The sequence below is a fragment of the Pseudomonas sp. KnCO4 genome (genome assembly GCF_045344305.1).
GTDB lineage: Bacteria > Pseudomonadota > Gammaproteobacteria > Pseudomonadales > Pseudomonadaceae > Aquipseudomonas > Aquipseudomonas anuradhapurensis.
Genome location: NZ_CP174199.1, coordinates 4,577,568 through 4,688,063, shown reverse-complemented (window position 1 = coordinate 4,688,063; position 110,496 = coordinate 4,577,568). Strand labels below are relative to the sequence as shown.

Sequence of the window (110,496 nt, the reverse complement as noted above, 5' to 3'; positions counted from 1 at the left end):
CCAGCCAAATGCCTGGCTCAGGGCATTGCGGCGGCTGAACAGCAGCGCATGCATGCCATGCATCAGGTGATAGTGCGCCTTCTCCGCGAATGAGGCAGCGACCCGTGACTCGCCCTGGCGCCAGCCAGCCTGCGGCGGGTGGAAACTGACCGCCGGCAGGCCAGGCATCTGCCAACTGGCGTGCCAGGCCGGCGCCCAGTGTTCCAGCGTTTCGATTTGCGTTTGCCAATGCTCGAGGCGTGCTTCCAGCGCCAACAACTGCTTGAGTTCATGAATCCCTGACAGGTGCACACCGGCATAGCCCATCAGCTTGACGCCGATGATCTGCAGCGCCAGGCGGTCCACGCTGCGTGCCTGGGCAAAGGCCTTGGACTGGGCCGCTTCAGCTTCGAGCAGGTCGCGCATGGACGGCGTGACGGTCACCCCGGCGACATGGTCGAGCATCGCCGCGCGTCCATGGGTAAGGCTCATGAGGCAGGCCAGCATAGGCCTGGGCGTGGCCTGGCGGCTCATCCAGTGCATGGCTTCCTGATGCTTGTCGGCATCGAAGCCCAGTTGCAGGGTAAAAAAATCGGCACCTGCCGCCAGCTTTTTCTCGGCCTTGAAGTACTGGGCGCTGCCTTCTTCCTCACAGTACTTGAACGGGTTGAGGGCCGCGCCGAGCAGCCAGTGCGGGCAGGCCTGGCGGGCAATCTGCAGGGCTGCGACCGACTCCAGGTAGCGCAACGGGCGTTGGCCAGGCTGGTGGCCGGGCAGGCGGTCGCCGGTCAGTAGCAGCAACTGGTCGAGGCCGGCCGCATCCATGCGTTGCAGTTGGGCAAGCAAGTGATGGCGTTCGCGGTCCTTGCCGGAGAAGTGCGGCAGGGCCGGTACCGGGTTGCTGAACGAGGCGAGAGCATCCAGCGGTGACATGTCCAGCGGGCTGCCGACGCGGTCGCCGATGGCCACGGTCATTGGCCAGCCGCACAGATGCGCGCGGGCCAGGATTGTCTCCATGGCAGCGAAACGTTCTGCCGAGGGCTTGGGGACGAATTCCATGACGCAGACGAAGGTGTTTTCGCGCAGCGCGGTTTTCAGCAGGCTCATGGGGCCGGGTACCTGGTGTGGTCAGGGTGGCATTGTGCGGCAGAAGGCGGGTGGGGTCATGCTCTGAATGAGACATGTGTGTGCCTGTGCCGGCCTCTTCGCGGGCGCGCCCGCTCCCACAGGTATTGCATGAACCTGGACGCATGTGGGGTCCCTGTGGGAGCGGGCAAGCCCGCGATGGGGCCAGTACAGACAGCACAAATTTACGAACATGAGAAAACTTTTAGTTCATCTCAAATTTAATGAGTTTGTCTCAAGATGCCAGTGCCCGGAAAATCCCCTCATTCATTTCTGCATGCTGAGGGACAAGACATGGCACTGGCACACAACCTGGGCTTTCCACGTATCGGCCGCGACCGCGAGCTGAAAAAGGCCCAGGAAGCCTACTGGAAGGGTGAACTCGACGAAGCCGGCCTGCGCGCCGTCGGCCGCGAGCTGCGTGCCCGCCACTGGCAAGTGCAGAAAGACGCCGGCATCGAATTGCTGCCGGTCGGCGACTTCGCCTGGTACGACCAGGTACTGACCCATTCGCTGACCTTCGGCGTCATCCCCCAACGCTTTGCCAGCGACGGCGCTGCCAGACCTACCCTGCAAACCCTGTTCGCCATGGCTCGTGGTGCCGTCGGGGACAGCTGCTGTGGCGGTGCCCACGCCCAGGAAATGACCAAGTGGTTCGACACCAACTACCACTACCTGGTCCCGGAATTCACCGCCGACCAGCAGTTCGTCCTCAGCTGGGAACAGCTGTTCGAAGAAGTGGAAGAAGCCCAGGCCCTGGGCCATGCGGTCAAGCCGGTGGTGATCGGCCCGCTGACCTATTTGTGGCTGGGCAAGGCCAAGGGCGGTGATTTCGACAAGCTGGAGCTGCTCGACCGCCTGTTGCCACTGTATGACCAGATCCTCAACCGCCTCGCGGCGCAGGGCGTGGAATGGGTGCAGCTGGACGAGCCGATCCTGGCCCTGGACCTGCCCCAGGACTGGAAGAACGCCTACGAGCGCGTCTACAACATCATCCAGCGTGCGCCGCTGAAGAAGCTGATCGCCACCTACTTCGGCGGCCTGGAGGACAACCTTGGCCTGGCCGCCAACCTGCCGGTCGATGGCCTGCACATCGACCTGGTGCGGGCACCCGAGCAGTACCCGACCATCCTCGACCGTCTGCCGGCCTACAAGGTGCTGTCGCTGGGCCTGGTCAACGGCCGCAATGTCTGGCGCTGCGACCTGGAACAGGCGCTGGAAGTACTGCGCCATGCCCATGAACGCCTCGGCGAGCGGCTGTGGGTAGCACCGTCCTGCTCGCTGCTGCACAGCCCGGTGGATCTGGACCGTGAAGACCAGCTGGATGCCGAGCTGCAAAGCTGGCTGGCCTTTGCCGTGCAGAAGTGCCAGGAAGTAGCGCTGCTGGCCAAGGCCATCGCTGACCCGCAGGCCGCGGAGGTCACCGCTGCCCTGGCGCAGAGCCGGGCCGTACAGGCCAGCCGCGCGGCTTCACCGCGCATTCACAAACCCGCCGTGCAAGCCCGCCTGGCCGCCATCAAGCCTGGCGACAGCCAGCGCCAGTCGGCGTTTGCCCAGCGTATCGGCAAGCAGCGTGCGCGGCTTGGCCTGCCAGCGTTCCCGACCACAACCATTGGTTCGTTCCCGCAGACATCGGCGATTCGCCTGGCACGCCAGGCCTACCGGCAAGGCAAGCTGACCGAGGCCGACTATGTCGAGGCCATGCACAGCGAAATCCGCCATGCGGTGAAAATCCAGGAAGACCTGGGCCTGGATGTGCTGGTGCACGGCGAGGCTGAACGCAACGACATGGTCGAATACTTCGCCGAGCAGCTCGATGGCTATGCCTTCACCCGCTTTGGCTGGGTACAGAGCTATGGCTCGCGCTGCGTGAAGCCGGCGGTGATCGTTGGCGACCTGAGCCGGCCGAAGGCCATGACCGTGGATTGGATCACCTATGCCCAGGGCCTGACCGGCAAGGTGATGAAGGGCATGCTGACCGGCCCGGTGACCATGCTGATGTGGTCGTTCCCGCGCGAGGACGTCAGCCGCGAGGTGCAGGCGCGGCAGCTGGCACTGGCGATCCGCGACGAAGTGCTCGACCTGGAGGCGGCGGGGATCCGGATCGTACAGATCGACGAAGCAGCCTTCCGCGAAGGCTTGCCGCTGCGCCACGGCGCCTGGGCCCATTACCTGGAGTGGGCTACCGAGGCGTTCCGCCTGTGTGCTTCGGGAGTGCGCGACGAAACCCAGATTCACACCCACATGTGCTACAGCGAGTTCAATGACGTGATCGAGTCGATTGCGGCAATGGATGCCGACGTGATCACCATCGAGACCTCGCGTTCGGACATGGAACTGCTGGCGGCGTTCGAGCGGTTTGCCTACCCCAACGAAATCGGCCCGGGGGTGTATGACATTCACTCGCCGCGGGTGCCGAGCCGCGAGGACATGGTCAAGCTGTTGCGCAAGGCTGCCCGGCGTATCCCCGCCGAGCGCCTGTGGGTCAACCCGGATTGCGGGCTGAAGACCCGTGGCTGGGCGGAAACCGAGGCAGCGTTGATCAATATGGTTGCCGCTGCCCGCGAGCTGCGGGCCTTGGCCTAGGTAGGTGAATTTGAGGGGGCTGCGAGGTGTTTGCCGTGATAACTGCAGCGCCTGTGAGACCGAGCGCCGCGCGGGCGGCGCTCGGTCTCACAGGCGCTGCAGATACGGCGGCGTAATCAGCGCTCGATCGCCAGCGCCACGCCTTGCCCACCACCGATGCACAGGGTAGCCAGGCCTTTTTTGGCATCGCGCTTGATCATTTCGTGCAGCAGGGTCACCAGCACCCGGCACCCGGACGCCCCGATCGGATGGCCGAGGGCAATTGCCCCGCCATTCACGTTGACCCGCGCAGCATCCCACTCCAGCGCCTTGCCCACTGCCAATGCCTGCGCGGCGAAGGCCTCGTTGGCTTCGATCAGGTCCAGTTCGGCCAGCTGCCAACCGGCTTTGTCCAGGCAACGCTGGGTCGCCGAAACCGGGCCGATACCCATGATCGCCGGGTCTACGCCAGCGCTGGCATAGGCTGCGATCCTGGCCAGCACCGGCAAGCCCAGGGCCTTGGCCTTGGCGGCGCTCATCAACATCACGGCGGCGGCGCCATCGTTCAGGCTGGAAGCATTGCCGGCGGTGACGCTGCCGTCCTTCTTGAACGCCGGGCGCAGTTTGCCCAGGGACTCGACGGTGGTGTCCTGGCGTGGTTGTTCGTCCCGCGCGAAGACCTTGGGCTCGCCCTTTTTCTGCGGCAGCACGATTGGCGTGATCTCGTCATCGAAGCGGCCTGCCTCGATCGCCGCCACCGCCTTGCGCTGCGACTCGGCGGCAAAGGCGTCCTGCTGTTCCCGGCCGAGGCCGTACTTGTCCACCAGGTTTTCCGCAGTGATACCCATGTGATAGTCGTTGAACGCATCCCACAGGCCGTCGCTGATCATGCTGTCGATCAGCTGGCCGTGGCCCATGCGCTGGCCGGTACGCGCCGAGGGCATCACGTAGGGGGCGAGGCTCATGTTCTCCTGGCCACCGGCGATGACCACCTCGGCATCACCGCAACGGATGGCCTGGGCCGCCAGGTGCAGGGCCTTGAGACCCGAACCGCAGACCTTGTTCAGGGTCAGGGCCGGTACGCTGTAGGGCAGGCCGGCCTTGACCGCCGCCTGGCGTGCCGGGTTCTGCCCGGCTCCGGCGGTAAGCACCTGGCCGAGGATCACTTCATCGACCTGTGCCGGCTCCAGCCCGGTCTGTTCCAGCAGGCGCTTGATCACGGCGGCACCGAGGTCTACCGCAGGGACTGTGGCGAGGGCGCCCTGGAAACTGCCAATGGCGGTACGGGTTGCAGCGACGATAACCACGTCGTTCATGTTGTTGTTCTCCGTGCGAGGGGCGTAATGCCTCAAGCATCGGTGGCTTTGGCTTATTTGTTAAGTTTGTTTTTCTTTGCGATTGATGTGGAAAACCAATGAATAGGCGCAAAGCCGACGTGCAACGGCGCCACGCCCGCGTGTACCGGCCGTGGCGCGCCGAACCGCGGCGAAACGGCCAGTACCGGCAAAGCTCGGTTTTGCATCCCCCTGATCAGCCCGTAATATGTGTCGGATAACCAGCGAGGGTAGTCTCACCCTCTGATCAATCCATTCGGAAACGCCCAATGGTGGCGCTTCCCCGGCATAAACCTGACGAGGTACAGACATTGGCCATCATTCATCCTAAGGTTCGCGGTTTCATCTGCACCACGACTCACCCGAAGGGCTGCGAGCTCAACGTCCGTGACCAGATCGAAGCCACCCGCAAGCTGGGCGTGCGCGAGGATGGCCCGAAGAAGGTCCTGGTCATCGGCGCTTCCAGTGGCTACGGCCTGGCAGCCCGTATCACCGCAGCGTTCGGCTTCAAGGCCGACACCCTGGGTGTGTTCTTCGAAAAACCAGGCACCGAGACCAAGGCCGGCACCGCTGGCTGGTATAACGCTGCCGCCTTCGACAAGTTTGCCAAGGCCGAAGGCCTGTACAGCAAGTCGATCAACGGTGATGCCTTCTCCGACGAAGCGCGCGCCAAGGTCATCGAGCTGATCAAGAACGAAATGGGTGGCAAGGTCGACCTGGTCATCTACTCGCTGGCCTCGCCGGTGCGCAAGCTGCCGCAGACGGGTGAAGTGGTGCGTTCGGCGCTGAAACCGATCGGTCAGCCGTACAAGTCGACCGCCATCGACACCAACAAGGACACCATCATCGAGGCCAGCATCGAGCCGGCCACCGAGCAGGAAATCAAAGACACCGTTACCGTCATGGGCGGCCAGGACTGGCAGCTGTGGATCGATGCCCTGGCAGGCGCCAAGGTGCTGGCCGAAGGCGCCCGCACCGTGGCCTTCAGCTACATCGGCACCGAAATCACCTGGCCGATCTACTGGCACGGTGCGCTGGGCCAGGCCAAGCAGGACCTGGACGAAACTGCCCTGCGCCTGGACCAGAAACTGGCCGCTGAAATCCACGGCGGTGCCAACGTGGCGGTGCTGAAGTCGGTGGTTACCCAGGCCAGCTCGGCCATCCCGGTGATGCCGCTGTACCTGTCGATGGTGTTCAAGATCATGCAGGAAAAGGGTGTTCACGAAGGTACCCAGGACCAGCTGGACCGCATGTTCCGCGAGCGCATGTACCGCGCCGACGGTGCGCCGGCCGAGGTCGACGAAAAGGGTCGCCTGCGCCTGGACGACTGGGAACTGCGTGCCGACGTGCAGGATGCCTGCAAGGCCATGTGGCCACAGGTGACCACCGAGAACCTGTTCGAGCTGACCGACTATGCCGGTTACAAGAAGCAGTTCCTCAACCTGTTCGGCTTCGAGCGTGCTGACGTCAATTACGACGAAGACGTGGCTACCGATGTGAAGTTCGACTGCGTCGAGCTGTAAGCTGAAACTGCGCTGGCCTCAGCGCCGGCCAGCTCCCACCGAGTGTCCCCAGGCCTTTGGGCTTGTGCAACAGTTGTGGGAGCCGGCTTGCCGGCGACAGGGCCAGCACAGGCTGACGATTTTTTGCTAGCTTTGGCGCACCAGAACAAGGAATGTGCCATGAGCAGCCTTGCCCAACCTGCCACCGCCTTTCGCCACACCGCAGCCGACGGCTACAGCCTCGGCGGCTTCTGCTGGCGCCATGCCCAACCTGACAGCCAGCGCCCGCTGGTGATCATCAATGCGGCCACTTCGGTACGCTGTCGCTATTACTCGCGCTTTGCCGACTACCTGTTCGCCCAGGGCTGCGATGTGCTGACCTACGACTACCGCGGTATCGGTGAATCCCGCCCACCATCGCTGCGCGGCTTCCAGGCCTCCTGGAGCGATTGGGGCCGGCTGGATTTCGAAGCCATGCTGGCGTACGCCGCAGAACATTTCCCCGGCCAGCCGGTGGACGTGGTGGGCCACAGCTTTGGCGGCTGCGCAGTGGGCTTGGCGCCGTCTGCGGGGCAGGTACGCCGGGTGGTGATGGTTGGCGCGCAATTCGCCTACTGGCGCGATTACGCGGCCGAGCAGCGCTGGCAGCTGTTCGGCAAGTGGCACGTGGTGATGCCGTTGCTCACCCGGCTATTCGGTTATTTCCCCGGCCAGCGCCTGGGCTGGCTGGAGGACACGCCATCCGGCGTGGTGCATGACTGGGCCACACGCACCCCGCGTTATGAGCAACGCCCCAGCGGGCGGGCGCTGGCGACGCTCCCGTTCGCCCAGGTGCGGGCGGCGACGCTGGCGATCAGCCTGACCGATGACCCCTTTGGTACCGTGGCGGCGACGGAGCGTCTGCTGGGCTACCTGCAGGGTGCTGAACGCTGCCACTTGCGCATTGCGCCTGGGGATATCTCGGTTGGGGAAATTGGCCATTTCGCGTTCTTCCATGCTCGGTTCCGCGAGAGTTTGTGGCCGGTTGCAGTGCAGTGGTTACAGCGGGGTGGGTTGGCAGCTGGCGTGCCGGGGATAATCGTCAGCTGAGGTAATACAGATTTTGTCGGCCGCTTTGCGGCCCATCGCGACACAAAGCCGCGCCTGCAACGGAACTGGTCTTTGTAGGCGCGGCCTTGTGTCGCGATGGGCTGCAAAGCAGCCCCGGCAATCTCACGCCTTGCGCGAAAGCGGCTGCCCGGCAAACTTCACACCGGCCAGGCCATGCTTGATCAGCGCGCGGATGTTGCCATGGTCGCTGCCCTCGGGCGTGGCCAGCACGTCACGGTAGTGCTCGCCAAAGGCCAGCAGCGCTTCCTGGTCGCTCAGCCCTTCCAGCAGCGCCAGGCCCAGGGTCTTGCACGAGCCTTCGTTCTGCCCGGCCGCATTCGCCACGCCGCCGTTGTCGAAAGCTTGTGGCTGGTAGCTGTAATGGTCGGCAATGAACGCCAGGGTGTCGGCAAAGAGGTGTTTGCCGCTGGCCAGGCTGGCGCGCAGGGTGTCGAGGTCAGTCACGAGGTTTTCCTTTTTCGAACGCCGCTTGCTGCTCGGCGCTGGCTTCTTTCTGGTATTGGGCTTTCCACTCGGCATAAGGCATGCCGTACACCGCTTCGCGGGCATCATCCAGGCTTACCTCGAGCTGGCGCTCGTCAGCCGCCGCCTTGTACCACTTGGACAGGCAGTTGCGGCAAAAGCCGGACAGGTTCATCAGGTCGATGTTCTGCACGTCGCTGCGTTTTTGCAGGTGTTCGACCAGGCGCCGGAATGCGGCGGCCTCGAGTTCGAGCTGTTGCTGTGGGGTCATGGGCTTCTCTCAGGTCATGCGGTTCTTCAGGTGGCGGCCACCGTTGATGACCACCTGGCTGCCGGTGCTGTACTGGCTGGCGAGCAGGTACTTGACCGTCTCGATCAGCGGGCCGGCGCCCGGTTCGAACTCCAGCAAGGCCTTCTTCAGGGTTTGCTGGCGGTAGGCTTCGTCACCCCCTTCCTTGAGGATCAGCAGCCCGGGAAGGATACCGTTCACACGCACCTTGGGCGCATATTTTTCGGCGAACGACAGCACCATGTTCTGCAACGCCGCCTTGGTTGCGGCATAACCGATATGGCTTTTGCTGCCGCGCGAAGAGGTTTCGTCGCAAATGTGGATGATGTCGGCTTTTTCCTCCTTGGCCAGCAGGTCGCCCAGCGCCAGGTTGAGGTGGTAGGGGGCTTCGACATGCAGGCGGAACATGGTTTCGAGGTTGTCGAGGCCATCGTCCAGCCACAGCGAGGCGTTATGGATGATTGCGCGCAGGCCGTCGTAATGGCTGTGCAGGTAGTCGATCAGGGTCTGGCGGTCGGCCGCCTGGCACAGGTCGGCCTGGAACTGCACGATGTTCGGGTGGGCCGCCCCTGGCTGGGCGCTACGGCTGGCACTGACCACCGTGTGGCCGGCCTGGGCCAGTTCAAGGGCCAGGGCTAGCCCGACACGCTGGCTGGCTCCGGTTACGAGAATTGGGCTGTTCATGTTCGGGCGGTCAACTTGTCTGGTCTGTCGTTGCCGCCCAGCATACCTCAAGAATTTTCCTCTTGTACCGCTGCGCTCAGCGGCTGCGCAGGACTGCTCCACCGCGCGGCGCGGCCTGAAGCCAGCCGGCCAGCAGGCGGGTGGACAGCGGGATGAACAGGTAGACCATCACAGGCGTCAGGGCCAGGGTGCTGAGCAGTACCCGAGGCACCAGGTCCAGCGCTGCCAGCCAGTGGCCGAACACCAGGTTGAACACCAGCGAAACCGGGAAAAACGCCAGCCAGATGGCTACGGCCTGCTTCCAACGCGGCGGTTTTTGCACCATGTTGGTGCCAAACCAGTCATCAATGCCGCTTACGCGCGCTTCTCTGGGGCGTTCAAACAGGCCGTTGCCACGTTGCAACCAGGCCCGGCGCGAAGCGGAGTGCTCCCAGGCATGCAGTGTGGGTTCGTCACTGAAGCGGAAGATGATCTGGAACTCATCGCCATCGCTGGGTGGGGCGAGGATGCCGGAGCCGAGGTAGCCGGGGAAGTCGGTAGCCAACTGCTCGCCTTCATGCAGCCAGGCCAGCAGGTCCTGGTAGCGGCCGTGGGCGGCGCGGCGCGACACCATCAGGGTGACGGGTGGGGTAGACATCGTGTATCTCCTGGCAACAGGGCTGGCGGGTAGCTGGCCCTTCTGGCTGAAGCGCCCGGGGTAGTGGGCGACACAGGCGTGCATGCAAGAATCGGGCGCGGATTATCGCGTATCGGCGGGCATCGGCAAATGTCAGCCGGCAAACGGTCGATCCCTGTGGCCATCGACGGCGTAGTAGACTAGTGCTCGACTTCCGCCCACAGGGTACTCCGTGAAGATGAACGAACAGGGACGTAATCCAATGATTGATGCGGGCCTGATGCAGCAGGACCTGTTTCCGATCCGTGAGGTTTCCCGCCTGACCGGCGTCAATGCCGTAACCTTGCGCGCCTGGGAACGCCGCTATGGCCTGATCCAGCCAACCCGCACCGACAGTGGCCATCGCCTGTATTCGCAGGCCGACATCGATGACGTGCGGCGCATCCTTGGCTGGCTGGAGCGCGGCGTGGCGGTGAGCAAGGTCGCCAGCATTCTCGCGCGCGACCATGCCCTGGCCGCGCCGACGGGCGGGGTGACGGACGCCTGGGCGCGTTGGCAGCAGCAGATTCGCCAGGCGCTGCAACGGTTTGACGCGGCGGGCCTGGACCGCTTGTTCAACGAGGTCTTCGCGGCAACTACCCTGGACCAGGTATTCAGCGAAGTGTTCATGCCGGTGTGGCATGACCTTGCGGTCGGGCAGGGCAGTTACGGGCAGGCCAGCGAGTGGCTGTTCCTTGACCAGTTCCTGCGTGGGCGGGTATTCGCCCGCTTGCAGCTTGCCCAGGCACCGCGCCGGCGCACGGTGCTGCTGGCGCCGCTTCCGGGGCAATGTCACGAGCTGGAATTGCTGGTGACCAGCCTGATGCTAGGCAATGACGAAGTGGGGGTTACCCTGTTGCCCAACGGCCAACCGCTGGCGGAGCTGGCGCTGGTCTGCGAACGCGTGAAAGCGGATGCCCTGGTGCTGTTTTCCCACCAGACCCTTACCACAGAACTCGGTCGGCGCCTGGCGCGCCTGGTGGCTGGGCTGGAATGCCCGTTGCTACTGGCTGGTGAAGCGGCGGAGCTGGCCCAGGACAGCCTGGCAGGCAGCCCGATAGTCTGCCTGGGGGCGCAGGGCAGTGTGATGCGCCAGCGATTGCGGCAATTTCTGGCCGGTCAGCTCGATACTTGAGTATGCAGCTCGGGGTGAGCCCGGCGGTGGGCTTGCAGAATGTAGTCGCGCAGGCGTTCGATCTCTTCTGCCGAGCTTTGGCTGAGGTCGTAGGCGGCCAGGTCCGGGCCGATGCGCCGGCTCAATACGCCCAGCAGTTCGATGGGGTTGATGCCTTCGGGGGCGAAGCGTAGTTCGAAACGGGCGGGCGCGGCAGGCAGGCCACGGATTTCCAGCAGCGTACCTTTGAACGATATGTCACGCACCCACAAGCCGCTGTCCTGGCCTTGGGCATCGAGCAAGGCGCACGGCTGCTCCAACGACAGGCGCCACGGACGCAAGCTGGGGCCGTCTTCGTAGATTTCCGGCGAGCCCAGTTGCAGGTGCAGGGCATGGAACTCGTCTTCCACCAGTTGCAGCGGGAAGCTGATCTGCTGGTTGTTGAACTGGGCCTGCAAGGTGACTTGTTCGTTGGCTACCAGACGGGTGAGCAAACTCTGGATTCGGCGGTCGCCATTGACCAGCAGGCTCGACATGGGGTCGGCCAGGTTCAGTTGCGGCGAATGCTGCATGCTCTGTATGAAGTCCAGCTCGTCCTGAGTCAGGAGCGCTTCTGCTTGCATGATCGAACTCGAGGGTGACAATTTCTTCAACGCGATTGACCGCGAGCGTCGCGCTTGGTTCAGCTGCGTTCGTCGGGTTTCGGACGAGCGCGCATTTCGGCCAGCTCGCGCTCCAGTTCGACCTGGCGGCTGACGTCTTTCTGGATACCGATGAAGTAGGTGCGCTGTTCGGCGTCGTGCCTGACCGGGGTGATCGACAGTTCATTCCAGAAAGCGCTGCCATCCTTGCGGTAGTTGCGCAGTACTTCGCGGCACGGCCGGCCTTCGGCCAGTGCCTTGCGAATGCGGGCGCGGCCAAGCTGGTCGCGGTCATCGGCCTGCAGGAAGCGACAGTCCTGATAAAGGATCTCGTCACGGCTATAACCGGTCAGGCGTTCGAAGGCAGCGTTCACGTAGATGAGGATGGTGTCGTCGCCTTCCTGTTCGGCGACCACGATCCCGTCATTGGACGCATCGACCATGGATTGCAGTAGTTGCGCGTTGATCATGTTCGGGCCATTGGCGAAGAAGGGCGGTAGATGGCGAATAGAGTAGAGGCGGCCTTTTGCCAGCGCTGAATGCTAGTATCCTACGTTTTCACTCAGTTTCGGAATCCTCTACTTGATGAAAGTCGCCATTATTTCCGGATCGGTCTACGGCACCGCCGAAGAAGTCGCCCGTCACGCAGAAGCACTGCTCAAGGCCGCGGGCCTGGAAGCCTGGCATGCGGCGCGCGCCACCCTGCAGGACCTCGAAGGTTTCGCCCCCGATGCACTGCTGGCTGTCACCTCGACCACCGGCATGGGCGAACTGCCGGACAGCCTCATGCCGTTGTACTCCAGCATCCGCGATACGCTGCCAGCGGCCTGGCGCGGCCTGCCGGGAGCGGTGATCGCGCTGGGCGACTCCAGCTATGGCGATACCTATTGTGGTGGCGGTGAGCAAATGCGCGAGCTGTTCGCCGAGCTGGGCGTGCGGGAAGTACAGCCGATGCTGCGCCTGGACGCCAGTGAGACGGTGACCCCCGAAGCGGATGCCGAGCCGTGGCTGGCCGAGTTGGCTGCTGTACTGCAAGCCTGACGTTTTCTGTCGCCAGTACCGGCCTTTTGCGGGTGAGCCCGCTCCCGCAGGAACCTCATAGCCGCTGAATAGGGGTGGGGGCGGTTTTACCCGCGAGGCGGCCAGCAAGGGCCACTCATTGCTGGCGGTCGAGCGCCGGCCGCTCGTTCACCAATGCCAACCACGCCTGTGCTGCCCGTGACAGGTACGCCCCGCGCCGCCAGATGAAGGCGATGTCCCACCGCAGATCCTCTGGCGAGCGTAGCGGCAAACGCACTACCCCAGGGCGTTGCAGCGCTTTTGCCACTACACGGGGCAGCAGGACCACACCCTGGCCCGCCGCCACCAGCGCGGCAAGGAAGTCTGCCTGGCCACTGCGACCGCCTTCCTTGGGGGTGAAGCCTTGTTGCTGGCACGCCTTCAGCAACCGGTCATTGAGCACGAAGCTGCGCTGGTAAAGCAGAAACGGCGTGTCGGCCAGCTGCTGCAGGTCTACTCCGTCCTGGCCCGCCAGTGCGTGGCCGGCCGGTAGCAGGGCATCCAGTGGCTCATTGCAGAAGGGCTGGTAGTCAAACGCCTCGTCAGCAGGTGTCAGGCTGCCACCCAGCTCCAGCTCGCCACTCCTGACTGCCTGCTCGACACTGCGGCTACCGCCCTCGAGCAGTTGGATGGCGATGTTCGGGTGGCGACGCCGATACTCGGCGAACAACCCGGCAAACAGCGCGTCGCTGCCCAGCATCGGCAAGCCCAGGCGCAGTTCGCCGCGGCCCATCTGGCTGAGGTCGTCCAGTTCGCCCAGCAGTGCCTGGCGTTGGCGCAGCAAGGCTTCGCCACGCTCGAGCACGATGCGCCCGGCCGCCGTCAGGTGCAGTTGTGAAGCCTGGCGCTCCAGCAGTGGCTGGCCCAGATCTTGCTCCAGTTGGGCAACTTGCTTGCTGACGGCCGACTGGCTGATGTGCAGGCTTTGCGCCGCCTGGGTGAAACCACCGCGGTGGACGACTTCGATAAAGCTGCGCAGCTGTTTGAATTCCATGATCGCAATTCCATTTTGGAATGGCCTGTAGTCTAACAATTCGCTTCTGGCCTAGGCAGCCGAATCTTAAAATGAGGGCCTGTCGAGGACTCCCCCATGAAACCCGCGTTACTGAAAAAAGCCCTGCGCCTGCTGCTCGAACTGGCGATCCTGTGTTCCCTGTTCCTGTTCGGCGGCCAGCTTGCCGCCTGGCTGGGCTGGCCGATACCGGCCGGTGTGATGGGCCTGGCACTGCTGTTGTTGCTGTTCGCTTCAGGTGTGCTCAAGCCGGCCATGCTGCAATTGGGAGCAGGCTGGCTGATGGCCGAAATGCTGCTGTTTTTCATTCCGGCGCTGATGAGCCTGCTCGATTACGGCGCGCTGATCCGTGACGAAGGCTGGCGCATCTTGTTGGTGATCGCCGTGAGCACTTTGATGGTGATGGTGGTGACCGCATTGACCGTGGAGCTGGTGTGCCGCTGGAGTTTGCGCCATGAGCCTTGAACCCATGCCGCTGTTCTGGCTCGCCCTGACCCTGCTGGCCTATCTGGGCAGCCGCTGGTTGTACCGGCGCAGTGGCCGCTACCTGCTGTCGCCGCTGATCCTGGTGCCGGTCCTGCTGCTGGCGGTGGCGGTGCCGCTGCACACCGCCTATGCCGAATATGCCCGCAATACCCATTGGCTGATGAGTGTGCTCGGCCCGGTGACCGTGGCCTTCGCGGTGCCGATCTGGCAGCAGCGGGCCATGCTCGCGCGCCACTGGCCGGCACTGATGCTGGGCATGGTTGCCGGCAGCAGTGCCTCGATCGGCAGTTCCTGGGGGCTGGCTCATCTGCTCGCGCTGGACAGTGCGACCAGCTTGTCGTTGGTGCCGCGCTCGATCACCACGCCTTTTGCCATGCCGCTGGCGCACGACCTCGGTGGCGTACCGGAGCTGACTGCGGTATTCGTGATGTTCACCGGCGTGCTCGGGGCCATGTTCGGCGGCGTTCTGCTGCGCTGGTTGCCGTTGCGTACGCCGCTGGCGCGGGGGGCGCTGTTCGGTGTCGGTGCCCATGGCGCGGGAGTCAGCCGGGCGCACGAGGTGGGCCGCGAGGAGGGTTCGGTGGCGGGCCTGGTAATGGTCCTGACCGGCCTGCTGAACCTGTTCGCGGCACCGCTGCTGGCCATGCTGCTCTGACCGTTCGTGCCACTGACTCGCTCAGTCATCAAGCTGGCTGGCAACGCAAGTTCAAGGCCCGGGGCTGCTGGCTAGACTCAGCCTCGACTCAGAGAGCACATGTAAGTGCCGAGGTGACATGCAATGAGCGCCGCCTTGCCTTGTTCAGCCAACACTACTTCACCGGGACCTTTCTGATGCCCATTGCCGAGATTCCACTGTGCGTCTGGCGTACCCGGGGACAGAGTTTCACCTTCCGCGGCCAGCGCATCCGCTACTGGACCGCAGGGCAAGGCGAGCCCCTGCTGCTGTTGCACGGTTTCCCCACCGCCAGCTGGGATTGGCATTACTTGTGGCGGCCTTTGGCCCAACGCTTCCGGGTGATCGCCTGCGACATGCTCGGCTTTGGCGATTCGGCCAAACCCGTCGATCACGTCTACAGCCTGATGGAGCAGGCCGACCTGCAGCAGGCCTTGCTCGCCGAGCTGCAGGTCGACCAGCCGCTGCACCTGCTGGCCCACGACTATGGCGGCAGCGTGGCCCAGGAACTGTTGGCACGGCATTACGAGCAACGCGCCTGCATCGCCAGCTGCGTGTTCCTCAACAGCGGGCTGTTTCCGGAAAGTTGCCGCATGCTGCTGATCCAGAAACTCCTGCTCAGCCGTGTGGGCTGGCTGGTAGGACGCTCGTTCGGGCGCGACGACCTGGTGCACAACCTTATCCAGGTCTATGGCCCTTGCACCCATCCCAGCGAAAGCGTACTGGATGATTTCTGGAGCCTGATCACCGCCAACCATGGCACGCGCGTGCTGCACAAACTGGTTGGCTATATGCCAGAGCGCCGATTGCACCGCGAGCGCTGGGTTGGGGCGATGCAACGCGAAGGCGTGCCGCTGCGCTTGATCAATGGCATGGTCGACCCGCTGTCCGGCGCGCACATGGTCGAGCGCTACCGGCAACTGGTGCCGGCGCCGGACACCGTTCAGTTGCAAGGTATCGGCCACTATCCGCATACCGAGGCGCCGGTCCAGGTGCTACGTCATTACCTGGTGTTTCGCGAACGACCGCTGCGCAGCTACCCGCAGAAGATGGCCTGGTCCTGAGCAGGCCTGCCGCCCATCGCGTTGCGTTATTGCCTGGCATTCAGCCGGCAGGCGCTTGATTGTCCGTTCGCCTTCGGCGGCGGACACTCGGCGGACCTGAACCAGCCTGGAGCCATGAGCATGAGCGAGCCTGTCCGTCTGCAAGATCGCGTGGTGATCGTCACCGGAGCCGGCGGCGGCCTGGGCCGTGCCCATGCGCTGCTGTTCGCTGCGCGTGGCGCACGGGTGGTGGTCAATGACCTCGGTGGCTCCACCCATGGCGAAGGTGCCAGCGCCTGCGCCGCTGACCGGGTGGTCGAGGAGATCCGCGCCGCTGGCGGCAGTGCCATTGCCAGCCATGAGTCGGTCGGCCAGGGTGCGCGCATCGTCGAGCAGGCCCTGGACAGCTTCGGCCGGGTCGATGTGCTGGTGAACAACGCGGGCATCCTGCGTGACAAGACCTTCCACAAGATGGAAGACAGCGACTGGGAGCAGGTCTACCAGGTGCATGTCGAAGGGGCCTACAAGGTCACCCGCGCCGCCTGGCCGCACCTGCGCGAGCAGAACTGGGGGCGCGTGATCTTCACCGCGTCCACGTCAGGTATCTATGGCAACTTTGGCCAGTCCAACTATGGCATGGCCAAGCTGGGCCTGTACGGCTTGACCCGCACCCTGGCGATCGAGGGGCGCAAGCATGGCATCCTGGTCAACGCCATTGCCCCTACCGGTGGCACGCGCATGACCGAAGGGCTGATTCCGCCCCAGGTGTTCGAGCGGCTCAAGCCCGAACTGGTCAGCCCGCTGGTGGTGTACCTGGGCAGCGAGCAGTGCCAGGGCAGCGGAGACCTGTTCGAAGTGGGCGGCGGCTGGGTGGGCAAGGTGCGTTGGGAGCGTAGCCTGGGCGTGGGTTTCGATCCGCGTGAAGGCTTTACCCCGGAGCAGGTGGCGGAGAACTGGGCACGCATCGGCGACTTCGAAGGGGCGGTGCACCCGCAGGACAGCTTGCAGGCCTTGCAGCAGATGATGGCCAACCTGCAGAAATACCCGTTGGGCTGAAACCTTCGCTGGCTGTGCTGGCCTCTTCGCGGGCACAGGTGAAGATTATTTTCAGGGCAGATAAAAAAGGCCGCTGCAAGCCGCAGCGGCCAATCGAGACGTCAGATCAAGGAGCTTCAAAATCTACGTCGGTGAACCTCGCAGGCCTGAAAGGCGGGGGGGAGAGCCCTTCATGCCGGCCAGTGAGGTAAGAATAAGCGCTTGATCCTGTAGGAAAAATAGCGGCTTATGACATTCACCTTTACGCATCGGGCAATAGTGCCGCAGGGGTATAGCCCATGCGCCAGCTGGTTTCCCGTGCGGCCGCCAGCAGCCGTTGCGCCGCCGGGCCGTGCTCGTCGGCATGGAAGATCGAGGTTGGCCCGACCACGGTCATCACCGCGGCGATCCGCCCCATGGCATTGAACACTGGGGCCGACAGCGCATCCACGCCCGGCATCAGCAGCCCGTGCACATGATGCAGGCCACGTGCGCGGATGCCGGCCAGGACTGCCTGGTAATCGGCGGCACTGTGCTGCAGCGCAGCCAGTTCCTGGTCCCGCAATTCCACGGTTTCGCGCTCGGGCAGGTAGGCGGCGAACACCAGCCCGGTGGATGAGCTGAGCAGTGGCAGTACCGAACCGATCTGGGTGACCACAGTGACCGCGCGTACTGCCGGCTCGATGCTGACCACGGTAGCGCCCTGGTTGCCCCATACGGCAATGAAGCAGCTCTCGTTCAATTCATCGCGCAGTTGCGACAGCGGCAACGCGGCAACCTTCAGCACATCGATGCTGCCCAGCGCCGCCAACCCTACCCGCAGGGCCTCGCGCCCCAGGCCGTAATGGTTGGTGGCCGCATCCTGCTCGGCAAAGCCGCTGGCAATCAGCGCCTGCAGGTAACGGTGCACCTTGCTCGCTGGCATCTGCACATGCTCTGCCAGGCGCGACAGCGAGGTGGAGGGGGAGAGTTGCGCCAGGGCCTTGAGGATGTCGGTACCGACCTCTGCCGAGCGGACTTTCTGCTTGCCGTTGTCGGCGGGTGAGCTGGCTTTGGCCATGGACGTCTGCTTCCGGATTCTTCGCGTCGCGCCTTTATAGCTTGACGCATTGCTCGGAGCAAATTACGTTATTCGTAATCTGATTACGATAAAAACAATGCAGACGTGCTGCCGACCCGAGCGGGACCGGCAGCCAGCTGCCAGCAACGGCTCGGCCAGAGCCCGGAGGCATCGATGAATCGCGACACGACACCCGACCTTCACTACCTCAGCGGCTTTGGCAACGAATTTGCCAGCGAAGCCCTGCCAGGTGCCCTGCCGGTCGGGCAGAACTCGCCGCAAAAGGCCCCTTACGGGCTGTATGCCGAGCTGCTCTCGGGCACGGCATTCACCATGGCCCGCAGCGAGCTGCGTCGCACCTGGCTTTACCGCATTCGCCCGTCTGCGCTACATCCGCGTTTCGAGCGCCTGGCGCGCCAGCCGTTGAGCGGCCCGCTAGGGGCCATCAACCCCAATCGCCTGCGCTGGAACCCTCAGCCGATCCCCAGCGAACCGACCGACTTCATCGACGGCTGGCTACCCATGGTGGCCAACTCGGCAGCAGAGAAACCGGCCGGTGTCAGCATCTACATCTACCGCGCCAACCGCTCGATGGAACGGGTGTTCTTCAACGCCGACGGTGAGCTGCTGCTGGTGCCGGAACAGGGTCGCCTGCGCATTGCCACCGAGCTGGGGGTAATGCAGGTCGAACCGCTGGAAATCGCGGTGATCCCGCGCGGCATGAAGTTCCGCGTCGAGCTGCTCGACAGCCAGGCGCGTGGCTACATTGCCGAAAACCACGGCGCACCGCTGCGTATCCCGGACCTGGGCCCGATCGGCAGCAACGGCCTGGCCAACCCGCGCGACTTCCTTACCCCGGTGGCGCATTACGAAGAAGCCGCAGGCCCGGTGCAGCTGGTGCAGAAGTTCCTTGGCGAACACTGGGCCTGCGAACTGCAGCACTCGCCGCTGGACGTGGTCGCCTGGCACGGCAGCAACGTGCCGTACAAGTACGACCTGCGGCGCTTCAACACCATCGGCACGGTCAGCTTCGATCACCCGGACCCGTCGATCTTCACGGTCCTGACTTCGCCGACCAGCGTACACGGCATGGCCAACATGGACTTCGTGATCTTCCCGCCACGCTGGATGGTGGCCGAGAACACCTTCCGTCCACCATGGTTCCACCGCAACCTGATGAACGAGTTCATGGGCCTGATCAACGGTGCCTACGACGCCAAGGCCGAAGGTTTCCTGCCCGGCGGTGCCTCGCTGCACGGGGTGATGAGCGCCCACGGCCCGGATGCCGAAACCTGCGAAAAGGCCATTGCCGCCGACCTGGCGCCGCACAAGATCGACAACACCATGGCCTTCATGTTCGAGACCAGCCAGGTGCTGCGCCCGAGCCTGCAGGCCCTCGAATGCCCGCAATTGCAGGCCGACTACGATAGTTGCTGGGCCACCTTGCCGAGCACCTTCAACCCGAACCGGAGATAACCGATGAACCAGACCGCCATTGCCCGTAGCTGGGTGGAGCACGCCAACGGGCACAGCGACTTCCCGCTGCAGAACCTGCCATTGGGCATTTTCAGCCGGCCCGGTGAAGCCAGACGCTGTGGCGTGGCCATTGGTGATGCGATCCTCGACCTTGAGGCAGTGCTGGCCGCCGGCCTGTTCGACGGCGCCGCCAAGGCCGCTGTCGAGGCCACCCGCGGTGGTGCTCTGAACGCATTCTTCGCTCTCGGCCGCAGCGCGCGCGTGGCCTTGCGCGAACGCCTGCTGGCGCTGCTGGGCGAGCACAGCGAGCACCAGGCGGCGCTGCAGCCCGCGTTGTATCCGGCCAGCGCCTGCCAACTGCATGTCCCGGCGCAGATCGGTGACTACACCGACTTCTATGTCGGCATCGAACACGCCAAGAACGTCGGCAAGCTGTTCCGCCCCGACAACCCGCTGCTGCCCAACTACAAGTACGTGCCGATCGGTTATCACGGCCGCGCCTCGACCATTCGCCCGTCCGGCACCGACGTGCGCCGCCCCAAGGGCCAGACCCTGCCGGCCGGGCACAGCGAACCGAGCTTCGGCCCCTGTGCGCGCCTGGACTACGAGCTGGAACTGGGCATCTGGATCGGCCAGGGCAATGACATGGGCCAGGCGATCCCGATCGGCGATGCCGCCGAGCACGTGGCCGGCCTGTGCTTGCTCAACGACTGGTCGGCGCGGGATATCCAGGCATGGGAATACCAGCCGCTGGGGCCGTTCCTGTCGAAAAGTTTCGTGACCAGCATCTCCCCGTGGGTGGTCACTGCCGAAGCGCTGGAGCCGTTCCGTTGCGCCCAGCCAGCACGCCCGCAAGGCGACCCGCAGCCACTGTCGTACCTGCTGGACAAGCGCGACCAGGCCGCCGGTGCATTCGATATCGAACTCGAGGTGCTGCTGCTGACCGAGCGCATGCGCGAGCAGGGCATGGCCCCGCATCGCCTGACCCTGAGCAACACCCGCAGCATGTACTGGACCGTGGCGCAGCTGGTGGCCCACCACAGTGTCAATGGCTGCCAGTTGCAGCCGGGCGACCTGTTCGGTTCGGGCACGCTGTCGGGGGCCACGCCGGGTTCGTTCGGCAGCCTGCTGGAGATTACCGAAGGCGGCAAGCACCCGGTGGAGCTGGCCAGTGGCGAGGTACGCAAGTTCCTCGAGGACGGTGACGAGATCATCCTGCGTGGCCGTTGCGTGCGTGATGGCGTGGCCAGCATCGGCTTCGGCGAATGCCGCGGCACGGTCATCGCAGCCAACTGAGGAGGCAGGGGCATGGAGCTGTACACCTATTACCGTTCCACCTCGTCCTATCGGGTGCGCATTGCCCTGGCGTTGAAGGGGCTGGCCTACCAGTCCCTGCCGGTCAACCTGCTGCAGGGTGAGCAACGCAGTGCTGGCTATGTCGCCGTCAACCCGCAGGGCCGTGTGCCAGCCTTGCGCACTGACGGCGGTGAGCTGCTGGTGCAGTCACCGGCGATCATCGAGTACCTGGAAGAGGTTTATCCACAGCCTGCGTTGCTGCCTGCCACACCGGAGGCGCGCGCCAAGGTGCGCGGTGTGGCAGCGATCATCGGCTGCGACATCCACCCGTTGCACAATGTCAGTGTGCTCAACCGGCTGCGCCAGGCCGGGCATGACGAAACCCAGGTCAACCAGTGGATTGGCCACTGGATCAGCCAAGGGCTGGCGGCGGTGGAGCAACTGATCGGCGACCACGGCTTCTGTTTCGGCGATGAGCCAGGCTTGGCGGATGTCTACCTGATCCCGCAGTTGTATGCGGCCGAACGGTTCAACATCGACCTCGATGGCTTCCCGCGCATCCTGCGGGTGGCCGCCCTGGCAGCCGGGCACCCGGCGTTCGCCAAGGCCCACCCCGCCCAGCAGCCGGACTGCCCGGCTCAGTGAATGGACCGGTTCGCCGCCGGCAGCTTGCCGATACGTTCGGACAGCTTCAGGCGCTGGACCGGGTCTTCCGTCAGCAGCAAGGCATGTTCCAGGTCGAAGCGCTCGGCCTGCGGGCAGTCCAGATGCTGGTAGAGCGAGGCGCGGGTCACATAGTCGCCGACTTGCGCCGGCCCCAGTTGCATGACCCGTTCGGCATCGATCAGCGCCGCCAGGTGGTCGTCATTGCTGATGTGCAACTGGCGCAGGTTGCGTGACAGGCGCTGCAGTATCTGTGCGGGGCTGGCACTGCGCATGTGCTCGGCAGTCAGTGCTACCTGCGGGCCAAACTGACGCGCCAGCAGTTCGCGGCAATCGTTGGGGTACAGGCGACGGCCGCCGCAGGGATCGAGCAGGTGGTCGGCTCCCGGCACGCGCAGCAGGAAGTGGCCGGGAAAGCCCACGCCCTCAAGCGGGATGGACAGGCGCCGGGCCAGTTCCAGGGCGAGGATGGCCAGGGTCAGTGGTTGGCCGCGACGGCGCTGCAGCACCTTGTCCATCAGCGCGGCATGTGGGCGCAGGGGGTGGTACTCATCCTGCTGGAAGCCCAGGGCATTGAGCTGGCGCAGGAGTGGCTGGGCCAGCTCGCACAGCGGCAGCATCGGCAGGTTGGCACTGATCTCGCGTTGCAGGTCATGCAGTAAGGCAAGGCTGGCCGCAGGCTCGACGCTGCGGTCATGCTCGGCGGCAATCCACAATGCGGCTTCCAGCAAGGCGACGGGTTCGCGTTCCAGGCAGGCCAGGCAGGCTTGACGTGGCTTCATGGGGCTTCTCCACACACGCTTGAGTATTAGCCGCGGCGCGCGGTTTCGTCCAGTGGTCCGGCGGCGGCGTCGGCTCAAGGGCCAAGCCTATACTGGAATGAGCACCTCTCAGGGGAGCCCGTCGATGTTCGCACTGATGCAAAGCACCCGTACCCAGTCGCTGCACCTGTTCACCGACCCGCCCACCGGCCTCAAGGCCGTGGTGGCGATCCACAGTGAACAGTTGGGGCCGGCCATGGGCGGTTGCCGCTACCTGCCGTATGCCGACGACGAGAGCGCCATGACCGACGCCATTCGCCTGGCCCAGGGCATGAGTTACAAGGCTGCGCTGGCCGGCCTGCCGCTGGGCGGCGGCAAGGCGGTGATCATGCGCAACCCGCATGTGGAAAACCGCGCGGCACTGTTCGAGGCCTTTGGCCGCTTCGTCGATACGTTGCAAGGGCGCTTCATCATTGCCGTGGACAGCGGCACCTCGACCCTGGACATGGACTGCATTGCCCAGAGTACTCCCCATGTGACCAGCACCACGGCCTGCGGCGATCCATCCCCGCATGCGGCGATGGGGGTATTCGCCGGTATTCGCGCGACCACGTCGTTTCGGCTTGGCAGTGATGACCTGCAAGGTTTACGGGTTGCGGTGCAAGGGTTGGGCAATGTCGGTTATGCGCTGGCCGAGCAACTGCATGCGGCGGGGGCCGATTTGCTGGTGAGCGACCTGGACCCGGGGCGGGTGCGGCTGGCGGTCGAGCAGTTCGATGCCAAGCCGGTCACCAACGACGCGTTGATCAGCACCCCTTGCGACATCTTCGCGCCCTGTGGCGTGGGGCCGGTGCTGAACGGACAGAGCGTGATGCAACTGCGTTGCGCGGCGGTGGCGGGGGCGGCGAACAACCAGTTGACCACCTTGCAGGTGGCCGACCAGCTGGAATCGCGCGGGATCCTGTATGCGCCTGACTACGTGATCAATGCCGGTGGGTTGATCTATGTGGCGCTTACCCATCGTGGCGAGGACCTGGGCACCATCACCGCGCACCTGGCGCGCATACCCACGCGGCTGACCGAAGTGTTTGGCCATGCGCAGGCGGAGAAACGCTCGCCGGCGCGGGTGGCGCAGATGCTGGCGGAGCGGTTGCTCTACGGCTGATGGCCGCGAGCGTGTAGAAGCACCCTTGCGACAGGGCTGCGAAACTGCCCGGGATTTCAGCGCAGGTGCCACGAATTGCTGGGGTTGCTGTGCAGCCCTGTCGCGACACAAGGCCGTTCCTACCAAGGCCAACGCAGCTATTACTCGGCCGCTGGCGCCTCGAGCAACTCGGCCAACGCATCCGGCTGGCTCTTGAACGCCCGGGCGAACACATCGCGGTTCTTGGCCATGTAGATGCCGGCTTCCTCGACCTGCTGCTCGGTCAGCGAAGGCACTGCCTTGTGCAGTACCTCGGCCAGGCGCTCGGCCAGTTCGAGCATCTTGTCGTGACGGTCTGCTTCGGCCTTATCCATGAACAAGCGCTCCGGGTCGCGGCTGCTGCGGTACACCACTTCGACGGCCATTCATCACCTCTGTGCCTTTTTGCTGATTGATACTGTATCCATATACAGTAATGGCAGTGTTGGTTGCTTCGCAAGCAGAAATTGTAGCGTGGCCTGAATCGAGCGCCGCGCGGGCGTCCCTGCAAGAGATACCGGGCTCGATGCGGAACAGTGGGTGGGGCCGTTTTCACCTTGGTAGGAGGTGGTCTTGCCGACGGTGAAGTGGATGTCGTCGGTAGTCGTTGTTGAATTCCCTGATAATTCTCGACTCTCGGCGCCGGCCCTTTCGCGGGCTGGCCCGCTCCCACAGGTACTGTGCAAGCCTTGAGGCCTGAGGTGAACCTGTGGGAGCGGGCATGCCCGCGAAAAGGCCAGCCCAGAAAACACATCACTAATGCCTGTTGCAAAGTCCTGGGGCTCTGTAGGTATCCGGACCTGAACCAGTGCCGTCTCCAGCAGCGCCCGCAGCATCTCCAGCTCATGCATCGAGGTCATCATCAGAATCGTGCCAGTGACTTGGGCTGCAGCAGTTTTTTCTGCCGCACCCCGCCCGTTCTGAAACGTGTCGCCTCAACGTGCCTTGCGGCAATCGGTCGCCTTCCAAGGCAAGGGCCTGGCCCTTTAACTGCATGGCACAAGCGTCACACCGGTGGCGCATCATCCTTCAAGACGTATCGGGGAATGGAACATCGTGAACATCAAATGGGCAGAAAAGCTGCGCAAGGGCCTGCACGGCTCGGCCGACTCGCTGGGTAACCTGTGCGTCGAGGCATTCCATTACCTGGCGCTGTTCGGCATTGGCGCGATCACCGCCTATGCGGCGGTGATGACCTTCCTGGACATGCTCGGCAAGGGCGGGGTCAGCGTCGATGACATTCTGCTGCTGTTCATCTACCTGGAGCTGGGGGCGATGGTCGGGATCTACTTCAAGACCAACCACATGCCGATCCGCTTCCTGCTGTACGTGGCCATCACTGCGCTGACCCGCCTGCTGATCGGCGATGTCTCGCACCACAAGGCGCCGGACGCAGGGCTGCTGTACCTGTGCGGCGGCATCCTGTTGCTGGCGTTCTCGATCCTGGTGGTGCGCTATGCCTCGTACCGCTATCCCTCGACCAAGGCACTGGACGCCAATGGCAAGGAAGTGGAAGACGGCAAATAGCCCTCAGTTGGCCATGAAATGGCGCGGCTCGCGCTGAGCATCGCGGGTCAGGGCAGCCAGCACCTGCAAGGGGTTCTGGTTGAGTTCGATGGCCAGGCCCAGGCGGATGCTGTCGATTACCCGTTGCAGGCGCACCGGGTCATTGCGCTGGGCCTGGGTGATGAGGCGCTTGGCGACCACGCCGGTGTCGTCGGACAGGGTCAGCATGATGCTGCCGTCAAGGTTGGCGATGCTCAGGTTGACCCGGTATTCGTGGGCGAATGCAGCACTGATTCGTTCGAATGGGTTGTTCATGGTCGTGCTTCTGCAGTGAATGACTGCTGGGGTTGACCGGCGTGATCGGCAGTTGGTTCAGCGCCATTGATCGACATGAACGAAAACGCCCGGCACGAGGCCGGGCGTTTGGTGCAGTGCCGATCAGGCGTCAGGGTCATTCAGTTCCAGGGCGCCGCGCTTGCTGCGCAGCTTGCCGTAGAAGTGTTCCAGCGCGTGGTTCAGCTTGGTGGCGGCTCCATCGACTGCCTGGTCCAGCGAAGTGGCAGTGTGGGTCACGGAAATCGGTTGATGGCCTTTGGGGCGAGCCTCCATCTGGCAGCGTTTGTCATGCGGTCCGGGCTTGGCGCCGTTCTCGTCGCGCAGGTGGACCTCGATGCGGGTGAGGTCGTCTTCGTAACGTTCCAGCGAGTTCTGCAGAGTGCTGCGGACCCACTGGTCGAGCCGGGCGTTGCCTTCGAAATGGTTGCTGCTGTTGACCTGGATTTGCATGATTCAATCCTTATTCAGCTTGCTCGCATGGAGACGCGCCTAGGCCTTTGAGACCCTTGGAATTTCTGCGTATCTTGACTCTAAGGTCAGGCAACGGCGAAACGAATTCAAGCCCTTTTTGAAAATAAATTTCTTGTTGCAGGTTATGGCGGCGGTCGGCGGCCCATCGTGAGGCCTTTGCTTATGAGAATTGAAATCATTAGTATTGCATTCCCGCAAACGCCAGACATTCGCCATGATGCGCAAAACCGCCGGTCTCTCGCTCAGCTATCGCCTGGCCGTGGCTTCACGCAGCCTGGCCGCGTTGCTCGGCGGCTACCTGCTGGCGTCCCTGGCCAGCGTGTGCATTGCGCTGCTGGCGCCGCTGCCACAGGTCGATGCCACGCTTACCGGCCTGTTGCTGTCATTCGTTTTCTACCTGCTGGCCTTCATCTGGTGCTTCGCCTGCCGTAGCGCCTGGCGCGCCTGGCTGGGCGTGCTGGCGCCAAGCGTGCTGCTGGGTGTGACCAGCCTGCTGGCCTACCGGATGCAAACCTTATGAAAGAAGGCTTCCGCCAGGCCATGGCCTGGCTGCATACCTGGACCGGGCTGGTCTTCGGCTGGCTGTTGTTCGCCATCTTCCTCACCGGTACGCTGTCGTACTTCAAGGAAGAGATCACCCACTGGTCCCAGCCCGAAGTGCGTAGTCAGGCACTGGACCCGGCCCATGGCCTGGACGTGGCCCAGCGTTACCTGGTGGATAACGCAGGTCATTCGCAAAGCTGGTTCATCCGCCTGCCCAACGCACGCGAAGCTGGCCTGAATGTGGGCTATCGCGACGCCGATGGCGGGCCACGTGGCTTTGTCAGCCAGGTCCTCGATACCCACACCGGTCAGCCGCTGCAGGCACGCGATAGCCGCGGTGGCGAATTCTTCTACCGCTTCCATTTCCAGCTGCAGATGCCGCACCCTTATGGCCGCTGGCTGTCGACGTTCTGCGCATTCATCATGTTGCTGGGGCTGGTGACCGGCATCATCACCCACAAGAAGTTGTTCAAGGAATTCTTCACCTTCCGCCCCGGCAAGGGCCAGCGCTCCTGGCTGGATGGCCACAACGCCATCGGCGTGCTGGTGTTGCCGTTCCATCTGATGATCAGCTACAGCAGCCTGGTGCTGTTCATGTACATGGTCATGCCGGCGGGCATCATGGCCAGCTACGGCAAGGACACCGGCAAGTACTTCAACGACCTGTTCGGCCGCAACGAGGCGCCCGCGGCGGCCCACGTGGCCGCGCCGCTGGTGCCGTTGGCAGGCTTGTACGCCAAGGTACAGGCGCTGCAACCGGGCGCGCGTATTGGCGATATCCAGGTGCAGAACCCTGGCGACCGCCATGCCCGGGTAACCTTCACCCAGGCGTCAGCCGACCACGTTGCCTACCGGCGCAGCGCCAACTGGACATTCGATGGCAGCACGGGGGCGCTGCTGAGCCAGGGCAAGCCGGAGAGCGGGGTGATGATGACCGCGTTCAGCTTTGCCGGCCTGCACATGGGCAATTTCGCCGGGCCTTGGTTGCGCTGGCTGTATTTCCTGTTTGGCATCGCGGGTACAGCGGTGATCGGCACCGGGCTGGTGATGTGGCTGGGCAAGCGCCAGCTCAAGCATGCCGGTGGCGAACGCCTGCCGGGCGAGCTGCGCCTGGTCGAGGTACTCAACATCGCCAGCATGGGCGGCCTGCTGCTGGCCGTTGCCGCTTTCTTCTGGGCCAACCGCCTGATCCCCTTGGGGGTGGAAGGCCGGGCCGACTGGGAGGTCGACGCCTTCTTCATCACCTGGGGGCTGGCACTGGTGCACGCCATGCTGCGCAGCGGGCGCCGGGCCTGGGCCGAGCAACTGGCCCTGGGCGCACTGGCCTTTGCCCTGCTGCCGCTGCTCAATGGCCTGAGCACCGGCCAGGGCCTGAACCATTCGCTGCCAGCAGGGGACTGGGCCATGGCCGGCGTCGACCTGACGGCACTGGCTACCGGCCTGCTCCTCGCCTGGCTTGCCGGCAAGCTGCTGCGTGGGCCCAAGGCCGCTGCCAGGCGCGCCCCGCGAGCGGCACGGACGCCACCTGCGGAAACGGCGGAGGCAAGCTGATGGCGGGCATCGCACTGATCACATTCGCAGGCCTCGTTGCCCTGTGCCTGGCCATGCAAAAGCACTTTGCCGAGCTGCTCGGGCGCAAGCCGCGCCCAGGCCAGCTGCGCCTGCTGCGCGGCGCCGGCTGGCTGCTGCTGCTGGCTTCACTGGCACTGAGCGTGCACCTGCGTGGCTGGGCCCATGGCCTGGTGGAATGGGTCGCGCTGCTGATGGCCGCGGCGACCGTGTGGGTCTTCGGCTTGCCCTACCAGCCCCGCCTGCTGCTGGGCCTGGCCGCCGCCAGCGTGGTGCTGGGACCGTTGCTGGCGGTATGCGCCGGGTGAGCCGATGAGCGAACAGGGCAGCATGCTCGAGCCGGACGCCGACAACGGCGCTGGACGTGCGCGTTTCGTCGAGGTGTTCCAGGCCCAGCGCACGCGCATGGAGGCACTGGTCAGCCGTCGGGTCGGTTGCCGGGCCACGGCATCGGACCTGATCCAGGAGCTGTTCCTGCGTTTCTGGCGCCGCCCCGAGGTCAAGGTCGAGGCGCTGGACACCTACCTGCTGCGTTGCGCCGGCAACCTGGCCATCGACCACTTGCGCAGTGAAGGCAGCCGCGAACGTGTGGTCGAAGCCGCATTGTCGCCAGATGAAGCCCAGGCACCGGAGCAGGCGGTGGAGGTCGACCACGATCTGCAACGCATCGAAGCTGCCCTGCGCGCCTTGCCTGAACGCACCCGGCAGATCTTTTTGCTCAATCGCATCCATGGTTGCAAGTACGGCGAGATCGCCAAGGCCATGCAGCTGTCCCAGAGCGCTGTGGAAAAGCATATGATGCGCGCCCTCGAGGCGTGCAAGGCGAGTGTTGCCGAGCCCGCGCCCATCCCACGCCGGCCAGGGAGTGCCCGTCGATGAGCTGTCCACCGCCGATTACCGAGGCGCAGTCCCGGGCTGCACTGCAATGGCTCAGCCGCATCAACGAGCAGCCCGCGCAAGCCGAGGGGGCCGCGTTCAAGCGCTGGCTGCTGAGCGACCCCGCGCACCGTGCCGCCTACGCCCAGGCGCAGGCGTTGTGGCAGGCCAGCGGCACCGCTGCAGCGCGCCTGGCTGGCGAAGAACAGCCAGGCCTGCAGCGTTATCTGGATGCCATGGCCCAGCCAGCGGCCCGGTCGTCTTGGCGGCAGCGGCTCGCGGCACTGGCGCTGGCGGCCTGCCTGGTGCTGGCCGTGGGCATTGCCGGGGGATGGCAGCCCGGCCTGTGGTTGCAGGAGCTGCAGGCCGACTACAGCAGCGCCGGGCAGCTGCGCCAGGTGACACTGGCCGACCAGTCGCGGGTGACGCTGGATGCGCGGAGCGCGATTGCCGTCGAGTTTGTCCGCGGCGAGCGCCGCGTGCGGTTGCTGCATGGCGCGGCGTTCTTCGAGGTCACGCATACCGGCGAACCGTTCCTGGTCGAAGCAGCAGGTGGCGAGGTGCGGGTGCTCGGTACGCAGTTCGAAGTCCGTGAGCGGGGCGAAGGCGCCGAGGTCACGGTGCGTAGCGGGCGGGTGGCAGTAAGCCCGGCGCCGGGCGCTGCAAAGCGCGAACTGACGGCCAACCAGCAGGTGGCCTACGCTGCAGGCCAGCTGGGCGACCTTGGGACGGTGGACAGCGACAACCGCCTGGCCTGGCGCCAGGGTTGGCTGAACTACTACCAGGTCCCGTTGGCGCAGGTGCTCGAAGACCTGGGGCGCTATTACCCGGGGCGCATCCTGTTGCTCGACGACCAACTGGGGCAGCGCAAGGTCAGCGGCAGTTTCCCACTGGCAGAGCCGTTGCTGGCGCTGGATTCGCTGGGCAAGGTGATGGGCTTTTCGCGGCAGACCGTGCTGGGGCGGTTGACGGTTATCCGATAGTCGCCTGAAGTCGACATCGCGGGTCTACCCGCGAAGAGGCCGGCATAGGCAAAAAATATTTTCAGCTAGCGGGTGAGGTAACAGGACGTGGCATCCGTGTAATGAGTGGAAGTGCGATTCATTCGCAGTCATAACCCTCTCACAGGTCAGCGTCCATGAAGTTCACCCCGCGTTGCGTCCCTCTCTTGCTCGGCCTGTCCGCGCTGCCGGCCCTGGTTTTCGCTCCACTGGCTGGCGCTGCCGAACAACAGCAGGCGTACGCCTTCGCCCAGCCGGCGCAACCGCTGGCCCAGGCGCTCAACGCCTTCAGTCGCACCACTGGCCAGGGCGTGGTCTACACCCTGGAGCTGCCAGGCGTGCAGGCCCCGCGGCTGAATGGCCGGTTCAGCGCCGAGCAGGCCCTGCAGCAACTGCTGGGCAGCAGCGGGTTGGCCTGGCGTCGCGTCGACGCACGCACCTTCACCCTGGAAGCGCTGGACACCTCCGGCGCCCTCAACCTGCAGGCCACCACGATAAGCTCGGAACTGGACGACTACAGCTACCAGCCCCCGGCCAGCGCCTCGATCATGCGCGGGCAGGGCCCGAGCCAGGACATTCCCCAGGCGATCAACGTGGTGCCGGCCCAGGTCATTCGCGACCAGGCCCCGCGCAACCTCGACGACGCCCTGGCCAACGTCAGCGGCATCACCCAGGGCAACAACTTTGGCGGCACTTCCGACACGGTGATGAAGCGTGGCTTTGGTGATAACCGCGACGGTTCGATCATGCGCGATGGCATGCCGGTGGTGCAGGGCCGCAACCTCAATGCCAGCACCGAGCGGGTCGAAGTGCTCAAGGGCCCGGCGTCGCTGCTGTACGGCATCCAGGACCCAGGCGGGGTGATCAACGTGGTCAGCAAGCGGCCACAGCTGCAACAGTACAACGCCCTGAACGTGCGCGGCTCCACCTACGGCAGTGGCAAGAATGGCAGCGGCGGCGGCTTCGACAGTACCGGCGCGCTGGGCGACAGCAATTTCGCCTACCGTTTGATCGTCGACCATGAGGACGAGGACTACTGGCGCAACTACGGTGTGCGCCGCGAATCGCTGGTGGCGCCGTCGCTGGCCTGGCTGGGTGAGGACACCCAGGTGGTAGTGGCCTACGAGCACCGCGAGTTTCTCTCGCCGTTCGATCGGGGTACGGCGTTCGGCAACAACGGCCACCCGCTGGACATCCCCGCCACGCGGCGCCTGGATGAGCCATTCAACGACATGGAAGGGCGTTCCGACCTGTACCGCCTGGAGCTCGATCACCAGCTGGCCGATGACTGGAAGCTGCACTTTGGCTACAGCTTCAACCGCGAAACCTACGATGCCAGCCAGGTGCGGGTGACCAAGGTCATTGAGAAAAGCGGCACGCTGTCGCGCAGCATCGACGGCACGCACGACGCGATGAGCCGGGACCAGTTCGCCACCCTGAGCCTGGCCGGCACTGTGCAACTGGCAGGGCTGCAGAACGACCTGCTGTTCGGCGTCGACCATGAGGACCGCAAGATCTTCCGCGGTGACCTGATCCGGCAGAAAGCCCGATCGACCTTCAGCTACGTCAACCCGGTCTATGGTCAGGAAGTAGAGGGCACCACGGTCGGTGCCAAGGAAAGCGACCAGACCGACAAGCTGCGCACCGATGCGCTGTTCGCACAGGACGCGCTGCACCTGGATGAGCACTGGATCCTGGTGGCCGGCGCGCGCTTCCAGCAATACGACCAGTACGCTGGCCGCGGGCGCCCGTTCCAGGTCAACACCGACAGCAACGGCCAGACCTGGGTGCCGCATGCGGGCGTGGTGTACAAGCTTGATGAGCAGCTGTCGTTCTATGCCAGCTACAGCGAATCGTTCAAGCCCAACTCGACCATCGCGCCGCTGGTCGGCAACGTGGTGCTGGACGGCTCGGTGGCGCCGGAGGAGGGCAAGTCGTGGGAGTTGGGGGCCAAGCTCGATATGCCGGGGCGCCTCACCGGTACCCTGGCGCTGTTCGACATCACCAAGCGCAACGTGCTGGTTTCCAGCCTCGACCAGCGCACGGGCGAGACGCTGTACAGCAATGCCGGTGAAGTCGGCTCGCGAGGTGTCGAACTGGACCTGACCGGCCAGCTGAGCGAGCGCTGGAGCCTGATTGGCAGCTACGCGTTCACCGATGCCGAAGTGACCAAGGACCCTGAACTCAAGGGCAACCGCCTGCAGAACGTAGCCCGCCACAGTGGCTCACTGTCGGCGGTGTACGACTACGGCAGCCTGTTCGGCGGCGACCGCTTGCGCCTGGGTGCCGGGGCGCGCTATGTGGGCGAACGGGCGGGTGATTCGACCAACACCTTCGACCTGCCTTCCTATACCGTGGCCGATGCCTTTGCCAGCTATGAAACCCGGCTTGACGAGCACAAGATGCTGTTGCAGCTGAACGTCAAGAACCTGTTCGACAAGGTCTATTACAGCTCGGCGGTGAACCAGTATTTCGTCGCTATCGGCGATGCGCGGCAGGTGAGCTTGTCCAGTACCTTCGAGTTCTAGGTCAGCTTGTGCCGGCCTCTCGCGGCTGAAGCCGCTACAGGTACTGTGCAGCCCTTTAGGGTAGTGCAGTCCCTGTGGAACGGCTTCAGCCGCGAATGGCCGAGCGGTATTCGCCTGGTGTCGCACCGATCGCCTGGCGAAAGCGGTTGCTGAAATGGCTGGCACTGGCAAACCCGCAGAGCAAGGCAATTTCCCCCAGTGGCATCACCCCCAGCCGCAGCAGCTGGCAGGCCCGGTGCAGGCGCCGGGCCAGCAGGTACTGGTGCGGTGGCAGCCCGAAGCTGGCGCGGAACATGCGCGCGAAATGGTATTCGGACAGGTTGCAGCGCAAGGCCAGTTCACCCAGGGTGATGGGCTGGTCAAGGTGTGCTTCGATGTAATCGACCATCTGCCGGCGCAGCTTCGGCGCCAGCCCGCCTTTCAGGCGCAGGCCCTGGCGCAGCCCGACCTGGTTGAGCAGTGCATGGTCGACGATTTGGTGAGCCAGGCTGCTGGCCAACAGGCGCTCGCCGGGTTCGTCCCAGTCCAGGGTAATCAGCTGGCGAAAGCGCGCGGCTTGCTGCGGGTCGTCGAGAAAGGTCGCTTCCTGCAGTTGCAGCTCTCGCGGTTCGCGATCGAGCAGGCGCACGCAGCCCAGGGCAAACTGCGCCTCGCTGATGTACAGGTGCGCCAGGCGGATCGCGCCATTGACCACCCAGTTCGATTCCTGCCCGGCCGGCATCACGCACAGCTTGTTCGGCGCGCCCTTGTCAGCCGGGCGCTGGCGGCGGAAGGTGCCGGTGCCGTCGGCGATGTAGCACGACAGGGTGTGGTGGCTGGGGGCCTGGTAGTCGCGGGCATCGTCGCGGTTGTTCCACAACGCCGCCGCCAGCCCGTCACCCAGGTGCGCGCTCAGCTCCAGCCGGGCGTGGGGCGAGGCATGCATGGCGTTGAACACTTGCAGTTGGCTGAATGGCGTCATCGGTTGTTCCTCTTGCAGCCATCCTACTGCGCCTTGGGCAGGCTTACAGCTACCCGTGGGACAAATGCGCAAGTTTGTGCAAGCGCGTGGTTGCCCGGGCGGAGAACACTGGGGATGCCTCGGCGAGGGCTGTGCCCTCGCTTCACGGCTGAAGTCGCGAAGCGCCGGGCACCGATCTTGAAAGGCCCAAGGAACCGCCACCATGAACTTGTCACTCTATCTGCTTACCGTGCTGATCTGGGGTACTACCTGGATCGCCCTCAAACTTCAGCTGGGCGTGGTCGCCATCCCGGTCTCGATCGTCTACCGCTTTGCCCTGGCCGGGCTGATCCTGTTCGCCTTCCTGCTGCTCACTCGCCGACTGCAGCCGATGAACCGGCGTGGTCACCAGATCTGCCTGGCCCAGGGCCTGTGCCTGTTCTGCGTCAACTTCATCTGCTTCCTCAGCGCCAGCCAGTGGATCGCCAGCGGCCTGATTGCCGTGGTGTTTTCCACCGCCACTTTGTGGAACGCGCTGAACGCACGGATCTTCTTTGGCCAGAAGATTGCCAGCAATGTGCTCGGCGGCGGCGCCTTGGGCTTGCTCGGCCTGGGCCTGTTGTTCTGGCCGGAGCTGTCCCACCACACGGCCAGCCGCGAGACCCTGTATGGCCTTGGCCTGGCCTTGCTCGGCACTTTGTGTTTCTCGGCGGGCAACATGCTCTCGAGCATGCAGCAGAAGGCCGGGCTCAGGCCGATGACCACCAATGCCTGGGGCATGGTCTACGGCGCAGCGATGCTGGCGCTGTTCTGTGTGGTCAGCGGCGTGCCGTTCAGCATGGAGTGGAATGCGCGCTATATCGGCTCGTTGCTGTACCTGGTCGTTCCGGGGTCGGTGATCGCCTTCACCGCCTACCTGACCCTGGTCGGACGCATGGGGCCGGAGCGCGCAGCCTATTGCACGGTACTGTTCCCGCTGGTGGCGTTGAACGTGTCGGCCTATGCCGAGGGCTACCAGTGGACGGCCCCGGCGCTACTGGGCTTGCTGGCGGTGATGGCCGGCAATGTGCTGGTGTTCCGCAAGCCCAGGCAGCCAGCACCAGTGCTGGGTATACAGCGATGAGCCCTGCGCGCAACTGGCAGAACTGCCAGGTGCGCGCCAGGGCGGGGCAGGGGAGACTGGGCAGCATTCACGCTGCTTGGAGCCGAATGGATGCAGGTACCCCAGCCAGTAGGCAAGGCGTTGTCACAGAACCAGCTGTGGCTGGTGTTTCTGCTGGCTCTGGGTGTGCATGTGCTGCCGCTGGTGCTGGCCGACTTCCTGTACCTGGACGACATCTGGCGTTCGATGCTGGCAGGCAAGGTCAATGGCCAGGCCGATTCATGGGCGGCCCAGGGGCGCGTGCTGGTCGACTGGTTGTATGCGGCATTGGGCGGTGTGGCGGCGGCACCGGATTTGTTCCCGTTGCCGCTGCTATTGTCCGTGGTCGTCGTTTCCAAGGCCTTTGCAAGCCTGACAGCAAGCTATTTCGAGCGCCCGCGCCTTGCCGACGTGCTGGTGGTGCTGCCGCTCTGGTTCAACCCATTCTTCCTGCAGAACCTCAGCTATCAATACGATGGGCCTGCCATGGGGCTTGCCTTGGCCGTCTGCGTCTGGACAATCACCATGGGGGTTGCGGCCTTCGGCCGCTGGCTGGGGGGCAGCCTGCTGATATGCGTCGCGCTGAGCTTGTACCAGCCTGCAATCAACGTCTTCGCCATCCTCTGTTGCGTCGAGATCCTGCACCAGGCCAACCAGAGGGCTGAATTCAGGCAACTCGCCAAGCGCCTCGGCTTGCGCCTTGGACAGCTGGCGATAGGCTGCCTGGTGTATCGCCTGACAGCCTATCGCTTGATCACTGTTCCACGTACCGCGTTGCTGCCGATCGACGGCCATTGGCCCGCAGAGATGCTCGCTCGGCTGGATCTGATGGTGCAGGACCTGGGGCTGCTGGTGACCCCGGATAACGCATGGTTGGCCCTCGGTTTCTTGGTGCTCGCCGCGATAGGTCTCCAGCTGGTATTACTGCAGGTGCAGGCCACGCCCGCCAGTCTCCTGGAAAAATGCGGGCTGGGGCTACTGGTGCTGCTGTCGCTGCCCAGCGCCTTCATTCTGATTTCCGGTATGGCACTGCTGCTCGCCCAGTTCCAGCACGAAGCGCGCCTGCTCATGGGCGCTGGTGCGGCGATGGTGCTGTTGGCATGGCTGGCGCGGCTAGCATTGATCCGCATCCATTCGCGGTTGGGCTGGGTATTGCTGCTGCCGATGCTGATGATGTTGTCGATGTCGTTCGCCTACGGCCGAGTGCTGATCGCACAGAAAGAACTGCATCGGGCGTTTGTCTACACCCTGGCCAATACGCTCGAGACCCACCCCGAGCTACACGACGCCGACCGCATCTACCTGTACGACTGGGACAGCAAGGGTGCCTGGCTACCTGCCGCAGCCGGCACCTTCGAAGCCATGCCGGTGTTGCGTTACAACCTCAACATCGGCTTCTGGACATTGACCGAGATGATGCCACGGGTCGGTTTGACCAACGTGACCAGTGCACCGAAGAGCATGGTCGTGCGGGCAAAGGAACTTGACGCTCGGCCGCTGCTCGATACCCGGTTCTTTTCGGTCCAGCGGGTTGATGGCGCCATACTGGTAATGCTGAAAGCCCCCCGGGAACAGCCGATTTCATGGTGACGACGCTGCAGCAGCTGTTGTGAAAAGGCCTGCTTCAGCGCGCCTTCCACACCTGCGGGTTCACCAGGTCTCGTGGCCGCTCACCCAGCAGCGCCGCGCGCAGGTTGTCGATTGCCCGGTTGGCCATGGCCTCGCGGGTTTCGGCAGTGGCCGAACCGATGTGCGGCAAGGTCAGCGCATTGGGCAGCTTGAACAGCGGCGAATCGCTCAGCGGCTCTTTCTCGTACACGTCCAGGCCAGCACCGCGAATCGTGCCGTTCTGCAGCGCCTCGATCAGCGCCGCTTCGTCCACCACCGGCCCGCGGGCGATGTTGATCAGGAACGCGCTGGGCTTCATCAGTTGCAGCTCGCGGGTGCTGATCAGCTTGCGGGTTGTATCGGACAGCGGCACCACGATGCACACGAAATCCGCTTCGGCCAGCAACTGCTCCAGGCTGCGGAACTGTGCACCCAGCTCTTGCTCCAGCGCGGCCTTGCGGCTGTTGCCGCTGTACAGGATCGGCATGTTGAAGCCGAAGTGGCCCCGGCGCGCTACTGCGGCACCAATGTTGCCCAGGCCGATGATGCCCAGGGTCTTGCCATGCACGTCACTGCCGAAGTGGGCCGGGCCCACGGTGGCCTGCCAGTTGCCGGCCTTGGTCCAGGCATCCAGTTCGGCGGTGCGGCGGGCACAGCCCATGATCAGCGAGAAGCCCAGGTCGGCGGTGCTTTCGGTCAGCACATCCGGGGTGTTGGTCAGGGCGATGCCACGTTCGTTGAGGTAGTCCAGGTCATAGTTGTCGTAGCCGACCGAAACACTGGACACCACTTCCAGCCTGGCCGCGCCTTCGAGCTGTGCCCGGCCCAGCTTGCGGCCGACGCCGATCAGGCCGTGGGCCTCGGGCAGCGCCTCGTTGAACTGGGCATTGATGTCGCCCAGCTTGGGGTTGGGCAGGATCACGTTGAAATCTTGCTGCAGGCGCTCGGCCATGGCCGGGGTAATGCGGCTGAAGGCCAGGACGGTCTTTTTCATCGGGCAATTTCCACAAGAAAAGCCAACAAGCTACAAGCTTCAGTTGGCGATCAGCAACTGGTGGGTTTTCAGGTCCGCCTCGTGCGCCGCGAGAATCTCCGGCAGCGAGTTGCGCAGGTATTCGACCCAAGTCTTGATCTTGGCGTCCAGGTACTGCCGCGACGGGTAGATCGCATACAGGTTCAGCTCCTGCAGGCGGTACTCGGGCAGCACCCGCACCAGGCTGCCGTCACGCAGGCCGTCGATGGCCGAATAGATCGGCAGCACACCCACCCCCATGCCGCTGCGAATCGCAGTCTTCATGGCATCGGCGGTATTCACCATGAACGGCGAGCTGGTGATATTGACCATTTCCTGGCCTTCCGGGCCGTCGAACAGCCATTTTTCCAGCGGGATCACCGGGCTGACCATGCGCAGGCAGGCATGCTTGAGCAGGTCGGCGGGCTTGTGCGGCACGCCGTGGCGGGCAATGTAGGCGGGCGAGGCGCAGACGATGCTGTAGGTGATGCCCAGGCGCTGCGACACGAACCCCGAGTCGGGCAGCTCGGTGGCCAGCACGATGGACACGTCATAGCCCTCGTCGAGCAGGTCGGGCACGCGGTTGGCCATGGTCAGGTCGAAGGTCACGTCCGGGTGCGACTCGCGGTAGCGGGCAATGGCGTCGACCACGAAGTGCTGGCCGACCCCGGTCATCGAGTGCACCTTCAATTGCCCGGCGGGGCGCGCATGGGCGTCGCTGGCCTCGGCCTCGGCTTCTTCCACATAGGTAAGAATCTGTTCGCAACGCATCAGGTAGCGCTTGCCGGCTTCGGTCAGCGCAATGCGCCGAGTGGTGCGGTTGAGCAGCCTTGTTTGCAGATGGGCTTCCAGGTTGGAGACTGCCCGCGACACGTTCGCGGTGGTCGTATCCAACTGCCCGGCGGCAGCGGTAAAGCTGCCCAGTTGGGCTACGCAGCTGAAAGCACGCATGTTTTGCAGGGTGTCCATGGGTCACTCTCGATGTAGAGGACAAAATTGTGTCACGAAGTAACGAAAAAAAGATGAAAACTTGCCTTCGACCAAAGGCGGATTATCGCTGTTTTGGTAACAAAGATTCGCAGGAATCCACGCTTATCGCCAGTGCTGGCGCCCCCTAGAATTGCCCGGCCCTATCACCTCTTCCTCGGGAAATCGCAGCTGTGCCGCGTCGCATCATCAGAACGCTCCATGCGTTCAGTGCCTGTGCCCTTGCCCTCACCTTGAGCGGCTGTATCGGAACCTGGGGCATAGCCCCGCAAAGCAAGACGCTGCAAGCCAATACCCTGACCACCGACGCGGCCATACGCGAAGCCGCCAGCGACGCCCACTGGCCCGACCAGCAGTGGTGGCATGCCTACGGCGACCCCCAGCTGGACCGCTGGGTTGCCCTGGCCGTGGCCGGCAGCCCGAGCCTGGCCATGGCGGCGGCGCGGGTGCGCGAAGCCAAGGCCATGGCTGGCGTGGTCGAGTCGGCAGAGAAGCTCCAGGCCAACGGCCAGGCCACGCTCAAGCGCCACAACTGGCCTGAGGACCAGTTCTACGGGCCTGGTGCGCTGTCCGGGGCCAACACCTGGGACAACAACGCCGCCATCGGCTTCAGCTACGCCCTCGACCTCTGGGGCCGCGAACGCAATGCCAGCGAGCAGGCCGTGGACCAGGCGCACATGAGTGTGGCCGAAGCCCGCCAGGCACAGCTGGAGCTGCAGAACAACGTAGTGCGCGCCTATATCCAGCTGAGCCTGCACTTCGCCCAGCAGGATATCGTCAAGGCCGAACTGCAACAGCAGGAGCAGATCCTGGCCCTGGCCAAGCGCCGCCTGGATGCCGGCATCGGCACCCACTTCGAAGTCAGCCAGGCTGAAGCGCCGCTGCCGGAAACCCACCGCCAGCTGGACAGCCTCAGTGAACAAATTGCCCTGACCCGCAACCAGCTGGCCGCCCTGGCCGGCAAGGGCCCGGGGGAAGGGGCGCAGTTGCAGCGCCCGGCCCTGGCCTTGGCCGCACCACTGAAACTGCCGTCGAACCTGCCGGCCGAGCTGGTTGGCCAGCGCCCCGACGTGGTCGCCAGCCGCTGGCAGGTGGCTGCCCAGGCGCGTGGCATCGATGTCGCCCACGCCGGCTTCTTCCCCAACGTCGACCTGGTCGGCAGCCTGGGTTTCATGGCCACGGGCGGTGGCCCGCTGGAGTTCCTCACCGGGCGCAAGTTCAACTACAACGTCGGCCCGGCCATCAGCCTGCCGATCTTCGACGGTGGCCGCCTGCGCTCGCAGTTGGGCGTGGCCTCGGCAGGCTACGACGTGGCCGTGGCGCGCTACAACCAGACCGTGGTCGGTGCGCTGAAGGACATCTCCGACCAGCTGATCCGCCGCGAGTCGATGCAGCAGCAGTCGCACTTTGCCGCCGAGTCGGTCGCTGCCGCGCAAAGAACCTACGACATCGCTATGATCGCCTTCCAGCGCGGGCTCACCGACTACCTCAACGTGCTCAACGCGCAAACCTTGCTGTTCCGCCAGCAGCAGGTGCAGCAGCAGGTGCAGGCCGCTCGCCTGATCGCCCATGCCGAGCTGGTCACTGCCCTGGGTGGTGGCTTGCAGGCTGGCCAGGACGTGCCGCAGGAACAGCGCCAGGCGGCACCGAAAACCCCCGCCACCCTGGCCATTTTCGACAAGCAGCCGGATAACGCCGAATGAGCACCTTCAGTTTGCCCATGCGCTGGCTGCAGAGCCTGGAATGGCGCCGGGGCTTCTTTGCCTGGGCGCGCACCGACGGTGTGACCTGGGTGTATATCTTCAAGGTGCTGGCCGCTGCGTTCATCACCCTGTGGCTGGCCATGCGCCTGGAACTGCCGCAACCGCGCACAGCGATGATCACCGTGTTCATCGTGATGCAGCCGCAAAGCGGGCATGTGTTCGCCAAGAGCTTCTACCGGGTGCTGGGCACCTTGGCCGGCTCGGCGATGATGGTGGCGTTGATCGCCATCTTTCCACAGAACACCGAGCTGTTCCTGCCCAGCCTGGCTGTGTGGGTAGGCCTGTGCTCGGCCGGTGCCATGCGCTACCGCACCTTCCGCGCCTATGGTTTCGTGCTGGCCGGCTACACCGCAGCGATGATCGGCCTGCCGGTGCTGCAACACCCTGACCAGGCATTCATGGCGGCGGTATGGCGGGTGCTGGAAATCGCCCTGGGCATCCTGGTGTCGACCTTCGTCAGCGCGGCGATCCTGCCGCAGTCGGCCAGTGCCGCCATGCGCAACGCCCTGTACCAGCGCTTTGGCGTATTTGCCGGGGTAGTGGTCGAAGCCTTGCGCGGCGACAGCCAGCGCGACCGCTTCGAGACCAGCAACGTGCGCTTCGTCGCCGAGGCCGTGGGCCTTGAGAGCCTGCGCAACGTCACCGCATTCGAAGACCCGCACATGCGCCGACGCTCTGGCCGGCTGGTGCGCATGAACAGCGAATTCATGGCCATCACCACCCGCTTCAATGCCCTGCACCGGTTGCTGGAGCGCCTGCGTGCGCGTGGCCCGCTGCAGATTGTCAGCGCCATCGAGCCCGGCCTGGACACTCTGGTGGAGTTGCTGCAACCCTACGTCGGCCGGGCGCTGACCGATGCCGACGCGTTGCGCCTGACGTTGGAACTGGCGGCCTACAAGGAAGGCCTGCAGGCGCAGGTGCGCAGTTTGCGCGCCGAGTACCTGGCGACCGAGCCGAGCGAGGCCGACCTGCTGGATTTCCACACGGCCTTCGAGCTGCTCTACCGCTTCGTCGACGAGATGTTCAGCTACGCCGAGACGCACGCCTCGCTGGCCGCGCACCGGCATGAACGCGAACAATGGGACGAGCCCTATGTGGCGCAGACCAGCTGGCTGGTGTCGTTGGCCGCCGGCCTGCGTGCCTCGGCGGTGCTGTTGCTGCTGGGCAGTTACTGGCTGCTCAGCGACTGGCCCAGCGGGGCCATGATGACCCTGATCGCCACGGTCACCGTGGGCCTGTCGGCGGCTTCGCCCAACCCCAAGCGCATGTCGTTCCAGATGGCCTGCGGTACGGCGATTGGCGCCTTCGTCGGCTTCTTCGAAACCTTCTTCGTGTTCCCCTGGATCGACGGTTTCCCGCTGTTGTGCATGGTGCTGGCGCCGGTATTCGTGCTGGGCGCCTTCCTCTCGTCACGCCCGGCCTATGCCGGCTATGGCATCGGCCTGCTGGTGTTCTTCGCCATCGGCTCGGTGCCGAACAACCTCACCGTGTATGACCCCTACAGCTTCATCAACGACTACATCGGCATGGTCATCGGCATGTTCGTCTGCGCTGCGGCCGGGGCGATCATCCTGCCGCCCAACAGCCGCTGGCTGTGGAGCCGCCTGGAGCAGGAGCTGCGCGAGCAGGTGCTGTTCGCCATCAGTGGTCGCCTACGCGGCCTGGGCTCGGCCTTCGAAAGCCGCACCCGCGACCTGCTGCACCAGGCGTATGGCCTGGCTGCCGGCAAGCCGCAGGTACAAAGCCAGTTGATGGGCTGGATGTTCAGCGTGCTGGAGATCGGCCACGCGGTCATCGAGCTGCGCAAGGAGCAGGCCCGCGCGCCGGTGCACCCGGCCTACGCCGAGTCGCAACCCTGGCGCCAGGCTATCCGGGTCATGGGCCGCGCCCTGGCACGGTTGTTCCTGCAGCCCAGCGCCAGCAACCACGAACGCGCCCTGGTGGCGGTGGACCATGCCATTGCCCGCGTACAGGCTACCGACGAGCCGTTCGCCAGGCACTTCGACACCTCGGTACTGCGCCGCGCGCAAAGCTACCTGCACTTCATCCGTTCATCCCTGCTCGACCCACAGTCGCCACTGGCACCGGCGAAAGGACTGCACCGTGCTCCGTGAAATCATGCCCCGTGAAATCGCCTTCCATGGCGTGTACATGCCCACCATGACCTTGATGTTCCTGTTCGCCCTGGGCCTGGCCTGGGGCCTGGACCGGTTCATCGCCAGCCATGATGGCTATCGCTTCTTCTGGCACCCGGCGCTGCTGCGCCTGAGCCTGTTCGTCTGCCTGTTCGGCGCCCTGGCGCTGTCGCTCTACTGGTGAGAATCCTTCGATGAAAAAGTTCTTCAGCCTGATCGCCACCCTGCTGGTGCTGACCGCTGCCGTGGTGATCGGTCGCCAGTTGTGGCTGCACTACATGACTACGCCATGGACCCGTGACGGCCGCGTGCGCGCCGACATCATCAACGTCGCCGCCGATGTGCCCGGCTATGTGGTGGACGTGCCGGTCAAGGACAACCAGCGGGTGAAGAAGGGCGACCTGCTGATCCAGATCGACCCCGAGCACTACCAGCTGGCAGTCGACCAGGCCAAGGCCCTGGTCGCTTCGCGCAAGGCCACCTGGGACATGCGCAAGGTCAACGCCAAGCGCCGCGCCGACATGGACAACCTGGTGATCTCCAAGGAAAACCGCGACGACGCCAGCAACATCGCCAACGCGGCCCAGGCCGACTACCAGCAAGCCCTTGCCGAGCTGGCGGCGGCCGAGCTGAACCTCAAGCGTACGCAGATCGTGGCTACGGTGGACGGCTACGTGACCAACCTGAATATCCACAAGGGTGACTATGCGCGCACCGGTGAAGCGGTGATGGCGGTGGTCGACGAGCACTCGTTCTGGGTGTACGGGTTCTTCGAAGAGACCAAGCTGCCGCATGTGCAAGTGGGTGACCAGGCCGAGCTGCAGATGATGAGCGGCGAGCGCATCAAGGGCCATGTGGAGAGCATCGCCCGTGGCATCTACGACCGCGACAACCCGCAAAGCCGCGAGCTGATCGCCGATGTGAACCCGACCTTCAACTGGGTGCGTCTGGCGCAGCGGGTGCCGGTGCGTATTCACATTGATGAGGTGCCGGAAGGGTTCCTGCTGGCGGCGGGGACGACCTGTACGGTGGTGGTGAAGCCGGGTTCGCCTTGAGTGGTGTGGCGTCTGTGAGATCGAGCGCCGCCCGCGCGGCGCTCGATCTCACAGGCGATAAACCTCTCAAGTCATCCACCCGCAGCCCCCACCAACACCGGCACCTCAACCCGGTCGATCACCTTCGCGCTGATCGACGGGTCCAGCAACCGCCCCAACCGCGACAGGTGGCGGTGGCCCATGATGATCAGCTCGCAGTTCAGTTCCCGTGCCTTGCTCAAAATGACGTCGACCGGCTGCCCGGCAACCATGCAGCCCTGGCTATCGAAGCCGGCCTGGCGCAATAGCGCCACCGCTTCGGCCACGGCGCGCTCACCCAGCCGTTGTTCCTCGCAGGCGGCAGGGTATTCCTCCAGTTCCACGCTGGTGTAAGGCGCGGGTTGGTCGTGCACGGCGAAGGTCGAGTCGATGGCCAGCAGCACGTGCAATTCATGATCGCCAGGGTGGCAATAGCGGCGCGCGAGGGTGAGCAGTGCGGTGGAGGCGGGGGAGGCATCGATGGCGATCAGGACGGGGCTGGGCATGCGGGATCCTTGGCTGAGGCTGGCTGATGTGCCAATGCCTCATTTATGGCCGAACCCGGCCAGTGAATAAATGCCCCGCCACGCACGAGCGTATTGCGTCTGGTGCAATCCGCCAACCTGCTACCATCGCCATTCCCACAGCTGTCACGGAAAACCGCCATGCAACTCCCGGACATGAACCTGCTCGTCGCCCTCGATGCCCTGCTTGACGAAGGCAGTGTGGTCGGCGCAGCGCAGCGCATGAACCTGAGCCCGGCGGCGATGAGCCGAACTCTCGGGCGTATCCGTGACGCCTTGGGCGACCCGATCCTGGTGCGTGCCGGCCGTGGCCTGGTGCCGACGCCGCGGGCACTGGCCCTGCGTGAGCAGGTGGCTGCGCTGGTGGAGCAGGCCGGTGAGGTGTTCCGTAGTGCCGATGAGGTCGACCTGCCCAAGCTCGACCGGGCTTTCAATATCCGCACCAATGACCTGTTCATCGCCCTGTACGGCGCGCAGCTGCTGCGGCGCATGCACGAGCAGGCACCGCGCACGGTGCTGCGCTTCGTGCCGGAAAGCCCCGGCGGTGATGATGACAGCGTGCTGCGCGACGGGCGTACCGACCTGATCATCAGTTCGACCGTGGACCTGGGGCCGGAGATCAAGGTGCAGAGCCTGTTCCAGACCTACTACGTGGGGCTGGCGCGGCGCGACCACCCGATTTTCGAGCAGCCGATCACGCCGCACAGTTTTGCCAGTTATCCACAGATCAGCGTGTCCCGTCGTGGACGGGCCAATGGGCCGATCGATGTGGAACTGGCCAACTTCAAGGTGCAGCGGCGGGTGGCGCTGATCACCCCGAGTTTTCACTCGGCGCTGTTCTCGCTGCCGGATTCCGACCTGATCCTGCCGATGCCGGCCAACATCCTCAACAGTGTGCACAAGCTCGGGCTGCCGCTGCGCTCGTTCGAGATCCCGGTGCCGCTGGAGCGGGTGACCGTGCTGCAGGCGTGGCACCCACGGTTTCACAATGACCCGGCGCATCGGTGGTTGCGGCAGACCTTGAAGGCTTGCTGCAGTGTCGACCCTTGAGTGATGTTCTGCCTGGGCCGGCCTTTTCGCGGGTGAACCCGCTCCCACAGGAATATCACAGGTCTGAGCGATGCTCTGTACCTGTGGGAGCGGGTTTACCCGCGAAGAGGGCGATGCGGTATTACTCTGGATTGCGCCTGACGCAACATAAACCTACCGATAAGTCAGTTTTCGTCAGCATTCGACCTTCTTAGACTTGCTCCAGTCGCAAATTGTTGCTGGAGATGTCTGCCCATGAGTTCCCTGTCCGCCCCGTCTGCTGTGGTTGCCGCCGCGCCCGCGCCGGCTGCGCCTGCGCAGACTGCGTTCGGCCTGCAGGTAGTGGTCGGGCTGTTCGGTGTGTTGCTGGCCGTGTTGTGTGCTGGCCTCAACGAGTCGGTGACCAAGATATCCCTGGCCGATATCCGTGGGGCCATGGGCATTGGCGCCGACGAAGGCGCCTGGCTGCTGGCGGTCTACAGCGCCGCCTCGGTCTCGGCCATGGCCTTTGCGCCATGGCTTGCTACCACGTTCTCTTTGCGGCGCTTCACCATGAGCGCCATCGGCCTGTTCGCCGTGCTCGGCCTGCTGCAACCGTTCGCCCCCAACCTGCACAGCCTGATGCTGCTGCGTGTGCTCCAGGGCTTCGCCTCGGGCGCGCTGCCGCCAATGCTGATGAGCGTGGCCCTGCGCTTCCTGCCACCGGGCATCAAGGTCTATGGCTTGGCTTGCTACGCGCTTACCGCTACCTTTGGGCCCAACCTCGGCACGCCGCTGGCGGGGCTGTGGACCGAATACGTCGGCTGGCGCTGGGCGTTCTGGCAGATCATCCTGCCCTCGGCACTGGCCATGGTCTGTGTCGGCTGGGGCCTGCCGCAGGACCCGCTACGCCTGGAGCGCTTCCGGCAATTCGACTGGCGTGGCGTGCTGCTCGGCCTGCCTGCCATCAGCTGTATCGTGCTGGGCTTGTCGCTGGGCGACCGCTGGGGCTGGTTCGATTCGCCGTTGATCTGCTGGCTGCTTGGCGGTGGCCTGCTGTTGCTGGTGCTGTTCATGTACAACGAATGGTCCGAGCCGCTGCCGTTCTTCCAGTTGCGCATGCTGTCGCGGCGCAACCTGAGTTTCGCCCTGGTCACCCTGGCCGGGGTGCTGATCGTGCTCTCCGGCGTAGGCAGCATCCCTTCGGCCTACCTCGCGCAGCTCCAGGGCTATCGCCCGGCGCAGACCAGCCCTTTGATGCTGCTGGTGGCGATGCCGCAACTGGTAGCCCTGCCACTGACGGCGGCGCTGTGCAACATCCGCGCAGTGGACTGCCGCTGGGTGCTGGGTGTCGGCCTGGCGTTGCTGGCGGTGTCCTGCCTCGGCAGCAGCCTGCTGACCGCCGAATGGATCCGTGGCGACTTCTATCCGTTCTACCTGCTGCAGGTATTCGGCCAACCGATGGCCGTGCTGCCGCTGCTGATGCTGTCCACCAATGGCATGTCCCCGCAGGAAGGCCCCTTCGCTTCCAGCTGGTTCAACACCGTGAAGGGCCTGGCCGCGGTGGTTGCCGGTGGCCTGCTGGACGCCCTGGGCACCGTACGCCGGCACTTTCATTCCAACCACCTGGTGGACAGCCTGGGCAACGCCCCGTTGCTCGACGACAACGCCGTGGGCCTGGCCAAGCGTATCCACGAACAGGCGTTGGTGCTGACGTCGGCCGACCTCTACCTGGTCATGGCCGGTATTGCCATGGCGCTGATCTGCCTGATTCCTTTCGTGCCTACCCGGGTCTACCCACCGCGCGCGGTGGCGTGAACCCGGGGTGAATTCGAGAACTGCTGAAATGACCAACAACCGTAAAACCCTGATCATCGGCTCGGTGCTTGCCGTGGCCGTCCTGGCTGGCATCGTCGGCCCCTGGATGCTCGGCAGCGACCACCGCCAGAGCACCAATGATGCCTATGTGGCCGCCGACTACACCGTGGTCGCGCCGAAGGTCGCCGGCTTCATCAAGGAGGTGCTGGTAGAAGACAACCAGCAGGTCAAGGCCGGCCAGCTACTGGCGACCATCGATGCCCGCGACTACCAGGCTGCGCTGGATGCCGCGCAGGCGCAGCTGTTGGTGGCCAAGGCGCAGAGCGCCGACGCCAGGGCCACCTTGGAGCGCCAGGCCGCACTGATTGCCCAGGCCGAGGCCGAGGTGAAAGCCGCCCAGGCCGAAGCCGCATTCGCCGACCATGAAGTGAACCGCTACAGCCGCCTGGCCGAGCAGGGCGCCGGTACCGTGCAGAATGCCCAGCAGGCGCGCAGCAGGGTCGACCAGGCGCGCGCACGCCTGGCCAATGCCCAGGCGGCGTTGCTGGCAGCGCGCAAACAGGTGGATATCCTCGGCGCCCAGGTGGCCAGTGCCGATGGCCAGCTCAAGCGCGCCGAGGCGGGGCTGGAAAAGGCCCAGCTCGACTTGTCCTACACCCGCATCACGGCGCCGGTAGACGGCATGGTCGGCGAGCGCGCCCTGCGCGTCGGCGCCTACGTCAACCCGGGCGCCCGCCTGTTGTCGGTGGTGCCGTTGCAGCAGGCCTACGTGGTCGGCAACTTCCAGGAAACCCAGCTGACTCATGTACAGCCCGGCCAGGCGGTGAGCATCAGCGTCGACACCTTCGCTGGCGAGCAGCTGCACGGCCATGTGGAAAGTATCGCCCCGGCCACCGGGGTGACCTTCGCCGCGGTCAAGCCAGACAACGCCACCGGCAACTTCACCAAGGTGGTGCAGCGCATTCCGGTAAAGATTGTCTTCGATGACGGTCAGCCGCTGTTAACCCGCCTGCGCGTGGGCATGTCGGTGGAGGCGACCATCGATACCGGTGGCGACACGCTGCACGGCAAAGAGGTGAGTGCGCGATGAAACCGGCATTACGCTTGAGCCCGTTGCTGCTGGCCGTATGGCTGGCCGGCTGCACCTTGGGCCCGGATTTCCAGCGCCCCGACAGCCAGGCACCGCAACAGTGGGCGCCGCTGCAAGGCCAGGCGGCGGCCAGCCAGCCACAGGCCGAACCGCTGGAACTGCGCTGGTGGGAGAGCTTCCATGACGCCCGCCTGAGTGCCTTGATCCAGCGCGTTGCCGAGCGCAACCTCGACCTGCAGATGGCCAGCGCGCGGCTGCTGCAAAGCCGGGCACTGCGCAGCAGTGTGGCTGCCGATGAGGTACCGTCGGTGGACGTGAACGCCGGCTATAGCCGCGCGCGCAACAGTGCCGACGGCCTGAGCGACCCGTCCGGCAAGGCGGGCAAGGCAGCCTTCAACCTCTGGCAAGGCGACCTGGTGGCCGGCTGGGAGCTGGACCTGTGGGGCCGTGTGCGGCGCCAGGTCGAAGCGGCCGATGCTACTGTCGAAGTGGCCGAAAACGACCGTCGCGGCGTACTCCTGGCACTGCTTGCGGAAACCGCCGGCAACTACATCCAGCTGCGCGCCGTGCAGCACACCATCGATGTGACCCAGGACAATCTCAAGGTCGCCCGGCACAGCCTGAAGCTCTCCGAGGACCGCCAGGCCGAAGGCGTCGCCACCCGGCTTGACGTGGCCCAGGCCAGTGCCCAGGTGGCTTCCATCGAGTCGCGCCTGCCAAGCCTCGAGGCCCGCCGCGACGACCTGGTCAACGCCCTCAGCCTGCTCGCCGCCGAACCGCCGCGCAGCTTGCAGGCCGAACTGCTCAAGGGCGGCGAACTGCCTGCGCCGCAGCAGAACTTTGCCATCGGCTTGCCGTCCGAACTGGCCGAGCGCCGTCCGGACATTCGCCAGGCCGAGGCTCGCCTGCATGCTGCGACTGCCAGCATTGGCGTGGCCAAGGCCGATTTCTACCCGAGTATCCGGCTGTCGGGCAGCCTGGGTTTCCAGGCCATGCAGCTGTCCGATCTGGGGGGCTGGGACTCACGACGCTTCGCCCTCGGCCCTCAACTGTCGTTGCCGATCTTCGAGGGTGGCCGGCTCAAGGGCACCTTGGAACTGCGCGAGGCGCAGCAGCAGGAAGCGGCGCTGAACTATCGCAAGGTGGTGCTCGGCGCCTGGCATGAAATCGACGATGTGCTACGCCTGTACAACGCCAGCCAGTTGCGCCGTGACCACCTGGCAGAGGCGGTGCGGCAGAACCGCATCGCCCTGGAAACTGCCCAGCGCCAGTATGTGGAAGGGGCGGTGGACTTTCTCAATGTGCTGACGGTGCAGGGCGCATTGCTGGCCAGTGAGGAGCAGTGGATCGACAGCTCGGCGGCGGTGTCGCAGGCGCTGGTGGGGCTGTACAAGGCTTTGGGTGGTGGCTGGCAGGCATTCGATGAGCCGCTGGCCAACAAGGTGTGAGTTTCGGGGCCGCTTTGCGGCCCATCGCGACGCAAGGCCGCTCCTACCGGCGGACACGAATTCCAAGGAGCGGCCTTGCGTCGCGATGGTCTGCAAGGCAGCCCCGGCAATGGTCCTGATTACCGAGGAGGCACAGATGCACATTACCCTGAACGGCAAGCGCGCCATCGTCAGCGGCTCCACCGCCGGCATTGGCCTGGCCATCGCCATCGGCCTGGCCGAGGCGGGCGCCGAAGTGGTCCTTAACGGTCGCACCCAGGCCCGGGTCGACGAAGCCCTGAGAGGTGTGCGCGAGCGCCTGCCACAAGCCCGCATCATTGGCATAGCTGCCGACCTTGGCACCCAGGCCGGTGCGCAGACATTGTTCGACCAGGTGCCGCACACCGATATCCTGGTCAACAATCTCGGCATCTTCGAGCCCAAGCCGTTCTTCGAGATTGACGATGCCGACTGGCAGCGCTTCTTCGACGTCAACGTGCTCAGCGCCGTGCGCCTGTCGCGCCACTACGCCCAGGGCATGGCGGAGCGCAAGTGGGGGCGGGTGATCTTCCTGTCCAGCGAGTCGGCGTTGCAGATCCCGACCGAAATGATTCACTACGGCATGACCAAGACGGCGCTGCTGGCGGTATCGCGTGGGCTGGCCGAGACCCTGGCCGGGACCGGGGTGACAGTGAATTCGGTACTGCCAGGGCCGACCCGCTCGGAAGGGGTGGGTGACTTCTTTGCCAAGCTGGCTGCGGAGCAAGGGGTGTCGACGGAAACGCTGGAGGCCAACTTCCTCGCCGAACACCGGCCGACCTCGCTGATCAAGCGGCTGGCGACGGTGGAAGAGGTGGCCAACATGGTGGTTTACCTGGCTTCGATGCAAGCCAGTGCCACCACCGGGGCGACCCTGCGGGTGGATGGGGGCGTACTGCGTTCAATCGCCTGATTGCTTGTGGCGGGTGGCGCGGTGGATGGCACCGGCTGTGCCGGTGATCGCGGCTGAAGCCGCTCCTACAGGTACGGCGTCAAATCGAAGCCGGCGCGGCTCACACAGGTAGGAGCGGATTTTATCCGCGATGCAGGCGACGCGGTGGATGGCACCGGCTGTGCCAGTGATCGCGGCTGAAGCCGCTTCTACAGCCGGCGCAGGCGGCCGAATACTCAGAGCGGGCGCAGCAGGCCAAAGCGCTTGCGCAGCGCCCAGTCCAGCAACCGCCGCGGCAGCAGCCGGGCCATTAGCGGCAAGGCCGTGCTGCCATTGCCCAGGCGCACCATTGCCGGCACCGGCGACTTGCCGACCGCTGCCAATACGCCCTGGGCAAACACCGCCGCCGACGTCGGCTTGTCCTGCGACGCCCGCGCCCGAGCCTGCACCTGCTCACGCAACGGCCACCACGCCGAATCTGCCGCCAGCACCTGCTCGGCCTGGCGCTGGGCATTGCTGGCGAACTGCGAGGCAATTGCCCCCGGCTGCACTTCCATCACCCGCACGCCGAACGGTGCCAGCTCCAGGCGCAAGGCATCGCTCAGCGCATGCACGGCCGCTTTCGAGGCGCAGTAGGCACCGGCGAAGGGGGTGACCAGCACGCCGGAAACACTGCCTATGTTCACCACCAGGCCGCGCGTACGGCGTAGTAGCGGGAACAGCGCGCGGGTGACGCCGACCACGGCGAAGACGTTGGTTTCGAACTGCTGGCGCAGGGCGTCCACACCGCCATCGAGCACCGGGCCCATGGCACCGTATCCGGCGTTGTTGATCAGGATGTCGAGGGTTTCCAGCTCTTCGGCCAGGCGGGCCAGGGCAGCGCTGTCATTCACGTCCAGTTGCCGGGCGGTGAATCCGGCGGCGTTCAGTTGCTCGACATCTTCCGGTTTGCGGGCAGTGGCCCAGACATGGTGGCCCGCATCGCGGAAGGCGTCGGCCAAGGCGCGGCCGATGCCGCTGGAACAACCGGTGATCAGAACGGTGGGCATGGTTGGGACCTGTTGTCAGGGAGGATTGGTTTTTCCTGTGCCGGCGTCTTCGCGGGTAAACCCGCTCCCACAGGGACTGCACAGGTCTCAAATTCTGTGGTGTACCTGTGGGAGCGGGTTTACCCGCGAAGACGCCGGCACAGGCGATACATTAGTTGGCAAACGTACCTTGCAGGTGCTCTGCCCGAAACTCCAGGGTCTGCGGCCGGTACCCGGAACGCAGGGGGGGCAGCGGCAGGCAGTCTTGCCATTCGGCCCCCGGTTGCAGCTCGCCCGGCCCACGGTAGCGCGGGGCGTTGTAGGTGTTCTCGGCCAGGTTCACGGTATCGCCCGGCGCATAGGCCGCCACCCGCCAGCGCAGTTCGGTCAACGGGACGTCATTGCCATTCTTCATGTGTACCCGCAGGGCACGGTCGGCGGGGCAGTGTTCGGGGGCGTAGGTCAGGCGCAGGTCCAGGCGGGCCAACCGCGAGGTTTCGCGGGCATCCTGCCAGACGACGAACAGGGCCACCAGGCCCAGGCCGCACACGGCCGCCAGTGAGATCGGCAGGGCCTTGGCCGGGTAGCGCAACAGCAGCACCAGCCAGGTAAGAATGAGCAAGGCACCGATGATCATGATGGGCTGATTCCGACCGGGGACCCAGACATCTTGGAGCGCCAGGCGGCAAGCTGCAAGCCACAAGAAAAAAAGCGGGGCGGTGGTGAACCCGCGCTTGCAGATTCACCTCCGTCCCGCTTTTTTCTTGCAGCTTGCAGTTTTACTGCGCGATGGTCTTCACCGAAACGCCACGCTCGATCGGCGTGGAAGTACGCCCGTAAACATCCTCGAAGCGCTCGATGTCGTCCTCGCCCAGGTAGCTGCCGGATTGCACCTCGATGATCTCCAGCGGGATCTTGCCCGGGTTGCGCAGGCGGTGCACCGAGGCGATCGGGATGTAGGTCGACTGGTTCTCGGTCAGCAGGAACACGTTCTCGTCACAGGTCACCTCGGCAGTGCCGGACACCACGATCCAGTGCTCGGCGCGGTGATGGTGCATCTGCAGCGACAGGCTGGCGCCCGGCTTGACGGTAATGTGCTTGACCTGGAAGCGGCCACCCATGTCCACCGAGTCGTACGAGCCCCACGGGCGGTACACTTCCAGGTGGTTCTGGGTTTCGCTGCGGCCTTGCTCGTCGAGGGTCTTGACCATCTGCTTGACGCCCTGGACCTTGTCCTTGTGGGCGATCATCATGGCGTCCTTGGTCTCGACTACCACAATGTTTTCCAGGCCGATCACCGATACCAGCTTGCCGTTGCCGTGGATCATGCAGTTGTGGCTGTCCTGCACCACCACGTCGCCCTTGGTGACGTTGCCGTTGTCGTCCTTCTCGTGCACTTCCCACAGCGACGACCAGCAGCCCACGTCGCTCCACCCGGCCGACATCGGCACCACGCAGGCGCGCTGGGTCTTTTCCATCACCGCGTAATCGATGGAGTTGTCCGGGCAGCAGGCGAAGGTGGCTTCGTCGATAGTCAGCACATCGCCGTCTTCACGGCTGCGCTCCAGGGCCAGCACGCAGGTGTCGTAGATGTCGCCGTCGTGCTTCTTCAGCTCTTCGAGGAAGCGGCTGGCACGGAACAGGAACATGCCGCTGTTCCAGAAGTAGCCACCAGCCTGGACGAATTCGGCGGCGCGTTTCTCGTCGGGCTTCTCGACGAACTGGGCAACGCGGGCCACGCCTTCCGGCAGCAGGGCATCCTGGCTGGAGCGGATGTAGCCATAGCCGGTTTCCGGCTTGGTCGCCGGTACGCCGAACAGCACCATCTCACCACGCTCGGCGGCCACGGTGGCCAAGGCCAGGGCACGTTGCAGGGCCTTCTGGTCATCGATCACATGGTCGGCGGGCAGCACCAGCATCAGCTCGTCGCGGCCTTCGTTGACCAGTTTCATCGCCGCCATGGCCACCGCCGGGGCGGTGTTGCGGCCGAACGGCTCCATCAGGATGCCTTGGGTCTCCAGCTTCAGCGCAGCCAGTTGCTCCTGGACGATGAACTTGTGGTCCTTGTTGCAGACCACGATCGGCGTGTCCATGCCTTCGAACACCAGGCGTTCCAGGGTTTGCTGGAACAGGGTGTGTTCACCGGTCAGGGCCAGGAACTGCTTGGGGAACTGCTTGCGCGACAGAGGCCACAGACGGGAACCGCTACCACCAGAAAGAATTACCGGGATCATCATGTTTCTCCAATAGTCGTTTAGAGGCAGGGAAATCAGTTGTTAGCCACGGGGCGAGTTACCCACACCGGCGACAAGGCGTTGCCGGAACCCGTTACGTACAGCACTGCGGCTTCGCCGCGCTCCAGGGCGACCGGTTTGACGTCACCCACTTTCTTGTCTCCTTGGTACAGCGCCAGGTTGACCTTGACCGGGTTGATCTCACGCTCGCCACGGCCATTGGCCGCCACCGGCTTGACCACTTCGGTCTTGCCATCGGCAGTCTTCAGGGTCAGTTGCTGGTCGCTCAGGTTCTGCACGCGAACCAGGGCTTTCTGCTTGTTCTTGAACGGCGGCTCTTCGATCAGCTTCGGGCTGCCGTTGGCGCTGTTGACCAGGGTGTAGTACTTGTCCGAGGCCAGCTTGACCGGCACGCTCTTGCCGCCGACCTGGGCGGTATAGTCACCGCCTGGCAGGAAGCTGAAGTCGCTGCTGGCCTGGGCGCCAACCTGCTTGATCTGGGTATTGCCGACCGAAGCGGCAGTCGGGGTGCTGGAGGCGTTGTACAGGCGCACGAAGGTCGAACCTTTCGGTGCAGTCGGGCCGTACAGCGCGGCGTCGGCACCGGCAAATGCCTGCATCGAGGCCAGGGACAGGCCGGCCGCGAGGGTGAGGGCTTTGGCAATGGAAGTCTTGGTAGTCATTGGCGTGTTCCTCTCTTTCAGTGGTTCGTCCGGGGGGACGACAAGGCCAGGTTTTCTTCGGATTTACGGGAGTTCTTCAGCTGCGCGATCCACTGCGGGTCGAAGCTGCTGAGGTCGTTCTTCATTGGCAGATAACGTTCGGGGAATTCCCACACCACCACTTGCGGTGCGGCGTTCTTGAAGGCATCGCTTTGCAGGTACTTGAGCATCGGCAGCACGGGGCCGTGGCCGTCTTCGGCGTAGTTGGCCACGTCGCTGCGCAGTGCCTGCTGCAGCGCACCGAGGAAGTTCCAGTGCGGGTTGGCGCTGTAGCTGGTGCCTACCAGGGCGACCGGGATCTGCTTGTCGGCGAACAGTGCGTCACCGGCTGCACCCTCGGCCTCGACCGGGCGGGTGGTGCGTTTCTGCAGGTTGTCCGGGGCTGGCAGCAGGTTGCTGAACAGCGGGTCCAGTGGCAGGAAGTTGGTCAGGTCGCCCTTGTACGGTGCGGTGCTGCCGGCTTCGGTGATGAACGCCTGTGGCTCACCGTTAAGCAGGCTTTGCCGGCCGACAGCTTCGGCCAGTGCCTGGGCCGCCACCTCGGCGCCCATTGGCGTCCAGTGGGTATCGGTGCGCAGGAACACCTGGCCGCGGGCCTTGGCCTGCTCCAGCGGTGCCATCAGGTCCGGGGCGAACACGTTGGCCTGGCGTGCCTGGGCATGGAACTGGTTGTACAGGTCGTCATGCAGGCTGGTCGGCAGCTCCTTGCCCAGGTATTCGGCGTACACCCGCGCCTTGGCCGGCACGATCGCCAGCACCAGCTGGCTGCCGTGCTGCTGCAGGGTGTCGCGTACGCCACGGATCAGCGCCAGGTTTTCCGCCATCAGCTGTTCGGCCCCGGCGGTGGGCTTGAATTCTTCGTCGCTGAACAACCACTGGTCGCGGCCCAGTACCACACCAGGGCGGCCTTCATTGAACAGCTTGAAATCCATCGCCGCCCACAGGTTGGTGCCCAACCGCTTGATCGGGAAGTGCTCGTCGTAGTGGGTCTCGGCGGCCTTGGCCAGCTTGCCGTTGAGCAGGGTCATCTGCTCGGTGCGCTGGAAGCTTTGCAGGCCACCGGTCGACCACACGCCCATGCCTACCAGCAGGCCGAGGAACGACAGTGAATAGGTGATGCGTAAGGTGCGAGTCATGTCATCCACCTCAGAACTGGAAGTAGAGGAACGGCGAGTAGCTCTGCGCCGAAAGCTTGAGGATCGAGGCCACGAACAGCAGCAGCACCAGGGCGCGGGTCATCACCCGGGTCCAGTCCAGGCCGATCGAACCGTCGGCGTTGACCGCCACCGGGGTGGCCTTGGGCGTCGGCTTGGCATTGCGATAGAAGTCACGCAGGCCGAAGAAGGCCAGGGTGATGTAGGCAACCACCAGGGTGGCGACCTGCAGGCCGGTGAGCTGGGCGCGGTTGAGTTCCGACAGCTGCCAGTCGCCGAAGCTGAACATGGCGCCGTACATGCGGCCGGCCACTTCGAGGTTTTCGGCGCGGAAGATCACCCAGCCGACCACCACCAGCAGGAAGGTGAAGGCCCACTTCACCGGGTTGAAGCGCTGCGGGTTGGTGTCGATGCCCAGTGCGCGCTCGATGGCCAGCCACATGCCATGCCAGGCGCCCCAGATGATGTAGGTGAAATTGGCGCCGTGCCACAGGCCGCCCAGCAGCATGGTCAGGAACAGGTTGCGGTAGGTGTTGAAGGTGCCTTTGCGGTTACCGCCCAGGGTGATGTACAGGTAGTCGCGCAGCCAGGTCGACAGGCTGATGTGCCAGCGCCGCCAGAACTCGGTGATCGACTGGCTGATGTACGGCTGCTTGAAGTTCTCCATGAAGCGGAAGCCCATCATCAGGCCCAGGCCGATGGCCATGTCGCTGTAGCCGCTGAAGTCGAAGTACAGCTGCGCGGTATAGGCCAGGGCACCGAGCCAGGCGTCGCCGGTGGTCGGGTGCTGCAGGGCGAAGCAGTGGTCGGCCACCACTGCCAGGGTGTCGGCGATGAACACTTTCTTGATGAAGCCCTGCATGAAGCGGGTGCAGCCTTCGGAGAACTTGTCCAGGGTGTGGGTGCGGTTGTTGAACTGGTCGACCAGGTCCTTGAAGCGCAGCACGGGGCCGGCGATCAGGTGCGGGAAGATCGCCACGAACGCGGCAAAGTCGATCAGGTTGCGGGTGGCCGGGGTGTCGCCGCGATACACGTCGATGATGTAGCTGATCGACTCGAAGATGTAGAACGAGATACCGATCGGCAGCAGCACGTGGGTGAGGATGAACGGCTCCAGGCCGAACGAGGTGATGATCGCGTTCAGGCTGTCGACGCCGAAATTGGCGTACTTGAAGTAGCCGAGGATCGCCAGGTCGACACCCACGCCGAGCAGCAGCCAGCGCTGGGCGGGCTTGGTGCGGACCCCGGCGGCGCCGACTTTCAGGCCGATCCAGTAGTTCCACAGGGTGACCCCGGCGAACAATGCCAGGAAGTCCACTCGCCACCAGGCGTAGAAGATGTAGCTTGCGACCAGCAGCAACAGGTTGCGATAACGTTGCCCGCTCAAGTAGTACAAGCCGAGGAAGATCGGCAAGAACAGGAACAGGAACACGTTGGACGAGAAGACCATCCCGGTTCTCCTTTTTGTTCACAGCATCCGGGGCACAGCGCCCCCCCAAACCCCCCACTGAAAAAGTGGGGGAAGCCTTGGTCCCTGTGGGAGCGGGCTTGCTCGCGAACAAGGGCGAAGCCCTTGCCATGCACCGCGGTGCCTTCTTCGCGGGCATGCCCGCTCCCACAGGTTCCGACCCCCGAAGGGGTTCAACTCATTTCTTGCTCTCTGCGCTCGGGTCGTAGACCCGGGTCAGGTCGCCGCCCAGCCGGAAGCTGTTGAACGGCTGCATGCCACGCTTGCGTTGCAGGGTGTCGCCGTTGCACGCATACAGGCTGCAGTAGGGCTCCATCCACGAGTACTTGCTGTCGATCTTCAGGTCTTGCATGTCCTGCTTCTCGCCATTGCGGGCCTTGAACGTGCTGGGGTCCTTGACGCCGGCCAGCACCCGCTGCGCCAGGCGCTGCAGGGCGTTGTCGTTCTCGCCGCGCACATCCACGCCGTTGACCTGGGCAAAACTGGCGATCATCGCCAACGGCGGCAGGGCGTAGTTGTGGTAGGCCAGGGCGCGTTGCTTGCGCTTGAGCTCGTTGGGCAGGAAGCCCTGCGCATCGACCTGGTTGGCACCAATCCGGTATTCCTTCACGGCCCAGTCGAACAGGTCGCGACGGTCGGTGGCCACGGCGGTGGCCATCACTGCCCAGGCTGCCCAGTAGCTGTGGTTGTTGATCTTCTCCAGCGGCAGGTCGCTCCAGTCGCGCACGGTCTGCTCGGCGAGGCGGGCGAACCATTTCTCGATCAGCTCGGCCTCGGCCTGGTGCGCGGCCAGTGGCTGCGAGTTGGAGAACTTCAGGCGCAGCCATGAACCGCTCATGCTGCCCAGCGCCCATTTGCGCATCGACTTGCCGGTGTGGTTGTAGTCGGTGGACATCAACGCATCGGCACGTGCCCAGCTGCCCAGCCAGGCCAGGGCGCATTCGAGCTGCGCCGGGCGGCCATCGCGCATGTACTGGCCGATCATCTTGCTCACGCCTTTTTCAAGGGCGGTGATGTCTTCGGTGGACTTGCGAAAGGCCTTTTCCGAATTGACGTTGAGGGTGGCCCGCGCCTTGTCCGAACCTTCGTACTTGCTGCGGAACTGCAGGGCGCCGGTGTACGGCTTGGGCACAGCTTCGCAGCGGAAGTTACCGTCGCCGGTCTTGAGCTTTTCGATCCCTTCGTAGTACCCCTGCGGCGGTACCAGCGCGGCATGCGCGGCACTGCCGCACAAGGCCAGGGCGAGCAGGGCAGGGCGGAAAATTCGCTTGAACGCAGTCATGGTCGCCTCACTGGCCGGCCTGCGCGGTCTGCGCGGGCACGGCGAAGTTGTTGCGTTTGCAGAGCTTGGCCTCGACCTTCTGGGTACCGCTTTCCGGGCCCTGTACCTCGAAGGCCAGCAGGCTCTGGCTGGCCCAGTCCTCGTCCTCGCGCATCTGGAAGACGAAACGGCCATCGGTCTCGGCGGTTTCCGGTTTTTCCAGCTTGATGTCCTCGTGACGGCCGTTGAGGTACCACAGGGTGGCCTGCAGGACTTTCACCGATGGGTCCTCGAACTTCACGTCCATCTGGATGTTGCGGTTGACCAGGTCCTTGATCACGCCACCCTTGCCGTTCACCATCAACTCGTTCTTGCCGGGCTTGAGGGTGGTGCTGGCGCTCATCAGCGCCGGGCGGTTATCGCAGCCGTCATCGAGCAGGCCAAGGATCTGCCGCCAGATGGTTTCCTGGTCCAGGCGGTACAGCGGGGAGAATTCCCAGATGAGGATCTTCGGCGGGTTCTTCTTGAATTCCTCGCTGCCCAGGTACTGGATCATCGAACCTTCCAGGCCACCGCCGGGGAAGGCGACGTTGAGCACGTCGGCACCGATGTACTGTTGCAGGAAGCCGGCGAAGTTGTAGTTCTTGCCGCTGTGGCTGGTGCCGACCAGGGTGATCTGGGCATTGCCGGCGTCACCGAACAGGTCGTCACCGCCACCGTCGGAGCCCTTCGGCTCGGTGGTGAACTGGTCCATGTACTGGACCGCATAGCTGGTGCCGCAAAGCTGGCCGGCAACGTTGTGCAGGGTGCCGGTCTTGCCCATGCGGCCGGACTTCCTGGTTTCGAATTCCTTGCGCGGGATGCCTTCGAAAGCCGGCATCTTGTGCACGGTTTCGGCCACGATCTTCGCCGCGCGCTCGGCGCCGTACGGCGTCCAGTGCTGGTCGCCACGGAAGTAGAAGTCCTTGCCCTGGTCGGCGGCGGCCAGCTGTTCGTTGGTCAGCGGCGACAGGTCGGGCACGTTGTAGCCCATGCTGGCGAAGCGCTTGAGCATGGCCTGGTAGTTGCCCAATGCCTTCTGGTAGTCGAAGGCAGCTTTTTCCGCCGGGTTGAGCATGTTGCGGTTCACCAGGCCACGGGTCGGCTGGTACACCACTACCAGTTCCACGCCACGCTTCTTGAACGCGTCGTGCACCTGCTGCAGGCGCTTGTAGCCGGCCGGGGTGGTGGTGAACTCGGTGCGCAGGTCTTCGCGGGTACGGAACAGCCAGTCACCCTGGGCCTGCACCAGCGTGGTGAAGTTCTGCTGGTAACGGGTGGTGTAGCGGCTGGGGTCGTGCGCTTCCGGGCACAGCTGGCAGCAAGGCTCGGCGGTGAAGGTCGGGGCCTTCACTTCGTCGGCGCTCACGCCCTGGCTGATGGCCAGGAGGGCGGTGGACAGGCCCAGCAGTTTCATCAGGTGTGGAGTCATGGTCTGGGCTTCCTTATTCGATCATTTCGGTCTGGCGTTCGACCGGGTCGATCAGCACAGCCTTTTTCTGGCGGACCAGCAGGTCGAGGATTTCGTCCTGGCGCTCACCCAGCACGCCGTTGAGGCTGATGCCACTGGCCTTGCGCGGGGCAAGCATGGACACCTTGTACAGCTCGACCGACAGCGGCGAGTCGATCGACAGCGGGCCGGAGCCGTTGGCGGCGAGTTCGCCACCGACCAGGATCAGCGACACCTTGGTGTCGAACGGGTCGAGGGCGATGTCGCGGTCGGTGTCGGACAGGTCCTTGATGTGGCCGTACACGCCCACCAGGCCGTTGGCCATGGCGACGTTCTCGTACAGGCGGATGTTCACGCTGTTACGCACACGGATGCCGTGGCGGCGGTTGTTGATCAGCTTGTTGCCCCAGATCAGGTTGTCGCCGCTTTCGTACAAGGTGATGCCGTCGGTGTGGTTGCGGTAGATCTCGTTGTAGGCAATCAGGTTGTTGACGCTGTTACGGTCGATCACCACCCCGGAGAGCTTGTTGTCGTAGCTCTTGTTGTTGATGATCCAGCTGTCGTTGACCTCACGCGAAATGATGATGCCGTGCTTCTTCTTGGTGCCGTACACGGTGTTGCCGGCGATGATCAGGCGGTGCGAGCGGTCGTGCGGGTCGATGCCGTAGACGATGTTGTCGCGGTAGGTGTTGTCCTTGACCACGAAGTCCTGGGTCTCGTAGCAGTAGAAGCCGTACCACATGTCGCTGAATTCCGAGCCGATGATCCAGCCGGTGGGTTCCGGGCGGCCCATGCGCTTGGCCATGTTCGGCGTGTACTGCGAGATACTCACGCCGTACGACTTGGACTTGGCATAGCCGAAGCTGGCCATCTTGCTGTTGACGATGTAGGTCTCGGTGCCACCCCACGACAGCAGGAACGGGCGGAATTCCTTGGGCGAGCGGAAGGTTGCCGGGCCGTTGTCCTTTTCGCGCCAGGCGGTCACCTGGGTATCGGTGATGAACAGCTTGCCGTCGTTGACCAGGAACGAGCCGCCCTCCTGGGACAGGCGCAGCTGCTTGACCTTGCCGTCGATCTCGAGGATGCCCTTCTGCCCGACCACGATCGGCAGGCGCGCCAGGTACACGCCCGGCTCGACCTCGCTGAGGTACTGCCTGGGTACCTTCTTGCTCAGCTCGACCAGGTCGACATGCCCGTCATCGACGAAGATCGCCTGCGGAATGCCATGCTGGCGCTGGACCCACTCGGCCGCCTTGTTGTCGCCACCGACGAACTCCTTGAGGGTGTCTTCCTGGAACATGCGGCGCAGGCTGACCTTGCCCTTGTGACGGCGGTCGATCTTCTTCTGTACCGCCTCGGCGGTGTAGCCGGTCAGGTCGGGCAGCTTTGGCGGGTCCATGTGCAGTGGTTCGACCGGGGCACTGGAAACCGTGTAGGTCTTGGCCTGCTGCAAGCCCTTGGCCGTGGTGGTGGGCTCTGCGGCGGCGGCCAGGCCTGCGGCCAGCAGCAAGGCGCTGGCCAGCAGGCTGTGACGTAGGTGCGGGTGAAGGTTCATAACGGTAAGTCCCCTACCGGCCTCAGAAGCGCCAGATCACGTCGACGAAGGCACGGTGCATGTACGAGTCCGCTTCCTTGCCGTAGGCGTCGCCCGGCTTGAACACGCCGGCACGCAGGCGCACCAGGGCGGATGGCTCGTCGATGGCCTGGCTCATCGAAGCCGGCAGCAGGCCTTGCTTGAAGTACTTGGTCACGACCACGTCCATCTCCTGGCCAAGGTCTTTCTCGCCATCGACCAGCGGGCGGTTCACGCCGTTGTCGTTGACCACCGCGTTGATGCCGCTGGAGCCGATGTTCTGGTTGCCGTCGACACGCCAGAACTTGTGGTAGATGAAGCTGGCGTCGTAGTCGTCGCGCAGCTGCCAGGAAGCGAACAGGGTGGCTGCCTGCAGGTTGCCCAGCTCGCCGCGGAAGGCTTCACCGAAGCGGTGCACGCGCGAACGGGTACCGGTGTAGTTGGAGCGGTTGCTCTCCAGGCCGGTCTGCTCGTAGTTGCTCGAACCGTCGTCGCCGCCACCGCCGCTGCCACGGGCGTAGGCCGCACCGACCTGCCATTGCGGGTCGAGGCGCACGCGGATGCCGAGGTCGGTGGCCCAGGCGTTGACGTCGCCGCTCTGCTTGCCGGTGGCTACGCTTTCGTCGCCCACTACCTGGCTGCTGAGGGTGTCGCGGTCACCGGTGAGCCAGGTGACACTGCCCCAGTAGTTGACGGTGTGGTCGTTGCGCCAGTTGTAGGCATCGCTGTTGGCTTCCAGGCCCAGCCAGGTCAGGTCGCCGGTGCGGGTCTTGTCCAGCGCGTCGACGGTTTCGCCCGGGTTCTTCAGGCTGCCGCCGTCATGGGTGTGGTGGGCGCGTACGCCGACCCAGTGGCCAGGGGTCCACTGCGTGGCGACGTTGCCGTAGATGTGCGTGCGGTCCTTGTCTTCCGGGGCCAGCTCGGTGAGGTCGGTGCGGTATTCGCTGAAGCGCTGGGCCACGCCCAGGTCGGCCTTGAGCAGGGTGGTGTCGAAGGTCCAGTTCAGTGCCTCGATGTTGGTGTCACGCCACATGCCATCGTCGCTGCGCAGGCGCTGGCGACCGAAACGCAGCTGCTCGCCGGGGTAGGCGGTGAGGCCGCTGTAGCCGACCCAGAATTCGCGCATGGCCAGGTAGCTCTTGTCCTGCTCGCGGCCGTCGGCGGCGGTGTCGGTGGTGGTGCCGTCATCGTTCTGGCGCAGGGTGTCGGTTTCGATGGTGTCGGTAGCAGTGACGGCCTGGCCCATGGCATAGGCGCTCCAGTTGCCGCGCTCGCCATATACCCAAGGGCGCAGGTCGAGGCCCAGGCCGCTGACGTCGCCGCCGGAGCGGGTACCGAGGTCACGGTCGTCTTCCGACTGGCCGGTGATTTTCACATCCAGGCCAAAGTTCTTTTCAGCGGTCATTTCCGCCAGGGTCGGGCAGGACCACAGCAGGGCGAAGCTCAGGCCGATGCCGGCTTTCACGAAGGGATTGAGCGTCATAGCGAGTCCTCACCGGTTACTTCTTTCTCGTCGTCTTGCAGGGCTTCGATGGCCAAGGTGCTGTTGGCGCCCTGGCTCATGCTGCCGCGTGCCTGCTTCTCTTGCGCCAGCAGGGTCTGCGCCTGGCTGCGCTGGTCAGGCGTGAGTTGCTGGTCGAGTTGCTGCAGCAGTTCAGCGGACTGCGGCGTCGGGTTGACCTGGGCCAGCTGGGCGAATACCCAGGCATTGCCCGGTTGTGGGCGAATGCCATGGCCTTCGCTGAACAGCTGGGCCAGGGCATAGTCGGCGCTGTTCTGTCCGCCACGGGCGGCGGCCAGCAGGTGGTCGACGGCTTTCTGTGGCTCGACGTTGCCCAGGTAGCCACGGCGGTACAGCTGCCCCAGGTAGTAATGGGCGCTGACTTCGCCAGCATCGGCGGCAGCCTGCAGGTGTTGCTCGGCTTTTACCGCATCCGCAGGCAGGGTCTTGCCTTCGTAGTACAGGCGGCCGAGCAACAGTTCGGCGCGTGGCTGTTCGGCTTCGCGGCCTTTGTCGATGTAGGCCATCAGCTGGTCGGTATCGCCCAGCTCGGGGAAGTCGTAGAGCAGCTGCGCCAGGCTGACCCAGGACGCCGGATTGGCCGGGGCCACCTGCTCGAGCAGGTCCTTGGCGGTTTTTTCGTCGGTCTGGCCGAGGCTGCGGTCGGCCAGCACACGGGCGACGCTGTCGACCCGGGTGGCCGGTACCGCGCCGCGGGCATAGGCTGCCTTGAGCTGGTCGAGCAGGGCCGCCTGCTGGTCAGCCTGGCCACGCTTCTGGTACACGGTGGCCAGCTCGACGTAGCAGATGTCGGTGGCGGCGAGGGCGGCCTTGCAGATTTTTTCCACGTCGCCCAGGTGCTGGTCGTAGGTGCCCTGGGTGCGATACAGCAGAATCTGGGCCAGGCCCGCTTCCGGGTTGCCGGCGGCACGCCACTGGTCGATCTGCTGCTGCGCATTGACCTTGGGGAAGCTCTGCGGGTAGCTCAGGTAGAGCATCGCCAGCGGGATCAGGGTGTTGCCTTCGCCCTGTGCGGCGGCTTGCTTGAGCAGGGTCTCGGCTTCTTCGCGCTCGGCCTGGGTGCTGTCGGGCTTGGCCACCAAAAGGCGGCCAAGGCGCGCCTGGGCGCGCGGCGAGGTGCCAGCCGCGGCGCGGTAGGTGGCCTCGGCTTCCTTGATTTTCGCCGGGTCGCGGGTCGCGACCTTGATGTCGGCCAGGCCCACTTGCGCTTCGCTGTAGCCCAGGTCGGCCAGGGCCTTGTAGTTGCGCTCGGCCAGTGCCGTGTCACCGCGCTTCATGGCTTCGTTGGCCAGACGCTGGTCGGGCAGGCCGGCACAGCCGGCCAGGGTGATGGCTGCAGCCAGGGCACACAGGCCCAGGCTGGCGCTTTTCTTGTGGGGAATCATACGGCGATCCTCTTACAGCCCACGGGCCATGGCTTTGTCGATCAGCCAGTTCAGCGAAGGGCCACGGTCGCTGTTGACCGACGCCGGGCGCCCGGCCAGTTCGGCAGGCATGGCGCCGTCGGGCTTGATCTGCACGCGGATGTCGGAGGCCAGGTCATCGCTGTTGAGGCTGGCGCTGCTGACGATTTGGCCGGTGCGCACTTCGTCTTCGCCGGCGACCTGGAAGTTGACCCGGGTACCTGGCTTGACCTCGTCGAACTGGCGATAGCTGAAACGCGCCTCGACCATCGGGTTGGTGGTGCGCGGGATCAGCTGGAAGATCGGCTGGCCCTTGGCCGCGTACTGGCCGTTGTCCACCAGCTGGCGGGCGACCACGCAATCACAGGGGCTGGTGAGGGTGCCGGACAGCTGTTTGCCGAACAGTTCCTCGATCTTCGCCGGTTCCAGCTGTGCGTCTTCCAGGTTGCCCTTGAGCATGTCCAGCATGCTGGTGGTGAAGGTGGCCAATGGCGCACCTTTGCCGATCATCCCGCCGCTGTCGACCAGGCTGCTCACGGTGCCGTCGCGCGGCATGGTGATGGTGGTGGTCGGCACTGCCACCACGCCGGCTTCGGCGTGGCTGACGAAGTACATGCCATACAGCGACTTGGCGACGAAGCCGAAGGCGGCGACGCCGACCACGAACACGCCGAGGGTGACGGTGACCGCCTTGAGGCGACCAAAGGCGCTCAGGCCACTGCCGTTGTCCTTTTGCTTGCGTGCCTTGGTGAAGTTGTCGCGCTGCAGGGTGCTGAGTACGTCGCCGACACTGATCAGCTCACCCGACAGGTGGGTGGTGATGATGTGGCGCAGCGTGGCGATGTCGCGTGGCTCGAGGTTCTGGAACTGCGCGCCGGTACGGCCGCTGTCCGGGTGGTAGGAGCGCACCTGGAACTCGATGTCCATCGACAGGCCGAGGTTGTCGACCGTGAACTGCAGCCGTCCGCGCAGCACATCGCCAACCGACAGGGGTTGCTTGGTGTGGAAGCTCAGGCCACCAGCGGAGAGGTCGTCGACCTTCACATCGTGGGCCTGGCGCTGGGCATCGAGGAACCGCAGCTTGGCGGGGATGCGTACCCGGGCATGCTGGCGCTGGGCTTCGGACTCATGCACGACGTTGACGTTCACGGCGGTATTCATGTGGTTTGTTCCTGTTAGTTCCGATCCGGGTTGGGCTCACACGACCATGAACAGCACAGCGACGAAGATGCTGGCAGCCGAGAAGGTCATGGTCCGCGAGGACCAGGTGTTGAACCATTGTTGAAAACTGGCGAGGTCACGCTTGAGGGCAGTGGGCTGACGCGTCCAGGACTGTTTGTCGAGGCGGAAGAACACGTAGATCTTCATCAGCGCGCCGATGATCTGGTTGTAATAGAGAATCAGCGGGTAGGCCGGGCCGACGTTGTGGCCGGAGCACAGCAGCATGATGGTGAGGATCAGGCGGGTGATGCCGATCCACAGCAGGTACACCAGCAGGTAGCCCATGCCGAACTTGATGCTGGCGATCACCGCCACGGTCAGGCCCAGCAGGCTGGTCCACATCGACACGCGCTGGTCGAACAGCACGATGCTGGTGAACAGCCCCAGGCGGCGCAGGCCCAGGCCCAGCGCGCGGGAGTTCTGCCGCAGGTTGTTGCCATACCAGCGATACATCAGCTTGCGGCTGGCCTTGAAGAAGCTCTTCTCCGGCGGGTGCTCGACCGTATTGATGGCAGCGTCCGGCACGTAGAAGGTGTCGTAGCCCAGGCGCATCAGGCTGAACCAGCTGGACTTGTCGTCACCGGTGAGGAACTTGAAGCGGCCCAGGCGCCAGTGCATCAGCGAGTCGCTTTCGACGTCGGCGATGAATTCCGGGTTGGTCACCACGCTGGCGCGGAACATCGACATGCGCCCGGTCATGGTCAGTACGCGCTTGGACAGGGCCATCGAGCACATGTTGATATGGCGCTGGGCAAAGCGCAGCTTGTGCCACTCGCTCATGACGTAGCCGCCACGCACTTCGCAGAACTCGTTGGTGGTCAGGCCGCCGACGTTGGGGAACAGCTTGAACCACGGCACGGTCTTGCGGACCACGCCGTCGCCGAGCACGGTGTCACCGTCGATCACCGCCACCACGGCGTCGTCGTCCGGCAGCATGCGCGAGATGGCACGGAAGCCATAGGCCAGGCCGTCACGCTTGCCGGTACCGGCGATGCGCACGATGTCCAGCTTGACGTGAGCTGGCGGGTTGTACTTGGCCCACAGGCTTTTCACCAGCAGTTCGTCCGACATCTCCACCAGCGAGCAGACCACGGTGGTGGGGAAGCCACAGTTGATCGCCTCGCGGATCACCGAGCTGTACACCTGGGCGGTGGTCAGGGCTTCGATACGGAAGCTGGTCACCATCAGGTACACGTGCGACGGGTCGGCGGCATTGCCCATTTTCTGCACCTTGCGGCGCAGGTACGGGTATACGCCGTAGAGGAAGATCATGCCGCGGATGAAATGGGTGGCGCCCATGGAATAGCGCCAGATGCCGACTGCGCCGACCAGGAAGATGAAGTGCTTCGACTGCGAGTCGAAGATATCGGCTGGCAGGGCCAGGGCGATCAGCATGAGCAGGCTCATGTAGAGCAGCCACCCGGCGCACTGCAACAGCACTGTCTGGAGCCTTTGCATGTTCAGCATCCGTCGAGAATTCGGGAAAGGGTGGGCGACGCAGGTTTCACCTTGGTGGGCAACACCTGCGCCGCCGGGCCTGCTGTTACCAGCAGATGCCTTCGGTACGGCTGGTAGCGCAGGTCGGTTTGCTCATGAAGCCGACCAGGTCGATCACGTGCTTGCCGGCCGGCGCTTGCTCGGCAAGTGCGCGGAACTGCTCGTCACGGTTGCCCAGGACGATGATGTCGGCGTTGTCGATGACCTTCTGGAAATCGGCGTTGAGCAGCGACGAGACGTGCGGGATCTTCGACTCGATGTAGTCCTTGTTGGCGCCGTGGACACGGGCGTACTGGACGTTCTCGTCGTAGATGTCCAGCTGGTAGCCCTTGCCGATCAGGCGTTCGGCCAGTTCTACCAGTGGGCTTTCGCGCAGGTCGTCGGTACCGGCCTTGAAGCTCAGGCCGAGCAGGGCGACCTTGCGCTTGTCATGGGCTTCGATCAGCTCGAAGGCGTTCTGTACCTGCGATTCATTGCTGCGCATCAGCGAGTCGAGCAGCGGTGCGCGGACATCGAGGCTGGCGGCGCGGTAGGTGAGGGCGCGCACATCCTTCGGCAGGCACGAGCCGCCGAAGGCGAAGCCAGGGCGCATGTAGTACTGGGACAGGTTCAGCACCTTGTCCTGGCACACCACGTCCATCACCTCACGGCCATCCACGCCCACCGCCTTGGCGATGTTGCCGATCTCGTTGGCGAAGGTGACTTTGGTGGCGTGCCACACGTTGCAGGTGTACTTGATCATCTCGGCCACTTCGATCGGCTTGCGGATGATCGGGGCGTCGAGTTCTTCGTACAGCGCTTGCAGAATGTCGCCGCTGGCGCTGTCCAGTTCACCGATGACGGTCATTGGCGGGTGGTCGTAGTCCTTGATCGCGGTGCTTTCACGCAGGAACTCCGGGTTCACCGCAACGCCGAAATCGACGCCGGCCTTTTTCCCCGAGCAGTCCTCGAGGATCGGGATCACCACGTTCTTCACGGTGCCCGGCAGCACGGTGCTGCGCACCACGATGGTGTGGCGGCGATCGCTGTCGCGCAGTACGTAGCCGATTTCGCGGCACACCGACTCGATGTACTCAAGGCCCAGGTCGCCGTTCTTCTTGCTCGGGGTACCCACGCAGATCATCGACACGTCGCTGGCACGAATGGCTTCGGCGAAGTCGGTGGTACCGCGCAGGCGGCCATTGGCGATGCCCTGTTGCAGCAGTGCTTCCAGGCCAGGTTCGACGATGGGCGACTTGCCCTGATTGATCAGGTCGATCTTGGTGCTGGACACGTCCACACCGATCACTTCATGGCCTCGCGCCGTCAGGCAGCCTGCACAGACTGCACCCACATAACCCAAACCAAAGATGCTGATACGCATCGCTATCACCTCATGTGTTTATCACGTCGGCGCCTCCGCAGAGAGCCGGACTGGGTGGATTAACAACAGTTTTCGGGCGCACGGATCCATGGCGAATGCACACTTCGCCGAGCGCAGGCAAAATAAATCCGGAGCGCAAAAGTTATGCACTCAAACTTGGCAGTAAAAGGCCATCAATTAAAAAACGTGCCCTGGAATGCAGCCGTCTTTATTGCAATGCGCTACTTGGCGCGTTGCTGTGCTTGTTCTTTCAACTGGAAAAACCCTTTGAAATCAACCACTAGGACGAATTGTAAGGGACGCGTCTCTCCTGCATGGACAGGGGCTCGGGGTGTGCCCGTTATACCTGTCGAAGTTATTAGGGCGGGTAGTGGATACCTGCCGTTGTCATCTGTAAGTCATCTCGTACAGCCCGGGGGCAGGAAAATCGTTACGGCACTATGAGCGATTCGGCGTAGCAGAAGTTCCGGGTCGGTTCGGCCCGGATGAAAGATTTCTAAATATTTTTTCAGTGGCGGACAGATTTCAATCTGATAGCACGCAGGTGTTTCGCCCCGATATATAAAGGGCGAAACTGTTGCGAGATATTTTTTTGCCAGCATCCAAAAAATTTTTTCAAAATTCGTCAAAAAAGGTACGAACGGTCTTATGGCGTTTGGCGATGACGTTGAGGGTGATGGTTTTTTGGCGTCGAACAAATGACATGCTGGCAATGTGAAGCCGACTCCGGAGCGAGGCAGCGCGTTAACACATACGGAAACACATGATGGCCACATGAACGCTAAGGCTTTTACCGCGTTGGCCGTTACCCCCTGTGGACGCTCTGCGGAGCTGTTCATGAACGAAGGAGCGTCTTGGGCAGCCTCGGGCCACTGGCCACCGAGGGCGTCTCATCCATTCATCACATGGAAGAGACGAGAGAACGCCAAATGAAGAAGACATCGCAAATCCTGATCGCCAGCGGTTCCTTGCTGCTGGCTGGCATGGTGCAGGCGGGGCCTCCCGTAGACGTGACCATCAAGAACCTTGGTTCGCAACCGGCGACCATGACATTGGTGACCTCCAATGAGAGTTCTACCTACCAGATTGCCAACCCCCAACCGTCGAAGACCATCCAACCGGGTGCTTCGACCTTCATGCGGGTCCAGCGTGTCATCAGCCCGGATGTGAACGCCGCCATGATCCGATACACCATAGGCGGAAAAACCTGCGCCTTTGGCACGACATTCCAGCTGAAAACGTCAGCGAATGGAATCAAACAGCCCGTTTGGACCAAAACTGCAACGCCGAGCGGTGGCGCAATCTGTACGGCTGCCATCACCGGAACCGCGGCGGATTATTCGTGGAAAGTTGAGTTTACCCTGAAGTAGCCGGTCGACAAATGACTGCACTTTCGGCGGACAAGCCTGGGAGTGCAGTTTGGGAGGACTGTTGTCTCAATTTATCCCGGAAAATGAGGTGTAATTAATGGACATGATCAATGGTCGTGGCATTCCTGGTAATGCATTTGGCGCGGTGACGCGCATTCGGAAAATGGAGGATGGTGTTAATCCCGACCAGTCGCTAGTTGTGGGTAACCAAGAGCAAGCTGAAGATGACTATCTGTCTAGCTTGGCAAAAAAACTGAGTATTGCTGCCGAGCTGGCAGCGCAGCGCGATAGCCGCCACTCACGCAAGGAACTGGCGGAATTGGCTACCCGGATCATCGACAGGCTAGGCGGTCTAACCTACTCATTAGCAAAGAATTTTTACGATTCGCAGCTGCCTGACACGCAGGATCTGGACTGGCTTGAGCGTGCCCGTCAGGCCAATGATTTTGCCAAGGGAAAAGCAGAGAACCCCTTTAAGGGATTCTCCCGCGAGCAACTCAGCCTCATTGTATATGACGAAAGCGGCGCCTTTACCGTCAGTGAACGTCGCGCGGCGTTGGCAGAGAAGACCGAACTGCACAATCAGTGGGCGCAACACATGATCGAAAAGATGAATGTGGAGTATCAGCAGACGAGGCGAAATGATAGCGGATTGCGCGAAATACTAGATTTCTATAATTCGTTACCACCTATTGAAGTGGCAGAGTATGGGAACTATGAGGCTCAGATCATGATGCAACTAGCCATGCATGAGGTGGAATGGCCAGAATTTGATACTTCGTTGGTCAATATGATCGCAAATGAATGGGGAGCCAGAGAAAAGACATCGCTCGAGCCGTTCGAGGGGATGGAGGCAGGCATTGGCGAGGAGGGCGTGATAGAGTGACGCGAAGTATCGTCATGCAAGGCATTGCACGCTGGATAGGCAACGAAGGTATTTTGCGTGATGTGTCGTTTTCACTTCACGCGGGCCAATCCTGCGCCATCACCGGCCCCTCTGGTTCAGGCAAAAGCACCTTACTCAACCTGATCGGCCTGCTCGACCAGCCGTGCCGGGGGCGGCTGGTACTGGACGGTTGCGACATGACGCATGCTACTGCCGACCAACGTGCCATCACCCGAAACCGCCTGTTGGGTTTCGTTTTCCAGAGCTTCAATCTGCTGCCCCGCCTGTCCATTCTCGACAATGTCGCGTTGCCGCTGAGTTATCGCGGCATCGGCCTGGCCTCGGCACGGCGGGCTGCGGCGCTGCAGCTGGAAAAAGTCGGCCTGGCCCATCGCGCCCGGAACCGGCCCGCAGACCTCTCCGGTGGCCAGCGCCAGCGTGTTGCGATCGCCCGGGCGCTGGTCACCGGGCCGCGGATTCTGCTGGCCGACGAGCCGACCGGAAACCTTGATTGCGAAACGGCTCAGGCGATCATCGGGCTGCTCTGCAGGCTGAACCATGAGCAGGGCATGACCTTGCTCATGGTCACCCACGACCCGGCCATGGCGCAGCGCATGCAGCGGCGCCTGCTGGTGCGTGACGGTGGTGTCTTCGATGCCTGAGGCCTATGGGCCAAGCTGGCCGCAACGCATCGGCGAGGCATTGGGCAGCGTGCGGCAACTGGGCGCCAGAGCCTGGCTGGCACTGTCGGGCATAGCGATTGGCTGCGCCGCGCTGGTGGCTTTGATGAACATCGGCCATGGCGCCGCGCAGCATGTCCGGCAGATGTTCCAGGGGTTGGGCAGCGACTTGCTGGTGGTCAGCCTGGAGGGCCCTACCGCGCCGGGCGGCACTTTAGGTTTGGAAGCAGGGCCTTGGCCGCCTGGTATTCGAGCGGCGGCACCTTTGGCAACCGCAGTGCAGGCGCTGCAATTCGCTGGAACAAGCATCGAGGTCATGGTCGCAGGCAGCACCGCGCACCTGGCCGAGGTTCTGGATCTCGAGGCTGGCCAGGGGCGATTGCTGTCGCGCTACGATGACCAGGCCGCGCATCTGCTGCTGGGGGCTTCGCTGGCGAGACAGTTGCGGGTACGGGTGGGGGATCGCGTGCAGTTGGGCAGTTACCTGTACGACGTGGTCGGGGTGCTGGGAGGCCGTGGCTACAACCCCATGCTGCCGGTGAACTTCGACGATGCAGTATGGATGCCTCTGGCCGGCATGCATCGCCTGAGCCCCGCGCCACAGGTCGGAACGCTTGTCGCGCGGGGGGACGCCGGAATGGGCCTGACCCAGGTTGGCGCTTCGCTGTCGCACTTTCTGCAAGCACGTTTGCCAGGGCATGAGGTGGATGTCCAGTTGCCCAGGCAAATGCTGGAGAGCATGGCCGGCCAGTCGCGGATGATGAGCTGGATGCTCGCGAGCACCGCTGCCATCGCCTTGGTGCTTGGCGGGGTCGGGGTGATGAATGTCATGGTGATGAATGTGGCGCAGCGCCGTCGGGAAATTGGTGTGCGCGTTGCCTTGGGCGCACGGGGGCGCGACATTGCCTGGTTGTTCCTGCTCGAAGCACTGTTGCTAGGGGCTGCCGGCGCGCTGCTTGGCGTCGTGTTCGGCTTGGCCGCTGCCTGGTTGTTCGCGCTGGCTGCCGGGTGGCGCTTTGCCCTGCATGTCGGGTCGCTACCGGCAAGCATGGGCGCGTCGCTGGCGCTGGCGCTGTTGTTCGGCCTGCAGCCTGCGTTGGCTGCAGCGCGGCTGCAACCGGTGCTGGCGTTACGGGATGACTAGGTGGTGGGCGCTGCCCCTCCTGTCGCCGCTGCTGGCCCTGGCTGAAGACGGCCTGCAGCCGTCGCGCCCGACTGTGCAGCACGTGCCATCGGTAAGTGCCTTGTCGACCCTGCACGGCGAACCCGTGGATATCGAACTGGCCGATGCGATTGCCCTGGCGTTGCGCGACAACCGCGCGGTCCGGGGCGCTTACCTTGAGCGCATCGCACAGAAGTTCGAGCTACGGGTGGCACAGGACCGGTTTGCCCCGCAGTTGGCGCTCAAAGCCCGCTACCTGGCTAATCGCAACCACGCCGATCGCTATCGGGAAGCACGGCTGGCCCCGACAGCCAGCCTGCTGACACCCTACGGCACGCGTTTGAGCCTTGACTGGGCTCGTGGCCACACCCGTGCCGATGGTGCCGGGCGACGCGACAGCGACGGGGCGAACCTGACGATCATCCAGCCCTTGTTGCGTGGTGCCGGGCGCGACATCGCCAGTGCGCCGCTGCGTCAGGCGCGCCTGGCCGAACAACTCAACCGCCTGGCGCTCAAGGACGAGATTTCTGCAGTCATTACCCGCACGATCATGCTGTACCGCGCGCTGCTGCGCGCTCAGGAGCAGCTGCGTATCGCCGAAGATGGCCTGGCGCGGTCACGGCAGTTGGTGAAGGTAAACCGGGCGCTGATCGTTGCCGGGCGCATGGCAGCGTTCGATATCGTCCAGGCGCAGGCCGAAGTCGCCAACCAGGAGATGGCGCGCGAAAGCAGCCGCAACCAGTTGCAGCAGAGTCGTCAGGCACTGGCACAGCTGTTGGCGATAGACCTGTCGACGCCGTTGAGGGCCGTGGAGTCGCTGCGTGTCGAGCGTCGGCAGGTGGACGCTCGCCAGGCACTGGCTCGTGCAGAAGCGCGACAACCGGCGTACCTGATGCAGCAGCTGGCTGTCGAGCAGGCTGCGCTCGACCTGCAGGTGGCGGATAACGCCCAATGGTGGGACCTGTCGTTGGTCGCTGGGCTCAGTCAGCTGCGCGAGCGGCCAGGCAACGGCACCTCCGGCGAACGCTATCTCGGGCTTGAACTGGAAGTGCCCATTGCTGACCTTGACCGGCGCCAGGCCTGGGTGCGGGCCCAGGTGGCCATGGATCGGCAGAACCTGAACCTGGCCGAAAGCCGCCAGCAGCTGCAGCGCGAAGTGAGCACGGCTGTGCGGGACCTGCAGGTGCGCTGGCGCCAGGTGGAAATCGCCGAGCGCGCGTTGGCCTTGTCGCAACGCAAGCTCGAGATCGAACAGGAGAAGCTGACCGCAGGCCGCTCCAGCAATTTCCAGGTGCTGAGCTTCGAAGGGGATCTGCGCTACGCGCAAAGCACCCGTCTGGATGCCCTCCTCGATTATCTCGAAGCCCAGGTGGTACTGGACCAGGTGTTGGGAGCGACGCTCGACAGCTGGAACGTGGCGCTCAATGACTAGGCGGTGGTGGTGGGTGCTGGGTGGCAGCACAGGCATGCTGGTAATACTGCTTTGGCAGGCGTGGCCGAATACCCCCGCAAGGGACGCGCAACGCTGGGTGCAGGTCGAACCGCAGCCGTTGGAGGTGCATCTGGGGTTGGTTGGCAGGCTTCAGGCAGGCCGCCAGGTGACCCTCAGTGCGCCCTTCGATGGCGTGCTGGCCTCGCTGCTGGTAGCTGAGGGGCAGCAGGTGGCAGCCGGGCAGCCATTGATGCAGCTGGACACCACGCAGCTCGATATCCAGCTGCGCCAGGCCGAGGCCGAGCGCCTGAAGGCCAAGGCATTGGTCAGCCAGTTGCGCGGCTGGCAGGCTGGCCCGGAGGTCGCTCGTAGCCTACGTACGCTGGCGGTGGCACGCGCCACCTTGGCGGCTGGCCAGGCGGCGCTGGATGAAACCCGACGGCTGCTGGAGCGAGGTATCGTTGCCCGTATGGAAGTCGAGAGCCTGGAACAGTTGCAGCAAGCGCAGCGGCAGGCGGTGTTGGATGCGCAGCAGGACCTGCAACTGACCCAGGCCCGGGGCCAGGGCGACGCGTTGAGGGTTGCCGAAATGGAGCTGGAAAACGCCGAAGCACAGCGGCGAGCGTTGCTGGCGAGGCGTGAGCGCAGGGTGCTCAAGGCACCGTTTGCCGGCTTGCTGGCCCGTGCAGCCGGCGGCGCCGCCATGCAAGGGCCACTTCAGCAGGGCCAGGCGCTTGCCCAGGGCATGCCACTGCTGACGTTGAGCGGCCTTGAGCATTTGCAGGTGGCTGCCAAGGTGGCAGAAAGCGACCTTGGCGATCTGCGCGAGGGCATGGAGGTGCAAGCCTTCATTGCCGGTCACCTGCTTGCCGGGCGCCTGGCGCAGATTGGCCAGCAGGCGCGTGACGATACCGAACAAACGGCATGGTACGACGTACGGGTTGACCTGCAACTGCCTGACGGCGCCACACGGCAGCGCTTGCGCCTGGGCATGAGTGCCCGCCTGGCGGTGCTGGTATACCGCGAAGAGGCTGCGATGGTGGTGCCTGCCGAGGCCTTGCAGGAGGATCAAGCGGGCAGGCCATACGTGGTTTATCGACAGTCTGCGCAACAGACGCCGCGCAGGGTTGTGGTCAGGGCGGCGAGGGCGGTGGTGCAAGGGCTGCAGGTGGACGGGCTGGAGGCAGGGTTCGTGCTGCTACCGTAGGGCCGCTGTGCGGCCCATTTCGCCGGTAAACCGGCCCCTGCAGGTATTGCCTCGGCCTGGCGTGCAGCGCAGTACCGGTGGGGCGGGTTCAACCTCGAGGCGGCCGTTCCAGGGTCACTCGGCAGGATGATCGCGCAGGAACACCAGGTGGTCCGGTTTCGACTGCTCGGCACTGTAGTAGTAGCCCTGCACATCGAACTGCTTGAGTTGTTCCGGGTCGTTGATGCGCCGCTGGATCACGAAGCGGCTCATCATCCCCCGTGCCTTCTTGGCGTAGAAACTGATGATCTTGTACTGGCCGTTCTTCAAGTCCTTGAAATCGACGTTGATCACCCGCGCCTTCAAGGCGCTGCGTTTCACCGCGCTGAAGTATTCGTTGCTGGCGAGGTTGAGCAGCACCTCATCGCCCTGCTCGGCAAGGGCCTGGTTCAACCATTCGCTGATGCGCGTGCCCCAGAACGCGTACAGGTCCTTGCCGCGGGCATTAGCCAGCTTGGTGCCCATTTCCAGGCGATAAGGCTGCATCAGGTCCAGCGGGCGCAGCAGGCCGTAGAGGCCCGAGAGCATGCGCAGGTGCTCCTGCGCGTAGCTGAAGTCGTCCTCGCCCAGGCTCTCGGCATCGAGGCCGGTGTACACGTCACCCTTGAACGCCAGCAGCGCCTGCTTGGCATTGGCCGGGGTGAAATCCGGGGTCCAGCTGCCAAAGCGCGCGGCATTCAGGCCGGCGAGCTTGTCAGACAAATGCATCAGTTCGCTGATCTGCGCTGGTGACAGCTCGCGCAGTTGCCGAATCAGTTCCTGGGAGTCGTCCAGGTATTGCGGCAGGGTGTAACGCTCGGTCACCGGCGGGGTGTCGTAGTCGAGGGTCTTGGCGGGGGAAATCACCGTCAGCATCGGGTCGGCTCCTGGCATCGTTGGCCGGGGATTCTACGGGCTGGGCGGTACAAGTCCAAACTATGCCGACGATAGTCACAGACCATGGCCGGTACAGGCGCTATAGTGCGTGTTTCGCCGTTGCGGAGCCTTCAACCGTGCGCATTGCCTCTGCCTTGCTGGCCGGCCTGCTGAGCCTGGCCGTGCAAGCCGCCCCCTCACCCCAGGTAAGCCTGGACCGCAGCCTGTGGCCCGAACAGCTGGACAGCCCGGCGTTGTTCGATGTGGCCTCGCGGGCGGAAATCCTCTCGTTCGCCCAGGTGCTGCACGAAAGCGAGCTGCTGGACGAGGCGACGCTGGCAACCCGCCTGGGTTTGCGCCAGATCAACCTGCAGAAGGTACGCCTGCTGCGGGCGCGCATGTGGCAGCGGTTGTGGCAAGGCTATCAACAGGCACAGCGCAGTTGCGAGCAGGATGCGTCGTTCTGTTATCCGGTGACCTCGATGGCAGAGTTGCGCACTCAGGCGGCAACCTTCGCTGCCGATGTCGGCACGTTCTACACGGGCTGGATCGAACCCAGCCACCAGTTCCATGTGCACTACCTCGACGAGCAACTGCGCAAGGCCGCACTGCTGCCACAAACCAGTAGCGAGGTGGAGCGGCTGTCGGCGCGCGAGCGCAATGGCGATGAACTGAATGACCGCATGTTCCTGCTGACCTTCGTCGGTGGGCCCGGGCCGCAGGGCGGCACGACCGACCAGCTCACCGATTACCTGCGTCGGCAGAAGCTTGCCGGTACGTTCTTCGTGCTCGGCAACCGCCTGCAGCAACGCCGCGACGCCGGCGCGGCAAGCGCCTTGCGCCAGCTCTATGGCGGCCAGTGCGTGGGCATCCAGGGCTGGGAATATCGCTCCCATGCACAGTGGACGGGCTGGCAGGACTCGCTGCGGCGCAGCCAGGCGCGGGTGCAGGCCGACCTGCCGCAACAGTATGTGCCGTTGTTCCGGCCACCTTATGGGCAACGCCGCGCCGACGGCGAGACGTTCATGGCCAGCCAGCAGCTGCGGATATCGTTGTGGGATATCGATGCTCAGGATGATGGTGCACTGACGGCACAAGCCTCGGCCCAGCGGGTGCTGACCTTGATGCTGCTGTGGCGCAAGGGGGTGATCCAGTTCCATGACAGCTTGCCCAAGGCGCAGCCGGCACTGGACTGGTTGCTGCGCAATACCGCGCAAAGCGGTATCGGCTGGGAAGGCTGCCGCGAATACGGGTACCGCGAACCAGGGGTGTGACTTCTGACTGTAGTCCCCTCTGGCGCTGCCGCCAAGGCCCCTTCGTCATTCGGCAAAATAAACTTCAAAAACTCGTAAAAACGCTTTTTCCGGTCATGGCTTTTGCGGTATGAAGAAACCAGACAGCCGATTCCTGCAGCACAGGTGGCGTCATCCAGGCCCACCTAGCCAGGTTCGCTTCCCGCCCGTAACAACGCGGATACGGGGAGAACGGCAGTCACTCTGCGGCGTAACAGACCACGCCGTGTGGCTTCGACATAAGGTGACCGAGTATGGATGACCAAGGACGCAACCCTTCCTCCAGCAAGCCAATCCTGTATGTGCTCGATACCAACGTCCTGATTCACGACCCCAACGCGTTACTCAACTTCGAGGAGCACCATGTCGCCATCCCGATGACGGTGCTGGAGGAACTCGACAAGCTCAAGACCGGCAAGCAGAGCATCGCAGCCGAATGCCGCCAGGCCATTCGCCTGATCGACCAGACCCTCGGTGACGCCTCGCCCAACGATGTCGAGCAGGGCGTGCCGATCCAACGTGGCAAGAGCGGGCCCAAGGGCTTCCTGTCGATTCTGATGACCCCGCGCAACGAGCCCAACAAGCTGCTGCCGGAAAACCTCAACGACAACATCATCATCAACCAGCTGCTCGAAGTGAGGGCCCGGCGCACCGACCTGGACGTGGTGCTGGTCACCAAGGACATCAACATGCGCCTGAAGGCGCGCGCCTGCGGCATCGCCGCCGAGGACTACAGCACCGATCAGTTGGTCGATGACGTGTCCTTGCTGTCCAAGGGCTACCATTCGGTCAGTGGTTCGTTCTGGGACCGGGTAAGCAAGGTCGATACCCGCCAGGAACGTGGCCGCACCTGGCACCGGGTGCAACTGATCGACAACCTGCCGGCGGTGCATGTCAATGAGTTCATCATCGATGAACAGGGCTTCGTCGGCTGGATCAAGGGTATCCGCAACGATGAGCTGCTGTTGCTCGACCTGCACCAGGAGCCGCTGCTGCACCAGGAAGCCTGGGGCCTCAAGCCTCGCGATATCCACCAGAGCCTGGCGCTGTTCGCGCTGCTCGACCCGGATATCCACCTGGTCAACCTGACCGGCGCCGCCGGTTCCGGCAAGACCATCCTGGCCCTGGCCGCGGCCATCGAGCAGACCATGGTCAGCAAGCGCTACCGGCGCATCATCGCCACCCGCAGCGTGCAGGGGCTGGACCAGGAGATCGGCTTCCTGCCGGGCACCGAGGCGGAGAAGATGGAGCCCTGGCTCGGCGCCATCACCGATAACCTCGAAGCCTTGCACATGGATGACGAAAGCACCCATGGCAGCGTCGAGTACATCCTTGAACGTGTGCCGTTGCAGTTCAAGTCGCTGAACTACATCCGTGGTCGCAGCTTCCAGCAAAGCCTGATCCTGATCGACGAGTGCCAGAACCTGACGCCGCACCAGATGAAAACCATCATCACCCGTGCCGGCTCCGGGTCCAAGGTGGTCTGCCTGGGCAACCTGGCGCAGATCGACACCCCCTACCTGTCCGCGACCAGCTCGGGCCTGACCTACCTGACCGAGCGCTTCAAGGACTTCCCCCATGGCGTGCACATCACCTTGCAGGGCGTGCCCCGCTCGGTGCTGGCCGAGTACGCCGAATCGCACTTGTAAAACCCTGCAGCCGGGCAGTTCACTGCCCGGCCCCCTGCTCAAACCTGACCCACAGGTTTACACTGCCAGTTCCCTTCACAGGAGCAGAGCAGTGCTGACACATCTTGATTCCCAGGGGCGGGCCAACATGGTCGACGTCACTGAAAAGGCCGTGACCGAGCGCGAGGCCACCGCCGAGGCGCGGGTGCGCATGTTGCCGCAGACCTTGCAGATGATCGTCGACGGCGAGCACCCCAAGGGCGACGTGTTCGCCGTGGCGCGCATCGCCGGGATTCAGGCGGCGAAGAAGACCAGCGACCTGATCCCGTTGTGCCACCCGCTGATGCTGACCAGCGTAAAGGTCGAGCTCAACGCCGAGGGGCAGGATGCCGTGCGCATCGTTGCCCGTTGCAAGCTGGCCGGGCAGACCGGTGTCGAGATGGAAGCGCTGACCGCTGCCAGCGTAGCCGCGCTGACGATCTACGACATGTGCAAGGCCGTGGACAAGGGCATGGTCATCGAGCAGGTGCGCCTGCTGGAAAAACTCGGCGGCAAGAGCGGCCACTACAAGGTGGAGGCATGATGAAGGTCAAGGTGATGTACTTCGCCCGTTACCGCGAACTGCTGGGCCTGGATGTCGAGCCGGTGGAGGGCGCATTCAAGGTGCTGGACGATGTGCGCCAGGCCTTGGTCGCCAAGGGTGGGCAGTACCAGGTGCTGGCCGAGCAGAACCTGATGTGCGCGCGCAACGAAGAGCTGTGCAAGCTCGATGAACCGCTGGAAGAGGGCGATGAAGTAGCATTCTTCCCGCCGGTGACCGGAGGCTGAACATGGCAGTGCGAGTGCAGGAGGGCGCGTTCGACCCAGGTGCCGAGACCAATGCCATGCATGCGGCCAATGTCGGTGTGGGCGCGGTGGTGGCCTTTGTCGGCTATGTCCGGGACTTCAACGATGGCCGGGAAGTGGCGGGGATGTTCCTCGAGCACTATCCGGGCATGACCGAGAAGGCCCTGGCCAAGATCGTGGTCGAGGCCGAGCAGCGCTGGCCGTTGCTCAAGGTCGAGGTGCTGCACCGCATCGGTGCGCTGGAGCCGGGTGAGCCGATCGTGTTCGTTGGCGTGGCCAGTGCCCACCGCCAGGCGGCGTTCGATGCCTGCAACTTCATCATGGATTACCTGAAGACCCGGGCGCCGTTCTGGAAGAAGGAAAATACCCAGCAGGGGCCGCGCTGGGTCGAAGGGAAGCAGAGTGACCAAGAGGCTGCCGGGCGCTGGTAGCCAAGGCTGGGCCGATTCCTTGTAGGGGCGGCCTTGCGTCGCGAAAGGGCTGCGAAGCAGCCCCTTAATTTCAACCTTGATGCATGGATTGCCGGGGCTGCTTCGCAGCCCTTTCGCGACGCAAGGCCGCTCCTACAGGGACGTGCCAGCATTCGGATTGTCAATGGTGCTTGCGCGGCACTGGCTTCAACAGCTCATCCGGCGGCATTTCGCACTTGATCTTGCGCCCCAGCAGCTCTTCGATCGCCGGCAGCTGGTAGGAATCATCCTCGCCGGCGAAGCTGATCGACACCCCGCTGGTACCGGCACGCCCGGTACGGCCAATGCGGTGCACATAGTCGTCCGGGTCTTCCGGCAAGGTGAAGTTGATCACGTGGCTGATGCCGTCGATGTGGATGCCACGCCCGGCCACGTCGGTAGCCACCAGCACGGTGATGCGCCCTTCGCGGAAGCTCTCCAGGGTGCGGATACGCTTGTGCTGTGGCACATCGCCCGACAGCTGGGCGGCGTTGATGCCGTCGCGCACCAGTTTTTCCTCGATACGCCGCACTTCGTCCTTGCGGTTGGCGAACACCATTACCCGTTCCCACTTGTTCTGGGTCACCAGGTTGTACAGCAGCTTGTACTTGTCGCTGCCGGCCACCGCATACACGTGCTGTTCCACCGTTTCGCTGGCCACGTTCTCCGGCTCGATCTCGACGATGGCCGGGTTGGTGGTCCACTGCTTGGCCAGGTTCATCACGTCGTCGGTGAAGGTGGCGGAGAACAGCAAGGTCTGGCGCTCGCTTTTCGGCGGCGTCTGGCGAATGATCTGGCGCACCTGGGGGATGAAGCCCATGTCGAGCATGCGGTCGGCTTCGTCCAGCACCATCACCTCGACCATGTCCAGGTGCACCTCGCCACGCTGGTTGAAGTCCAGCAGACGGCCGGGGGTGGCGACTAGGATGTCGCAATGGCGCGCTTCCAGGGCCTTGAGCTGCTTGTCGAAGTCCATGCCGCCGACGAAGCTCATGACGTTGAGGCCGGTGTACTTGGTCAGGGCGATGGCGTCCTTGGCGATCTGCACCACCAGTTCGCGGGTCGGGGCGATGATCAGCGCGCGCGGCTCGCCCATGTAGCGTTCCTTGGGCGGCGGTGTCTGCTGCAACTGGGAAATGATCGAGATCAGGAACGCTGCAGTCTTGCCGGTGCCGGTCTGGGCCCGGCCGATGGCGTCCTGGCCACGCAGGGTATACCCCAGCACCTGCGCCTGGATTGGCGTGCAGTACGGGAAGCCCAGGTCGTGGATGGCGTGCATCAGCTCGTTGGACAGCTTGAAGTCGTGGAAGCGGGTCTTGCCTTCCTGTGGTTCGACCACGAAGTCTTCCGGTTTCCACAGGCTGGCCTGCGGCTTGGGCTTGCGCTCACGGCGCGGTTTGTCCTTGGCCGGCTTGTCGGCGGCCGGTGCAACCACAGCAGGTTGTTCAGCCTTGGGCGCAGGGGTGGCGCGCGGGGCGGTCGGTTTTGCCGCTGGCCGTGCCTCGGTGGCGGGCGCAGGCGCCGTCACGCTGGCAGCAGGAGCGACGGCCTGTGGCGCAGCGTCTCCCTTGCCGAATATTTTCTTGAGTGCCTTGAGCACGATCGTCTCATCAACTGGTTAAGGAATGTACGCCGGCAGTGTAATGCAAGATTCAGGCGCGGCGTAGTGGCTTGGGCTGACAACTACAGGTGGCTTGTGCTTATTGCAGCTGCCTGGCCAGCCAGTCGTGGATGTCTTTCAGCTCTTCCACCACCACTTCGTGCTCCATCGGGTATTCGTGCCAGCGCGCGGCGACGCCCCAGGTGTCCAGGTACTCGAACGCGGTGCGGCCCATGGACGGAATCACCACCGGGTCGTGCACGCCATGCAGGCACAGCGCCGGAGTGCGTTGCTGGCAGGCGCTCAGCTGATGCTGGTCGTTGAAGGTGGGGGCGTAGGTGGACAGGGCGATCACGCCACCCAGGGCTTCCTGCCACTTTATATAGGCAGTGTGCAGCACCACTGCGCCGCCCTGGGAAAAACCGGCCAGGAAGATTCGCGACAGGCTGATGCCTTTGGCTTGCTCGGCCTTGATCAGGGCAATCACCTGCTCGGCCGATTCCTCCAGTTGCGCTTCGTCGATGGCGCGGGCCGGGGTCATGGCCTTGATGTCATACCAGCTGGGCATGGCATAGCCGCCATTGATGGTCACTGCGCGGGTCGGCGCCTGGGGCATGATGAAGCGGGTAGTGAGCAGATGCTCCTGCATGAATTCGGCAACCGGTAGGAAGTCGTAACGGTCGGCACCCAGACCGTGCAACCAGATCACACAAGCGTCGGCGGTTTTTTGCGGTTCGAGAATCAGCGGGTTGGTCATGACTGCTCCGAAAGTGTGCGGGTCTCGTTAAGGCGTGCCTGAAAATAAGGCGCTGGAAATGATTGTCTGAAAAAGAATGTCGCAACGATACAACTTTCCCTACTTGACGAGCGCTTAAACGCTACAGCCAAACAATCTGGTACGGGCTTTGCAATTCAACCTTCGATGCAAAGGGCAGGCCGTGACGGTAACACCCTTTGCACGCGAAGGCTGTCACAGAACAGCCCATTGCGCCAATTGACCCAATAACAAGCCAATACGGGTCGGATACGCCTCAAAAGGGTGCGGTGCAATTCCGGCTCGATACAACAAGAGCGATTTGGAGGTTGTGAATGAAGATGTTGAAAACCACCCTGGCAGTCCTGACCGCTGCCGCTGCGCTGGGCGCCGTGAGCAACGCCCAGGCCGGCGCCACCCTCGATGCGGTAAAGAAGAAGGGCTTCGTCCAGTGTGGCGTGAGCGACGGTCTTCCAGGCTTCTCGGTACCTGATGCGCAGGGCAAGATCGTCGGTATCGACGCCGATGTGTGCCGTGCCGTGGCCGCCGCCGTGTTCGGCGACGCGACCAAGGTCAAGTTCAGCCAGCTCAACGCCAAGGAACGCTTCACCGCGCTGCAGTCGGGCGAAGTCGACGTGCTGTCGCGCAACACCACCTGGACCAGCTCGCGCGATGCCGGCATGGGCCTGGTGTTCGCCGGTGTTACCTACTACGACGGTGTCGGCTTCCTGGCCAACAAGAAGCTGGGGGTATCCAGCGCCAAGGAACTCGATGGCGCGACCATCTGCATCCAGGCCGGTACTACCACCGAGCTGAACGTGTCGGACTACTTCCGCGCCAATGGCCTGAAGTACACGCCGATCACCTTCGACACCTCCGATGAAAGCGCCAAGTCGCTGGAGTCCGGCCGTTGCGACGTGCTGACCTCGGACAAGTCGCAGCTGTTCGCCCAGCGCTCCAAGCTGGCCGCGCCGGCCGACTACGTGGTACTGCCGGAAACCATCTCCAAGGAACCCCTGGGCCCGGTGGTGCGCAAAGGCGACGAAGAATGGTTCAGCATCGTCAAGTGGACCCTGTTCGCCATGCTCAACGCCGAAGAGGCGGGCATCACCTCGAAGAATGTCGAGGCCGAAGCCAAAAGCACCAAGAACCCGGACGTCGCCCGCCTGCTGGGCGCGGATGGCGAGTACGGCAAGGACCTCAAGCTGCCCAAGGACTGGGTAGTGCAGATCGTCAAGCAAGTCGGCAACTATGGCGAAGTGTTCGAGAAGAACCTGGGCCAGGGCACCGCTCTGAAGATCGACCGTGGCATGAACGCCCTGTGGAACAACGGCGGCATCCAGTACGCGCCACCCGTGCGCTGATGGCTGCACCCTGCGGCGGCATCCCGCCGCCGCAGGTTGTTCGGAACCCTACTTTCCGGGGCACTTCATGCAAAATCGAATTGGCGCACAAAAGGGGTTATCCCTGAGCGATCCACGTGTGCGTGCGTGGCTGTTCCAGATCCTCACGATAGCCTTCGTGGTCGGTCTGGGCTGGTACCTGTTCCACAATACCCAGACCAACCTGCAACACCGAGGCATCACCTCGGGCTTCGACTTCCTCGAACGCAGTGCCGGCTTCGGCATCGCCCAGCACCTGATCCCCTACGTGGAATCCGACAGTTATGCGCGGGTGTTCGTCATCGGCCTGCTCAACACCCTGCTGGTGACTTTCATCGGCGTGATACTGGCGACCATCCTCGGTTTCATCATCGGCGTGGCACGGCTGTCGTCGAACTGGATGATCAACAAGCTGGCGACGGTGTACGTGGAGACGTTCCGCAACATCCCGCCGTTGCTGCAGATCCTGTTCTGGTACTTTGCCGTGTTCCTGACCCTGCCGGGGCCGCGCGGCAGCATCAACCTCCAGGACACCTTCTTCATCAGCAACCGTGGCCTGAACATGCCTGGTGCGACCATGGCCGACGGTTTCTGGCCGTTCGCCATTGCCCTGGGCCTGACCGTGCTGGCCATCGTCGCGATGGTGCGCTACGCCAACAAGCGCTTCGACGAAACCGGCGAGCCATTCCACAAGTTCTGGGTGGGGCTGGCGCTGTTCATCGCCATTCCGGGTGCCTGCGTACTGCTGTTCGGTAGCCCGGTGCACTGGGAAGTGCCGCAATTGAAAGGATTCAACTTCGTCGGTGGCTGGGTACTGATCCCCGAGCTGCTGGCGCTGACCCTGGCGTTGACCATCTATACCGCCGCGTTCATCGCCGAGATCGTGCGTTCCGGTATCCGTTCGGTCAGCCATGGCCAGACCGAGGCCGCGCGCTCGCTGGGCCTGCGCGAGGGGCCGACCCTGCGCAAGGTGATCATCCCCCAGGCACTGCGGGTGATCATTCCGCCGCTGACCAGCCAGTACCTGAACCTGGCGAAGAACTCGTCGCTGGCGGCCGGTATCGGCTACCCGGAGATGGTCTCGCTGTTCGCCGGTACCGTGCTCAACCAGACCGGCCAGGCCATCGAGGTGATAGCCATCACCATGAGTGTCTATCTCGCCATCAGCATCAGCATTTCGCTGCTGATGAACTGGTACAACAAGCGCATTGCGCTGATCGAGCGGTGAGGATACGCCTGTGAATGCCCATGTTTTCAAACCCGACATGCCGCCACCGGTGAAAACCGTCGGCGTGCTCGCATGGATGCGTGCCAACCTGTTTTCCAGCTGGCTCAACACGCTGCTGACCCTGTTCGCCATCTACCTGGTGTGGCTGATCGTGCCGCCACTGCTGCAGTGGGCCTTCATCGACGCCAACTGGGTCGGCACCACCCGTGCCGACTGCACCAAGGAGGGCGCCTGCTGGGTGTTCGTGCAGCAGCGCTTCGGCCAGTTCATGTACGGCTACTACCCGACCGAACTGCGCTGGCGCGTGGACCTGACCGTGTGGCTTGCGGTGCTGGGAGCCGCGCCATTGTTCATCAAGCGTTTCCCGCGCAAGGCTTTCTACGGCCTGGGCTTCCTGGTGCTGTACCCGATCCTCGCCTACACCCTGCTGCACGGCGGCGTGCTCGGCCTGGAGAATGTACCGACCAGCCAGTGGGGCGGGCTGATGCTGACCCTGGTGATCGCCACCGTGGGGATCGTCGGCGCCTTGCCGCTGGGCATCCTGCTGGCCCTCGGGCGGCGTTCGAAGATGCCGGCGGTGAAGGTGGTGTGCGTCACCTTCATCGAGTTCTGGCGTGGCGTGCCGCTGATCACCGTGCTGTTCATGTCATCGGTGATGCTGCCGTTGTTCCTGCCCGAAGGCATGAGCTTCGACAAGCTGCTGCGGGCGATGATCGGGGTGATCCTGTTCCAGTCGGCGTACATCGCCGAAGTGGTGCGTGGCGGCCTGCAGGCCATCCCCAAGGGCCAGTACGAAGCGGCCGCAGCCATGGGCCTGGGCTACTGGCGAGCGATGGGCCTGGTGATCCTGCCGCAGGCGCTCAAGCTGGTGATCCCTGGCATCGTCAACACCTTCATTGCCCTGTTCAAGGACACCAGCCTGGTGATCATCATCGGCCTGTTCGACCTGCTGAACAGTGTCAAGCAAGCCGCCGCCGACCCGGCCTGGCTGGGTATGGCCACCGAGGGCTACGTGTTCGCTGCCCTGGTATTCTGGATTTTCTGTTTCGGTATGTCCCGCTACTCCATGCACCTGGAGCGCAAGCTGGACACTGGCCACAAGCGTTAGGAGTTTCGAAATGAGTGAAGCGATCAAGCAGCCTGCCGGCCCCGAAGGCATCATCCAGATGCAGGGCGTGAACAAGTGGTACGGCCAGTTCCATGTGCTCAAGGACATCAACCTGAACGTGCGCCAGGGCGAGCGTATCGTGCTGTGCGGGCCGTCCGGCTCGGGCAAGTCCACCACCATCCGTTGCCTCAACCGCCTGGAGGAGCACCAGCAGGGGCGCATCGTGGTCGACGGGGTGGAGCTGACCAACGACCTCAAGCAGATCGAGGCCATCCGCCGCGAGGTCGGCATGGTGTTCCAGCACTTCAACCTGTTCCCGCACCTGAGCATCCTGGAAAACTGCACCCTGGCGCCAATGTGGGTGCGCAAGATGCCGCGGCGCAAGGCGGAAGAAATTGCCATGCACTACCTGGAGCGCGTGCGTATTCCGGAGCAGGCGCACAAGTACCCGGGGCAGCTGTCCGGCGGCCAGCAGCAGCGTGTGGCGATTGCCCGTGCATTGTGCATGAAGCCGAAGATCATGCTGTTCGACGAACCGACCTCGGCGCTGGACCCGGAAATGGTCAAGGAAGTGCTCGATACCATGGTGGGCCTGGCCGAGGATGGCATGACCATGCTCTGCGTGACCCACGAGATGGGCTTTGCCCGGACCGTGGCGAACCGGGTGATCTTCATGGACAAGGGCGAGATCGTCGAACAGGCGTCGCCGGATGACTTCTTCGACCGGCCGCGCAGTGACCGGACCAAGTTGTTCCTGAGCCAGATCCTGCATTGATACCGTAGCGGCTGCACACGCGGTCCCTGTAGGAGCGGCCTTGTGTCGCGATCGGGCCGCAAAGCGGCCCCGGCGATATCAGCGGTGAAGCTGAAATCCCGGGGCCGCTGCGCGCCCCATCGCGACGCAAGGCCGCTCCTACACGGGTTGCCAGACCGGAGCGTTACTTCTCTTCGCTGGCCACCGCCGGCGCTGGCGGCGGTCGTAGCCCCACCTCGGCAATCAGCTTCAGCTGCTGCCCGTTGCGCATCACTTCGATGGTGATTTTCTCGTTCGGCTTGATCCGCGCCACCTGGTTCATCGACTTGCGCCCGTCACCGGCCGGCTCGCCGTTGATACTCAGGATCACGTCACCCAGCTGCAACCCGGCCTTCGCCGCCGGCCCCTCGCGGAAGATACCTGCTACCACGATGCCCGGGCGGCCTTTCATGCCGAACGATTCGGCCAGCTCCTGGCTCAGCGGCTGCACTTCGATGCCCAGCCAGCCCCGGATCACCTGGCCGTGCTCGACGATCGACTTCATCACCTCCAACGCCAGTTTCACCGGGATCGCGAAGCCGATGCCCTGCGAACCGCCGGACTTGGAGAAGATCGCCGTGTTGATACCGATCAGGTTGCCGTTGGCGTCCACCAGCGCACCACCGGAGTTGCCCGGGTTGATCGCCGCGTCGGTCTGGATGAAATCTTCGTAGTTGTTCAGCCCCAGCTGGTTGCGCCCAGTGGCGCTGATGATGCCCATGGTCACGGTCTGGCCGACCCCGAACGGGTTGCCGATGGCCAGCGACACGTCGCCGATGTGAATGGTGTCGGAACGGCCGATGGTGATCGCCGGCAGGTTCTTCAGGTCGATCTTCAGCACTGCCAGGTCGGTTTCCGGGTCGCTGCCGATGACCCGGGCCAGGGTCTCGCGGCCATCCTTCAGGGCCACGACGATCTGGTCGGCGCCGCTGGTCACGTGGTTGTTGGTCAGCAGGTAGCCTTCGGGGCTCATGATCACCGCCGAACCCAGGCTCGACTCCCAGCGGCGCTGCTTGGGCAGGTTGTCACCGAAGAAGCGGCGGAACTGCGGGTCTTCGAACAGCGGGTGCGAGCTCTTGTTCACCACCTTGGTGGTGTACAGGTTGACCACGGCCGGGGCGGCCAGGGTGACGGCGTCGGCATAGGACACCGGGCCCTGCATGATCCGCGAGGTCTGCGGGGCCTGTTGCAGGTTGACGTCCTGGCTGGGCAGGCCGACCCATTCCGGAAAGCGCTGGATGATCAGCATGGCGACCAGTACGCCAGTAAGCAGGGGCCAGCCAAAGTAACGCAAAGCCTTGAACATGAACGAATCCTGGAAAGAGCGAAGACCGGTGGGCGCACGGTGGGGCATGAGCGCGCGCGATCATACACCGGTTCCCCCAGTGCCGGCGACGGCCCATAATGGCCGGCATTATACGGGCGTTGCGTGGGCGTTGTGCCCGATAAAAATGCAGATTTCGAGGAGATTTTCATGGCCGTCGCTCTGAACACCCTGGTCGAGGAAGCCGAGCGTTACCTGGGCAGCGCGAAGATCCAGGATTACTGCCCCAATGGCCTGCAGGTCGAGGGCCGGCCGCAGGTCAGCCGCATCGTCAGCGGGGTCACCGCCAGCCAGGCGCTGCTGGATGCGGCGGTCGAGGCCGAGGCCGACCTGGTGCTGGTGCACCATGGCTATTTCTGGAAGGGGGAAAACCCGTGCGTCACCGGCATTCGCCAGCGCCGCTTGAAGACCTTGCTGAACAACGATATCAGCCTGCTGGCGTTCCACCTGCCGCTGGACGTGCACCCGGACGTGGGCAACAACGTGCAGCTGGCGCGGCAGCTGGAGATAACCGTCGAAGGCCCGCTGGACCCGGAAAACCCCAAGGTGGTCGGGCTGGTCGGTTCGCTGGCCGAGCCGCTGACCGCACGCGACTTTGCCCGTCGTGTGCAGGAAGTGCTGGGGCGCGAGCCGTTGCTGGTCGAGGGTGAGCAGATGATCCGCCGGGTCGGCTGGTGCACCGGCGGTGGCCAGGGCTACATCGACACCGCGATCGCCGCCGGGGTCGACCTGTACCTGACCGGGGAAGCCTCCGAGCAGACCTACCACAGCGCGCGCGAGAACGGCATCAGCTTCATTGCCGCCGGGCACCATGCCACCGAGCGCTATGGGGTACAGGCGCTGGGCGACTACCTGGCGCGGCGGTTTGCTGTCGAGCACCTGTTCATCGATTGCCCGAACCCGATCTGACTACGGCGTGGCTTTCTTCGCGGGCAAGTTTCGCGGGCAGGCCCGCGAAGAGGCCCAAAACTTCAGTCATATGGTTAGATTTTTTCGATCTAGCCGGCCGCCTAAATAGAAGCACCCGCTGTGATAAAGTGGCTCGCTCGAACACGGCCCGCAGGCCGTCCATAAGATCGTTTTTCGTGAGTAGCCATGGTCGACAAACTGACGCACTTGAAACAGCTGGAGGCGGAGAGCATCCACATCATCCGCGAGGTGGCCGCCGAGTTCGACAACCCGGTGATGCTGTACTCGATCGGCAAGGATTCCGCCGTGATGCTGCACCTGGCGCGCAAGGCCTTCTTCCCGGGCAAGCTGCCGTTCCCGGTGATGCACGTCGACACCCAGTGGAAGTTCCAGGAGATGTATCGCTTCCGCGACAAGATGGTCGAGGAAATGGGCCTGGAGCTGATCACCCACGTCAACCCCGAGGGCGTGGCGCAGGGTATCAACCCGTTCACCCATGGCAGCTCCAAGCACACCGACATCATGAAGACCCAGGGCCTGAAGCAGGCGCTGGACAAATATGGCTTCGATGCCGCCTTCGGTGGCGCGCGCCGCGACGAAGAGAAGTCGCGGGCCAAGGAGCGTGTGTACTCGTTCCGTGACAGCAAGCACCGCTGGGACCCGAAGAACCAGCGCCCCGAGCTGTGGAACGTGTACAACGGCAAGGTCAACAAGGGCGAGTCGATCCGGGTCTTCCCGCTGTCGAACTGGACCGAGCTGGACATCTGGCAGTACATCTACCTCGAAGGCATCCCGATCGTGCCGCTGTACTTCGCTGCCGAGCGTGAGGTCATCGAGAAGAACGGCACCCTGATCATGATCGACGACGAGCGCATCCTCGAACATCTCAGCGATGAAGAGAAGGCCCGCATCGTCAAGAAGAAGGTGCGTTTCCGTACCCTTGGCTGCTACCCGTTGACGGGTGCTGTCGAGTCGCAAGCCGAGACCCTGACGGACATCATCCAGGAAATGCTCCTGACCCGTACGTCCGAACGCCAGGGCCGTGTCATCGACCACGATGGCGCCGGCTCCATGGAAGACAAGAAACGCCAAGGCTACTTCTAATTTCAGGGTTACTCCATGTCGCACCAATCTGATCTGATCAGCGAGGACATCCTCGCCTACCTGGCCCAGCACGAGCGCAAGGAACTGCTGCGTTTCCTCACCTGCGGCAACGTCGACGACGGCAAGAGCACCCTGATCGGGCGCCTGCTGCACGACTCGAAGATGATCTACGAGGACCACCTCGAGGCCATCACCCGTGATTCGAAGAAAGTCGGCACCACTGGCGAAGAAGTCGACCTGGCGCTGCTGGTCGACGGCCTGCAGGCCGAGCGCGAGCAGGGCATCACCATCGATGTCGCCTACCGCTACTTCTCCACCGCCAAGCGCAAGTTCATCATCGCCGACACCCCGGGCCACGAGCAGTACACCCGCAACATGGCCACCGGCGCGTCCACCTGCGACCTGGCGATCATCCTGGTCGATGCCCGCTACGGCGTGCAGACCCAGACCCGCCGCCACAGCTACATTGCCTCGCTGCTGGGCATCAAGCACATCGTGGTCGCGGTCAACAAGATGGACCTCAAGGGCTTCGACCAGGGCGTGTTCGAGTCGATCAAGGCCGACTACCTGAAGTTTGCCGAAGCCATCAACCTGGTGCCGAGCAGCCTGCACTTCGTGCCGATGTCGGCGCTCAAGGGTGACAACGTGGTCAACCACAGCGAGCGTTCGCCGTGGTACGCCGGCCCGACGCTGATGGAAATCCTCGAAACCGTCGAGGTTTCGGCCGACCGCAACTTCACCGACCTGCGTTTCCCGGTGCAGTACGTCAACCGCCCGAACCTGAACTTCCGCGGCTTCGCCGGCACCATCGCCAGCGGCGTGGTGCACAAGGGCGATGAAATCGTCGTGCTGCCGTCGGGCAAGAGCAGCCGGGTCAAGTCCATCGTCACCTACGAGGGTGAGCTGGAAAACGCCGGCCCCGGCCAGGCCGTGACCCTGACCATGGAAGACGAGATCGACATCTCCCGTGGCGACCTGCTGGTGCATGCCGACAACGTCCCGCCGGTTACCGACCAGTTCGATGCCATGCTGGTGTGGATGGCCGAGGAGCCGATGCTGCCGGGCAAGAAGTACGACATCAAGCGCGCCACCAGCTACGTGCCGGGCTCGATTGCCAGCATCACCCACAAGGTCGATGTGAACACCCTGGAGCAGGGCGCTGCCAGCGCGCTGCAACTGAACGAGATCGGCCGGGTCAAGGTATCGCTGGACGCCCCGATCGCCCTGGACGGCTATGACAGCAACCGCACCACCGGTGCGTTCATCGTCATCGATCGCCTGACCAACGGCACTGTCGGCGCTGGGATGATCATCGCCCCGCCAGTACTGCCGCACGGCAGCACCGGCCACCACGGCAAGCAGGCTCACGTTTCCACCGAAGAACGTGCCCTGCGCTTCGGCCAGCAGCCGGCCACTGTGCTGTTCAGCGGCTTGTCCGGCGCTGGCAAGAGCACCCTGGCCTATGCCGTGGAGCGCAAGCTGTTCGACATGGGCCGTGCGGTGTACGTACTCGACGGCCAGAACCTGCGCCATGACCTGAACAAGGGCCTGCCGCAGGACCGTGCCGGCCGCACCGAGAACTGGCGCCGCGCCGCCCATGTGGCGCGCCAGTTCAACGAAGCCGGCCTGCTGACCCTGGCTGCGTTCGTGGCCCCGGATGCCGAAGGCCGTGAACAGGCCAAGGCCCTGATCGGCAAGGAGCGCCTGGTGACCGTTTACGTCCAGGCTTCGCCATTGGCCTGCCGTGAGCGTGACCCGCAAGGCCTGTATGCAGCCGCCGGCGACAACATCCCGGGCGAAAGCTTCCCGTACGATGTGCCGCTGGATGCCGACCTGGTGATCGACACCCAGACCACCAGCGTGGACGAGGGCGTGAAACAGGTGCTGGATGTACTGCGTCAGCGTGGCGCGATCTAAGCGCTAGCCTGCAAGAAAAACCCCGCCTCGGCGGGGTTTTTTGTTTGCCCGGCATGCTTGCGCGGCCGCTCCTACAAAGGTCGCGCAAGGAATTCAGATATGTTTTTCCGATACCGGAATCACTCGTCGTTCTTTGACTGCCTTGTAGGAAAAACTGGAGTAGATCTCTTTCACCCCTGGCAATCGCTGCAGTACTTCGCGGGTGAATTCACCAAACGACTCCAGGTCCCGCGCCAATATTTCCAGCAGGAAGTCATAACGCCCGGAAATATTATGACAGGCGACTATCTCGGGAATTTCCATCAGCCGCTGTTCGAACGCCAGTGCCATGTCCTTGGTGTGCGAGTCCATCATGATGCTGACGAACGCGGTAACACCGAAGCCCAGCGATTTAGGCGAAAGGATCGCCTGGTAGCCGGTGATGTAACCGTTGTCTTCCAGCAGCTTTACCCGCCGCCAGCAGGGCGAGGTGGTCAGTGCCACCTGGTCGGCCAGTTCGGCAATGGTCAGGCGGGCGTTGTCCTGCAGGGCGGCGAGCAGGGCGCGGTCGGTACGGTCGAGGCTTGAAGGCATTTTTTGCCCTCCTGATCCGGTAATTATTGTTTTTGTTCCAACAAGCGCGCGATTGCGTGGGTCATTTTGGAAAAAATCGGGCAGCTCGGTGGCATAAGCTTATAACAAACCACAAGAGGCTGTTGCGATGCGCGGCTCCGATAACAACACCGGTTTTTCCACGCGGGCCATTCATCATGGCTATGACCCGCTTTCCCACGGTGGCGCCCTGGTGCCGCCGGTGTACCAGACCGCAACCTACGCCTTCCCCAACGTCGAGTACGGCGCTGCGTGCTTTGCCGGCGAGCAACCGGGGCACTTCTACAGCCGCATTTCCAACCCCACCCTGGCCCTGCTCGAACAGCGCATGGCCTCGCTTGAAGGGGGCGAGGCGGGCTTGGCCCTGGCGTCGGGCATGGGCGCGATTACCTCGACGATCTGGACCCTGCTGCGGCCCGGCGACGAGTTGATCGTCGGGCGCACCTTGTACGGCTGCACCTTCGCCTTCCTGCACCATGGCATTGGCGAGTTCGGGGTGAAAATCCGCCATGTCGACCTGAATGACGGCAAGGCACTGAAAGCGGCGATCAACAGCAAAACGCGGATGATCTACTTCGAAACCCCAGCCAACCCCAACATGCAACTGGTGGATATCGCGGCGGTTGCCGAGGCCGTGCGCGGGCACGATGTACATGTGGTGGTCGACAATACCTACTGCACGCCGTACCTGCAGCGGCCGCTGGAGCTGGGGGCTGATCTGGTGGTGCATTCGGCCACCAAGTACCTCAGCGGCCACGGCGATATCACCGCCGGCCTGGTGGTGGGGCGCAAGGCGCTGGTCGACCGCATCCGCCTGGAAGGCCTGAAGGACATGACCGGCGCGGTACTGTCGCCGCACGACGCCGCGCTGTTGATGCGCGGCATCAAGACCTTGGCGCTGCGCATGGACCGCCATTGTGCCAATGCCATGCAGATCGCGCAGTTTCTCGCGCGGCAGCCGCAGGTGGAGTTGATTCACTACCCGGGGTTGCCATCGTTTGCCCAGTACGAACTGGCGCAGCGGCAGATGCGTCTGCCAGGCGGGATGATCGCCTTCGAACTCAAGGGCGGTATCGAGGCGGGCCGGCGTTTCATGAACGCGCTACAGCTGTTCGCCCGCGCGGTGAGCCTGGGCGATGCGGAGTCACTGGCGCAGCATCCGGCGAGCATGACCCATTCCAGCTATACGGCGCAGGAGCGGGCGCACCACGGGATTTCGGAGGGACTGGTGCGGTTGTCGGTGGGGCTGGAGGATGTGGAAGACCTGCTGGCGGATGTCGAGCAGGCATTGCAGGCTTGCAGCTAGGTTGCCTGGGCCGGCCTCTTCGCGGGCACGCCCGCTCCCACAGGTATCACACGGATTTCAAATGCTGTGGTGTACCTGTGGGAGCGGGCGAGCCCGCGAAGAGGCCAGTGAATCCAGCCCACAAAAAAGGCCTCTTGCGAGGCCTTTGTCATGTTCGGCAGATCAGCGCTTGAGCCCGTAGCTCTCGTCGAGCATGCCCGGCGAGTTCGGCGCCTTCGGTGCGTAGTCGCGCGGCACTTCGGCGTCCTTCGGCGGGGTCAGGCGGTCGCGCGGGCCTTGCGCTGCCTCGGAGTGCAGGGCCGCCAGCAGGCGTTGGCGAGTGACGTCGTCGAGGGCCAGGCTGTTGGCGCCTTCGGCCAGGTGATCCTGCACGTCCTGATAGCTCTGGGTCAGCTTCTTGACCAGTACGGCAGTGCTGTTGAAATGAGTTACCACTTCGTTCTGATAGCTGTCGAAGCGCTTCTGGATATCATCCAGTTGACGTTGGGTGCTGCTCGGTGCTGCATTGGGCAGCAGGCGAGCGACGACGAAACCGACCACCACGCCGATGACCAGGGCCAGGGTCGGCAACAACCAAACAAGGAGCGAGAGTTCCACGAGTCCTTCCTCTATAAACGGCTTTGCTTTACGTTAACGGCTCAGACCTGCGCTGTATACCGCGAGCGATCGCAAATCAGAACAGAATTCCTCACCTAGACGAATCGACCCCTTCCGAGGTCACGGAGTAGTGCCTTGCTTGTCCGCGAAACCCCTTTGTTCATCGATGGCCCCAGCGGCCAGCTGGAAGCCTTGTATCTGGACGTGGCCGATGCCCGTGGCGCGGTGCTGATCTGCCACCCCAACCCGGTCCAGGGCGGCACCATGCTCAACAAGGTGGTCTCGACCCTGCAACGCACCGCCCGTGATGCCGGCTATGTGACCCTGCGTTTCAACTACCGGGGCGTCGGCCAGAGCGCCGGCAGCCATGACATGGGCGCTGGCGAAGTGGCCGATGCCGAGGCTGCCGCGGCCTGGCTGCGCGAAAAGCACCCCGGGCTGCCGCTGGTGCTGATGGGCTTCTCGTTCGGTGGCTTTGTCGCCATCAGCCTGGCCGGCCGCCTGGAAGCCGCCGGAGTAACCCTGCAGCAGCTGTTCATGATCGCCCCGGCGGTGATGCGCCTGACGCCGGAATTTGCGCTGCCGCAGCAGTGCCCGATCATCGTGGTGCAGCCTGACACCGATGAAGTCGTTGCGCCGCAGCTGGTTTACGAATGGTCCGACAGCCTGTCGCGCCCCCATGAGCTGCTGAAAGTGGCAGAATGCGGACACTTCTTCCATGGCAAGCTGACCGATCTGAAGGATCTGCTGCTGCCGCGCCTTTCGAACTGAGCCAAGCCTGAATAAGCGAACACCCATGACCACGCGCATTCTTACCGGTATCACCACCACCGGCACTCCGCACCTGGGCAACTATGCCGGCGCCATCCGCCCGGCCATCCTTGCCAGCCAGCAGCCCGGCGTCGACTCGTTCTATTTCCTGGCGGACTACCACGCGCTGATCAAGTGCGACGACCCGCTGCGCATCCAGCGCTCGCGCCTGGAAATCGCCGCCACCTGGCTGGCCGGTGGCCTCGACCCGGACAAGGTGACCTTCTACCGCCAGTCCGACATTCCGGAAATCCCCGAACTGACCTGGCTGCTGACCTGCGTCAGCGCCAAAGGCCTGCTCAACCGCGCGCACGCCTACAAGGCCTCGGTGGACAAGAACCTGGAAAACGGCGAAGACCCGGATGCCGGGGTGACCATGGGCCTGTACAGCTACCCCGTGCTGATGGCTGCCGACATCCTGATGTTCAACGCCAACAAGGTGCCGGTCGGGCGTGACCAGATCCAGCACGTGGAAATGGCCCGTGACATCGGCCAGCGCTTCAACCACCTGTTCGGCCAGGGCAAGGACTTCTTCGCCTTGCCGGAGGCGGTGATCGAGGAAAGCGTGGCGACCCTGCCGGGTCTGGACGGGCGCAAGATGTCCAAGAGCTACGACAACACCATCCCGTTGTTCGCCAGCGCCAAGCAAATGAAGGACGCCATTTCGCGCATCGTCACCGACTCGCGCGCCCCCGGCGAAGCGAAAGACCCCGACAACGCCCACCTGTTCACCCTGTTCCAGGCCTTCTCGACGCCGGCACAATGCGCCGAGTTCCGCGAGGAACTGCTGCAAGGCCTGGGCTGGGGCGAGGCCAAGCAGCGCCTGTTCCAGCTGCTGGACGGCCAGCTGGCGGAGAAGCGCGAGTACTACCACCAGCTGATTGCCCGCCCGGCAGACCTGGAAGACATTCTGCTGGCCGGTGCCGCCAAGGCGCGCAAGATCGCCACGCCGTTCCTCGAACAACTGCGCGAAGCCGTTGGCCTGCGTTCGTTCCGCGCCGATGTGCAAACCAGCACCGAAGTGAAGAAAAAGGCCGCCAAGAGCGCGCGGTTCGTCAGCTTCCGTGATGAAGACGGCAGCTTCCGTTTCCGCCTGCTGGGCGCCGACGGTGAACAGTTGCTGCTGTCGCGCAGCTTCGCCGACGGCAAGAGCGCCGGTGCCGTGAGCAAACAGCTGCAACAAGGTGGCGAGGCAGATGTGCGCGTCGAGGGCCTGGGCTTCGGTCTGTGGCTTAACGGCGAACAGGTCGCCGACGGGCCGCAGTTCGACAACGCCGAGGCGCGCGATGCGGCCATCGAAAGCCTGCGTGTAGCCTTGGCGCCGCAACCAGACTGATGTGGGAGCGGGCGCGCCCGCGAAACAGGCGCCGCGGAGCATGGCACCGGCCTTGCCGGTGTTCGCGGGCACGCCCGCTCCCATAGACTGATTGCCATTAAGCGGGCCTGTCGCTACAGTGACGGCCCGTTTTTTGTTGCCCCGCTAACGAAATCATGACGCCCCTAGAACGATATCAAGCAGATCTGAAACGTCCCGACTTCTTTCATGATGCGGCGCAGGAAACTGCGGTGCGTCACCTGCAGCGCCTGTACGACGACCTGGTGCACGCGCAGAACAACAAGCCGGGCATGTTCGGCAAGCTGTTCGGCAGGAAGGAGCAGACCCCGGTCAAGGGCCTGTACTTCTGGGGTGGGGTAGGGCGCGGCAAGACCTACCTGGTCGATACCTTCTTCGAGGCGCTGCCGTTCAAGCAGAAGATGCGTACGCACTTCCACCGCTTCATGAAGCGTGTGCACGAGGAAATGAAAACCCTCAAGGGCGAGAAGAACCCGCTGACCATCATCGCCAAACGCTTCAGCGAAGAAGCCAAGGTAATCTGCTTCGACGAATTCTTCGTCTCGGACATTACCGACGCGATGATCCTCGGCACCTTGATGGAGGAGCTGTTCAAGAACGGCGTATCGTTGGTGGCGACATCCAACATCGTGCCGGACGGCCTGTACAAGGACGGCCTGCAACGCGCGCGCTTCCTGCCAGCGATCGCCATGATCAAGCAGTACACCGAGGTGGTGAACGTCGACAGCGGGGTCGATTATCGCCTGCGTCACCTGGAGCAGGCCGAACTGTACCACTACCCGCTCGATGAGGCGGCGCACCAGAGCCTGCGCGCCAGCTTCAAGGCATTGACCCCTGAGTGCACCCAGGCGGTCGAGAACGACGTGCTGATGATCGAGAATCGCCCGATCCAGGCCCTGCTGACCTGTGACGATGTGGCCTGGTTCGACTTCCGCGCCCTGTGCGATGGCCCGCGTAGCCAGAACGACTACATCGAGCTGGGCAAGATCTTCCATGCCGTGCTGCTGAGCAACGTCGAGCAGATGGGCGTCACCACCGACGACATCGCCCGGCGCTTCATCAACATGGTGGACGAGTTCTACGACCGCAACGTCAAGCTGATCATCTCGGCCGAGGTGGAGCTGAAGGACCTGTATACCGGCGGGCGCCTGGCCTTCGAGTTCCAGCGTACCCTGAGCCGGTTGCTGGAGATGCAGTCGCACGAATTCCTGGCGCGCGCGCACAAGCCGTAAAGTTGCTTGGGGCCGCTTTGCGGCCCATCGCGACACAAGGCCGCTCCTACAGCAATAGCGTATCCCTGTAGGAGCGGCCTTGTGTCGCGATGGGCTGCAAAGCGGCCCCCTGGCCTTCAGGCCTCCTGCATGAACTGCTGCCGATACTGGTTCGGCGACAACTCCGTGTGCTGACGGAACAGCCGCGCGAAGAAACTGGCATCGTCATAGCCGACTTCATAGCTGATGGTCTTGATGCTCTTGCGCGTACTCGACAGCAGGCCCTTGGCCGTCTCGATCCGTAGCCGTTGCAGGTAGTGCAGCGGCTTGTCGCCGGTCGCTCCCTGGAAGCGGCGCATGAAGTTGCGGATGCTCATGCCGTGGTTGCGGGCCACGTCCTCGAAGCGGAACTTGTCGGCGAAGTGTTCCTCCAGCCAGTGCTGGATCTGCAGGATGATCAGGTCCTGGTGCAGCTTCTGGCCGCCAAAGCCCATGCGCCCCGGGGTGTAGTTGCGCTGCACCTCGTAGAGGATGTCACGGGACACGGCGCGGGCCACGTTGGCGCCGCAGAAACGCTCGATCAGGTAGATGTACAGGTCGCAGGCCGAGGTGGTGCCGCCGGCGCAATACAGGTTGTCGGCGTCGGTCAGGTGCTTGTCCTGGTTCAGCCGGATCTTCGGGAAGCGCTCGGCAAAGCTGTTGAAGAAACGCCAGTAGGTGGTCGCCTCCTTGCCGTCGAGCAGGCCGGACTCGGCCAGCCAGAATACACCGCTGGCCTCGGCGCACAGCACCGCGCCACGTGCATGCTGCTCGCGCAACCATGGCAGCACTTGTGGGTAACGCTGCAGCAAGTTGTCGAAATCGTCCCAGAAGGCCGGCAGGATGATCACGTCGGCATCGTCCAGGCCACCGTCGACCGGCAACTGCACATTGCTGAAGCTGTCCACGGGCTGGCCGTCCGGGCTCACCAGGCGAATCTCGAACATGGGCTGCAGGCCCAGGCCAAGCTGCTTGCCGTAGCGCAGGCTGGCGAGGTGGAAGAAGTCCTTGGCCTGCATCAGGGTCGAAGCGAACACCTTGTCAATGGCCAGGATGCTGACGCGCCGCAACGACGCGGAGGGTTGGGTAAACATCATTGTCATTGTTCTTATAGGGTAGAGTGGTCAATCACCGGCTGGATCGTCTTATTTTTTGGCGATGCTGTCCAGCCTGTGCAACTGGGAGCCGTTGCGCGACCCCCTTTCGGCTCAAGGCGCCGGGTTCGGCTGCTGCTGGTGAATCGCCTCGATCGCCGCCAGCAGCTCATCGCTCAGCTTCAGCTCCAGGCTGGCCAGGTTGCTGTCCAGCTGCGCGAGGCTGGTCGCGCCAATGATGTTGCTGGTCACGAAGGGCTGCCGGGTGACGAATGCCAGGGCCATCTGCGCCGGGTCCAGGCCGTGCTCGCGGGCCAGCTGCACATACCGGCTGCAGGCGGCCACGGTCTGCGGGTTGGAATAGCGGGCAAAACGGCTGAACAGGGTCAGGCGCGCATTGGCTGGCCGCGCGCCGTTCTCGTACTTGCCCGAGAGCATGCCGAAGGCCAGCGGCGAGTAGGCCAGCAGGCCGCACTGCTCGCGGATGGCCACTTCCGCCAGGCCCACTTCGAAGCTGCGGTTGAGCAGGTTGTACGGGTTCTGGATCGACACCGCCCGCGGCCAGCCACGGCTCTCGGCCAACTGCAGGAACTTCATGGTGCCCCACGGTGTTTCGTTGGACAGGCCGATGTGGCGGATCTTGCCGGCACGCACCTGCTCGTCGAGCACTTCGAGGGTTTCTTCCAGCGGGGTGAAGTGGTCCTGTGGCAGGTGCTGGTAGCCCAGCTTGCCGAAGAAGTTGGTGCTGCGCTCCGGCCAGTGCAACTGGTACAGGTCGATGCGGTCGGTTTGCAGGCGCTTGAGGCTCTCGTCCAGCGCCGCGACGATGTGCTGGCGGTTGTGCTTGAGCTGGCCGTCGCGAATGTGGCTGATGCCGTTGCCCGGGCCGGCGACCTTGCTGGCCAGCAGCCAGTCGTCGCGATCACCCCTGGCGCGGAACCAGTTGCCGATGATGCGCTCGGTGGCGGCGTAGGTTTCGGGGCGGGGCGGCACCGGGTACATTTCGGCGGTGTCGATGAAGTTGACCCCGGCGGCCTTGGCCCGGGCAATCTGCTCGAAGGCCTCGGCCTGGTCGTTCTGTTCGCCCCAGGTCATGGTGCCCAGGCACAGGGCGCTGACGTTGAGGTCGGTACGGCCGAGCTGGCGGTATTCCATCGGGTAGACACTCCTTGGCAATGAAAGCTCATCAAAGCAGGTTGAAAAATTTCGCGCAATCTGGATAATTCGGCCCCTCTCCGTGTGGCGGAAGTGATGCACCACCACGCAGGAAGAACCCCGTCGAACGTTGGCGTGCCTGACCCGAGCCCCCAAAAGCGTCAGTGTTCGGCTGCGCGCTTGCCCTTGGCAAGCTGTGCACTATCCAGTAAGATTCGCCGTCTATTTTTCGCTGGGCGGCCTCTGAGGCTTTAGAGAATGAAAACTTTTACTGCTAAACCGGAAACAGTAAAGCGCGAGTGGTTCGTAGTCGACGCCGCTGGCCAGACCCTGGGTCGTCTGGCTACCGAAATCGCTAGCCGTCTGCGTGGCAAACACAAGCCAGAATACACCCCTCACGTTGACACCGGCGACTACATCGTCGTTATCAACGCCGAGCAGGTTCGTGTGACTGGTGCCAAGTCTTCCGACAAGATGTACTACTCCCACTCCGGTTTCCCGGGCGGTATCAAGGAAATCAACTTCGAGAAGTTGATCGCCAAGGCCCCTGAGCGTGTTATCGAAACTGCGGTCAAAGGCATGCTGCCGAAGAACCCGCTGGGTCGCGACATGTACCGCAAGCTGAAAGTGTACGCGGGTGCTGCTCACCCACACACTGCTCAGCAGCCTCAAGAACTGAAGATCTAACGGGATAGTTCATTATGTCGGCGACTCAAAACTACGGCACTGGCCGTCGCAAGACCGCAACCGCTCGCGTATTCCTGCGTCCGGGTACTGGTAACATTTCCATCAACAACCGTTCTCTGGACGTGTTCTTCGGTCGTGAAACCGCTCGCATGGTTGTTCGTCAGCCGCTCGAGCTGACCGAAACCGTCGAGAAGTTCGACATCTACGTCACCGTTTCCGGTGGTGGTGTCAGCGGTCAGGCCGGTGCGATCCGTCACGGTATCACCCGCGCTCTGATGGAATACGACGAAACCCTGCGTGGCGCTCTGCGTCGTGCTGGCTACGTCACCCGCGACGCTCGTGAAGTCGAGCGTAAGAAAGTGGGTCTGCGTAAAGCGCGTAAGCGTCCTCAGTACTCCAAGCGTTAATACCGCTTCGGCAGTCGAAAAAAGCCCGGTTCCTTGGAACCGGGCTTTTTTTATGTCTTGAACTAACCTGTCAGCATGTCAGTGACCACTTGTCGCATAGACACAGATCAAGCAAAGCGTGGGTAGGCGCCCTTGGTCGGGGTAATCACCTTGTCAGTGTGTGGATTTGTTTCTTACCATGGCGGCCAATTTTTAGTGCCACTGACACAACCTAAGTACAGGTCTGGTTCAACAGGCCAAGCAAGCTGATGGGAGAGGACTGAATGAGCAATGACGGCGTCAACGCAGGCCGGCGCCGCTTCCTCGTAGCCGCGACATCTGTAGTCGGGGCGGCGGGGGCAGTGGGGGCTGCGGTACCGTTCGTGGGGTCATGGTTTCCCAGTGCCAAGGCGAAAGCCGCAGGTGCACCGGTGAAGGTCAATATTGCCAAGGTCGAGGCCGGGCAGCAGATGGTGGCCGAGTGGCGGGGCCAGCCTGTGTTCATCGTGCGGCGAACGGATGAAATCCTTGGCAACCTGAAGAAAGTCGCTGGTGATTTGGCCGACCCCGAGTCCAAGGCGTCGGTACAGCCAACCTACGTTGACCCGCAGGTTCGTTCGATCAAGCCGGAAATCCTTATCCTCGTCGGGTTGTGCACGCACCTCGGCTGCTCACCCACCTTCCGCCCGGAAGTCGCGCCTGCCGACCTCGGCCCGAAATGGGTTGGTGGTTACTTCTGCCCTTGCCACGGCTCCCACTATGACCTGGCTGGTCGTGTCTACAAGTCGCAGCCGGCACCTCTCAACCTGCCCGTGCCACCGCACTCTTACGAGTCGGACGAGATCGTCGTCATCGGCGTTGACCAGGAGAACGCATGATGAGCAAGTTCATGGACTGGATTGATGCTCGCTTCCCCGCCTCCAAGATGTGGGAAGACCACCTGAGCAAGTATTACGCACCCAAGAACTTCAACTTCCTGTACTTCTTCGGCTCCCTCGCGTTGCTGGTGCTGGTCAACCAGATCGTCACCGGCGTGTGGCTGACCATGAGCTTCACCCCCTCGGCGGAAGAGGCGTTCGCCTCGGTCGAGTACATCATGCGTGACGTGGAGTACGGCTGGATCCTGCGCTACCTGCACTCTACCGGTGCGTCGGCGTTCTTCATCGTGGTCTACCTGCACATGTTCCGCGGCCTGCTCTACGGCTCCTATCAGAAGCCGCGCGAGCTGGTATGGCTGTTCGGCATGCTGATCTACCTGGCGTTGATGGCTGAAGCCTTCATGGGCTACCTGCTGCCGTGGGGGCAGATGTCCTACTGGGGTGCCCAGGTGATCATCTCGCTGTTCGGTGCCATCCCGGTGATCGGTGGCGACCTCACCCAGTGGATTCGCGGTGACTACCTGATCTCGGGCATTACCCTGAACCGCTTCTTCGCCCTGCACGTCGTCGCCCTGCCGATCGTGATCCTCGGCCTGGTGGTGTTGCACATCCTTGCCTTGCACGAAGTGGGTTCGAACAACCCTGATGGCGTCGACATCAAGAAGAAAAAGGACGAAAACGGCATCCCGCTGGACGGTATTCCGTTCCACCCGTACTACACCGTCAAGGATATTGTCGGGGTGGTGGTGTTCCTCTTCGTGTTCTGCGCCGTGGTGTTCTTCTTCCCGGAAATGGGCGGTTATTTCCTGGAAAAACCGAACTTCGAGCAAGCCAACGCCTTCAAGACCCCTGAGCACATCGCGCCTGTGTGGTACTTCACGCCGTTCTACGCGATCTTGCGTGCCGTGCCTGACAAGCTGATGGGTGTGATCGCCATGGGCGCGGCCATTGCCGTGTTGTTCGTGCTGCCCTGGCTCGACCGCAGCCCGGTGCGCTCCATGCGCTACAAGGGCTGGATCAGCAAGCTCTTCCTGCTGGTGTTCTGCATTGCCTTCGTCATCCTCGGCGTGCTGGGCGTACTGGCGCCGACACCTGGGCGTACCTTGCTGTCGCAGGTGTGCACGGTGTTGTACTTCGCCTACTTCCTGCTGATGCCGTTCTATACAAGGCTCGAGAAGACCAAACCGGTTCCGGAAAGGGTGACTGGCTGATGAAAAAGTTGATTGCAGTATTTTTGCTGGCAGTGATGCCTGCCTTTTCCTTCGCGGCTGAAACCGGTGTGGAGCTGGACAAGGTCGACATCGACCTGAGCGACAAGGCCGCCATGCAGGACGGAGCGCGTACCTTTGCCAACTATTGCATGGGTTGCCACAGCGCCAAGTTCCAGCGTTACGAGCGGGTGGCCGATGACCTGGGCATTCCTCACGAACTGATGCTCGAAAAGCTGGTGTTCACCGGTGCCAAGATCGGTGACCACATGCAGATCGGCATGAAGCCCAGTGACGCCAAGACCTGGTTCGGTGCCGCACCGCCCGATCTCACCCTGGTGGCCCGGGTGCGCGGCACCGACTGGCTGTACACCTACCTGCGCAGCTTCTATGAAGACCCGGCGCGGCCATACGGGGTGAACAACAAGGTGTTCCCGAACGTGGGCATGCCCAACGTACTGGTTGGCCTGCAGGGCAACCAGGTGATCGGTTGCAAGCAGGTGCAGACCGTGACCGATGGCAAGAAGCAGTTCGACCCATTGACCGGCAGCCCGATCACCCATGAAGCCTGTGACCAGCTGACCATTACGCCGAATTCCGGTACCCTGACGACCGAGCAGTTCGACGAGAAGGTCAAGAACCTGGTGACCTTCCTGGCCTATTCGGCCAACCCGGTCAAACTGGAAAGCCAGCGCATCGGTACCTACGTGTTGCTGTACCTGGCTTTCTTCTTCGTATTCGCCTATTTGCTCAAGCGTGAATACTGGAAGGACGTGCACTGATCACGCAGTAGTTTCTGGTTGTTGAACGCGCCCGTGGAGGCCAGGCAGAACTGCCTGGTCGCCACGGGCGCGTTTTCATTTACAGTTTCACAAGCATCCCGTGCGAGGAGGCGCTACATGGGCGCAACCAACAGGTTAGCCTGCTATTCCGACCCCGCTGATCACTATTCTCACCGGGTACGCCTGGTGCTGGCCGAGAAGGGTATCAGCGTGCAGGTCATCGATGTCGACCCCGGTCGCCTGCCGCCCAAGCTGGTAGAGGTGAACCCTTACGGGAGCGTGCCGACCCTGGTCGATCGTGACCTGGCGTTGTATGAATCCACCGTGGTGATGGAATACCTCGAGGAGCGTTACCCGCATCCGCCGCTGATGCCGGTATACCCGGTGGCACGCGGTAACAGCCGTTTGCTGATGCACCGCATCCAGCGCGACTGGTGCGCCCTGGCCGATACCGTGCTCGATCCACGCAGCAGCGAGGCGGCCCGGAGCGAGGCGCGCAAGGCCCTGCGCGAAAGCCTGACCGGGGTCTCGCCATTGTTCGGCGAGTTCGCCTGCTTCATGAGCGATGAGCAAAGCCTGGTCGATTGTTGTCTACTGCCCATACTCTGGCGTTTGCCGGTATTGGGTATCGAGTTGCCGCGGCAAGCCAAGCCGCTGCTGGATTACATGGAGCGGCAGTTCGCCCGCGAGCCTTTCCAGGCGAGCCTGTCCTCCGTAGAACGTGAAATGCGCAAGCTTTAAGGAGCCGTTGATGAACTCCAGTCGCCCCTATCTGGTTCGAGCACTGTACGAGTGGATCGTCGACAACGATTGCACCCCCCATATGCTGGTCAACGCCGAATACCCAAAGGTCCAGGTGCCGGACGGTTTCGCCAGCGATGGCCAGATCGTGTTGAATATCTCGCCAAACGCCGTGCGCAATCTGCACATGGATAACGATGCCGTCAGCTTCGAAGGTCGTTTCAGTGGCGTGGCTCATTCGTTGTTCGTGCCGTCTGGCGCGATCCTGGGCATTTATGCGCGGGAGAATGGCCAGGGTATGGTCTTCGAGCTGGAGCCATCGCAGGATGACATGCTCGACGACGAGGACGAAGTGCAACCGGACGATGACGGCCCACCGGAAGGTGGCGGGCAGCCACCGCGCCCAAGCGGCCGACCAAGCCTCAAAGTGGTCAAGTAATGAAAAAGGCGACCTGTTCAGGTCGCCTTTTTCTTGCCGCCAGTATCGGATTACAGGTCGCTGATGGTGCGAACCTGGTCCTTGTTGATGCGGGTGCGCTTGCCGTCGAGTTGCTGGAACTCGTAGAAACCGGTATCGGCGTCGTATTCCGGTACGTCGACCGTCTGGATTTCACGGCCGTCGTTGAGGGTGATCTGGCTAGGGGTTGAGCAGCCGGCCAGAGTGGCGAAGGTGCCGATCAGCAAGGCGGGCAGCAGCAGCTTTTTCATGCGGTGTTTCCTGGATATCCGAAGGGGTGGAGCATTGTTGTTGCCTGCCATGGCCCTGTCGCCGGTTGCCGGCGACAGGGCCATGGCAGGCAATGAATCAGTCGATGTACTCGAACAGCTTGACGATCTTCTGCACGCCCGACACGCCCTGCACCACGGCGGTAGCCGAGTTGGCCTCCTGCTGGGTTACCAGGCCGAGCAGGTAGACGATACCGTTTTCGGTAATGACCTTGATGCGCGAGCTGGGCACGGCATTGTCGGTCAGCATCTGGGCCTTGATCTTGGTGGTCAGCCAGGCGTCATTGTTGCGTGCCAGGATGGAGGAGGGCTGCATGACCTGCAGCTCGTTGTGCACTTTCTTGACCCGCTGTACCTGGCTGGCGGTTTGCTCGGCGAGGCTCTTGAGGTCGGCGCGTGGAGTCTGGCCGGCCAGCAGGACGATACCGTTGTAGCTGGTGACCACGATGTGCGAGCCCTTGTCCAGGTCAGGGCTGGCCTTGGCGATGTTGACTGCCGCCTTGGTTTCGATCAAGGAGTCGTCGATCTTGCTGCCGATGGTGCGCGTGCCGCGATCATCTTCGATCGGCGAATTGCGGGTTGAGGTCAGTACCGAGCTGCAACCGGTGATGCTCAGGCACAGGGTCAGGGCCATCAGGCCGAGGCGCATAGGGGTCATTCTTCACTCCCGAACAGTTGGCTGTCGATCAGGTCGCAGAGGCAGTGGATCGCCAGCAGGTGGACTTCCTGGATGCGCGCGGTAACCGTCGAAGGTACGCGGATTTCCACGTCTTCCGGCAGCAGCAGCGAAGCCATGCCGCCGCCGTCGCGGCCAGTCAATGCTACGACAATCATTTCGCGGTCATGTGCGGCCTGGATCGCCTGGATCACGTTGGCCGAGTTGCCGCTGGTGGAGATTGCCAGCAGAACGTCGCCGGGCTGGCCCAGGGCGCGGATCTGCTTGGAAAAGACCTCGTTGTAGCTGTAGTCGTTGGCGATGGAGGTCAGGGTCGAGCTGTCGGTGGTCAGGGCGATGGCCGGCAGGCTCGGACGCTCGCGCTCGAAGCGGTTGAGCAGCTCCGAGGAAAAGTGCTGGGCATCACCGGCCGAGCCGCCGTTCCCGCAAGCGAGCATCTTGCCCTCGTTGAGCAGCGCGTTGACCATGACCAGGCTGGCCTGCTCGATGTGCGGTGCCAGGATGTCCATTGCCTGTTGCTTGGTATCGATGCTGGCCTGGAACAGCCGGCGAATTCGGGATTGCATGTCCATCTGGTGACCTTAAGTAGGGCGGTGGCCGGCGCGACGCGCAACAAGGACCAGCCCGCGAAACATAGAGCAAAAAAATCGAAGTGGGTTCAGCATTCGAAGGCGTTTTTCAGCCATTGCAGCGGCCTGCCTGCGTGGTGGCTGCCCTGCAGGGCGACTACGTCGAAGCGGCAGGGGTGGTTGCCCCAGTGGGCCTGCTGTTGCAGGAACAGGCTGGCGGCGAGCACCAACCGTTTCTGCTTGCGCCCGTCGATACTGCCAAGGGCGCCACCGAAGCCCGCGTGCAACCGGTAGCGGACTTCGACGAATACTACTGTATCGGCGTCGAGCATGACCAGATCAAGCTCACCGCCTTTGCATCGCCAGTTGCGCGCCAGCAGTTCCAGACCCTGCCCTTGAAGGTACTCAAGGGCCTGGGTTTCTGCCGCCTGGCCGGCGCTGGTGGGCGACGCCGCGGCCATCAGCGAGGGGTGTCGGGCAGGCGCTTGACCTGGCCACCGGCGAACTCGGCCCAAGGCAGCTGGCGCTCGACACGCTGGCTGGCGTTCATGCTCAGGCTACCCGAAAGGCCCATTACCCGGTTGTCCGGCAGCGCTTTCAGCTGGCCCAGGCGCGGCGCCAGGCTATAGGCATCGACGCCCATGGCATACAGGCGACCGAGGCTGCCGGCAGCCTGTGGCCATTGCTGCACCACCTGCTGGCGCAGGCTGTTGCTGGTGTCGAGCAGCCACGGCGTTTCGCAGAAGCGGATGCCGTTCATGTCGTTGTACTGGTTGACGTCGCCGCTGGCACTGTACAGGTTCGAGGTGGCGTAGACCGGCACGTCACCAGCGTACTGGAAGTTCAGCGTCGGCTTGATCTGCTGCGCCTGTTGCGGGGTCGAGGCGAGGAAGATGAAGTCGATGTCCTGGCGGCGCGACGGCTGTGCGGCAATGCTGCCACCGACCGTGCTCTGCAGGCTCTTGGCGCGGCCTTCGCTCTGGCGCAGCTGGAACAGGTCGGCAATCTGCTGGGCCAGGGCGACCGGCTGGGCGATGCGCTCGGCGGCGAGCAGGGTGCCACCATTGCCTTCCCACTCCTGGCGGAAGGCGGCCAGCACGCGGTCACCCCATTCGCCGCTCGGTACCAGCGCCACGGCGCGCATCATGCCATCGGCGCGGGCACGGCGTGCCACTTCGCGGGCTTCGTCTTCGGCAGCCAGGCCGAACTGGAACAGCTGCGGCGGTGCCTTTTGCCCGGCATCGGCGTAGTTCAGCGCCAGGGTGGTAATTGGCAGTTGCGGTTTGCTGGCCAGCTGCTTCACCAGCGGTTTTTCCAGCGGGCCGATGACCAGTTGCACGCCAGCGGCCTGGGCCTGGCGATAGAAGTCGTCGAGCGAGCCGATGCGCGAGCTGTCGAACACCTGCACCGCGGGTGCTGGCTGGCCGGCTTGCTGGGCCTGGAAGTGGGCGGCCATGAAGCCGTCACGCAGGGCGCGGGCGACGCCGGCCAGCGGGCCGTCCTGGGGCAGCAGCAGGGCGATCTTGGTCAGCGGCTGGCTGGCCAGCTCCTTGAGCTTGGTCAGCGCCAGCGGCAGTTGCTGTGCCGCAGGGTGGCCCGGGTGCTGCTTGACCCAGGCGTCGATAGCGGCCTGTTGTTGCTCCAGGGTGCCGGCGCTTTTCACGGCGAAGGCCAGGCTGGTCCAGCCGGCCAGGGTCTGGTCGTTGACAGGCTGCTGCAGTTGCTCTGCCGGCAGCGAGGCGACCAGGGCCCAGATGGCGTCATGGTTGGCGCTGGCGGCCGGGCCGCTGAGCAGCGGGGCCAGCAGCACACGCTGCTGCGCGGCGGCCAGGGCCTGGCCATCGGCTTCAAGGGCGGCGGCGTGCACACTGTAGGTACGCACCTGCTGTTCTTCCGGCAGTTCGCCGACGCGCTGCAGGCTGGGGTGGGCCAGGGCTGTCAGGGCCGCCTTGGGCTGGTTGCGGCTCATCGCCAGTTCGGCACCGAGGGTGCTGGCGAACACCTGCTGGGCCGGTTTCAGTGGGTCCAGTGGCACCTGCTCGAGAATGCGTGCGGCGCGCGGGAAGTCCTTCTGCTTGTAGGCCAGGTCGGCCGCGCTCAGGCGCAGCAGGGCTGCGTCTTCTGCAGACTTGCTGGATGCGGCCTTTTCGAGCAGTTGCTCGATGCTGGCGTCCGGGGTGCGTGGCAGTTCGCCCAGGCTGGATGAGGGCGAGCTGGCGCAGGCTGCCAGCAGGGCAGCCAGGCAGAGGGCTGTGAACAGCCGCAGGCAAGCGATCATGTAAAGGTCCTGTTACTCGATCAAGGTGGCCGGCAATTGTACCCAAGCGCTGGCCGGGGCGCGATGTTGCCGTGTCGATCCTTCACTATAGGTGGCCTGCCAGTGGTCGTCGGCGAAGTTCTTTGCGACCTGTTGCAGGCGCTCGGGCTACAATGGCGGCTTTGATCCGGACGACAGGTGTACGCAGTGACTGATGTGCCAGGGGCTTCGAAATCCACCGTGGGGACGCTGTATGTGGTCGCCACCCCGATCGGCAACCTCGACGACATGAGCGCCCGGGCGCTGAAAGTGCTGGCGGACGTGGCCCTGATCGCGGCCGAAGATACCCGTCATTCGGTCCGCCTGCTGCAGCACTTTGGCATCGACACGCCGCTGGCGGCCTGTCATGAACACAACGAGCGTGACGAGGGCGGGCGTTTCCTTGCCAAGCTGCTGGCCGGCGAGGATGTGGCGCTGGTGTCCGACGCGGGTACGCCGCTGATCTCCGATCCGGGCTATCACCTGGTGCGCCAGGCGCGCGCGGCTGGGGTCAACGTGGTACCGGTGCCGGGTGCCTGCGCCCTGATCGCCGCCCTGTCGGCGGCCGGCCTGCCGTCGGACCGCTTCATCTTCGAAGGCTTTCTGCCAGCCAAGGCGGCGGGGCGGCGGGCGCGCCTGGAGCAGGTAAAAGAAGAGCCGCGCACGTTGATCTTCTATGAGGCACCGCACCGCATCCTGGAATGCCTCGAGGACATGGAGGCGGTATTTGGCGGCGAGCGCCCGGCGTTGTTGGCGCGCGAGCTGACCAAGACCTTCGAGACGCTCAAGGGCTTGCCCCTGGCTGAGCTGCGCGCCTTCGTGGCCGGCGACAGCAACCAGCAGCGCGGCGAATGCGTGGTGCTGGTCGGTGGCTGGAGTGCGCCCGAGGGCGAGCAGGCGATCAGTGCCGAGGCGCAGCGGGTGCTCGGGCTGCTGCTGGCCGAGTTGCCGCTCAAGCGGGCGGCGGCGCTGGCTGCGGAAATCACCGGGGTGCGCAAGAACCTGCTGTATCAATTTGCCCTGGAAAAGCAGAAGGTCGAGTAGTGGCACATTGATATAAATGCCGGTATTGCTTGTTCTTGGGCGCGCCTGCCGTTAATCTTGACGGCGGAGAGTCGATCGGACAGTCGCTGCCTGTTTTTGTTCCACAAGGACAGGGGGAGGAAAGTCCGGGCTCCACAGGGCAGAGTGCCAGGTAACGCCTGGGAGGCGCGAGCCTACGGAAAGTGCCACAGAAAATAACCGCCTAAGCACTTCGGTGCCGGTAAGGGTGAAAAGGTGCGGTAAGAGCGCACCGCACGGCTGGCAACAGTGCGTGGCTAGGTAAACCCCACTCGGAGCAAGACCAAATAGGGTTCCATCAGGCGTGGCCCGCGTCGGAACCGGGTAGGTTGCTAGAGGCGTCCAGTGATGGCCGTCGTAGAGGAATGACTGTCCTCGACAAAACCCGGCTTACAGATCGACTCTCCACCTTCCTTCCCTGCTTGATTCGATAGCAGATGCTCTCTGGTAATACCGAAAAGATCTTACTCTTCATAAATCACTTTAACTTCGAACTCCACTGGCTTGTGTGGGTTTGATTTTTCTTGTGTTTTTTTCTCCCCGGCAGTCCTTCCCCCTTCCTTTAATGCGCTAAATCTCGGTCCTGTAAGGCTTTTCCTTCCGAACGTGCCTTGACGGTGCTGCGGGCGGATTCCTATAGTGTGCGCAAGTGGCAGAAAGTGGGATGAAGTGGGTTTTCTGGCACAAAAAAGATAACATTGTGGGGAATCGCAGCCGTGTTCCGCGGAGCCAACGCCGTCAGCCTCGATGCCAAGGGACGTCTCGCCATGCCGAGCCGGTACCGTGACGAGCTCGATTCGCGTTGCAATGGTCAGCTGATCGTGACCATCGACGCCGTTGACCCCTGCTTGTGTGTTTATCCCCTCGATGAGTGGGAACAGATAGAAGCCAAGTTGCGTGCCTTGCCATCGTTGCGTGAGGAAAACCGCCGTCT

107 protein-coding genes and 1 other RNA gene (2 of these 108 running past the window's edge) are annotated in these 110,496 nt (G+C 63.6%); 63 read left to right on the top strand and 45 right to left on the bottom strand.

Annotation, left to right across the window (positions count from 1 at the left end; all coding sequences use genetic code 11):
* Positions 1-1,086: the 5' portion of a methylenetetrahydrofolate reductase C-terminal domain-containing protein gene (locus ACJA3S_RS21740; protein WP_406819961.1), read on the bottom strand. It extends 402 nt beyond the left edge of the window; the window shows 1,086 of its 1,488 coding nt (coding positions 1-1,086); the start codon lies at positions 1,084-1,086; its stop codon lies off the left edge, out of view.
* A gap of 312 nt (positions 1,087-1,398) precedes the next feature.
* On the opposite strand from ACJA3S_RS21740, the gene metE reads away from it, so the two are divergent.
* The gene (metE, locus tag ACJA3S_RS21735; RefSeq protein ID WP_406819960.1) at positions 1,399-3,690 is read left to right on the top strand and encodes a 5-methyltetrahydropteroyltriglutamate--homocysteine S-methyltransferase; all 2,292 of its coding nucleotides are present in this window, start codon (positions 1,399-1,401) and stop codon (positions 3,688-3,690) included.
* A 116-nt stretch (positions 3,691-3,806) separates the two neighbouring features.
* On the opposite strand, the gene ACJA3S_RS21730 is transcribed toward metE, so the two are convergent.
* Positions 3,807-4,985 carry an acetyl-CoA C-acetyltransferase gene (locus ACJA3S_RS21730; protein ID WP_406819959.1) on the bottom strand — a complete coding sequence of 393 codons (1,179 nt, stop codon included), beginning with the start codon at positions 4,983-4,985 and terminating at the stop codon, positions 3,807-3,809.
* 329 nt (positions 4,986-5,314) lie between these two features.
* Between ACJA3S_RS21730 and fabV the strand changes: the two genes are divergently transcribed.
* Complete coding sequence (gene fabV / locus ACJA3S_RS21725) at positions 5,315-6,526, top strand: enoyl-ACP reductase FabV (protein ID WP_406819958.1); 1,212 nt, start codon at positions 5,315-5,317, stop codon at positions 6,524-6,526.
* A gap of 159 nt (positions 6,527-6,685) precedes the next feature.
* Positions 6,686-7,594 carry an alpha/beta fold hydrolase gene (locus ACJA3S_RS21720; RefSeq protein WP_406819957.1) on the top strand — a complete coding sequence of 303 codons (909 nt, stop codon included), beginning with the start codon at positions 6,686-6,688 and terminating at the stop codon, positions 7,592-7,594.
* A 123-nt stretch (positions 7,595-7,717) separates the two neighbouring features.
* Here the strand turns inward: ACJA3S_RS21720 and ACJA3S_RS21715 are convergent, their stop codons facing one another.
* The 4 genes from ACJA3S_RS21715 to ACJA3S_RS21700 all read right to left on the bottom strand — a co-directional run bounded on the left by ACJA3S_RS21715 (position 7,718) and on the right by ACJA3S_RS21700 (position 9,687).
* On the bottom strand, positions 7,718-8,059 hold the full coding sequence (locus ACJA3S_RS21715; RefSeq protein ID WP_186685450.1) for a HopJ type III effector protein: 342 nt from the start codon (positions 8,057-8,059) through the stop codon (positions 7,718-7,720).
* On the bottom strand, positions 8,052-8,348 hold the full coding sequence (locus tag ACJA3S_RS21710; RefSeq protein WP_170032598.1) for a DUF1244 domain-containing protein: 297 nt from the start codon (positions 8,346-8,348) through the stop codon (positions 8,052-8,054). Before ACJA3S_RS21710 ends, ACJA3S_RS21715 begins: the two co-directional genes overlap by 8 nt.
* Before the next feature lie 9 nt (positions 8,349-8,357).
* Positions 8,358-9,050 carry a dihydromonapterin reductase gene (gene folM, locus ACJA3S_RS21705; RefSeq protein WP_406819956.1) on the bottom strand — a complete coding sequence of 231 codons (693 nt, stop codon included), beginning with the start codon at positions 9,048-9,050 and terminating at the stop codon, positions 8,358-8,360.
* A gap of 76 nt (positions 9,051-9,126) precedes the next feature.
* Positions 9,127-9,687 (bottom strand): antibiotic biosynthesis monooxygenase, encoded by a 561-nt coding sequence (locus ACJA3S_RS21700; RefSeq protein WP_200626874.1) that lies wholly within the window; start codon positions 9,685-9,687, stop codon positions 9,127-9,129.
* A gap of 217 nt (positions 9,688-9,904) precedes the next feature.
* Here ACJA3S_RS21700 and ACJA3S_RS21695 point away from each other — a divergent pair, with 217 nt between their 5' ends.
* On the top strand, positions 9,905-10,840 hold the full coding sequence (locus ACJA3S_RS21695; protein WP_406819955.1) for a MerR family transcriptional regulator: 936 nt from the start codon (positions 9,905-9,907) through the stop codon (positions 10,838-10,840).
* Here ACJA3S_RS21695 and ACJA3S_RS21690 read toward each other — a convergent pair.
* Together ACJA3S_RS21690 and ACJA3S_RS21685 are read right to left on the bottom strand one after the other, a co-directional pair.
* Positions 10,825-11,442, bottom strand: a complete 618-nt coding sequence (locus ACJA3S_RS21690) for a hypothetical protein (protein ID WP_406819954.1) — start codon at positions 11,440-11,442, stop codon at positions 10,825-10,827. The genes ACJA3S_RS21695 and ACJA3S_RS21690 overlap by 16 nt on opposite strands.
* 59 nt (positions 11,443-11,501) lie before the next feature.
* The gene (locus ACJA3S_RS21685; RefSeq protein ID WP_170032588.1) at positions 11,502-11,930 is read right to left on the bottom strand and encodes a PAS domain S-box protein; all 429 of its coding nucleotides are present in this window, start codon (positions 11,928-11,930) and stop codon (positions 11,502-11,504) included.
* A gap of 115 nt (positions 11,931-12,045) precedes the next feature.
* Here ACJA3S_RS21685 and ACJA3S_RS21680 point away from each other — a divergent pair, with 115 nt between their 5' ends.
* Complete coding sequence (locus tag ACJA3S_RS21680) at positions 12,046-12,501, top strand: flavodoxin (RefSeq protein ID WP_406819953.1); 456 nt, start codon at positions 12,046-12,048, stop codon at positions 12,499-12,501.
* A 115-nt stretch (positions 12,502-12,616) separates the two neighbouring features.
* On the opposite strand, the gene ACJA3S_RS21675 is transcribed toward ACJA3S_RS21680, so the two are convergent.
* Complete coding sequence (locus tag ACJA3S_RS21675) at positions 12,617-13,513, bottom strand: LysR family transcriptional regulator (RefSeq protein ID WP_406819952.1); 897 nt, start codon at positions 13,511-13,513, stop codon at positions 12,617-12,619.
* A 96-nt stretch (positions 13,514-13,609) separates the two neighbouring features.
* On the opposite strand from ACJA3S_RS21675, the gene ACJA3S_RS21670 reads away from it, so the two are divergent.
* The 4 genes from ACJA3S_RS21670 (at position 13,610) to ACJA3S_RS21655 (ending at position 16,789) form a co-directional block, all read left to right on the top strand.
* A complete protein-coding gene (locus ACJA3S_RS21670; protein WP_406819951.1) occupies positions 13,610-13,996 on the top strand; it encodes a CidA/LrgA family protein in 387 nt (128 codons plus the stop codon).
* Positions 13,986-14,672 carry an LrgB family protein gene (locus ACJA3S_RS21665; protein WP_406819950.1) on the top strand — a complete coding sequence of 229 codons (687 nt, stop codon included), beginning with the start codon at positions 13,986-13,988 and terminating at the stop codon, positions 14,670-14,672. The genes ACJA3S_RS21670 and ACJA3S_RS21665 overlap by 11 nt, the downstream gene beginning before the upstream one ends.
* A gap of 176 nt (positions 14,673-14,848) precedes the next feature.
* The gene (locus tag ACJA3S_RS21660; protein ID WP_406819949.1) at positions 14,849-15,754 is read left to right on the top strand and encodes an alpha/beta fold hydrolase; all 906 of its coding nucleotides are present in this window, start codon (positions 14,849-14,851) and stop codon (positions 15,752-15,754) included.
* 120 nt (positions 15,755-15,874) lie between these two features.
* Entirely contained in the window at positions 15,875-16,789 is a 915-nt protein-coding gene (locus ACJA3S_RS21655; RefSeq protein WP_170032576.1) for an SDR family oxidoreductase, read from the top strand.
* Positions 16,790-17,030: 241 nt separating this feature from the next.
* On the opposite strand, the gene ACJA3S_RS21650 is transcribed toward ACJA3S_RS21655, so the two are convergent.
* Positions 17,031-17,828 carry an IclR family transcriptional regulator gene (locus ACJA3S_RS21650; RefSeq protein ID WP_170032574.1) on the bottom strand — a complete coding sequence of 266 codons (798 nt, stop codon included), beginning with the start codon at positions 17,826-17,828 and terminating at the stop codon, positions 17,031-17,033.
* A gap of 174 nt (positions 17,829-18,002) precedes the next feature.
* Between ACJA3S_RS21650 and hmgA the strand changes: the two genes are divergently transcribed.
* Genes hmgA through maiA form a run of 3 tightly spaced genes read left to right on the top strand, consistent with a single transcriptional unit; the run spans position 18,003 to position 21,245 of the window.
* Positions 18,003-19,304 carry a homogentisate 1,2-dioxygenase gene (gene hmgA / locus ACJA3S_RS21645; protein WP_406819948.1) on the top strand — a complete coding sequence of 434 codons (1,302 nt, stop codon included), beginning with the start codon at positions 18,003-18,005 and terminating at the stop codon, positions 19,302-19,304.
* Between the two features lie 3 nt (positions 19,305-19,307).
* Complete coding sequence (fahA, locus tag ACJA3S_RS21640) at positions 19,308-20,600, top strand: fumarylacetoacetase (RefSeq protein WP_406819947.1); 1,293 nt, start codon at positions 19,308-19,310, stop codon at positions 20,598-20,600.
* Positions 20,601-20,612: 12 nt separating this feature from the next.
* Positions 20,613-21,245, top strand: coding sequence for a maleylacetoacetate isomerase (gene maiA / locus ACJA3S_RS21635; RefSeq protein ID WP_406819946.1), 633 nt, complete (start codon positions 20,613-20,615; stop codon positions 21,243-21,245).
* On the opposite strand, the gene ACJA3S_RS21630 is transcribed toward maiA, so the two are convergent.
* A complete protein-coding gene (locus tag ACJA3S_RS21630; RefSeq protein WP_406819945.1) occupies positions 21,239-22,045 on the bottom strand; it encodes a SirB1 family protein in 807 nt (268 codons plus the stop codon). The genes maiA and ACJA3S_RS21630 overlap by 7 nt on opposite strands.
* Before the next feature lie 124 nt (positions 22,046-22,169).
* Between ACJA3S_RS21630 and ACJA3S_RS21625 the strand changes: the two genes are divergently transcribed.
* On the top strand, positions 22,170-23,189 hold the full coding sequence (locus ACJA3S_RS21625) for a Leu/Phe/Val dehydrogenase (RefSeq protein WP_406819944.1): 1,020 nt from the start codon (positions 22,170-22,172) through the stop codon (positions 23,187-23,189).
* A 140-nt stretch (positions 23,190-23,329) separates the two neighbouring features.
* Here the strand turns inward: ACJA3S_RS21625 and ACJA3S_RS21620 are convergent, their stop codons facing one another.
* Positions 23,330-23,593 carry a YebG family protein gene (locus tag ACJA3S_RS21620; RefSeq protein WP_016497959.1) on the bottom strand — a complete coding sequence of 88 codons (264 nt, stop codon included), beginning with the start codon at positions 23,591-23,593 and terminating at the stop codon, positions 23,330-23,332.
* Between the two features lie 670 nt (positions 23,594-24,263).
* Between ACJA3S_RS21620 and ACJA3S_RS21615 the strand changes: the two genes are divergently transcribed.
* Positions 24,264-24,734 carry a phosphate-starvation-inducible protein PsiE gene (locus tag ACJA3S_RS21615; protein ID WP_406819943.1) on the top strand — a complete coding sequence of 157 codons (471 nt, stop codon included), beginning with the start codon at positions 24,264-24,266 and terminating at the stop codon, positions 24,732-24,734.
* 3 nt (positions 24,735-24,737) lie between these two features.
* Here the strand turns inward: ACJA3S_RS21615 and ACJA3S_RS21610 are convergent, their stop codons facing one another.
* Complete coding sequence (locus tag ACJA3S_RS21610) at positions 24,738-25,028, bottom strand: DUF3509 domain-containing protein (protein WP_170032558.1); 291 nt, start codon at positions 25,026-25,028, stop codon at positions 24,738-24,740.
* 123 nt (positions 25,029-25,151) lie between these two features.
* Positions 25,152-25,499, bottom strand: coding sequence for an HPF/RaiA family ribosome-associated protein (locus ACJA3S_RS21605; protein WP_170032556.1), 348 nt, complete (start codon positions 25,497-25,499; stop codon positions 25,152-25,154).
* Positions 25,500-25,734: 235 nt separating this feature from the next.
* On the opposite strand from ACJA3S_RS21605, the gene ACJA3S_RS21600 reads away from it, so the two are divergent.
* From ACJA3S_RS21600 to ACJA3S_RS21575, 6 genes are all read left to right on the top strand, one after another.
* Complete coding sequence (locus ACJA3S_RS21600; protein ID WP_170032554.1) at positions 25,735-26,040, top strand: DUF3649 domain-containing protein; 306 nt, start codon at positions 25,735-25,737, stop codon at positions 26,038-26,040.
* Complete coding sequence (locus ACJA3S_RS21595; protein ID WP_406819942.1) at positions 26,037-27,614, top strand: PepSY-associated TM helix domain-containing protein; 1,578 nt, start codon at positions 26,037-26,039, stop codon at positions 27,612-27,614. The genes ACJA3S_RS21600 and ACJA3S_RS21595 overlap by 4 nt, the downstream gene beginning before the upstream one ends.
* Entirely contained in the window at positions 27,614-27,940 is a 327-nt protein-coding gene (locus ACJA3S_RS21590; RefSeq protein ID WP_406819941.1) for a DUF3325 domain-containing protein, read from the top strand. The genes ACJA3S_RS21595 and ACJA3S_RS21590 overlap by 1 nt, the downstream gene beginning before the upstream one ends.
* A gap of 4 nt (positions 27,941-27,944) precedes the next feature.
* The gene (locus ACJA3S_RS21585; RefSeq protein ID WP_406819940.1) at positions 27,945-28,511 is read left to right on the top strand and encodes an RNA polymerase sigma factor; all 567 of its coding nucleotides are present in this window, start codon (positions 27,945-27,947) and stop codon (positions 28,509-28,511) included.
* Entirely contained in the window at positions 28,508-29,491 is a 984-nt protein-coding gene (locus ACJA3S_RS21580; protein ID WP_406819939.1) for a FecR family protein, read from the top strand. Before ACJA3S_RS21585 ends, ACJA3S_RS21580 begins: the two co-directional genes overlap by 4 nt.
* A 155-nt stretch (positions 29,492-29,646) precedes the next feature.
* On the top strand, positions 29,647-32,037 hold the full coding sequence (locus ACJA3S_RS21575) for a TonB-dependent siderophore receptor (protein WP_406819938.1): 2,391 nt from the start codon (positions 29,647-29,649) through the stop codon (positions 32,035-32,037).
* An 85-nt stretch (positions 32,038-32,122) separates the two neighbouring features.
* On the opposite strand, the gene ACJA3S_RS21570 is transcribed toward ACJA3S_RS21575, so the two are convergent.
* On the bottom strand, positions 32,123-32,998 hold the full coding sequence (locus ACJA3S_RS21570) for a helix-turn-helix transcriptional regulator (protein ID WP_406819937.1): 876 nt from the start codon (positions 32,996-32,998) through the stop codon (positions 32,123-32,125).
* A gap of 202 nt (positions 32,999-33,200) precedes the next feature.
* Here ACJA3S_RS21570 and ACJA3S_RS21565 point away from each other — a divergent pair, with 202 nt between their 5' ends.
* Entirely contained in the window at positions 33,201-34,100 is a 900-nt protein-coding gene (locus ACJA3S_RS21565) for a DMT family transporter (RefSeq protein WP_406819936.1), read from the top strand.
* Between the two features lie 90 nt (positions 34,101-34,190).
* Positions 34,191-35,708: a glucosyltransferase domain-containing protein gene (locus ACJA3S_RS21560; RefSeq protein WP_406819935.1), complete on the top strand. Its 1,518-nt coding sequence runs from the start codon at positions 34,191-34,193 to the stop codon at positions 35,706-35,708.
* Positions 35,709-35,742: 34 nt separating this feature from the next.
* Here the strand turns inward: ACJA3S_RS21560 and ACJA3S_RS21555 are convergent, their stop codons facing one another.
* Together ACJA3S_RS21555 and ACJA3S_RS21550 are read right to left on the bottom strand one after the other, a co-directional pair.
* Positions 35,743-36,720 (bottom strand): 2-hydroxyacid dehydrogenase, encoded by a 978-nt coding sequence (locus ACJA3S_RS21555; protein WP_406819934.1) that lies wholly within the window; start codon positions 36,718-36,720, stop codon positions 35,743-35,745.
* A 39-nt stretch (positions 36,721-36,759) separates the two neighbouring features.
* Entirely contained in the window at positions 36,760-37,707 is a 948-nt protein-coding gene (locus ACJA3S_RS21550; protein WP_406819933.1) for a LysR family transcriptional regulator, read from the bottom strand.
* 191 nt (positions 37,708-37,898) lie between these two features.
* Here ACJA3S_RS21550 and ACJA3S_RS21545 point away from each other — a divergent pair, with 191 nt between their 5' ends.
* The 4 genes from ACJA3S_RS21545 to ACJA3S_RS21530 are packed head-to-tail and all read left to right on the top strand — an operon-like array spanning position 37,899 to position 42,678.
* Entirely contained in the window at positions 37,899-39,428 is a 1,530-nt protein-coding gene (locus tag ACJA3S_RS21545; RefSeq protein WP_406819932.1) for an efflux transporter outer membrane subunit, read from the top strand.
* Positions 39,425-41,602 carry an FUSC family protein gene (locus ACJA3S_RS21540; protein ID WP_406819931.1) on the top strand — a complete coding sequence of 726 codons (2,178 nt, stop codon included), beginning with the start codon at positions 39,425-39,427 and terminating at the stop codon, positions 41,600-41,602. The genes ACJA3S_RS21545 and ACJA3S_RS21540 overlap by 4 nt, the downstream gene beginning before the upstream one ends.
* Positions 41,603-41,606: 4 nt before the next feature.
* On the top strand, positions 41,607-41,807 hold the full coding sequence (locus ACJA3S_RS21535; RefSeq protein ID WP_008097766.1) for a DUF1656 domain-containing protein: 201 nt from the start codon (positions 41,607-41,609) through the stop codon (positions 41,805-41,807).
* Between the two features lie 10 nt (positions 41,808-41,817).
* Positions 41,818-42,678 (top strand): efflux RND transporter periplasmic adaptor subunit, encoded by an 861-nt coding sequence (locus tag ACJA3S_RS21530; RefSeq protein ID WP_406819930.1) that lies wholly within the window; start codon positions 41,818-41,820, stop codon positions 42,676-42,678.
* A 71-nt stretch (positions 42,679-42,749) separates the two neighbouring features.
* On the opposite strand, the gene ACJA3S_RS21525 is transcribed toward ACJA3S_RS21530, so the two are convergent.
* A complete protein-coding gene (locus ACJA3S_RS21525) occupies positions 42,750-43,202 on the bottom strand; it encodes a universal stress protein (RefSeq protein WP_406819929.1) in 453 nt (150 codons plus the stop codon).
* A gap of 159 nt (positions 43,203-43,361) precedes the next feature.
* Here ACJA3S_RS21525 and ACJA3S_RS21520 point away from each other — a divergent pair, with 159 nt between their 5' ends.
* From ACJA3S_RS21520 to ACJA3S_RS21500, 5 genes are all read left to right on the top strand, one after another.
* A complete protein-coding gene (locus tag ACJA3S_RS21520; protein ID WP_112250221.1) occupies positions 43,362-44,270 on the top strand; it encodes a LysR family transcriptional regulator in 909 nt (302 codons plus the stop codon).
* 234 nt (positions 44,271-44,504) lie between these two features.
* Positions 44,505-46,046, top strand: a complete 1,542-nt coding sequence (locus tag ACJA3S_RS21515) for an MFS transporter (RefSeq protein WP_406819928.1) — start codon at positions 44,505-44,507, stop codon at positions 46,044-46,046.
* Positions 46,047-46,074: 28 nt separating this feature from the next.
* A complete protein-coding gene (locus ACJA3S_RS21510) occupies positions 46,075-47,136 on the top strand; it encodes an HlyD family secretion protein (protein WP_406819927.1) in 1,062 nt (353 codons plus the stop codon).
* Positions 47,133-48,584, top strand: coding sequence for an efflux transporter outer membrane subunit (locus ACJA3S_RS21505; RefSeq protein WP_406819926.1), 1,452 nt, complete (start codon positions 47,133-47,135; stop codon positions 48,582-48,584). Before ACJA3S_RS21510 ends, ACJA3S_RS21505 begins: the two co-directional genes overlap by 4 nt.
* A gap of 136 nt (positions 48,585-48,720) precedes the next feature.
* Complete coding sequence (locus ACJA3S_RS21500) at positions 48,721-49,515, top strand: SDR family NAD(P)-dependent oxidoreductase (protein WP_406819925.1); 795 nt, start codon at positions 48,721-48,723, stop codon at positions 49,513-49,515.
* Positions 49,516-49,730: 215 nt separating this feature from the next.
* On the opposite strand, the gene ACJA3S_RS21495 is transcribed toward ACJA3S_RS21500, so the two are convergent.
* The 14 genes from ACJA3S_RS21495 to ACJA3S_RS21430 form a co-directional block, all read right to left on the bottom strand.
* Positions 49,731-50,543, bottom strand: a complete 813-nt coding sequence (locus ACJA3S_RS21495) for an SDR family oxidoreductase (RefSeq protein WP_406819924.1) — start codon at positions 50,541-50,543, stop codon at positions 49,731-49,733.
* Between the two features lie 151 nt (positions 50,544-50,694).
* Positions 50,695-51,159: a multidrug transporter gene (locus ACJA3S_RS21490; RefSeq protein WP_406819923.1), complete on the bottom strand. Its 465-nt coding sequence runs from the start codon at positions 51,157-51,159 to the stop codon at positions 50,695-50,697.
* 142 nt (positions 51,160-51,301) lie between these two features.
* On the bottom strand, positions 51,302-52,756 hold the full coding sequence (locus tag ACJA3S_RS21485) for a mannose-1-phosphate guanylyltransferase/mannose-6-phosphate isomerase (protein ID WP_170034287.1): 1,455 nt from the start codon (positions 52,754-52,756) through the stop codon (positions 51,302-51,304).
* 35 nt (positions 52,757-52,791) lie between these two features.
* Entirely contained in the window at positions 52,792-53,439 is a 648-nt protein-coding gene (locus tag ACJA3S_RS21480; protein ID WP_170032511.1) for an alginate O-acetyltransferase AlgF, read from the bottom strand.
* Positions 53,440-53,456: 17 nt separating this feature from the next.
* The gene (locus ACJA3S_RS21475) at positions 53,457-54,614 is read right to left on the bottom strand and encodes an alginate O-acetyltransferase (RefSeq protein WP_406819922.1); all 1,158 of its coding nucleotides are present in this window, start codon (positions 54,612-54,614) and stop codon (positions 53,457-53,459) included.
* A gap of 10 nt (positions 54,615-54,624) precedes the next feature.
* On the bottom strand, positions 54,625-56,082 hold the full coding sequence (locus ACJA3S_RS21470) for an MBOAT family protein (RefSeq protein ID WP_186685385.1): 1,458 nt from the start codon (positions 56,080-56,082) through the stop codon (positions 54,625-54,627).
* 196 nt (positions 56,083-56,278) lie between these two features.
* Positions 56,279-57,382, bottom strand: coding sequence for a mannuronate-specific alginate lyase (locus tag ACJA3S_RS21465; protein WP_406819921.1), 1,104 nt, complete (start codon positions 57,380-57,382; stop codon positions 56,279-56,281).
* A gap of 7 nt (positions 57,383-57,389) precedes the next feature.
* Positions 57,390-58,832: an alginate O-acetyltransferase gene (locus ACJA3S_RS21460; RefSeq protein WP_406819920.1), complete on the bottom strand. Its 1,443-nt coding sequence runs from the start codon at positions 58,830-58,832 to the stop codon at positions 57,390-57,392.
* Positions 58,833-58,845: 13 nt separating this feature from the next.
* Positions 58,846-60,405: a mannuronan 5-epimerase AlgG gene (algG, locus tag ACJA3S_RS21455; RefSeq protein WP_406819919.1), complete on the bottom strand. Its 1,560-nt coding sequence runs from the start codon at positions 60,403-60,405 to the stop codon at positions 58,846-58,848.
* A 22-nt stretch (positions 60,406-60,427) separates the two neighbouring features.
* The gene (locus ACJA3S_RS21450) at positions 60,428-61,906 is read right to left on the bottom strand and encodes an alginate export family protein (RefSeq protein WP_406819918.1); all 1,479 of its coding nucleotides are present in this window, start codon (positions 61,904-61,906) and stop codon (positions 60,428-60,430) included.
* Positions 61,903-63,330 carry an alginate biosynthesis TPR repeat lipoprotein AlgK gene (gene algK / locus ACJA3S_RS21445; RefSeq protein ID WP_406819917.1) on the bottom strand — a complete coding sequence of 476 codons (1,428 nt, stop codon included), beginning with the start codon at positions 63,328-63,330 and terminating at the stop codon, positions 61,903-61,905. Before algK ends, ACJA3S_RS21450 begins: the two co-directional genes overlap by 4 nt.
* Positions 63,331-63,342: 12 nt before the next feature.
* On the bottom strand, positions 63,343-64,509 hold the full coding sequence (locus ACJA3S_RS21440) for a PilZ domain-containing protein (RefSeq protein WP_406819916.1): 1,167 nt from the start codon (positions 64,507-64,509) through the stop codon (positions 63,343-63,345).
* Between the two features lie 36 nt (positions 64,510-64,545).
* Entirely contained in the window at positions 64,546-66,027 is a 1,482-nt protein-coding gene (locus ACJA3S_RS21435) for a glycosyltransferase family 2 protein (protein ID WP_406819915.1), read from the bottom strand.
* Positions 66,028-66,112: 85 nt separating this feature from the next.
* On the bottom strand, positions 66,113-67,429 hold the full coding sequence (locus ACJA3S_RS21430; protein WP_170032492.1) for a nucleotide sugar dehydrogenase: 1,317 nt from the start codon (positions 67,427-67,429) through the stop codon (positions 66,113-66,115).
* Positions 67,430-68,358: 929 nt separating this feature from the next.
* Between ACJA3S_RS21430 and ACJA3S_RS21425 the strand changes: the two genes are divergently transcribed.
* The 6 genes from ACJA3S_RS21425 (at position 68,359) to ACJA3S_RS21400 (ending at position 74,166) form a co-directional block, all read left to right on the top strand.
* Positions 68,359-68,799, top strand: coding sequence for a hypothetical protein (locus tag ACJA3S_RS21425; RefSeq protein ID WP_170034285.1), 441 nt, complete (start codon positions 68,359-68,361; stop codon positions 68,797-68,799).
* A gap of 97 nt (positions 68,800-68,896) precedes the next feature.
* Positions 68,897-69,685 carry a hypothetical protein gene (locus ACJA3S_RS21420; protein ID WP_406819914.1) on the top strand — a complete coding sequence of 263 codons (789 nt, stop codon included), beginning with the start codon at positions 68,897-68,899 and terminating at the stop codon, positions 69,683-69,685.
* A gap of 14 nt (positions 69,686-69,699) precedes the next feature.
* Entirely contained in the window at positions 69,700-70,347 is a 648-nt protein-coding gene (locus tag ACJA3S_RS21415; RefSeq protein WP_406819913.1) for an ABC transporter ATP-binding protein, read from the top strand.
* Positions 70,340-71,509, top strand: coding sequence for an ABC transporter permease (locus ACJA3S_RS21410; protein WP_406819912.1), 1,170 nt, complete (start codon positions 70,340-70,342; stop codon positions 71,507-71,509). Before ACJA3S_RS21415 ends, ACJA3S_RS21410 begins: the two co-directional genes overlap by 8 nt.
* Entirely contained in the window at positions 71,502-72,959 is a 1,458-nt protein-coding gene (locus ACJA3S_RS21405; protein ID WP_406819911.1) for a TolC family protein, read from the top strand. Before ACJA3S_RS21410 ends, ACJA3S_RS21405 begins: the two co-directional genes overlap by 8 nt.
* A gap of 34 nt (positions 72,960-72,993) precedes the next feature.
* Entirely contained in the window at positions 72,994-74,166 is a 1,173-nt protein-coding gene (locus ACJA3S_RS21400) for an efflux RND transporter periplasmic adaptor subunit (RefSeq protein WP_406819910.1), read from the top strand.
* A 114-nt stretch (positions 74,167-74,280) separates the two neighbouring features.
* On the opposite strand, the gene yaaA is transcribed toward ACJA3S_RS21400, so the two are convergent.
* On the bottom strand, positions 74,281-75,060 hold the full coding sequence (gene yaaA / locus ACJA3S_RS21395; RefSeq protein ID WP_170032486.1) for a peroxide stress protein YaaA: 780 nt from the start codon (positions 75,058-75,060) through the stop codon (positions 74,281-74,283).
* Positions 75,061-75,197: 137 nt separating this feature from the next.
* On the opposite strand from yaaA, the gene ACJA3S_RS21390 reads away from it, so the two are divergent.
* From ACJA3S_RS21390 to moaE, 5 genes are all read left to right on the top strand, one after another.
* Positions 75,198-76,334: a polysaccharide deacetylase family protein gene (locus tag ACJA3S_RS21390; RefSeq protein WP_406819909.1), complete on the top strand. Its 1,137-nt coding sequence runs from the start codon at positions 75,198-75,200 to the stop codon at positions 76,332-76,334.
* A gap of 272 nt (positions 76,335-76,606) precedes the next feature.
* Positions 76,607-78,001, top strand: coding sequence for a PhoH family protein (locus ACJA3S_RS21385; RefSeq protein WP_170032482.1), 1,395 nt, complete (start codon positions 76,607-76,609; stop codon positions 77,999-78,001).
* Between the two features lie 91 nt (positions 78,002-78,092).
* Entirely contained in the window at positions 78,093-78,563 is a 471-nt protein-coding gene (gene moaC, locus ACJA3S_RS21380) for a cyclic pyranopterin monophosphate synthase MoaC (RefSeq protein WP_406819908.1), read from the top strand.
* Positions 78,563-78,808, top strand: coding sequence for a MoaD/ThiS family protein (locus tag ACJA3S_RS21375; protein ID WP_406822289.1), 246 nt, complete (start codon positions 78,563-78,565; stop codon positions 78,806-78,808). Before moaC ends, ACJA3S_RS21375 begins: the two co-directional genes overlap by 1 nt.
* A gap of 2 nt (positions 78,809-78,810) precedes the next feature.
* A complete protein-coding gene (moaE, locus tag ACJA3S_RS21370) occupies positions 78,811-79,257 on the top strand; it encodes a molybdopterin synthase catalytic subunit MoaE (RefSeq protein ID WP_406819907.1) in 447 nt (148 codons plus the stop codon).
* A 160-nt stretch (positions 79,258-79,417) separates the two neighbouring features.
* Here moaE and rhlB read toward each other — a convergent pair whose 3' ends face one another.
* Entirely contained in the window at positions 79,418-80,875 is a 1,458-nt protein-coding gene (gene rhlB / locus ACJA3S_RS21365; protein ID WP_406819906.1) for an ATP-dependent RNA helicase RhlB, read from the bottom strand.
* Positions 80,876-80,975: 100 nt separating this feature from the next.
* Entirely contained in the window at positions 80,976-81,632 is a 657-nt protein-coding gene (locus tag ACJA3S_RS21360) for an alpha/beta hydrolase (RefSeq protein ID WP_406819905.1), read from the bottom strand.
* 332 nt (positions 81,633-81,964) lie between these two features.
* Here ACJA3S_RS21360 and ACJA3S_RS21355 point away from each other — a divergent pair, with 332 nt between their 5' ends.
* The 4 genes from ACJA3S_RS21355 to ACJA3S_RS21340 all read left to right on the top strand — a co-directional run bounded on the left by ACJA3S_RS21355 (position 81,965) and on the right by ACJA3S_RS21340 (position 86,122).
* The gene (locus tag ACJA3S_RS21355) at positions 81,965-82,993 is read left to right on the top strand and encodes an amino acid ABC transporter substrate-binding protein (protein WP_406819904.1); all 1,029 of its coding nucleotides are present in this window, start codon (positions 81,965-81,967) and stop codon (positions 82,991-82,993) included.
* Positions 82,994-83,060: 67 nt separating this feature from the next.
* Positions 83,061-84,239: an amino acid ABC transporter permease gene (locus tag ACJA3S_RS21350; protein WP_406819903.1), complete on the top strand. Its 1,179-nt coding sequence runs from the start codon at positions 83,061-83,063 to the stop codon at positions 84,237-84,239.
* A 10-nt stretch (positions 84,240-84,249) separates the two neighbouring features.
* On the top strand, positions 84,250-85,347 hold the full coding sequence (locus ACJA3S_RS21345) for an amino acid ABC transporter permease (RefSeq protein ID WP_406819902.1): 1,098 nt from the start codon (positions 84,250-84,252) through the stop codon (positions 85,345-85,347).
* A 10-nt stretch (positions 85,348-85,357) separates the two neighbouring features.
* The gene (locus ACJA3S_RS21340) at positions 85,358-86,122 is read left to right on the top strand and encodes an amino acid ABC transporter ATP-binding protein (protein WP_170032466.1); all 765 of its coding nucleotides are present in this window, start codon (positions 85,358-85,360) and stop codon (positions 86,120-86,122) included.
* A 163-nt stretch (positions 86,123-86,285) separates the two neighbouring features.
* Here ACJA3S_RS21340 and algW read toward each other — a convergent pair whose 3' ends face one another.
* Positions 86,286-87,446: a Do family serine endopeptidase AlgW gene (algW, locus tag ACJA3S_RS21335; RefSeq protein ID WP_406819901.1), complete on the bottom strand. Its 1,161-nt coding sequence runs from the start codon at positions 87,444-87,446 to the stop codon at positions 86,286-86,288.
* A 168-nt stretch (positions 87,447-87,614) separates the two neighbouring features.
* Here algW and ACJA3S_RS21330 point away from each other — a divergent pair, with 168 nt between their 5' ends.
* From ACJA3S_RS21330 to cysN, 3 genes are all read left to right on the top strand, one after another.
* Positions 87,615-88,373, top strand: a complete 759-nt coding sequence (locus ACJA3S_RS21330) for a Nif3-like dinuclear metal center hexameric protein (protein ID WP_170032462.1) — start codon at positions 87,615-87,617, stop codon at positions 88,371-88,373.
* Positions 88,374-88,559: 186 nt separating this feature from the next.
* Entirely contained in the window at positions 88,560-89,477 is a 918-nt protein-coding gene (gene cysD / locus ACJA3S_RS21325; protein ID WP_170032460.1) for a sulfate adenylyltransferase subunit CysD, read from the top strand.
* A gap of 15 nt (positions 89,478-89,492) precedes the next feature.
* Positions 89,493-91,394 (top strand): sulfate adenylyltransferase subunit CysN, encoded by a 1,902-nt coding sequence (gene cysN / locus ACJA3S_RS21320; RefSeq protein WP_170032458.1) that lies wholly within the window; start codon positions 89,493-89,495, stop codon positions 91,392-91,394.
* Between the two features lie 93 nt (positions 91,395-91,487).
* Here the strand turns inward: cysN and ACJA3S_RS21315 are convergent, their stop codons facing one another.
* The gene (locus tag ACJA3S_RS21315; RefSeq protein ID WP_132842411.1) at positions 91,488-91,967 is read right to left on the bottom strand and encodes an Lrp/AsnC family transcriptional regulator; all 480 of its coding nucleotides are present in this window, start codon (positions 91,965-91,967) and stop codon (positions 91,488-91,490) included.
* A gap of 127 nt (positions 91,968-92,094) precedes the next feature.
* Here ACJA3S_RS21315 and ACJA3S_RS21310 point away from each other — a divergent pair, with 127 nt between their 5' ends.
* Positions 92,095-93,291 (top strand): methionine gamma-lyase, encoded by a 1,197-nt coding sequence (locus ACJA3S_RS21310; protein ID WP_406819900.1) that lies wholly within the window; start codon positions 92,095-92,097, stop codon positions 93,289-93,291.
* A gap of 162 nt (positions 93,292-93,453) precedes the next feature.
* On the opposite strand, the gene ACJA3S_RS21305 is transcribed toward ACJA3S_RS21310, so the two are convergent.
* The gene (locus ACJA3S_RS21305) at positions 93,454-93,888 is read right to left on the bottom strand and encodes a YhcB family protein (RefSeq protein WP_003257164.1); all 435 of its coding nucleotides are present in this window, start codon (positions 93,886-93,888) and stop codon (positions 93,454-93,456) included.
* Positions 93,889-94,023: 135 nt separating this feature from the next.
* Here ACJA3S_RS21305 and ACJA3S_RS21300 point away from each other — a divergent pair, with 135 nt between their 5' ends.
* The 3 genes from ACJA3S_RS21300 (at position 94,024) to zapE (ending at position 97,284) form a co-directional block, all read left to right on the top strand.
* On the top strand, positions 94,024-94,659 hold the full coding sequence (locus tag ACJA3S_RS21300; protein WP_406819899.1) for an alpha/beta hydrolase: 636 nt from the start codon (positions 94,024-94,026) through the stop codon (positions 94,657-94,659).
* 25 nt (positions 94,660-94,684) lie between these two features.
* Positions 94,685-96,034, top strand: a complete 1,350-nt coding sequence (locus ACJA3S_RS21295) for a tryptophan--tRNA ligase (protein ID WP_406819898.1) — start codon at positions 94,685-94,687, stop codon at positions 96,032-96,034.
* Positions 96,035-96,189: 155 nt separating this feature from the next.
* Positions 96,190-97,284, top strand: coding sequence for a cell division protein ZapE (gene zapE / locus ACJA3S_RS21290; protein WP_170032448.1), 1,095 nt, complete (start codon positions 96,190-96,192; stop codon positions 97,282-97,284).
* Positions 97,285-97,400: 116 nt separating this feature from the next.
* Here the strand turns inward: zapE and ACJA3S_RS21285 are convergent, their stop codons facing one another.
* Both ACJA3S_RS21285 and ACJA3S_RS21280 read right to left on the bottom strand, forming a co-directional pair.
* A complete protein-coding gene (locus ACJA3S_RS21285; RefSeq protein ID WP_170034281.1) occupies positions 97,401-98,321 on the bottom strand; it encodes a GlxA family transcriptional regulator in 921 nt (306 codons plus the stop codon).
* 189 nt (positions 98,322-98,510) lie between these two features.
* Entirely contained in the window at positions 98,511-99,551 is a 1,041-nt protein-coding gene (locus tag ACJA3S_RS21280; RefSeq protein WP_406819897.1) for an NADP(H)-dependent aldo-keto reductase, read from the bottom strand.
* Between the two features lie 258 nt (positions 99,552-99,809).
* Between ACJA3S_RS21280 and rplM the strand changes: the two genes are divergently transcribed.
* From rplM to ACJA3S_RS21245, 7 genes are all read left to right on the top strand, one after another.
* Entirely contained in the window at positions 99,810-100,238 is a 429-nt protein-coding gene (gene rplM, locus ACJA3S_RS21275) for a 50S ribosomal protein L13 (RefSeq protein WP_003260798.1), read from the top strand.
* 14 nt (positions 100,239-100,252) lie between these two features.
* The gene (gene rpsI, locus ACJA3S_RS21270) at positions 100,253-100,645 is read left to right on the top strand and encodes a 30S ribosomal protein S9 (protein ID WP_003260797.1); all 393 of its coding nucleotides are present in this window, start codon (positions 100,253-100,255) and stop codon (positions 100,643-100,645) included.
* A 263-nt stretch (positions 100,646-100,908) separates the two neighbouring features.
* Positions 100,909-101,502: a ubiquinol-cytochrome c reductase iron-sulfur subunit gene (gene petA / locus ACJA3S_RS21265; protein ID WP_170032444.1), complete on the top strand. Its 594-nt coding sequence runs from the start codon at positions 100,909-100,911 to the stop codon at positions 101,500-101,502.
* Positions 101,502-102,713 carry a cytochrome bc complex cytochrome b subunit gene (locus tag ACJA3S_RS21260; protein WP_406819896.1) on the top strand — a complete coding sequence of 404 codons (1,212 nt, stop codon included), beginning with the start codon at positions 101,502-101,504 and terminating at the stop codon, positions 102,711-102,713. Before petA ends, ACJA3S_RS21260 begins: the two co-directional genes overlap by 1 nt.
* Positions 102,713-103,492 (top strand): cytochrome c1, encoded by a 780-nt coding sequence (locus tag ACJA3S_RS21255; RefSeq protein ID WP_170032440.1) that lies wholly within the window; start codon positions 102,713-102,715, stop codon positions 103,490-103,492. The genes ACJA3S_RS21260 and ACJA3S_RS21255 overlap by 1 nt, the downstream gene beginning before the upstream one ends.
* A gap of 117 nt (positions 103,493-103,609) precedes the next feature.
* On the top strand, positions 103,610-104,233 hold the full coding sequence (locus ACJA3S_RS21250) for a glutathione S-transferase N-terminal domain-containing protein (protein ID WP_406819895.1): 624 nt from the start codon (positions 103,610-103,612) through the stop codon (positions 104,231-104,233).
* Between the two features lie 10 nt (positions 104,234-104,243).
* Positions 104,244-104,672: a ClpXP protease specificity-enhancing factor gene (locus ACJA3S_RS21245; protein WP_170032436.1), complete on the top strand. Its 429-nt coding sequence runs from the start codon at positions 104,244-104,246 to the stop codon at positions 104,670-104,672.
* Between the two features lie 50 nt (positions 104,673-104,722).
* On the opposite strand, the gene ACJA3S_RS21240 is transcribed toward ACJA3S_RS21245, so the two are convergent.
* The 5 genes from ACJA3S_RS21240 to ACJA3S_RS21220 all read right to left on the bottom strand — a co-directional run bounded on the left by ACJA3S_RS21240 (position 104,723) and on the right by ACJA3S_RS21220 (position 108,482).
* Positions 104,723-104,941, bottom strand: coding sequence for a YgdI/YgdR family lipoprotein (locus ACJA3S_RS21240; protein WP_170032434.1), 219 nt, complete (start codon positions 104,939-104,941; stop codon positions 104,723-104,725).
* A 97-nt stretch (positions 104,942-105,038) separates the two neighbouring features.
* Positions 105,039-105,617, bottom strand: coding sequence for a BON domain-containing protein (locus ACJA3S_RS21235; RefSeq protein WP_170032432.1), 579 nt, complete (start codon positions 105,615-105,617; stop codon positions 105,039-105,041).
* Positions 105,614-106,207: a phosphoheptose isomerase gene (locus ACJA3S_RS21230; RefSeq protein WP_012274070.1), complete on the bottom strand. Its 594-nt coding sequence runs from the start codon at positions 106,205-106,207 to the stop codon at positions 105,614-105,616. The genes ACJA3S_RS21235 and ACJA3S_RS21230 overlap by 4 nt, the downstream gene beginning before the upstream one ends.
* An 86-nt stretch (positions 106,208-106,293) precedes the next feature.
* A complete protein-coding gene (locus ACJA3S_RS21225) occupies positions 106,294-106,665 on the bottom strand; it encodes a YraN family protein (protein WP_406819894.1) in 372 nt (123 codons plus the stop codon).
* Positions 106,665-108,482, bottom strand: a complete 1,818-nt coding sequence (locus tag ACJA3S_RS21220) for a penicillin-binding protein activator (RefSeq protein WP_170032426.1) — start codon at positions 108,480-108,482, stop codon at positions 106,665-106,667. The genes ACJA3S_RS21225 and ACJA3S_RS21220 overlap by 1 nt, the downstream gene beginning before the upstream one ends.
* A gap of 267 nt (positions 108,483-108,749) precedes the next feature.
* On the opposite strand from ACJA3S_RS21220, the gene rsmI reads away from it, so the two are divergent.
* The 3 genes from rsmI to mraZ form a co-directional block, all read left to right on the top strand.
* Positions 108,750-109,544 (top strand): 16S rRNA (cytidine(1402)-2'-O)-methyltransferase, encoded by a 795-nt coding sequence (gene rsmI, locus ACJA3S_RS21215; RefSeq protein ID WP_406822288.1) that lies wholly within the window; start codon positions 108,750-108,752, stop codon positions 109,542-109,544.
* A 67-nt stretch (positions 109,545-109,611) separates the two neighbouring features.
* Positions 109,612-109,971: RNase P RNA component class A (gene rnpB / locus ACJA3S_RS21210), an RNA gene on the top strand.
* Between the two features lie 307 nt (positions 109,972-110,278).
* Positions 110,279-110,496, top strand: partial view of a division/cell wall cluster transcriptional repressor MraZ gene (gene mraZ / locus ACJA3S_RS21205; RefSeq protein ID WP_004575120.1) — the 5' portion only. The gene runs 238 nt beyond the window's last position; the window shows 218 of its 456 coding nt (coding positions 1-218); its start codon is at positions 110,279-110,281; its stop codon lies beyond the right edge, outside the window.

Bases quoted from the DNA above. Each gene is read 5' to 3' on its own strand.
- metE (WP_406819960.1), top strand. From the start codon at position 1,399: ATGGCACTGGCACACAACCTGGGCTTTCCACGTATCGGCCGCGACCGC.
- ACJA3S_RS21730 (WP_406819959.1), bottom strand. From the start codon at position 4,985: ATGAACGACGTGGTTATCGTCGCTGCAACCCGTACCGCCATTGGCAGT.
- ACJA3S_RS21720 (WP_406819957.1), top strand. From the start codon at position 6,686: ATGAGCAGCCTTGCCCAACCTGCCACCGCCTTTCGCCACACCGCAGCC.
- ACJA3S_RS21710 (WP_170032598.1), bottom strand. From the start codon at position 8,348: ATGACCCCACAGCAACAGCTCGAACTCGAGGCCGCCGCATTCCGGCGC.
- folM (WP_406819956.1), bottom strand. From the start codon at position 9,050: ATGAACAGCCCAATTCTCGTAACCGGAGCCAGCCAGCGTGTCGGGCTA.
- ACJA3S_RS21700 (WP_200626874.1), bottom strand. From the start codon at position 9,687: ATGTCTACCCCACCCGTCACCCTGATGGTGTCGCGCCGCGCCGCCCAC.
- ACJA3S_RS21695 (WP_406819955.1), top strand. From the start codon at position 9,905: ATGAACGAACAGGGACGTAATCCAATGATTGATGCGGGCCTGATGCAG.
- ACJA3S_RS21690 (WP_406819954.1), bottom strand. From the start codon at position 11,442: ATGCAAGCAGAAGCGCTCCTGACTCAGGACGAGCTGGACTTCATACAG.
- ACJA3S_RS21685 (WP_170032588.1), bottom strand. From the start codon at position 11,930: ATGATCAACGCGCAACTACTGCAATCCATGGTCGATGCGTCCAATGAC.
- ACJA3S_RS21680 (WP_406819953.1), top strand. From the start codon at position 12,046: ATGAAAGTCGCCATTATTTCCGGATCGGTCTACGGCACCGCCGAAGAA.
- ACJA3S_RS21675 (WP_406819952.1), bottom strand. From the start codon at position 13,513: ATGGAATTCAAACAGCTGCGCAGCTTTATCGAAGTCGTCCACCGCGGT.
- ACJA3S_RS21670 (WP_406819951.1), top strand. From the start codon at position 13,610: ATGAAACCCGCGTTACTGAAAAAAGCCCTGCGCCTGCTGCTCGAACTG.
- ACJA3S_RS21665 (WP_406819950.1), top strand. From the start codon at position 13,986: ATGAGCCTTGAACCCATGCCGCTGTTCTGGCTCGCCCTGACCCTGCTG.
- ACJA3S_RS21660 (WP_406819949.1), top strand. From the start codon at position 14,849: ATGCCCATTGCCGAGATTCCACTGTGCGTCTGGCGTACCCGGGGACAG.
- ACJA3S_RS21655 (WP_170032576.1), top strand. From the start codon at position 15,875: ATGAGCGAGCCTGTCCGTCTGCAAGATCGCGTGGTGATCGTCACCGGA.
- ACJA3S_RS21650 (WP_170032574.1), bottom strand. From the start codon at position 17,828: ATGGCCAAAGCCAGCTCACCCGCCGACAACGGCAAGCAGAAAGTCCGC.
- hmgA (WP_406819948.1), top strand. From the start codon at position 18,003: ATGAATCGCGACACGACACCCGACCTTCACTACCTCAGCGGCTTTGGC.
- fahA (WP_406819947.1), top strand. From the start codon at position 19,308: ATGAACCAGACCGCCATTGCCCGTAGCTGGGTGGAGCACGCCAACGGG.
- maiA (WP_406819946.1), top strand. From the start codon at position 20,613: ATGGAGCTGTACACCTATTACCGTTCCACCTCGTCCTATCGGGTGCGC.
- ACJA3S_RS21630 (WP_406819945.1), bottom strand. From the start codon at position 22,045: ATGAAGCCACGTCAAGCCTGCCTGGCCTGCCTGGAACGCGAACCCGTC.
- ACJA3S_RS21625 (WP_406819944.1), top strand. From the start codon at position 22,170: ATGTTCGCACTGATGCAAAGCACCCGTACCCAGTCGCTGCACCTGTTC.
- ACJA3S_RS21620 (WP_016497959.1), bottom strand. From the start codon at position 23,593: ATGGCCGTCGAAGTGGTGTACCGCAGCAGCCGCGACCCGGAGCGCTTG.
- ACJA3S_RS21610 (WP_170032558.1), bottom strand. From the start codon at position 25,028: ATGAACAACCCATTCGAACGAATCAGTGCTGCATTCGCCCACGAATAC.
- ACJA3S_RS21605 (WP_170032556.1), bottom strand. From the start codon at position 25,499: ATGCAAATCCAGGTCAACAGCAGCAACCATTTCGAAGGCAACGCCCGG.
- ACJA3S_RS21600 (WP_170032554.1), top strand. From the start codon at position 25,735: ATGATGCGCAAAACCGCCGGTCTCTCGCTCAGCTATCGCCTGGCCGTG.
- ACJA3S_RS21595 (WP_406819942.1), top strand. From the start codon at position 26,037: ATGAAAGAAGGCTTCCGCCAGGCCATGGCCTGGCTGCATACCTGGACC.
- ACJA3S_RS21590 (WP_406819941.1), top strand. From the start codon at position 27,614: ATGGCGGGCATCGCACTGATCACATTCGCAGGCCTCGTTGCCCTGTGC.
- ACJA3S_RS21585 (WP_406819940.1), top strand. From the start codon at position 27,945: ATGAGCGAACAGGGCAGCATGCTCGAGCCGGACGCCGACAACGGCGCT.
- ACJA3S_RS21580 (WP_406819939.1), top strand. From the start codon at position 28,508: ATGAGCTGTCCACCGCCGATTACCGAGGCGCAGTCCCGGGCTGCACTG.
- ACJA3S_RS21575 (WP_406819938.1), top strand. From the start codon at position 29,647: ATGAAGTTCACCCCGCGTTGCGTCCCTCTCTTGCTCGGCCTGTCCGCG.
- ACJA3S_RS21570 (WP_406819937.1), bottom strand. From the start codon at position 32,998: ATGACGCCATTCAGCCAACTGCAAGTGTTCAACGCCATGCATGCCTCG.
- ACJA3S_RS21565 (WP_406819936.1), top strand. From the start codon at position 33,201: ATGAACTTGTCACTCTATCTGCTTACCGTGCTGATCTGGGGTACTACC.
- ACJA3S_RS21560 (WP_406819935.1), top strand. From the start codon at position 34,191: ATGCAGGTACCCCAGCCAGTAGGCAAGGCGTTGTCACAGAACCAGCTG.
- ACJA3S_RS21555 (WP_406819934.1), bottom strand. From the start codon at position 36,720: ATGAAAAAGACCGTCCTGGCCTTCAGCCGCATTACCCCGGCCATGGCC.
- ACJA3S_RS21550 (WP_406819933.1), bottom strand. From the start codon at position 37,707: ATGGACACCCTGCAAAACATGCGTGCTTTCAGCTGCGTAGCCCAACTG.
- ACJA3S_RS21540 (WP_406819931.1), top strand. From the start codon at position 39,425: ATGAGCACCTTCAGTTTGCCCATGCGCTGGCTGCAGAGCCTGGAATGG.
- ACJA3S_RS21535 (WP_008097766.1), top strand. From the start codon at position 41,607: ATGCCCCGTGAAATCGCCTTCCATGGCGTGTACATGCCCACCATGACC.
- ACJA3S_RS21530 (WP_406819930.1), top strand. From the start codon at position 41,818: ATGAAAAAGTTCTTCAGCCTGATCGCCACCCTGCTGGTGCTGACCGCT.
- ACJA3S_RS21525 (WP_406819929.1), bottom strand. From the start codon at position 43,202: ATGCCCAGCCCCGTCCTGATCGCCATCGATGCCTCCCCCGCCTCCACC.
- ACJA3S_RS21520 (WP_112250221.1), top strand. From the start codon at position 43,362: ATGCAACTCCCGGACATGAACCTGCTCGTCGCCCTCGATGCCCTGCTT.
- ACJA3S_RS21515 (WP_406819928.1), top strand. From the start codon at position 44,505: ATGAGTTCCCTGTCCGCCCCGTCTGCTGTGGTTGCCGCCGCGCCCGCG.
- ACJA3S_RS21510 (WP_406819927.1), top strand. From the start codon at position 46,075: ATGACCAACAACCGTAAAACCCTGATCATCGGCTCGGTGCTTGCCGTG.
- ACJA3S_RS21505 (WP_406819926.1), top strand. From the start codon at position 47,133: ATGAAACCGGCATTACGCTTGAGCCCGTTGCTGCTGGCCGTATGGCTG.
- ACJA3S_RS21500 (WP_406819925.1), top strand. From the start codon at position 48,721: ATGCACATTACCCTGAACGGCAAGCGCGCCATCGTCAGCGGCTCCACC.
- ACJA3S_RS21495 (WP_406819924.1), bottom strand. From the start codon at position 50,543: ATGCCCACCGTTCTGATCACCGGTTGTTCCAGCGGCATCGGCCGCGCC.
- ACJA3S_RS21490 (WP_406819923.1), bottom strand. From the start codon at position 51,159: ATGATCATCGGTGCCTTGCTCATTCTTACCTGGCTGGTGCTGCTGTTG.
- ACJA3S_RS21485 (WP_170034287.1), bottom strand. From the start codon at position 52,756: ATGATCCCGGTAATTCTTTCTGGTGGTAGCGGTTCCCGTCTGTGGCCT.
- ACJA3S_RS21480 (WP_170032511.1), bottom strand. From the start codon at position 53,439: ATGACTACCAAGACTTCCATTGCCAAAGCCCTCACCCTCGCGGCCGGC.
- ACJA3S_RS21475 (WP_406819922.1), bottom strand. From the start codon at position 54,614: ATGACTCGCACCTTACGCATCACCTATTCACTGTCGTTCCTCGGCCTG.
- ACJA3S_RS21470 (WP_186685385.1), bottom strand. From the start codon at position 56,082: ATGGTCTTCTCGTCCAACGTGTTCCTGTTCCTGTTCTTGCCGATCTTC.
- ACJA3S_RS21465 (WP_406819921.1), bottom strand. From the start codon at position 57,382: ATGACTGCGTTCAAGCGAATTTTCCGCCCTGCCCTGCTCGCCCTGGCC.
- ACJA3S_RS21460 (WP_406819920.1), bottom strand. From the start codon at position 58,832: ATGACTCCACACCTGATGAAACTGCTGGGCCTGTCCACCGCCCTCCTG.
- algG (WP_406819919.1), bottom strand. From the start codon at position 60,405: ATGAACCTTCACCCGCACCTACGTCACAGCCTGCTGGCCAGCGCCTTG.
- ACJA3S_RS21450 (WP_406819918.1), bottom strand. From the start codon at position 61,906: ATGACGCTCAATCCCTTCGTGAAAGCCGGCATCGGCCTGAGCTTCGCC.
- algK (WP_406819917.1), bottom strand. From the start codon at position 63,330: ATGATTCCCCACAAGAAAAGCGCCAGCCTGGGCCTGTGTGCCCTGGCT.
- ACJA3S_RS21440 (WP_406819916.1), bottom strand. From the start codon at position 64,509: ATGAATACCGCCGTGAACGTCAACGTCGTGCATGAGTCCGAAGCCCAG.
- ACJA3S_RS21435 (WP_406819915.1), bottom strand. From the start codon at position 66,027: ATGCAAAGGCTCCAGACAGTGCTGTTGCAGTGCGCCGGGTGGCTGCTC.
- ACJA3S_RS21430 (WP_170032492.1), bottom strand. From the start codon at position 67,429: ATGCGTATCAGCATCTTTGGTTTGGGTTATGTGGGTGCAGTCTGTGCA.
- ACJA3S_RS21425 (WP_170034285.1), top strand. From the start codon at position 68,359: ATGAAGAAGACATCGCAAATCCTGATCGCCAGCGGTTCCTTGCTGCTG.
- ACJA3S_RS21420 (WP_406819914.1), top strand. From the start codon at position 68,897: ATGGACATGATCAATGGTCGTGGCATTCCTGGTAATGCATTTGGCGCG.
- ACJA3S_RS21415 (WP_406819913.1), top strand. From the start codon at position 69,700: ATGCAAGGCATTGCACGCTGGATAGGCAACGAAGGTATTTTGCGTGAT.
- ACJA3S_RS21410 (WP_406819912.1), top strand. From the start codon at position 70,340: ATGCCTGAGGCCTATGGGCCAAGCTGGCCGCAACGCATCGGCGAGGCA.
- ACJA3S_RS21405 (WP_406819911.1), top strand. From the start codon at position 71,502: ATGACTAGGTGGTGGGCGCTGCCCCTCCTGTCGCCGCTGCTGGCCCTG.
- ACJA3S_RS21400 (WP_406819910.1), top strand. From the start codon at position 72,994: ATGCTGGTAATACTGCTTTGGCAGGCGTGGCCGAATACCCCCGCAAGG.
- yaaA (WP_170032486.1), bottom strand. From the start codon at position 75,060: ATGCTGACGGTGATTTCCCCCGCCAAGACCCTCGACTACGACACCCCG.
- ACJA3S_RS21385 (WP_170032482.1), top strand. From the start codon at position 76,607: ATGGATGACCAAGGACGCAACCCTTCCTCCAGCAAGCCAATCCTGTAT.
- ACJA3S_RS21375 (WP_406822289.1), top strand. From the start codon at position 78,563: ATGAAGGTCAAGGTGATGTACTTCGCCCGTTACCGCGAACTGCTGGGC.
- moaE (WP_406819907.1), top strand. From the start codon at position 78,811: ATGGCAGTGCGAGTGCAGGAGGGCGCGTTCGACCCAGGTGCCGAGACC.
- ACJA3S_RS21360 (WP_406819905.1), bottom strand. From the start codon at position 81,632: ATGACCAACCCGCTGATTCTCGAACCGCAAAAAACCGCCGACGCTTGT.
- ACJA3S_RS21355 (WP_406819904.1), top strand. From the start codon at position 81,965: ATGAAGATGTTGAAAACCACCCTGGCAGTCCTGACCGCTGCCGCTGCG.
- ACJA3S_RS21350 (WP_406819903.1), top strand. From the start codon at position 83,061: ATGCAAAATCGAATTGGCGCACAAAAGGGGTTATCCCTGAGCGATCCA.
- ACJA3S_RS21340 (WP_170032466.1), top strand. From the start codon at position 85,358: ATGAGTGAAGCGATCAAGCAGCCTGCCGGCCCCGAAGGCATCATCCAG.
- algW (WP_406819901.1), bottom strand. From the start codon at position 87,446: ATGTTCAAGGCTTTGCGTTACTTTGGCTGGCCCCTGCTTACTGGCGTA.
- ACJA3S_RS21330 (WP_170032462.1), top strand. From the start codon at position 87,615: ATGGCCGTCGCTCTGAACACCCTGGTCGAGGAAGCCGAGCGTTACCTG.
- cysD (WP_170032460.1), top strand. From the start codon at position 88,560: ATGGTCGACAAACTGACGCACTTGAAACAGCTGGAGGCGGAGAGCATC.
- cysN (WP_170032458.1), top strand. From the start codon at position 89,493: ATGTCGCACCAATCTGATCTGATCAGCGAGGACATCCTCGCCTACCTG.
- ACJA3S_RS21315 (WP_132842411.1), bottom strand. From the start codon at position 91,967: ATGCCTTCAAGCCTCGACCGTACCGACCGCGCCCTGCTCGCCGCCCTG.
- ACJA3S_RS21310 (WP_406819900.1), top strand. From the start codon at position 92,095: ATGCGCGGCTCCGATAACAACACCGGTTTTTCCACGCGGGCCATTCAT.
- ACJA3S_RS21295 (WP_406819898.1), top strand. From the start codon at position 94,685: ATGACCACGCGCATTCTTACCGGTATCACCACCACCGGCACTCCGCAC.
- zapE (WP_170032448.1), top strand. From the start codon at position 96,190: ATGACGCCCCTAGAACGATATCAAGCAGATCTGAAACGTCCCGACTTC.
- ACJA3S_RS21285 (WP_170034281.1), bottom strand. From the start codon at position 98,321: ATGCAGGCCAAGGACTTCTTCCACCTCGCCAGCCTGCGCTACGGCAAG.
- ACJA3S_RS21280 (WP_406819897.1), bottom strand. From the start codon at position 99,551: ATGGAATACCGCCAGCTCGGCCGTACCGACCTCAACGTCAGCGCCCTG.
- rplM (WP_003260798.1), top strand. From the start codon at position 99,810: ATGAAAACTTTTACTGCTAAACCGGAAACAGTAAAGCGCGAGTGGTTC.
- rpsI (WP_003260797.1), top strand. From the start codon at position 100,253: ATGTCGGCGACTCAAAACTACGGCACTGGCCGTCGCAAGACCGCAACC.
- petA (WP_170032444.1), top strand. From the start codon at position 100,909: ATGAGCAATGACGGCGTCAACGCAGGCCGGCGCCGCTTCCTCGTAGCC.
- ACJA3S_RS21260 (WP_406819896.1), top strand. From the start codon at position 101,502: ATGAGCAAGTTCATGGACTGGATTGATGCTCGCTTCCCCGCCTCCAAG.
- ACJA3S_RS21255 (WP_170032440.1), top strand. From the start codon at position 102,713: ATGAAAAAGTTGATTGCAGTATTTTTGCTGGCAGTGATGCCTGCCTTT.
- ACJA3S_RS21250 (WP_406819895.1), top strand. From the start codon at position 103,610: ATGGGCGCAACCAACAGGTTAGCCTGCTATTCCGACCCCGCTGATCAC.
- ACJA3S_RS21245 (WP_170032436.1), top strand. From the start codon at position 104,244: ATGAACTCCAGTCGCCCCTATCTGGTTCGAGCACTGTACGAGTGGATC.
- ACJA3S_RS21240 (WP_170032434.1), bottom strand. From the start codon at position 104,941: ATGAAAAAGCTGCTGCTGCCCGCCTTGCTGATCGGCACCTTCGCCACT.
- ACJA3S_RS21235 (WP_170032432.1), bottom strand. From the start codon at position 105,617: ATGACCCCTATGCGCCTCGGCCTGATGGCCCTGACCCTGTGCCTGAGC.
- ACJA3S_RS21230 (WP_012274070.1), bottom strand. From the start codon at position 106,207: ATGGACATGCAATCCCGAATTCGCCGGCTGTTCCAGGCCAGCATCGAT.
- ACJA3S_RS21225 (WP_406819894.1), bottom strand. From the start codon at position 106,665: ATGGCCGCGGCGTCGCCCACCAGCGCCGGCCAGGCGGCAGAAACCCAG.
- ACJA3S_RS21220 (WP_170032426.1), bottom strand. From the start codon at position 108,482: ATGATCGCTTGCCTGCGGCTGTTCACAGCCCTCTGCCTGGCTGCCCTG.
- rsmI (WP_406822288.1), top strand. From the start codon at position 108,750: ATGAGCGCCCGGGCGCTGAAAGTGCTGGCGGACGTGGCCCTGATCGCG.